Origin of the sequence: Arthrobacter sp. JUb119 (assembly GCF_024807995.1) — a bacterium.
Classification (GTDB): Bacteria; Actinomycetota; Actinomycetes; order Actinomycetales; family Micrococcaceae; genus Glutamicibacter.
In genome coordinates this window covers 1032151-1147493 of record NZ_JANUFE010000001.1, presented here as the reverse complement: position 1 = coordinate 1147493, position 115343 = coordinate 1032151, and the positions used below count along the sequence as shown (strand labels likewise).

Annotated in this window: 90 protein-coding genes, 2 tRNA genes and 1 pseudogene; 69 read left to right on the top strand and 24 right to left on the bottom strand. The window is 57.1% G+C overall.

Translation table 11 applies throughout. From position 1 onward, the window contains the following. The first annotated feature begins 1208 nt into the window (after positions 1–1208). The 15 genes and pseudogenes from M2368_RS05410 to metG all read left to right on the top strand — a co-directional run bounded on the left by M2368_RS05410 (position 1209) and on the right by metG (position 21623). Positions 1209–1424, top strand: a complete 216-nt coding sequence (locus M2368_RS05410; RefSeq protein ID WP_498724127.1) for a hypothetical protein — start codon at positions 1209–1211, stop codon at positions 1422–1424. Positions 1425–1481: 57 nt separating this feature from the next. Then, positions 1482–1640, top strand: a pseudogene (locus tag M2368_RS05405) (hypothetical protein); the annotation flags it as partial. A 40-nt stretch (positions 1641–1680) separates the two neighbouring features. Further along, entirely contained in the window at positions 1681–1983 is a 303-nt protein-coding gene (locus M2368_RS05400; protein ID WP_498724191.1) for a putative phage holin, read from the top strand. Positions 1984–2183: 200 nt separating this feature from the next. Then, positions 2184–2465: a peptidoglycan recognition protein family protein gene (locus tag M2368_RS05395; RefSeq protein WP_498724126.1), complete on the top strand. Its 282-nt coding sequence runs from the start codon at positions 2184–2186 to the stop codon at positions 2463–2465. A 959-nt stretch (positions 2466–3424) separates the two neighbouring features. Then, positions 3425–3832 carry a hypothetical protein gene (locus tag M2368_RS05390; protein WP_498724125.1) on the top strand — a complete coding sequence of 136 codons (408 nt, stop codon included), beginning with the start codon at positions 3425–3427 and terminating at the stop codon, positions 3830–3832. A gap of 66 nt (positions 3833–3898) precedes the next feature. Then, a complete protein-coding gene (locus tag M2368_RS05385) occupies positions 3899–5713 on the top strand; it encodes a hypothetical protein (protein WP_498724124.1) in 1815 nt (604 codons plus the stop codon). Continuing rightward, positions 5713–6282, top strand: a complete 570-nt coding sequence (locus M2368_RS05380; protein WP_498724123.1) for a hypothetical protein — start codon at positions 5713–5715, stop codon at positions 6280–6282. The genes M2368_RS05385 and M2368_RS05380 overlap by 1 nt, the downstream gene beginning before the upstream one ends. A 2-nt stretch (positions 6283–6284) precedes the next feature. Beyond that, on the top strand, positions 6285–11291 hold the full coding sequence (locus M2368_RS05375) for a glycosyltransferase (RefSeq protein ID WP_498724122.1): 5007 nt from the start codon (positions 6285–6287) through the stop codon (positions 11289–11291). A gap of 124 nt (positions 11292–11415) precedes the next feature. Continuing rightward, on the top strand, positions 11416–13329 hold the full coding sequence (locus M2368_RS05370; protein WP_498724121.1) for a glycosyltransferase family protein: 1914 nt from the start codon (positions 11416–11418) through the stop codon (positions 13327–13329). After that, on the top strand, positions 13293–14549 hold the full coding sequence (locus M2368_RS05365) for a glycosyltransferase family 4 protein (protein WP_498724120.1): 1257 nt from the start codon (positions 13293–13295) through the stop codon (positions 14547–14549). Before M2368_RS05370 ends, M2368_RS05365 begins: the two co-directional genes overlap by 37 nt. Before the next feature lie 13 nt (positions 14550–14562). Then, positions 14563–16308: a glycosyltransferase family 4 protein gene (locus M2368_RS05360; RefSeq protein ID WP_498724119.1), complete on the top strand. Its 1746-nt coding sequence runs from the start codon at positions 14563–14565 to the stop codon at positions 16306–16308. Positions 16309–16440: 132 nt separating this feature from the next. Next, on the top strand, positions 16441–17673 hold the full coding sequence (gene wecC, locus M2368_RS05355) for a UDP-N-acetyl-D-mannosamine dehydrogenase (RefSeq protein ID WP_434690122.1): 1233 nt from the start codon (positions 16441–16443) through the stop codon (positions 17671–17673). 27 nt (positions 17674–17700) lie between these two features. Next, entirely contained in the window at positions 17701–18885 is a 1185-nt protein-coding gene (gene wecB / locus M2368_RS05350) for a non-hydrolyzing UDP-N-acetylglucosamine 2-epimerase (RefSeq protein ID WP_434690125.1), read from the top strand. Positions 18886–19007: 122 nt separating this feature from the next. After that, the gene (locus M2368_RS05345) at positions 19008–20015 is read left to right on the top strand and encodes an NYN domain-containing protein (protein WP_498724118.1); all 1008 of its coding nucleotides are present in this window, start codon (positions 19008–19010) and stop codon (positions 20013–20015) included. Between the two features lie 57 nt (positions 20016–20072). Beyond that, positions 20073–21623: a methionine--tRNA ligase gene (metG, locus tag M2368_RS05340; protein WP_498724117.1), complete on the top strand. Its 1551-nt coding sequence runs from the start codon at positions 20073–20075 to the stop codon at positions 21621–21623. 77 nt (positions 21624–21700) lie between these two features. Here the strand turns inward: metG and M2368_RS05335 are convergent, their stop codons facing one another. Both M2368_RS05335 and M2368_RS05330 read right to left on the bottom strand, forming a co-directional pair. After that, on the bottom strand, positions 21701–22393 hold the full coding sequence (locus M2368_RS05335) for a response regulator (RefSeq protein ID WP_426734661.1): 693 nt from the start codon (positions 22391–22393) through the stop codon (positions 21701–21703). A 7-nt stretch (positions 22394–22400) separates the two neighbouring features. Continuing rightward, positions 22401–23633, bottom strand: coding sequence for a sensor histidine kinase (locus M2368_RS05330; protein WP_441719697.1), 1233 nt, complete (start codon positions 23631–23633; stop codon positions 22401–22403). A gap of 183 nt (positions 23634–23816) precedes the next feature. On the opposite strand from M2368_RS05330, the gene M2368_RS05325 reads away from it, so the two are divergent. From M2368_RS05325 to thiL, 10 genes are all read left to right on the top strand, one after another. After that, entirely contained in the window at positions 23817–24875 is a 1059-nt protein-coding gene (locus tag M2368_RS05325; protein ID WP_105659143.1) for a 3-isopropylmalate dehydrogenase, read from the top strand. Between the two features lie 115 nt (positions 24876–24990). Further along, positions 24991–26085, top strand: coding sequence for a branched-chain amino acid aminotransferase (locus M2368_RS05320; RefSeq protein WP_498724116.1), 1095 nt, complete (start codon positions 24991–24993; stop codon positions 26083–26085). A 148-nt stretch (positions 26086–26233) separates the two neighbouring features. Then, on the top strand, positions 26234–28426 hold the full coding sequence (locus M2368_RS05315; RefSeq protein WP_498724115.1) for a hypothetical protein: 2193 nt from the start codon (positions 26234–26236) through the stop codon (positions 28424–28426). A gap of 96 nt (positions 28427–28522) precedes the next feature. Beyond that, positions 28523–29287 (top strand): fumarylacetoacetate hydrolase family protein, encoded by a 765-nt coding sequence (locus M2368_RS05310; RefSeq protein WP_105661153.1) that lies wholly within the window; start codon positions 28523–28525, stop codon positions 29285–29287. Between the two features lie 101 nt (positions 29288–29388). Further along, on the top strand, positions 29389–30894 hold the full coding sequence (gltX, locus tag M2368_RS05305) for a glutamate--tRNA ligase (protein ID WP_498724114.1): 1506 nt from the start codon (positions 29389–29391) through the stop codon (positions 30892–30894). A 685-nt stretch (positions 30895–31579) separates the two neighbouring features. Beyond that, positions 31580–31651: transfer RNA gene (locus M2368_RS05300), tRNA-Gln, on the top strand. A 48-nt stretch (positions 31652–31699) separates the two neighbouring features. Beyond that, a tRNA-Glu gene (locus M2368_RS05295) sits at positions 31700–31775 on the top strand. Positions 31776–31874: 99 nt separating this feature from the next. Continuing rightward, on the top strand, positions 31875–33641 hold the full coding sequence (locus M2368_RS05290; protein WP_498724113.1) for a dynamin family protein: 1767 nt from the start codon (positions 31875–31877) through the stop codon (positions 33639–33641). Beyond that, on the top strand, positions 33641–35284 hold the full coding sequence (locus tag M2368_RS05285; RefSeq protein WP_498724112.1) for a GTPase: 1644 nt from the start codon (positions 33641–33643) through the stop codon (positions 35282–35284). Before M2368_RS05290 ends, M2368_RS05285 begins: the two co-directional genes overlap by 1 nt. A gap of 75 nt (positions 35285–35359) precedes the next feature. Beyond that, a complete protein-coding gene (gene thiL / locus M2368_RS05280) occupies positions 35360–36307 on the top strand; it encodes a thiamine-phosphate kinase (protein WP_498724111.1) in 948 nt (315 codons plus the stop codon). Positions 36308–36334: 27 nt separating this feature from the next. Here thiL and M2368_RS05275 read toward each other — a convergent pair whose 3' ends face one another. Beyond that, positions 36335–37060: an IclR family transcriptional regulator gene (locus tag M2368_RS05275; RefSeq protein ID WP_105659150.1), complete on the bottom strand. Its 726-nt coding sequence runs from the start codon at positions 37058–37060 to the stop codon at positions 36335–36337. Between the two features lie 122 nt (positions 37061–37182). Here M2368_RS05275 and leuC point away from each other — a divergent pair, with 122 nt between their 5' ends. The 6 genes from leuC to M2368_RS05245 all read left to right on the top strand — a co-directional run bounded on the left by leuC (position 37183) and on the right by M2368_RS05245 (position 43778). Beyond that, positions 37183–38622, top strand: a complete 1440-nt coding sequence (gene leuC / locus M2368_RS05270; RefSeq protein ID WP_041649644.1) for a 3-isopropylmalate dehydratase large subunit — start codon at positions 37183–37185, stop codon at positions 38620–38622. Positions 38623–38636: 14 nt separating this feature from the next. Then, on the top strand, positions 38637–39242 hold the full coding sequence (gene leuD / locus M2368_RS05265; protein ID WP_498724110.1) for a 3-isopropylmalate dehydratase small subunit: 606 nt from the start codon (positions 38637–38639) through the stop codon (positions 39240–39242). A 257-nt stretch (positions 39243–39499) separates the two neighbouring features. Beyond that, complete coding sequence (gene murA / locus M2368_RS05260; protein WP_332503888.1) at positions 39500–40819, top strand: UDP-N-acetylglucosamine 1-carboxyvinyltransferase; 1320 nt, start codon at positions 39500–39502, stop codon at positions 40817–40819. Between the two features lie 95 nt (positions 40820–40914). Further along, complete coding sequence (locus M2368_RS05255; protein ID WP_105661158.1) at positions 40915–41598, top strand: lysophospholipid acyltransferase family protein; 684 nt, start codon at positions 40915–40917, stop codon at positions 41596–41598. A gap of 33 nt (positions 41599–41631) precedes the next feature. After that, positions 41632–42666, top strand: coding sequence for an NAD(P)H-dependent glycerol-3-phosphate dehydrogenase (locus M2368_RS05250; protein WP_286134529.1), 1035 nt, complete (start codon positions 41632–41634; stop codon positions 42664–42666). After that, positions 42666–43778, top strand: a complete 1113-nt coding sequence (locus M2368_RS05245) for a D-alanine--D-alanine ligase family protein (RefSeq protein ID WP_402741357.1) — start codon at positions 42666–42668, stop codon at positions 43776–43778. Before M2368_RS05250 ends, M2368_RS05245 begins: the two co-directional genes overlap by 1 nt. Before the next feature lie 77 nt (positions 43779–43855). On the opposite strand, the gene M2368_RS05240 is transcribed toward M2368_RS05245, so the two are convergent. Beyond that, entirely contained in the window at positions 43856–44305 is a 450-nt protein-coding gene (locus M2368_RS05240; RefSeq protein WP_400289345.1) for a DUF3515 domain-containing protein, read from the bottom strand. Positions 44306–44446: 141 nt separating this feature from the next. Between M2368_RS05240 and M2368_RS05235 the strand changes: the two genes are divergently transcribed. From M2368_RS05235 to rsmD, 4 genes are read left to right on the top strand one after another with little or no spacing between them, the layout of a single operon-like run. Next, positions 44447–45493, top strand: coding sequence for an LCP family protein (locus M2368_RS05235; protein ID WP_105661161.1), 1047 nt, complete (start codon positions 44447–44449; stop codon positions 45491–45493). A gap of 23 nt (positions 45494–45516) precedes the next feature. Further along, complete coding sequence (locus M2368_RS05230) at positions 45517–46485, top strand: DAK2 domain-containing protein (RefSeq protein WP_498724109.1); 969 nt, start codon at positions 45517–45519, stop codon at positions 46483–46485. Further along, a complete protein-coding gene (locus tag M2368_RS05225; RefSeq protein ID WP_498724108.1) occupies positions 46478–48664 on the top strand; it encodes an ATP-dependent DNA helicase RecG in 2187 nt (728 codons plus the stop codon). The genes M2368_RS05230 and M2368_RS05225 overlap by 8 nt, the downstream gene beginning before the upstream one ends. Before the next feature lie 19 nt (positions 48665–48683). Beyond that, positions 48684–49268 carry a 16S rRNA (guanine(966)-N(2))-methyltransferase RsmD gene (rsmD, locus tag M2368_RS05220; RefSeq protein ID WP_498724107.1) on the top strand — a complete coding sequence of 195 codons (585 nt, stop codon included), beginning with the start codon at positions 48684–48686 and terminating at the stop codon, positions 49266–49268. Here rsmD and M2368_RS05215 read toward each other — a convergent pair. Beyond that, on the bottom strand, positions 49245–50027 hold the full coding sequence (locus M2368_RS05215; RefSeq protein ID WP_498724106.1) for a spermidine synthase: 783 nt from the start codon (positions 50025–50027) through the stop codon (positions 49245–49247). The genes rsmD and M2368_RS05215 overlap by 24 nt on opposite strands. Then, positions 50024–51235: an aminotransferase class I/II-fold pyridoxal phosphate-dependent enzyme gene (locus tag M2368_RS05210; RefSeq protein ID WP_498724105.1), complete on the bottom strand. Its 1212-nt coding sequence runs from the start codon at positions 51233–51235 to the stop codon at positions 50024–50026. Before M2368_RS05210 ends, M2368_RS05215 begins: the two co-directional genes overlap by 4 nt. A gap of 110 nt (positions 51236–51345) precedes the next feature. Between M2368_RS05210 and coaD the strand changes: the two genes are divergently transcribed. The 11 genes from coaD to M2368_RS05155 all read left to right on the top strand — a co-directional run bounded on the left by coaD (position 51346) and on the right by M2368_RS05155 (position 64292). Beyond that, a complete protein-coding gene (coaD, locus tag M2368_RS05205) occupies positions 51346–51816 on the top strand; it encodes a pantetheine-phosphate adenylyltransferase (RefSeq protein ID WP_105661166.1) in 471 nt (156 codons plus the stop codon). A gap of 55 nt (positions 51817–51871) precedes the next feature. Then, positions 51872–52774: a UTP--glucose-1-phosphate uridylyltransferase GalU gene (gene galU / locus M2368_RS05200; protein ID WP_105661167.1), complete on the top strand. Its 903-nt coding sequence runs from the start codon at positions 51872–51874 to the stop codon at positions 52772–52774. 210 nt (positions 52775–52984) lie between these two features. After that, positions 52985–53959, top strand: a complete 975-nt coding sequence (locus M2368_RS05195; RefSeq protein WP_498724104.1) for an LCP family protein — start codon at positions 52985–52987, stop codon at positions 53957–53959. 136 nt (positions 53960–54095) lie between these two features. Further along, positions 54096–54944 (top strand): ABC transporter permease, encoded by an 849-nt coding sequence (locus tag M2368_RS05190; protein ID WP_105659227.1) that lies wholly within the window; start codon positions 54096–54098, stop codon positions 54942–54944. After that, a complete protein-coding gene (locus M2368_RS05185) occupies positions 54934–55821 on the top strand; it encodes an ABC transporter ATP-binding protein (protein WP_498724103.1) in 888 nt (295 codons plus the stop codon). Before M2368_RS05190 ends, M2368_RS05185 begins: the two co-directional genes overlap by 11 nt. Positions 55822–55833: 12 nt before the next feature. Continuing rightward, entirely contained in the window at positions 55834–56871 is a 1038-nt protein-coding gene (locus M2368_RS05180; RefSeq protein ID WP_498724102.1) for a glycosyltransferase family 2 protein, read from the top strand. A 2-nt stretch (positions 56872–56873) separates the two neighbouring features. Further along, entirely contained in the window at positions 56874–57692 is an 819-nt protein-coding gene (locus M2368_RS05175) for a CDP-alcohol phosphatidyltransferase family protein (RefSeq protein WP_498724101.1), read from the top strand. A 40-nt stretch (positions 57693–57732) separates the two neighbouring features. Beyond that, complete coding sequence (locus tag M2368_RS05170; protein ID WP_498724100.1) at positions 57733–58623, top strand: glycosyltransferase family 2 protein; 891 nt, start codon at positions 57733–57735, stop codon at positions 58621–58623. Positions 58624–58689: 66 nt separating this feature from the next. Then, entirely contained in the window at positions 58690–59151 is a 462-nt protein-coding gene (locus tag M2368_RS05165; protein WP_105659212.1) for an FAD synthase family protein, read from the top strand. A 48-nt stretch (positions 59152–59199) separates the two neighbouring features. Continuing rightward, the gene (locus M2368_RS05160; RefSeq protein WP_498724099.1) at positions 59200–60477 is read left to right on the top strand and encodes a CDP-glycerol glycerophosphotransferase family protein; all 1278 of its coding nucleotides are present in this window, start codon (positions 59200–59202) and stop codon (positions 60475–60477) included. A 302-nt stretch (positions 60478–60779) separates the two neighbouring features. Beyond that, positions 60780–64292 (top strand): CDP-glycerol glycerophosphotransferase family protein, encoded by a 3513-nt coding sequence (locus tag M2368_RS05155; protein ID WP_498724098.1) that lies wholly within the window; start codon positions 60780–60782, stop codon positions 64290–64292. 76 nt (positions 64293–64368) lie between these two features. Here the strand turns inward: M2368_RS05155 and M2368_RS05150 are convergent, their stop codons facing one another. Next, a complete protein-coding gene (locus M2368_RS05150; RefSeq protein WP_498724097.1) occupies positions 64369–65583 on the bottom strand; it encodes a CDP-glycerol glycerophosphotransferase family protein in 1215 nt (404 codons plus the stop codon). 421 nt (positions 65584–66004) lie between these two features. On the opposite strand from M2368_RS05150, the gene M2368_RS05145 reads away from it, so the two are divergent. Genes M2368_RS05145 through mutM form a run of 4 tightly spaced genes read left to right on the top strand, consistent with a single transcriptional unit; the run spans position 66005 to position 68374 of the window. Beyond that, on the top strand, positions 66005–66526 hold the full coding sequence (locus M2368_RS05145) for a YceD family protein (protein ID WP_181148963.1): 522 nt from the start codon (positions 66005–66007) through the stop codon (positions 66524–66526). A 2-nt stretch (positions 66527–66528) separates the two neighbouring features. Continuing rightward, a complete protein-coding gene (rpmF, locus tag M2368_RS05140) occupies positions 66529–66732 on the top strand; it encodes a 50S ribosomal protein L32 (RefSeq protein WP_013348816.1) in 204 nt (67 codons plus the stop codon). Between the two features lie 24 nt (positions 66733–66756). Next, on the top strand, positions 66757–67434 hold the full coding sequence (rnc, locus tag M2368_RS05135) for a ribonuclease III (RefSeq protein ID WP_443449294.1): 678 nt from the start codon (positions 66757–66759) through the stop codon (positions 67432–67434). Between the two features lie 10 nt (positions 67435–67444). Continuing rightward, complete coding sequence (gene mutM, locus M2368_RS05130; protein ID WP_498724096.1) at positions 67445–68374, top strand: bifunctional DNA-formamidopyrimidine glycosylase/DNA-(apurinic or apyrimidinic site) lyase; 930 nt, start codon at positions 67445–67447, stop codon at positions 68372–68374. Positions 68375–68400: 26 nt separating this feature from the next. Here mutM and M2368_RS05125 read toward each other — a convergent pair whose 3' ends face one another. Beyond that, entirely contained in the window at positions 68401–69261 is an 861-nt protein-coding gene (locus M2368_RS05125) for a serine hydrolase domain-containing protein (protein ID WP_498724095.1), read from the bottom strand. A 104-nt stretch (positions 69262–69365) separates the two neighbouring features. Here M2368_RS05125 and smc point away from each other — a divergent pair, with 104 nt between their 5' ends. Next, complete coding sequence (smc, locus tag M2368_RS05120) at positions 69366–72938, top strand: chromosome segregation protein SMC (protein WP_498724094.1); 3573 nt, start codon at positions 69366–69368, stop codon at positions 72936–72938. 74 nt (positions 72939–73012) lie between these two features. Continuing rightward, positions 73013–74458, top strand: coding sequence for a glycosyltransferase family 2 protein (locus M2368_RS05115; RefSeq protein ID WP_498724093.1), 1446 nt, complete (start codon positions 73013–73015; stop codon positions 74456–74458). 136 nt (positions 74459–74594) lie between these two features. On the opposite strand, the gene M2368_RS05110 is transcribed toward M2368_RS05115, so the two are convergent. Together M2368_RS05110 and M2368_RS05105 are read right to left on the bottom strand one after the other, a co-directional pair. After that, positions 74595–76664 (bottom strand): cell wall-binding repeat-containing protein, encoded by a 2070-nt coding sequence (locus M2368_RS05110; RefSeq protein WP_498724092.1) that lies wholly within the window; start codon positions 76662–76664, stop codon positions 74595–74597. Positions 76665–76949: 285 nt separating this feature from the next. Then, positions 76950–78185, bottom strand: coding sequence for an MFS transporter (locus M2368_RS05105; RefSeq protein ID WP_426734597.1), 1236 nt, complete (start codon positions 78183–78185; stop codon positions 76950–76952). Positions 78186–78361: 176 nt separating this feature from the next. On the opposite strand from M2368_RS05105, the gene ftsY reads away from it, so the two are divergent. Together ftsY and M2368_RS05095 are read left to right on the top strand one after the other, a co-directional pair. Further along, complete coding sequence (gene ftsY, locus M2368_RS05100; protein ID WP_498724091.1) at positions 78362–79543, top strand: signal recognition particle-docking protein FtsY; 1182 nt, start codon at positions 78362–78364, stop codon at positions 79541–79543. A gap of 440 nt (positions 79544–79983) precedes the next feature. After that, positions 79984–82116 carry an acyltransferase family protein gene (locus M2368_RS05095; RefSeq protein WP_498724090.1) on the top strand — a complete coding sequence of 711 codons (2133 nt, stop codon included), beginning with the start codon at positions 79984–79986 and terminating at the stop codon, positions 82114–82116. Between the two features lie 64 nt (positions 82117–82180). Here the strand turns inward: M2368_RS05095 and M2368_RS05090 are convergent, their stop codons facing one another. Further along, on the bottom strand, positions 82181–82855 hold the full coding sequence (locus M2368_RS05090) for a DNA-3-methyladenine glycosylase (RefSeq protein ID WP_498724089.1): 675 nt from the start codon (positions 82853–82855) through the stop codon (positions 82181–82183). A gap of 109 nt (positions 82856–82964) precedes the next feature. On the opposite strand from M2368_RS05090, the gene M2368_RS05085 reads away from it, so the two are divergent. From M2368_RS05085 to M2368_RS05065, 5 genes are all read left to right on the top strand, one after another. Next, positions 82965–83624, top strand: coding sequence for a hypothetical protein (locus M2368_RS05085; RefSeq protein ID WP_498724088.1), 660 nt, complete (start codon positions 82965–82967; stop codon positions 83622–83624). 260 nt (positions 83625–83884) lie between these two features. Then, on the top strand, positions 83885–85105 hold the full coding sequence (locus M2368_RS05080) for an ammonium transporter (RefSeq protein WP_105657853.1): 1221 nt from the start codon (positions 83885–83887) through the stop codon (positions 85103–85105). 234 nt (positions 85106–85339) lie between these two features. Beyond that, positions 85340–87442, top strand: coding sequence for a catalase (locus M2368_RS05075; RefSeq protein ID WP_498724087.1), 2103 nt, complete (start codon positions 85340–85342; stop codon positions 87440–87442). A 132-nt stretch (positions 87443–87574) separates the two neighbouring features. Continuing rightward, positions 87575–88705 carry a YihY/virulence factor BrkB family protein gene (locus M2368_RS05070; protein WP_498724086.1) on the top strand — a complete coding sequence of 377 codons (1131 nt, stop codon included), beginning with the start codon at positions 87575–87577 and terminating at the stop codon, positions 88703–88705. A gap of 102 nt (positions 88706–88807) precedes the next feature. Further along, the gene (locus tag M2368_RS05065; protein WP_498724085.1) at positions 88808–89284 is read left to right on the top strand and encodes a pyridoxamine 5'-phosphate oxidase family protein; all 477 of its coding nucleotides are present in this window, start codon (positions 88808–88810) and stop codon (positions 89282–89284) included. 128 nt (positions 89285–89412) lie between these two features. On the opposite strand, the gene M2368_RS05060 is transcribed toward M2368_RS05065, so the two are convergent. Continuing rightward, positions 89413–89604 (bottom strand): CsbD family protein, encoded by a 192-nt coding sequence (locus tag M2368_RS05060; protein WP_105657701.1) that lies wholly within the window; start codon positions 89602–89604, stop codon positions 89413–89415. A gap of 260 nt (positions 89605–89864) precedes the next feature. Between M2368_RS05060 and M2368_RS05055 the strand changes: the two genes are divergently transcribed. From M2368_RS05055 to M2368_RS05045, 3 genes are read left to right on the top strand one after another with little or no spacing between them, the layout of a single operon-like run. Then, the gene (locus M2368_RS05055) at positions 89865–90926 is read left to right on the top strand and encodes an acyl-CoA dehydrogenase family protein (RefSeq protein ID WP_105661185.1); all 1062 of its coding nucleotides are present in this window, start codon (positions 89865–89867) and stop codon (positions 90924–90926) included. Next, a complete protein-coding gene (locus M2368_RS05050) occupies positions 90920–92290 on the top strand; it encodes a PIG-L family deacetylase (RefSeq protein ID WP_105661186.1) in 1371 nt (456 codons plus the stop codon). Before M2368_RS05055 ends, M2368_RS05050 begins: the two co-directional genes overlap by 7 nt. Continuing rightward, the gene (locus tag M2368_RS05045; RefSeq protein WP_498724084.1) at positions 92283–93017 is read left to right on the top strand and encodes a glycosyltransferase family 2 protein; all 735 of its coding nucleotides are present in this window, start codon (positions 92283–92285) and stop codon (positions 93015–93017) included. Before M2368_RS05050 ends, M2368_RS05045 begins: the two co-directional genes overlap by 8 nt. A gap of 106 nt (positions 93018–93123) precedes the next feature. Here M2368_RS05045 and M2368_RS05040 read toward each other — a convergent pair whose 3' ends face one another. The 7 genes from M2368_RS05040 to M2368_RS05010 form a co-directional block, all read right to left on the bottom strand. After that, positions 93124–93450 (bottom strand): hypothetical protein, encoded by a 327-nt coding sequence (locus M2368_RS05040; protein ID WP_434690221.1) that lies wholly within the window; start codon positions 93448–93450, stop codon positions 93124–93126. Positions 93451–93808: 358 nt separating this feature from the next. Continuing rightward, entirely contained in the window at positions 93809–95236 is a 1428-nt protein-coding gene (locus tag M2368_RS05035; RefSeq protein WP_498724083.1) for a phytoene desaturase family protein, read from the bottom strand. Further along, on the bottom strand, positions 95233–95763 hold the full coding sequence (locus M2368_RS05030) for a hypothetical protein (RefSeq protein ID WP_448938571.1): 531 nt from the start codon (positions 95761–95763) through the stop codon (positions 95233–95235). Before M2368_RS05030 ends, M2368_RS05035 begins: the two co-directional genes overlap by 4 nt. Positions 95764–95883: 120 nt before the next feature. Next, complete coding sequence (locus M2368_RS05025; protein WP_448938572.1) at positions 95884–96498, bottom strand: flavodoxin family protein; 615 nt, start codon at positions 96496–96498, stop codon at positions 95884–95886. Between the two features lie 43 nt (positions 96499–96541). Beyond that, the gene (locus M2368_RS05020; RefSeq protein ID WP_448938921.1) at positions 96542–97177 is read right to left on the bottom strand and encodes a cyclodeaminase/cyclohydrolase family protein; all 636 of its coding nucleotides are present in this window, start codon (positions 97175–97177) and stop codon (positions 96542–96544) included. Then, positions 97167–97370: a DUF6480 family protein gene (locus M2368_RS05015; protein ID WP_105657709.1), complete on the bottom strand. Its 204-nt coding sequence runs from the start codon at positions 97368–97370 to the stop codon at positions 97167–97169. The genes M2368_RS05020 and M2368_RS05015 overlap by 11 nt, the downstream gene beginning before the upstream one ends. Before the next feature lie 141 nt (positions 97371–97511). Next, positions 97512–98237: an alpha/beta hydrolase gene (locus M2368_RS05010; protein WP_332498891.1), complete on the bottom strand. Its 726-nt coding sequence runs from the start codon at positions 98235–98237 to the stop codon at positions 97512–97514. An 887-nt stretch (positions 98238–99124) separates the two neighbouring features. On the opposite strand from M2368_RS05010, the gene M2368_RS05005 reads away from it, so the two are divergent. The 4 genes from M2368_RS05005 to M2368_RS04990 all read left to right on the top strand — a co-directional run bounded on the left by M2368_RS05005 (position 99125) and on the right by M2368_RS04990 (position 104965). Further along, a complete protein-coding gene (locus tag M2368_RS05005; RefSeq protein WP_498724082.1) occupies positions 99125–100702 on the top strand; it encodes a M23 family metallopeptidase in 1578 nt (525 codons plus the stop codon). Between the two features lie 194 nt (positions 100703–100896). Then, the gene (gene ffh, locus M2368_RS05000) at positions 100897–102462 is read left to right on the top strand and encodes a signal recognition particle protein (protein ID WP_105661194.1); all 1566 of its coding nucleotides are present in this window, start codon (positions 100897–100899) and stop codon (positions 102460–102462) included. Further along, a complete protein-coding gene (locus tag M2368_RS04995; RefSeq protein WP_498724081.1) occupies positions 102449–103672 on the top strand; it encodes a hypothetical protein in 1224 nt (407 codons plus the stop codon). Before ffh ends, M2368_RS04995 begins: the two co-directional genes overlap by 14 nt. Before the next feature lie 99 nt (positions 103673–103771). After that, positions 103772–104965, top strand: a complete 1194-nt coding sequence (locus M2368_RS04990) for a hypothetical protein (RefSeq protein WP_498724080.1) — start codon at positions 103772–103774, stop codon at positions 104963–104965. Positions 104966–105042: 77 nt separating this feature from the next. Here M2368_RS04990 and M2368_RS04985 read toward each other — a convergent pair whose 3' ends face one another. Continuing rightward, positions 105043–106755: an AMP-binding protein gene (locus M2368_RS04985; RefSeq protein ID WP_332499313.1), complete on the bottom strand. Its 1713-nt coding sequence runs from the start codon at positions 106753–106755 to the stop codon at positions 105043–105045. Between the two features lie 295 nt (positions 106756–107050). Between M2368_RS04985 and M2368_RS04980 the strand changes: the two genes are divergently transcribed. Then, positions 107051–107854: an IclR family transcriptional regulator gene (locus M2368_RS04980; protein ID WP_105657715.1), complete on the top strand. Its 804-nt coding sequence runs from the start codon at positions 107051–107053 to the stop codon at positions 107852–107854. A 49-nt stretch (positions 107855–107903) separates the two neighbouring features. On the opposite strand, the gene M2368_RS04975 is transcribed toward M2368_RS04980, so the two are convergent. From M2368_RS04975 to M2368_RS04960, 4 genes are all read right to left on the bottom strand, one after another. Continuing rightward, positions 107904–108866 (bottom strand): hydroxymethylglutaryl-CoA lyase-like TIM-barrel protein, encoded by a 963-nt coding sequence (locus tag M2368_RS04975; protein ID WP_498724079.1) that lies wholly within the window; start codon positions 108864–108866, stop codon positions 107904–107906. Beyond that, positions 108863–110104: a CaiB/BaiF CoA transferase family protein gene (locus tag M2368_RS04970; RefSeq protein ID WP_133833454.1), complete on the bottom strand. Its 1242-nt coding sequence runs from the start codon at positions 110102–110104 to the stop codon at positions 108863–108865. The genes M2368_RS04975 and M2368_RS04970 overlap by 4 nt, the downstream gene beginning before the upstream one ends. Before the next feature lie 25 nt (positions 110105–110129). Further along, positions 110130–111551, bottom strand: coding sequence for a GntP family permease (locus M2368_RS04965; protein WP_402696244.1), 1422 nt, complete (start codon positions 111549–111551; stop codon positions 110130–110132). Positions 111552–111810: 259 nt separating this feature from the next. Next, complete coding sequence (locus M2368_RS04960) at positions 111811–113517, bottom strand: AMP-binding protein (protein ID WP_498724078.1); 1707 nt, start codon at positions 113515–113517, stop codon at positions 111811–111813. A 763-nt stretch (positions 113518–114280) separates the two neighbouring features. Here M2368_RS04960 and M2368_RS04955 point away from each other — a divergent pair. Both M2368_RS04955 and M2368_RS04950 read left to right on the top strand, forming a co-directional pair. Continuing rightward, positions 114281–114529, top strand: coding sequence for a type II toxin-antitoxin system Phd/YefM family antitoxin (locus M2368_RS04955; protein ID WP_105657720.1), 249 nt, complete (start codon positions 114281–114283; stop codon positions 114527–114529). A gap of 87 nt (positions 114530–114616) precedes the next feature. Then, entirely contained in the window at positions 114617–114727 is a 111-nt protein-coding gene (locus tag M2368_RS04950; RefSeq protein WP_353615991.1) for a type II toxin-antitoxin system YoeB family toxin, read from the top strand. Positions 114728–115343 lie beyond the last annotated feature (616 nt).

Here is a 115343-nt window from a genome sequence, read left to right as displayed (position 1 = left end):
TTTGCCATCAAGACCACGTTCGGTGCGATGTTTGCGCCCTTGCCGACCTTGCAACCAGCAGGAATGTGAGCTGCCGTCCGTGGTCGGTTGATCCAGTCCACGTCTTCGCGAAGGGTCCGGTTCTCGGCTTCAAGATCCTTGAACTTTTCGGAAAGATCAAGCAACCTGCCTTCTAGCCCTCCGACTGTCACTAGGTCGCTGGCAATGGCGGTGAGCGTGGTTGAACCGTATCCCATCCGGCCATGGGCATCGGTGATGTCGTAGATGCTGGTCAGTAGCGTCGCCCCAGAAGCTTCGGCTCCTTCTGCCCAAGTAGAAGCCGATGACAGGTTCTTGATCGTCTCCGCAATCTCACGCGAGCCAGGTGCAACATGCCCGTCACCCCATTCGCCAAGCTTCCAATAAACTCGGCCGGTATTCACCTGGTTAGTCAGGTACGGGATCGCGTGTGAAGAGTAGTACCGGTCATCAGAACAATTCTGGAAGTACACGACAGTGTTCTTCGCTTCGCCCAGTCGCGTCGGAATAATTTCAGCAATTTCACGAGGCGACATTCCCGGGAAAAGATGCCGGTTACTGAATTGGATATGAGTTGGCGGCGTGAACACGTTGGTTCGCGGGTTCATCACGAGACTCACTGAGTCTGGGAACAGGGAACCGTAATGCAACGATGGGAAGCCTCCCGCTGACGCACCAACGAAGATAATGCGCCTACCACTCGCTACCTTCCTGATGATCGACGGAACATCGCGATGATACTGGTACGCAGCATCGCCAAGAGTCCAGTTCGTGGACAGGTTCCCGTCAACCGCAATGGAAGGATCAGAGAACGCTAGCAACGAAATGCCCGCGCCAGCTGCTACGCCACGTCCGGAGAAGTACGGGTAGGAATTTTGTGGTTGAACCGCCGCAGTGAAGAAAACAAGAAGTGCATCGCTTGCACGTTCTTCGTATAGGAGGTCCATCATCCGGCCCTGCTCTTGGAATGAGTGAATTCCAGATACTATTTCGGCTTCCAAAAAACTTTGGAGCCCTTGGTAAATATACGGCTTCACATCTTTGTAAACGCCAACTTTGCGGATTCGTTTCATTTTTCACTCCAAAAGTAGTTCACTAAATTAGTAAACCAGCCGTAATCAGAAACTGGAAATGGGGGGCGATGTCCTATTCATGTCTTTCCAACCAAAAGCGAACCGGAGGAGGCGTAAATGGACGCTATACCTTGGGCAGCGATAGATGCGCAAGCACCCTCCGGGATGCTTATGCTCGCGGTGCGCCTTATCTTGACCGGCCGAATCGTGCGGAAGTCTACCTATGCAGTCATGGCGACGGCACGGGACGACTGGCAAGCAACCGCTGAGAAGAAGCAAGAAAACATCCATACACTGGCCGAGGCGATCCGCGATCAGGCTCGTAGTGTCTGAGACGGTCACTAAGCTCATGTCAACCGTGAAAGAAGCCAGTAAGGCTGGTAAGCAGTCATGAGGTTCTGGAATCGGCATGAACAGACCGAGCGCGACGCTGAAGAAGCGTTGGCCGCGAAGGCCCAAGCCGACATTGAGCTGGCTGCCGCGAAGACCCATCAGCGCGAGATCGCGAAACAGTCCGCGAAGCTGTTCGAAATCAACAAGGAAAATCATTTCAGTGAGAGCTCTCACCGCTCTGTCCGGGAAGACCAGCATGACGATACGACCAATTACTGGCATCCTGATCGGTTTGACCATACTACAGACGCTAGTGATCATGATCGGCTGGCACGGAGTCAGACATGGCGCGTGGGCGAGATCCCATGCCGGGCGGGTGCTCATGAGCTTACTGGGCGTCATGTGGGCGATCCTCCCGTTGGCCACGACATCAAATTTTTGGCCGATGTTCCCTGGCAGGCCATGGATCTACCTGACGCCCTTCGAGATACTTCAAGTCGCGTTGGCGGTTCTCGGCGTCACGATCATTCGAGAACAACGCAAACACAACAAGGAATAGCAAACCGCTAGTCCTTTTCTTATGCCCGAAAGGTGGCAAGCATGGCCATTTACCCGGGCGCATAACAGCGCCTCATCCCAAAGTGGAACAAGATGAAGTTTGCTCGTTGGCGACGCATGAACCGGCATGTGGCGGTGTCTGAGGCCTCTAGCCTGTACGGTATGTTTTCGCACTCTAACAGAGCTTGCAGTCACTTCTATGTGGCCAAAGACGAAACTTCAGAGCAGTACATCGACACCAAGTACCGTTCCGCGTCGGACATGAACGGCAACGACAATACCATTAGCGTGGAGACTCAGAGCGGAGTGAGGAACCCGGGCGGCGAACCGCGGACTGACGAACAAGATGAAGCGTTGGTGAAGCGGGCGCAAGACACCCATGAAATCAAGAACCAGATCGCCAAGAACACCCAGAGCAGCGACAACTCGGCTGGCCCGTCGTGGCAGCTTCTCGGTGTCGAGGGTAACTTCGCAGGACGTTAGGGCATCCTGACACGTCCTATAAGCCTGGTAGTATCAAATGCAGTTCGGCGCGTGGCAAGATCGGCCCCGGAGACGCGAGGATCTTACAGATCTCCGGCATCTGGGAAGCCGCCAACGGCGATGTGGATGTGAAGTCTGATGGCAAGCCGTCTAAGCCTGCACCGAAGCCGGTCAAGGATAAGTCAGGTTCGTGGGTTGAGAAGCTGCTCAAAGCCCCTGACAAGCACACTGTGGAATCCGACGCTGCATGGTGCGAACTCGTTTCGGCGATTCGCTACAAGGACGCACGACTTGGCCTAGCGCCTCAGTAGTGGCTTGCAGGGTTAGATGACTCCCGCACTGGGCGAGGCTACTACGTCACAAAGCGATTCAAGCTCGATGGAAACTCCAGCAACGAATCGATCAAGACTTTGCAACGGAAGCTGTACGACACCAGGGACGACGATGCTAAACGCTGAACTGTCCCGGAGATTATGCCGCGAATTTACTAGCGGCAACATCGGGTAACTTGCCGGTCATTTCATCGTAGTAGAGTTCCTCAAACTTCACCGGCCTCGGGTAGCCGCGGGCCGAGTGGCACCGGGCATCACCGATGTTCAGCTTCGGGGCGAGGTCCTGGCATGCGCCGTAGACGGACTTGTAGCGGTCCAGGCGGTCCAGGGCTAGGTGACGGAGAGGCCCTTGACTTTAGGGGTGTACTGGCTGGGTATGTGTTCCATTCTCTCAAAAAGGAACGGCATGAAACCAGGAACGATTCAGATCGTACCTCTTGTAGGAATTCCAAACCACTCGAATCAATGCTTTTTCACACTGATGAGATTCCTAAAACTGCGTTCGGAGCAACCGGGGGAGCGCGTTACGGGAGAATTGGCAGTGACCTGCATGGTCGATACGGCGCCGCGCCCATACGATGGATATACTGGTTGAGTCAGTGCCATCTTATTTTTGGGAGTAGCCCCGTGCCACGCAGTTCTTATTTGAAACTAATCGCCAAGGTCTCGCCGGTACCGGCTGCCCTTTTACTGCTAGCTGGGGCCTTGGTTTCTTTTTTGAGCACTGAAGTTTCGCTGCTGCTACTTGGACTTGGATCTTTGATGGCTTGGGTAGCCGTTATTCTTCGACAGAAGCAATCAATTCACGACACTCGCACAGTGATCAGGCAAGAACTCCGGAGCGTAAATCTGGGCTCAGCCCCTACCTCAGATAAAGCCACGAAGGACGCATCTAAGAAATTGGTAGCTGCTGCAGAAAAAATGTCACGAGAACAAAGCCCAGTAGCTCGCGAACTCCATCTCAAGACGGTTGAAGAGATTCGTTTCTTGCAGGCGCAAATTTCTGAATTCATGAAGAACAATCACCGCGGATAGTCCCTTCTCTCAATAACAGACAGCAGATATTTAAGGGGCTGAGCAGACATTCAGGGAGTGCACCGCATGAACGTTGTAACCATAGAACTTCTGAAATCGCAGGTAACTGTGGCAGAGGAGCGAGAAGTAGGAAAGTCCGACAGTGCACCCTCTACGGCGTTACCGCCGTCGGCAGTCGTAACGTCGATTCTGTCAACGAGTGGTCTGTCGAGAGGCGAAGAGCTGGGGATAGAGCTGCGGATGAAAGCGGATGAATACCGGCTCATGCGAAACTCATCTTGGAATCCACACCACCGTTTTATAGCCCTTGAACTCTACTTGCGTTCGGAATCCAGCGTGCTCATTGAAAAGGCATCAATCGAAGCCAGAGTCGACACGCTGACAATCTTGACGGACTCGAATCAATCCACTATCGATGTCGCCAAGAAATACATTGTGGACATACGCTCACTCATGCGCGCCCGGGAATTCGTGACCTCTGGGACTATCGAGCTGTATCGTCCAATCGCAGATGCGCTGTACAAAGAAATCTTAGACTACCGTTCGAAGCTTTCAAAAGATGAACGAATTCGGTTTAACGACCAACTGGCAACCGCAAATAATCTTGACGTTGAGTGGTCTCGTCTGCACTCGAAACCGAACGCACTTGCCGTTTTGTATAATTTTTCACCGTATACGGATACTGGAGCGGTTGTCGCTTCCAAAAGAATCCGAGCCAGTGGCGACTCATTTGATGTAATAGCCTGCAGCTTCGCTCACCGCAAGAAGATCGACGGCACAATTGAACGAATCGCTGCACCTTATGTCTACAGCAAGTATTTCCTCCCTATGGTTCCGTCATGGGCAACTTGGAGCGCCTTCAAGGCCTATGCCCTCCGGGCATCAAGGCTGGCACAGGATAAAATCGATTCTGGTAGTCGATATGACTATTTTTATACTCGTGCAATGTGGGCACCCTCGCACTATGCGGGAGCATTAATAAAGAAACAAAATCCCGGTCTTAAATGGGTGGCTGAATTCTCTGATCCGCTTTCACTCGATGTCGAGGGATTGCCTCGCGGAGGGGCTCCGTTAGCGGACGAATTTGTCAGTGACCTGCTGGAATCTGTTGAAGGTGATTTCGGCGTCATCCCTGAATCAGAACGTACAATTTTTTCTCTTGCCGAAATAATTGCGTATGCGCTTGCTGACGAAATTGTGTTCACGAATGACCACCAAAAGAGCACTATGTTGAGTCATATTTATAGCGACCGATTAAAACTACGCGTCGAGGCGAAGTCGACCGTGAGAAATCACCCAACTCTTCCACCCGAGTTTTATGGAGCCGAACAGGTCGACTACAAAGTCGACTCTAACCTGATCAATCTGGCATATTTTGGCGAGTTTTACGCCACTCGAGGATTGACGGAAGTTACTACAGCAATTCGGATGCTTCCGGAGAAGTACCGTTCTTTGGTCCACCTACACGTATTCACGAACTATATTCCGGTTAGCGGTTCCGGGGCGCGTCCCCGAGGCATGTCGGCGCAAGCCTACAACGATCTAGTAGACCGAGCCATTAGTGGGGTTGGTGCTCATGGCATCGAGCACCAAGTGACGCTCAACGGATCACTTCCATATCTGAAGTTTTTGGGTATTACGAAAAAGTTTGATTACTTGCTGGTTAATGACGCACGGTCGGGAGAACACCATTCGGTTAATCCGTACCTCCCATCCAAATGGAGTGATTATGCTGGCTCCGAGTCTAAATCCTGGGCTTTCGTGGAAGACGGCAGCAGTCTCTCACGCAAACCAGCGACGGTCCACACGCCGCTCGGAGACATTCCTGCAATCACTGATGGGCTAATACGCATAATCGAAGAGAAGCTAGGCAATAAATAATGACCGCATCCACGCCAAGTACAGAGGGTCTAGAAGAGGTACTGACAAAGATCGGTCGAGCTTCAACACCGCAGGTACCGCAGAACGTCCTAAATTTATCCCTCCCCAGAATCTTAGGCACCAGCCTGTCGCACGGAGCAGAAAAAAATTTCTACGGGTTGGTTAGCTACCGTCTTGCTGATTATTTGAACTCGAAGAGAATCGATTTTACTTCCGCCACTCCTGGTTTGAGCCACCAGATCCTGTCGAACACGTTTTCCGGTACAGTCCTCATCGATCGAGCTGCTTTCACAGAAGGTCCATGGTTTGGAACCCTGGCTGAAAGTTCGATAAATTTGCGCGAAGAAGTCTACGAACTATGTCGCACAGCTAGACAGAATGGCGTTCCTGTGTGGTTTCTTGATTGCCCGGTCACTGAGCAGCCATTTTCTGTGATCCGAATCCAAAGTGCATGCGATGTGGTTTTCCCATACAGCAACATAGAAGATTTTGAAGAGCAAGCCAAGCTTTCGGCGGATTTCGCTTGCATCATGAGCTTCGTAAACGCACGGTTCGAGCTGGAGGACTAATAGTGAACAATGAACTTAACAATTTAGGCCCATTGACAGGCAAGACCATCTTGTGCGCGATTGATGAGGAATCAGCCAATCTAGAAATTTATCGACAACTTGTTGCTCAGCAGATTTCCGCCTTACGTACTTTTGGGGCGGAAATAGTAGTAATCCACCCTGCCGGACGCATTGAAGCCTTCCCAACTGAGTATCTGAATCTTGATGTCGACGTCCTTACCGACGCTCCTATCGACGCGGATTCGGATAAGAACCGTGCGCGTATTCTGGCTCAGCGGGCAGTTCGCTACGGTGCACAAGGCCGATATGACATTGTGCTCGCATTTGGATGGACCCTTTGCCGCGGAATCGCAGGTGGCCGTGCTATTGCTAGTAAATTCTGGGCTTTTGTCGATGACTGTGCTGAGGCTATCGACCGGGCTACGTGGACTAATAAGACTGCCATTGATGGGCTTTACCTCGGATCGCGCAAAGTGTTCGTGTTCAGCGAAGCAAAAAGGTCAATTCTGGAGAGCAGCTCGACGGCAGCGAATGGCAGGACCTACTTGCCAGTGCTAGTTGACCGATTTGAGAATATCCCACAGATCGATAGCTCCTACATTGACGCTAGTCATGCCACAATCGTATTTCCTGGGTTAGTTCACCCCAAAACGTACATCGGTCAATTAGCCCAAGTCTCCGAATTTTCAAAAGATGCCGATTCTCCACTCAACTTTGTATTCCATGGGACTTCCGAAACTTGGAATGAACTGCAAAGTTCTCCCACCACCGCCGTTGCCGCAGCGATCCCTGGATTGATCTGTACCGATAAGATTCAGGGCTATGCATCTGAAATTACATTAGGGCTTGTTCCTTCTCAGACTACTGAAAAATGGATAGTTGAGTTCCTTGTGTTCGATTATCTGTCGAAGGGGATCGTCCCAATCTCTGTAGATAGCTTTTTGAACCATAGCCATTTGGGCACTCTCCAAGAAATTGCACCTGAAAGAGAGCTAAATGGTCTGGGAATAAATATTGACGATATTAGTAGTTATAACGCAGCTCTAGAATCTCGACTAGCAGACACAATCGGAGCTCAAAAAGAACCCTCACATGCGGGCGACACGACGAATATCGTTCTTGCTGGAGCCGATTTCAAATTCGCTGGAGACCTCGTCGAACTGCTCAACGAGTCGACGGATTTTTCGCTTCGAATTGATCTTTGGAAGAACAACTCTCAGCCAAACGCGACACAGAGCAAACCATTTATAGAGTGGGCAGATGTCGTTATCTGTGAGTTCGCGAGCTTTAACGCCATCTGGTACTCGCAAAATAAGCGCGCAGGACAGAAACTTATCGTTCGGCTCCATGGCTACGAACTACTTCAACCTTGGATCGACCAACTTGAAATGGCGAATGTTGATCAAGTTGTCTTCGTTTCCGAGTTCTATCGCCAGAAAGCCATTGAGACTAAGGGGTGGCCTGCTTGGAAGACCTCAGTTGTCTCGAACACCGTAGATTTCGGAGATCTGGCACGTCCGAAGCTCGATGGTTCTCAGTTCCACCTTGGCATGGCTGGTTATGTGCCAATTTTGAAACGCCCTGATCGTGCTCTGGATTTGTTAGAAGAGCTATTGGAGCATGACGATCGGTTCGTGCTCCACATGCGTGGACATGAACCGTGGAACTACTCGTGGGAGTGGAAAAAGCAAGCTCACCAAGCCGCGTATCGGGATTTCTACGCCCGCATTGCAGCCAATGAAAATCTTCGGGCACACATTGCCTTTGAAGGTTTTGGGCCAGACATGGCGGGTTGGTTCAGGAAGATTGGCTGGATGCTTTCTCCGAGCTACAGGGAGACATTCCACCTCGCGCCAGTTGAAGGCATGGCAAGTGGGGCGCTTCCAATAGTTTGGGATCGTGATGGTGCCACTGAGATTTACCCAAGTGATCTTGTTGTTTCAGGGGCTAAAGAAGCCGCCGCGCTAATACTTAGTACTATTTCGGATGAGCGAGCCTACGCTGCCCGTGCCTTGCAGGCTCAAGAATTTGCGACTCGCTATTCGCGATCAGTTGTTAAATCTGAATGGATCAGTCTCATCCACAAATGCCAGCAGTCTGTGGGAGAATTTGCCCAATCCGGATCTACGGCGAACCAGAGTCTCGAAGCCTTAATTGAGCAACACGAGTCAAGTATTTCTGCCGTGAGTTTGCTGAATGTGGTTTCTGAGTCGTGGAAGGTACATGACTACGCCACTTCGATTTCGTTGCTAGACGCGAATATGAAACTTACAGCGAATGACACCGGAGAACTGAAGCAATGGGAACACTGGATTCGTGGCATCTTCCAAACCGCCATGAGCTTGGAATCTCTGTTGCTGAAACGCGTTGCAGGCTGTGTCTATCAAACTTCACCTAGTAGAGCTGTCGTTGTTTCTGACCTTCAGACTTCGAAGAAGGATATTGCGCAACTCATTGAAGGTTTCGCAATTTCTCGTGTTGGGATTGAAATCCCGATTCCTGGACGAGAAACTGTTTCACAAGCTGAAGGCGGACGCGACAGCGGCAGCGTCGGTTTCGACTACGAGATAACCTTTGACGGCTCGCTCAGGAGCAATTTCTACCTTGCTCAGACGGCTTCGGAAATCGCATCGATTTTCCGGAATACCGCGGCTAGCGTTGCCATATCTACGGGTGGAATACTCGAGTCTTTGGCGACCCTACTTGCCGCACGACGAGTTGGAATTCCATTTGTTTGGCAGCCTTCATCAAGTGAGCTGGCTACAGAGTTCCTGTCTACCTTTGCTGAGATTCGCAACGACGATCCAGTTCACGAGATTTACCAAGCGGTCTTGGCAAATACTGACGCTCTTCTGGACAGCGGAAGTAGCGATTGTGTGGCAGTCGCACTTAGTACTGACTTGCCGCTTGACTCGAAACTTACCGCGAATCTCGTTGACAGTCTCACTCGGGAATCTTCTGACGCTCTAGGCGAAAAGACGACGCCGTTATCGGTTGCGTACATTGGCGATGGTGCGTCATTGGTATCTGTGTCATTGCTTGCGGAAGTGACCGTTTGTACCGCCGAGAATGTGTTCGAAGTGCTAGATTTGGCTCCAGACATGTTCGTAATTGACTATGCACACGTAGCGGATCCGAAGTCGCGATTTGCAGCTTCGGCCGAGCTGTGTGCGCCCGCGCAGCTAGCGCTGGTGCAGAAAGCCATTATTCATGCCCGGTTGATGGGTGCGAGATCAATTTTCATTTCGCGAACAGATCCTGAGACCCTACCTCATGGCAAGGAACTAGCACGTAAATGCGATGTTCTAGTTTCAAGCGATAGGAAATCTTTGATTTCCTATATGAGGCTGAACCCCAACTCAAATCAGGTTGCGGTTAATGCCTCAGGCAGTGCTGTAGACGGAGTGCTTCCAAAAATGTCGCTATCGGACGTCGGAGCACTTCACGTCTGTAACGAGCCGAATGACTTCGCGGAAGCCCTCGCAGCAGGTTTGGCTCATTCGCAACCTGTCCTGGCCGGTTGGAGGACGGATAATCGATGGTCCGACACGAACTTCATCGGTGACAACGATTCCATCTTGCGTTTCGAGCAGAGTAACGATCGGCGAGACGGAAATGAAGCACTCTGGAACAATTGCTTCGAACTCAGCCAAGGTAGGACGGCGCTAGATTTTGCTGTTTACATTTTCAGAGCTGCAGGGTTTGCAGTTTCTCACCCGCGGGGAATCATAGCCGCTCAACTATCGGATAGTTTGATTGGCCAAGCATCTCCGAACCGCCGTGCCAGCACGGAGTTAGTTGCCCTTGAGATCGACAGCCAGGTCTTAGTGGACGACCTATTAGTCCGAGACTTGCTCTCTGTATACCGTGTTTCGGATGCCGCGAGGATTAAGGTTATTCAGGCTGAGCCGACATTCCAGGAGATCGAGCTTGAGACAGAGTCGGGTGCGAGGGTTACATGCGCACGATCAACAGCACAAGTAAGAGCAAAGGATCTCGGCGCTGTTGCGCTTTCAGATTTTAGCAGTTCAGGTGTTTCGATTATCGTGGCGACCTACATGGGCGCCGCGCGACTTCCGCGTCTCTTGGAATCAATTCTTGAGCAGAAGCTTCCGTCATCTCTGATTGAGTTAATTTTCGTTCCCAATGGACCTGATGACGGAACGGCTACCGTACTTGAAGATTGGGCTGCAGAAAATGATGACATCCGCGTAGAGATCGTCACTCTAGAGACCCCCGGAGTTGCCTTAGCTCGTAATTGCGGAATCGAAAAAGCTACGAAGGAGTTCGTAACTTTTGTCGATGATGATGACTACTTGGAACCCAATTTCCTTCTGTCCCTTTATTCGAGAGCAGAACGTCATACCGTTGTCCTAGGTAAATTGTCTGATGTTGACGAGGAAACATGGGCGATCAACCGCGACACACCTACTACCCGGCGAGTTACTGAACTTGGGGGAAGGGTTCTTCCACTCGCACAAAGGGCCGGCGCGCTAGGTATGAATGGTGCAAAGTTGCTGCCAACGTGGCTGGTTAATGAATGTCGATACGACTCTTCCTTGCGAAGTGGCGAGGATGTGGCATTCATGGCTCAGTTACTGAAAAAACCTGGAATGTTTGTGACGTCTGCATCAGATGTACCTGAATCGAGCTATATGAGGGTAATGCGTTTCAACTCGATTTCCCGTCGTGAAGAAACCTTTGAATTTATGGTGACGGAGCGACTGGAAGTTATGCGACAATTGCTCAAGACACGGGCGCAAAGCGAGTACAAAGGCGGTCAGGGAGCTATTGACTATCTAGCCACGGGTCAACTTGGATTCCTTAAGCGCTTCATACAGGGGTCAAAATCACTTGCCGAACATGAGCAAGTTCTAGAGACAATCGATGCGATGGGCCTAAGCGGGGAAAAGATTTTGCACCCCTTGCTTGCAGCCATACATTCAATTCTGGCTAGCCCTGAGTCAGTGCAAGACGGTAAACGTATTTCTGTGCGTCAAAATACCTAAGGTTCAAAGCGGACCCTCGTAGTTGTTGTTGCGGGTCAATTCGAAAGAACTGAGCCGCAACAACAAATACCTGCTTTCCGAATGCTTGCATTCGACTCGATATTGAAAGACTTTGTACTAGGCTATGAAATTTAATTCGAATGATTTCCGTCGTGCAGTTTGGCATTTTAAGACTGGCGGTATCTCGCAGATGCTGGAATGGTATCGCCGTCAAGCTTATGAGTCGAGGACAGGGGGACATAGCAACGGCAACAAGAGTGATATTGAAAAGAAGCTAGGGCTTCACCTTCCGGTAGTCACATACGAACCCACGAAGCCATCCGGAGCAACATTAAAAGTTGCAGTTATATTGGACGACTTTAGCGCGCGAGCCTGGGGTCCAGAATGGGATTGCACGTTCATCACTCCGTCCACGTGGCGGGAGAGCCTTGACTCCGTAGATTTTGATTTGCTCTTCGTCGAGTCCGCATGGGCAGGTAATGGTAAAGCCTGGCAGTATCATCTCACTGGTACGAGCGCTCCTAGGCCAGCTTTTGTTGACATGGTCAATGAATTCAAGGAAAAATCCATTCCTGCGGTTTTCTGGAATAAAGAAGATCCACCACACTTCGAGGACTTCTTGGATTGTGCGAGACTCTTTGATTTCGTGTTTACCTCGGATGTACGAAAGATTGAGGATTACCGGCGAGAGCTTGGACACGATCGCGTGGCATCCTTGAGCTTCGGTGCACAGCCAGCTTTTCATAACCCTGTTCGCCCTTTAGTTCAGGAACGGCGCGACGTAGCCTTTGCTGGGATGTATTTTGCCCATAAGTTCCCGGAACGTCGTGAACAAATGGACATTGTGCTCGGCGGGGCCATAGACGTATCCCACAAACTTCCTCACGGAGTGGACATCTTTTCACGTCAACATGGGGGAGACGAGAAGTATCAGTTCCCTGTTCCATATGACCGTCATGTGGTTGGCTCGTTGGACTACGACCGAATGTTGTCGGCATATAAGTACTACAACGTTTTCCTTAACGTAAATTCAGTAGTCGATTCGCCGAGCATGTGTGCGCGTCGGATTTTTGAAATTACTGCTTCCGGTAGCGCCATTGTTTCCGCTCCTAGCGCCGCCATAAGTAACTTCTTCGACTCCTCCGAGGTCTTGGAGGTCTCGACTCGTGAAGAAGCCTCCAACGCAATTCGCAGTATCGTCCAGAGCCCCGAATTGCGTGATCGGATGGTGCACATGGGACAGCGACGTATCTGGACTGAACATACCTACGCGCATCGTGCTCGACAAGTTGAAGCATTCGTCGGGCTGCCACACGGGAAACCTGCCGTTGAGTCTATGGCGACTCGTCCAAAAGTTAGCGCTGTAGTCTCAACCATAAGGCCACATCAGTTAGGTCATATTCTTAGAACTCTAGGTGCACAAAAAGACGTCGATGTTGAACTCATCCTAGTGGCTCACGGATTCAATATAGACCGTAAAGAATTTGAAATCCTTGCCGCTGATGTAGGGATTACTAGTTTCAAGATTCTCGAGTTGAGTCGTGAATTGACTCTAGGCGATTGCCTCAACGGGGCTGTCGTTGAGGCTGCCGGCGACTTCATCACGAAGATGGATGATGATGATTTGTATGGGGAATACTATCTCTTTGATCAGGTATCAGCCCTCCGCTACAGTGGGGCTTCCTTGGTTGGTAAGCAGGCACACTTCATGTATCTGGCTGACTCTGATGCGACATTACTCCGCTTCGCTGAACGTGAGCACCGATTCACGAACATGGTCATGGGTCCAACGATGTTGGGACATGCCGAATTGTTCAAGTCCACGCCATTCCAGTCACGTAGTAGGGGCGAAGACACTCAATTCCTCCGCGATGTCATTAAAGGTGGCGGAACCATTTACTCCAGTGACCGCTACAATTTCATGCAGATGCGTGGCGCTGACGGGGAAGCGCATACTTGGGATGTGAGTGATGCGGAGTTAACCGCTACTGGTAGTATTCAATGGTTTGGACGCAACGAAAAGCACATCTTCTTTTAGGAGTAATGAGTGCGAGAAATCAGAATGAAACCAGGAAGGCAGTGACGATGAAAATCATGCTGCTAACACACTCATTTTCACCCGAGATCTCCCCGCCCCAGCGTCGTTGGTCCATCATTGCTGACGAGCTCGCAAATTTAGGACACGAAGTAACAGTTGTTACTCCAAAGCCGCATGGAAGATCAGTTGGTCAAGCCCCCGATCCAAAATTTAATGCTGGAATAACGATCCGTCGATACCCCTCACTTCGACGACCACGAACTATGGCCGGGAAGATAGCGAAACATGGGATTGACGCACTCGTTAGTTTTCCGTCGGCGCTTTCGGGTCCCAGACCTGACGTAGTTATCGCTACCGTTCCAGCATTGCCAACTCTGGTTATTGGTTATCTTGTAAGCCGTGTGCGCCGTAGCCCGTTTGTTGTGGACCTCCGAGATGCCTGGCCTGATCTTCTAAGAGAATCCAAGGTTCTCCGTTGGGCCTGGGTCGAACCTGTAGTTTCAAGAATGCTTGCAGTGCTCGTCAACCGTAGTGATCTTCTAGTTACAGTCACGAAAGGCCTAGCAACTAGGATGCGCCTTAACGGTGCAAGAAACGTCGCCACTGTCTCGAATGGTGTAGAACTTGACCGACCTGAAATGACCCTTCCTGTGGTGTCCCGTGGGGACAAATTGCGAGTTCTATATCTAGGTAACTTAGGCCGGAGCCAGGGGCTGGACACCCTGATTAGAACCATGCAGACTGTGGAAAGCCAAGTTGAACTACGTATCGTCGGACACGGCACTGAAAAAAGTAACCTGATGGAACTTGCAGATCAGCTTGGAGTCCGAGTTGATTTTCGAGACTCCGTATACGGCCAAAAAGTTTTAGAAAGCTATGCTTGGGCTGATACCTGTGTAGTTTCCTTGCGTCCAGATTGGCCAAGTTTTGATCACACTGTGCCCTCCAAGCTCTATGAGTTGCTCTATCTAGACCGTCACGTCACAGGTATGGTCAGGGGGGAAGCGGCAGATATTCTCATTGCCTCGCAATCAGGAGAAGTTGTCGTGCAATCCGTAAACGCCTTGGTTGCTCATCTGGTCGAACTGTTGGATCATCCGGAAAAGCTACGAACTGGAACCAAAGGTTCACAGTGGGTCCGCAAGAACGCGTCTCTTCGAGATTCTGGCAAGGTCTATGCATCTTTGCTTACGAATATTGTCAACACTCGACGCAAATAGTAGGAATTGAATCTTGAATACCCAGTTAGCACGTAATCTGGTCAGCACCGCTCGGCTCATTGTGTCGAATGTAAGTGATGACCCGAGCTACTTTGCACTTCAGTCCGCGAGGAAGTTCAGGAACAACGTGGTAGTGAAGAGTATTGATAGGATATTAGGCCAGAGAACCGCTCCACTTGTTGCTCGTTCGTTTTCCGCGATGCTTCGTGACGATAAAGCAGATCTGCATATGAGTTGTCAGAGGTGGCTTTCAGATTCTGATAATGGACGCGGGGCCGTGTTCTTGGCTAACTTGTGTACTGCCTCGGGTGACTGGGCAATGGCGGAGGAGCTTCTCAAAAGGGCAACACCATCTGCTGCCAGTGTGCGCGCGCGAGCTCGGTTGGCTTGGGCCCTCGGGAATATGCGAGACGCGATACGGATTCTCAGTGAAACAAGTCCAGGTCGACAGGCCAAGCACTATGCGTCCGAAGCATTGGTCTTCAGGGGACAGGAACCAAAGCTCGCACCGTTGAACATTCCTGGGTTCCTGGAGAATTTAACCCAAAAGGTCGTTTTTCTGGCAACTAATTCTCTTCCACATACGGGCAGTGGTTATGCTCAACGAACCCAATCTGTTTTGTCCGCTCTGGGGGATCAGGGCTGGGTTGCCAAGGCTGCGACGAGAGTGAACTATCCACTGAACATTGGGCAAATTAATGCCAGTATGTCTGACACAGTTGGTTCCGTCGAATATGAACGGCTTATTCCAAGTCCTGCAAAGCATGATTTGGCTGGCCGGATTCAGCAACAGTCAGAGGAACTGCTCAAAAAGGTACTCCGGGAACGGCCCTCAGTGCTTCATACAACAACAGACTTTTCCAACGCATTAGCGGTTAAAGCTGTTTCTGACGCAACTGGAATTCCTTGGATTTACGAGGTTCGCGGACAGTTAGCCGACACGTGGCTGTCGACGAGACCAGCGTCTGCTTCAACTTCAGAGAGATATCGGCTATTCATGGAGCGCGAAGCTTCCGCAGCTCGGGCGGCGAATCATGTATTTACCCTTGGACAAGCTATGAAAGATAATCTTGTGGATGCTGGCGTTGACGCCAGTAAGATTTCGATCGTCCCAAACGCAGTGGGAGAAACGTTCCTTGAGGCTCCGGCCGGCCGTCGTCACTCCCGGTTGGAATTGGGGCTCAACCCCGATGCTTTTTATGTGGGAACGGTTAGTAGTCTTGTTCCGTACGAAGGTCTGTCTGTGATAGTTGAAGCTGTCGCTGCACTGTCTCGTGAATTCCCCAATTTGCGTTTGCTCGTCGTCGGCGACGGTACTGATCGCGAAAATCTTCTAAGACTCGCTGAAAAGCTGGGAATCGCAGATCGCTGCGAGTTCCCGGGTCGGGTACCGAGAGGCCGCGCGCATCTGTATCACGCTGCATTAAATGTATTTGTCGTCCCCCGTATTGATTCCGCGGTCACTCGTTCCGTCACCCCACTCAAGCCCGTAGAAGCTATGGCTTCTGGAGTCCCTGTACTTGCGTCCGACCTTCCGGCGCTTCGGGAGCTAATTGTTGATGGTGAGAACGGTCACCTAGTCGAACCAGGGAATGTTGGAAGCTGGGTCTCGGCTATTCGTAATCTAATCGAACAGCCGGAGTTGTGTAGCCACTTGGGCAAGTCAGGGCGGGAATTTGTTCTAGAGAATCGCACCTGGCAGCAGAACGCCCAAAAGATTGTGGAAGTTTACGAGCAAGTAATAAGTAAAGCTTCGTGATTATGAAGCTGTTGTCGTTCTCAGGCATGCGATATGCTTTACGAGGCTTATCTTGCACTTAGTGTGCTAGTGGATCAGCCTGCAGGCCCTTTCGTAGGGAACATCGCTCGTACCAGAAGGAAAGTCACTTTAGTGAACAACATTAAAGAAGTCGCCGTAATCGGTTTGGGTTACATCGGATTGCCAACTGCCGCAATTCTTGCCTCGAAGGGCATCACCGTAAAAGGCGTCGATGTAACTCCTCGAACTGTAGAGGCAGTCAACAAGGGCGAGGTGCCGTTCGTAGAGCCGGCGTTGGGCGAATTCGTTTCCGCCGCGGTGGCTGCAGGTACCTTGTCTGCAAGCTTCGATACTCCAGAAGCTGAAGCGTACATTGTTGCTGTGCCAACGCCGTTCAACGATGACTACACCGCTGACCTGTCATACATTGAAGCTGCAGCAGAGGGCATCGCTCCAAAGCTCAAGGGCGGCGAACTGGTCATCCTCGAGTCGACCTCGCCTCCAGGTGCAACCCAGCACCTCTTCGACTACCTGCTGAAGAAGCGTCCCGACCTGAACAAGGACAGCCTGCTTGTAGCACACTGCCCAGAGCGCGTACTTCCTGGCTACGTCATGGAAGAATTGGTCACCAATGACCGTATCGTCGGCGGTATCACCCCAGAAGCTGCAGAGAAGGCCAAGGCACTTTACGAGACTTTCTGCCAGGCAGCTATTCTCACCACCGATGCTAAGACTGCTGAAATGGCAAAGCTGGTCGAGAACTCGTACCGCGACGTGAACATCGCCTTCGCTAACGAACTGTCGGTCATCTCCGACAAGCTGGGCATCGACGTTTGGGAACTGATTTCCCTGGCCAACCGCCACCCACGCGTAAATATTCTTCAGCCCGGTCCAGGCGTTGGCGGTCACTGCATCGCAGTTGATCCATGGTTCATTGTCTCGGCTGCTCCTGAAGAGTCAAAGCTGATCCGGATGGCTCGTAACACCAACGATGCGAAGCCGAACTGGGTTATCGACAAGGTTGTAGAAGCTACCAAACTCCCATCCTTCAACGGCAAGGTAGCGGTCATGGGTTTGGCTTTCAAGGCGAACATTGACGACATGCGTGAATCGCCATCGATTGCGATCGCTCGCAAGTTGGCTGAAGCCAACCCAACCGTCGAGTTCCTTGCAGTGGAGCCGCACGTAGAAGAATTGCCTAAGAATCTTGCGGGCATCGCCAACCTGAAGCTGGTTGCAACCGATGAAGCCCTAGAATCGGCAAGTGTAATTACTTTGCTGGTCGACCACGACCAGTTCAAGTCCGTACCAGCAACCGCGCTGGCCGGCAAGGAAGTTATCGACACTCGCGGTCTCTGGCGCTAGTTCTCCAAGCTGACAAGGTATATATCTATGAAGAAGATCATGCCGATCTATGGCACTCGTCCTGAGGCCATCAAGGTTGCGCCGATCGTCAAGGCTTTGAAAGAAGCTGACGAGTTCGAATGCGTTGTTGTCGTAACAGGACAGCACCGAGAAATGCTGGATCAGGTTAACGAGCTCTTTGGCATCACGCCGGACTACGACCTGGATGTCATTCAGCCGCGCCAGACCCTGAATGGTCTGCTTACTAAGACCATTGCTGGCCTTGACGAGATTTTCGAAAAGGAAAAGCCTGACGCTGTAGTGGTCCAGGGCGACACCACCACTTCGACGGCTGGCGCAATCGCGGCTTTCTACCGTGGTATCCCAGTGGTTCACGCTGAGGCTGGACTTCGGAGCTATGACATCTTCTCTCCATTCCCGGAGGAAGCCAACCGCAAGCTGACCAGCCAGATCGCCAGCCTGCATTTGGCTCCAACGTCGTTGAGCAAGCGTAACCTTGAGCGTGAAACGTTCAAGGGAAGTGACATCGTTATCACCGGTAACTCTGTCATTGACGCACTGCTGACTGTTGTCGAAAAGAAGGTTCCTTTCTCGGATCCCAAATTGGAAGAACTGGTTTCTTCTGACAAGCGCATCGTTCTGGTGACGACGCACCGTCGTGAGAACCAAGGCGAACCAATGCGCGGCATCGGCCGTGCATTGGCAAAGCTCTCCAAGGCGGAACCAGATGTTGAATTCATCTTGCCGTTGCACCGCAACCCTGCGGTTCGCGAAGCGTTGCTTCCGGAAATCGATGGACTGCCTAACGTGACTTTGACCGAGCCGCTGGCTTACGGCGAATTCACTCGCATCATTGATGCTTCGACCGTCGTCTTGACTGATTCCGGTGGCGTCCAGGAAGAGGCTCCAAGCCTCGGCAAGCCTGTTCTGGTCATGCGCCTGAACACCGAGCGTCCTGAAGCCGTTACCGCGGGTACCGTACGCCTGATCGGCACCGATGAGAAGCGCATCTTCGAATCGGTCACTGAGCTGTTGCATGATGAAGCGGCTTACAACGAGATGGCTAACGCTGTAAACCCTTACGGTGATGGCAGGGCTTCCGTACGTACCGTCGCTGCAATTGCAGAATTGCTTGGCGTAGGTTCGCGTATCGAGGAATTCGATTCCAGTCTGTCAGATCCAGAAGACATGATGCGGGCAACCAGCATCTAGTTCCGTTCAAAAGACCAGTTCAACACCAGTTGAACTGGTCTTTTCTGGTTTACACCGGAAAGAGTCATGCGATGCAGGCCCTCTCAATATGGTTTGCCTAGTTTTATCAGTACGATCGAATCATGATGAATCAAACTGCAATATTTATTGATGCCGGATTTCTGCTCTCACTAGGCGGTCATCGTGCCGCCGGAACAACCTTAAGATCAGCCTTCACAACACATTACGAGGCGCTGGTACGCGGGATCGTGCAAACCGTAAAGAAGAACACGGGTCTTAATAACCTCCGCGTTTATTGGTATGACGCCTCGAAAGACGGGCTATTTACTGAGCAGCATAAGCGGATTGGCTTGATACCCGGCGTTAAAGTGCGCCTAGGTCGTATCTCCTATAACGGCGAGCAAAAAGGTGTGGACCTGAGACTGGCGCTGGACCTTGTAGGGGTTGCCCGTAATGGCTCGGCATCAATTGCTTACTTGGTCTCCGGCGATGACGACCTCGCCGAGGCCGTCGAAGAAGCGCAAGACTTGGGCATGAAAGTAGTGTTACTAGGCGTAGCGAAATCCGATAGCCGTCTTGGAGTAGCCTCGGTGGCTGAACACCTGGCTTTGACCGCTGACTACATTGAAATCGTTCCGAATCAACTACTGGATAGCGCATTCACCAAGGTTCTTGAATGGGACAAGAATCATTCTGAAAAGACGTCTCTAATTGCTAGTGCGTCTTTGGAGGCAGAAGCAAAGCCAGCAGCGAAGCCATCGGTTCCTACTCCTGCCGTCATGGCTCAGAAGCCAGTTATCAGGCCAGCCGTTGAACCGGAAGCTGAACCTGTGGTGATCTACTCCAGTGGTGGTGAAGCTTCTGGCTATCAGGGTTCCGCGGCTTATGAGCAACAAGAGTTGAAGGTTGCAGAAGAGATCGGCGCAAAGGTTGCTGAATCCTGGCTTGCCTTCACGACACAGTCTGACGTAGTAGAACTAATTGCTGACAAGCCGCAGCTGCCACCCGAAATTGACAGGACTTTGCTCAAGGATTGCGCTCAAGTGCTTGGGGAATGGAAAACTGATCAGCAGATCATCCGCCGCACACTTCGTGGCGCCTTCTGGGAGTATTTGGGCAAGATCATGTGACGAGTCAGTACAATCTGGAAATCCGCTTTCTGACGCTAGCTAAGGTAAATTTATATCGTGACTTCTCAGCAGAAACCTTTTTACATCACCACGGCTATTTCTTACCCGAACGGTACCCCGCACATTGGGCATGCCTACGAGGTAGTGGCTACCGACGTTATGGCTCGATTCAAGCGCCTAGATGGTTTTGACGTCTTCTTCCTGACCGGCACCGATGAGCATGGCCAGAAGATGATGCAGACCGCAGAGAATCTTGGGGTCACGCCGGCTCAGCTGGCCCAGCGTAACTCGGATGCATTCCAGGCCATGAATGATGAGCTGGGCACTAGCTACGACCGCTTCATCCGTACCACTGATGCAGACCATCATGCGGCTGCGCAGGAACTCTGGCGCCGCATGGAAGCCAATGATGACATTTACTTGGATAAGTACGCAGGATGGTACTCAGTACGCGATGAGGCCTTCTACACAGAAGACCAGACGGAAGTGCGCGAGGACGGCATTCGCTATGCCGTTGAAACCGACACCGAAGTTACTTGGACTGAAGAAGAATCCTACTTCTTCCGCTTGTCCAAGTACCAGGACAAGTTGCTGGAGTACTACCAGAACAACCCTGAATTCGGCGCGCCACGTTCCCGCTTCAATGAAGTAGTACGGTTTGTCGAGGGCGGTCTGATGGACCTTTCGATCTCTCGAACAACCTTTGATTGGGGCATCCCGGTACCGGGCAACGAGAAGCATGTCATGTACGTGTGGGTAGATGCCCTGACCAATTACCTGACGGGCGTTGGATTCCCGGACGTTGAGTCTGCTTCTTTCCAGAAATACTGGCCGGCAGATGTCCACGTGATCGGCAAAGACATCTCTCGATTCCACGCGATCTACTGGCCAGCATTCCTGATGTCTGCAAAACTGCCATTACCTAAGCGAGTCATGATCCATGGATTCCTGCATAATAATGGCGTGAAGATGTCCAAATCCCTGGGCAACACTGTTTCCCCAGATGATTTTGTGAACCGTTATGGCTTGGACCAGGTACGCTACTTCTTCTTGCGTGAAGTTCCGTTCGGTGCCGACGGCAGCTACAACCACGAGACCATCGTTGCCCGTATTAACGGTGACCTGGCCAATAACTTCGGCAACCTTGCACAGCGTTCACTTTCGATGGTCGCAAAGAACTGTGGGGGAGTAGTCCCGACCCCGGGCGAATTGCTGGAAGCTGATCAGCAGATTCTGGAAGCAGCCGGCAAGCTGCTGGAAATCAACCGCGATGCTTTCTCGCGTCAGGAATTCAGCAAGGCACTTGAAGCCGTTTGGCACGTTCTGGGCGACACCAACGCCTACTTCGCTGAGCAGGAGCCATGGAAGCTGAAGAAGTCCGATCCCGAGCGTATGGCTACAGTCTTGTACGTGACCATTGAGATTGTCCGCAAGGTTGCGTTGCTGCTTCAGCCAGTATTGCCGCAGGCCATGACTTCTATGCTCAATGCGTTGGCAGTTGGCGAAGGTTCGGCGCGAACTTTCGAGTCCTTTGATAGCGCTTTGGTCCCAGGCACTGAGCTCCCAGCTCCTTCTCCTGTGTTCCCACGCTACGAGGAAGAGAAGTAAAAATTTTCCTGAGAGGAAGTTGAGGTGTTCTGCTTGATTCGGAATCAGAGCAGAACACCTCAATTTTTTTCATTCAGTCAGGGTGTGACGACTCCGGTCTGGTAGGCGATGACTACAGCCTGGACCCGGTCACGAGCTTCCAGTTTGGCCAGAATATGGCCCACATGGGTTTTGACTGTGGCTTCTGACAGGAATAGTTTTTCTGCGATTTCCGGGTTGGAAAAGCCTTCTGCAATCAAGCCAAACACTTCCCGCTCGCGAGGTGTCAGCGATTCAACAGCGGCAATTAGGTGGTCTTTGTGCTGTGACGAGCTCTTCTTGAGCATTGGCGCCATGTGGTCCAGCAACCGTCGAGTGGTCGATGGTGCTATGACGGCATCACCGCGATTGACGGTGCGTACTGACTCCAAGAGTTCTTCTGGGGGTGCATCTTTCAAAAGAAAGCCGCTGGCGCCGGCTTGAATGGCGCTTAGCGCATATTCATCCATGTCGAAAGTCGTCAGCACGATAATCTTGGGACCATCTGCTGCTTTCTTATCTGGATCCAGTAGGCGTTCAGTAGCTTCGATGCCGTCCATTTCCGGCATTCGCACGTCCATCAAGATGACATCCGCCTGAGCCATCAGTGGTGCAGCTAGTGCTTCACGGCCATTGCCAGCTTCAACAATGACTTCCATATCCTCTTGGGAATTAATGAGCATTCTGAAGCCACTGCGAACCAAGAGCTGATCATCGACCAGGCCGACCTTGATGGCATCTGTTTTAGGCATTTGAATATTAGTCCTCGGTGTAAGGGATGGAAACATTAACGACGAAACCGCCCCCGGTCCGGGGGAGTGCAGTGCAGGTACCTTCATATAAGGCTACGCGTTCTTTCATTCCCTGCAGACCTTGTCCTACGCCTTCCAAGACGATGGAACCGGCGCCTCGCCCATCGTCGCTGACGCTCAAATTCAAGCCTCGGGAAGTCCACTCAATATGGACTTGGGTCTGCGTGTCAGGACCAGCGTGCTTAATGACATTCGTGAGCGATTCTTGAACGCATCGATAGATTGTGAGCTCCGCGCCTGCCGGTAGTTCTTTCCGCGGGGTACCAGAAGTTTCGAGATGGACATTCAGTCCGGACACGGCAACGCTTTCTACGAGTTCAGGTACGTTTGCCAATGACGGAAGAGGGCGATTCTCCAATTCCTCGTCTTTGCGTAGAACTCCCAGGAGCCTGCGCATTTCTTTCAGCGATGCGCGGCCCGTATCTGAAACTGTTTTCAGGGTCTCGATGGCAATCTCCGGGTCTTTCGCCGCCGCGTATCGTGCCCCGTTAGCCTGGGTGATGATGACAGAGAGCGAATGGGCCACGATGTCATGCATCTCGCGAGCGATGTGGTTTCTCTCGTCGGAAGCTGCCAGGGCGCGCTCGGTGAGGCGTTCTTTCTCGAGGCGTTCGGCATGATCCCTCAGGGACTTCATGGCCAGACGCCTCGTTCGCGCTAAGTCACCGAAGGTCCAGGAAAGGGTGACAACCAATGCAAGACCCACGAAAGAAATCATCATGTCGAAGGTGAAGACGGGGGATGGATCAGGCGAGTACCTTGAGGCGCCGAACATGCTGAACGTCGCCAACAACGCGCCAATCAGACCCAGCCCCAGCGTGCTGAATGACTGCCAGCGTTTCCCGTAGACAGCCATGGTGTAAACCATGATTGGAACGGATACTTGCGAGAACATCATTAGCCCGTCAAAGCCCAGTTGCAATACATGCCCGGTGGCGACAACGAGGGTCGCTGCCCATGGGCAGCGACGCCGCACCATCAGCGGAGCTGACTGGAGAAGAGAGAGACTCAGCACGGCGAGAACGGCGGCAACTGACATCGAAGAAGCGAGGCTGAGAGCGGCCGGTATGCAGAACAGCGTGTACAGCAGGCCGGTGATGAAATCTACCCGTCCGGGATTCTCGCGGATCCAACCGTCAATTCGACGGTGGGGATTGGCAAAGATCAAGAGTTCCTGCAATTCAACGTTTTAGTAGCTGTTGATCCGTATAGCGAAGCAAAGGACCTGTTTATCCAAGGTTATCGGCAATGAAGACGGCGATGCCTCATGCCCAGGGAGGAAATATGTTCGCGGAAACTCATCAGATCTCATTATTTGAGATGAACTCTCAAATGGCGGACGCTAGTCGATAGAATCTGTGCCATGGGAAATGTAATTGATATTGCGGTCATTCCGGGTGACGGTATTGGCCCAGAAGTTGTTGCCGAAGCGGTTAAGGTTCTGAAGTTCGTCACTAATGGTGGCAAGAACGAGATCAAGCTGACCGACTACAAGCTTGGTGCAGAGCATTGGCTGGCGACTGGCGAAACACTTCCAGATGCGACGCTGGAAGCTCTTAAGAAGCACGATGCCATTCTCTTCGGCGCGGTTGGCGCTGCCCCTGGAGATACGCGCATTCCGTCAGGAATTATCGAGCGCGAAATGCTTCTGAAGCTCCGCTTCTCGCTGGATCATTTCGTGAATCTGCGTCCGGCTAAGCTCTATCCTGGAATTGAGAGCCCCCTGGCTAACCCCGGTGAAATTGACTTCGTGGTGGTTCGCGAAGGCACCGAAGGCCCTTATGTAGGCAACGGCGGTTCTGTGCGCACGGGCACCGCGCATGAAATCGCTACCGAAGTATCGGTGAATACCGCCTACGGTGTGGAACGTGTTGTCCGCGACGCCTTCCGCCGTGCATCAGAACGTGAACGCAAGCGTGTCACGCTGGTGCACAAGCACAACGTGCTGGTGCACGCGGGGCATTTGTGGAAGCGCACTGTCGAAATGGTGGCGCAGGAATTCCCAGAGGTTACCCACGATTACCTGCACGTGGATGCGGCTACCATCTTCCTGACCACGGATCCATCGCGTTTCGATGTGATTGTCACTGACAACCTCTTTGGCGACATCCTCACCGACCAGGCCGGCGCCATTACCGGTGGTATTGGCTTGGCCGCCAGTGGCAACATCAATATGGACCGTACCTACCCATCGATGTTCGAGCCGGTTCATGGTTCCGCTCCGGATATTGCCGGCCAGCAGAAGGCAGACCCAACCGCGGCGATTCTGTCCGTGGCACTGATGCTTGATCACCTCGGGTTGGCTGAAGAAGCTCGCACAGTTGAGCAAGCTGTTGAAAAAGAGATCACTTCACGTCAAGAATTGACCGATAATCGCACCACAAGTGAAATTGGCGATGCAATTGTGGCGTTACTGGCATAAGCTGAAAGTGACGTTTCTGGTTAGCTGATAGCCAGTAGCAAATTCCACGAACTGATGTTCCGCTGAGGCGTGGAGCATCCGTTCTTTGTTTATTGAACTAGGAAGTCCAGGGTAGATGGAATTCACCGAAAATCTCTCAACGAATCGCAAGAGCGAACAGGACCGAGCCGGTGTCTTGGCTAATCCTGGGTTCGGAGACTTCTTCACTGACCACACCGCAGTCATCGACTGGTCAGCAGACGATAGCGGCCGTAACGGTGAATGGCATGATGCCCGAATTGAGCCATACGGCCCTATCGCCATGGACCCGGCCGCCTCGGTCCTGCATTATGGCCAGGAAATCTTCGAAGGCCTCAAGGCCTACCGCCATGCCGATGGTTCGGTATGGACTTTCCGCCCGCAGGCCAACGCTGCCCGCATGAACAAGTCCGCTCAGCGCCTAGCACTCCCGCAGCTGGATGAGGACGTTTTCGTCGACTCGCTGCGCAAGCTGGTAGCAACGGATATCGATTGGGTTCCTACCGGTGACGGCGAAGCCCTGTACCTGCGTCCATTCATGATTGCTACCGAAGCATTCCTTGGTGTGCGTGCAGCGCGTGAGGTTTCCTACCGCGTCATCGCATCTCCAGCAGGCAATTACTTCGGCGGCGAACTCAAGCCAGTGGCTATTTGGGTATCAAAGAACTACGCACGAGCAGGCCGAGGCGGTACAGGTTCGGCTAAGTGCGGTGGCAACTACGCGGCCTCGCTCGTAGCCCAGCTGGAAGCTGAAGAAAACGGCTGCAAGCAGGTTCTGTTCCTTGACTCCTTCAATGACAATGCCGTTGAAGAGCTCGGGGGCATGAATGTCTTCTTCGTGACGAAGGACAACAAGCTGGTGACCCCAGCGTTGACCGGAACCATCCTTGAAGGCGTGACCCGTTCGTCGGTCATCCAGCTCGCGAAGGATCGCGGCATGGAGGTCGAAGAACGCAAGATCACCCTGGATGAGTGGCGTGAAGGCATCGCCTCAGGCGATATTGCCGAGGTCTTTGCTTGCGGTACAGCAGCGGTGATCACCCCTATCGGCCTGCTGAAGAACGGCGAAGAGCTCATCGGCGATGAGAACGCTGCAGCCGGCGAAGTGACCATGTCCATTCGCGAAGAACTGCTGGGAATCCAGCGGGGCACCGTGGAAGACCGTCATGGTTGGCTGGAGCGTCTGGCGTAAGAAGTCTTTCTGCGCTGAGGCATCCTCGTGACGTGGTGTTTCGGGGATGCCTTGCTGTCTTTAGCAATCAAATTTAATTATCTGTAGGGATTTAATTAGATACCGGATTGTTGAATGTAATCACCATATACAGTGAGATGGAGAATGATTGTCAGCTGAAAACAGAAAATCTTCTAAAAAGCTGTCTCGACGATCAATACTAGGATTGTCGTTAGCAGGAGTTGGGGCAGTCGGGCTATCGATTTTAAGTCCGAAGCCCACCGATCTTGCTGATCGCCACCAAGCTGATCTACATGGATCTCCTTCACATCCGCCCTATCCAGATGAGAATTTTTTAGCTGACCCGAACTATCTGACTGCGCTTTCGGCTGGAGCATCAATCAAAGGGCATGGGAAAACATTCAAGCGCGCGTACTCGATTCTTAATGTGAATGATGTTATTGAGTTAAGGAACTTCCGGGGATCAGCGATACCTTGGATCGCAGCATCAATTGTTGGTAAGAATAATGAACTACAAATAGTCGATATGATTGCTCGAGAAACGGTCTATGTTCTCAATTTGCCTGAGGGAGCTGGCAACGGTATTGATTCCATGGTCTGGAACGAACGAAAACAACGTCTGTACTTAAGCGTAGATTCGGGTGTGCTTGTGTGGGATCCGAAAAGTCCGCACACCATCTCACCAATGGCAAAGGTGGCGGGCGGTGCAGCCCTTTACTCGCTCACGGTAGACGAAATTGGTCAGATCTGGGGTGGTTGCTATCCGCTCGGAAGTGTTTTTCGTATTGATCCCGATACGCTGGAAACCAAAATATTCCCTAGGCTGGCGGATGATTCTGACTACGTTAGAAGCTTGGCGATCGATAAAACTGGTCGTGTCTGGGCCGGAACGGGATCCCAAAATCCGCGGGTCTTTACTTTTGAACCTTCCGCTCCTGCTCAGGTTAGGGAAATCCCGCTTCCGAAGCAGATAGAACACGGATTCGTGGGTCGTCTGGACATCGTTGACCAGCAAATTGCGGCTAGTGTCAGCTATATCGAGTCGCCATTATTTTTAGACACCGTCTCGAACCAGTGGAGTTCCCCTGTTCAACGGATCTGGAGTGGCCGAATTGCGACTCCGTCCGTAAAGGGTTATTACTATTCAGTTTCTGATGGATATGTTTACGCCACTTCAATAAAAAGTCACAGAGACAAGATCCTGGGCAGGGTCTATGGCAAAGAAATCCTGCAAATCATTTCTACGGTGGGGCGAGTACTTGTCGTAAGTGGAACACTTTATGGTCTTCTGATTGAGTCAATTGAACTTTCAACCAATAAAGATTCCCACAGTTTCAGTGTGGCGCTCTCCAAGAGTGCATTAGGTATCCATTCGTTGATGGGACATAGCGACGGAAAAGTATACTTAGGTGGTTTCATGGGTGCCGGACTGATCTCTGTGAACCCGGAAGGTGGGGAAACTTGGAATTCTCGCCAAGACGAGTCATCGATCAATCAAATTGAAGGCATGATCGAATTTGACGCGGAAACTAGTTATATCGGTTCATATGGATACGCAGATATTATTAGTGTCAAATCTTCGAGTAGTTCGCAAGACCATAACTTTTCCAGAATTGCTCGACTCAGCCAAAAGTATTCTCAGTCTCGCCCCTTTGGATGGGCTGCCAACGATGAAAACGTGTTCTTTGGCACCGTTCCGGAGTATGGAGTCGCGGGTGGCGTGCTGGGAATGATCGATCCTCAAGCCGATGAACTCGAGTGGGTCATGCATGGCAACGGTGACGGCTTCATTCGCCATCATTCGATAATCGGCCTAATTGCTGACAGTGATTATTTGTACGGCACTACTTCTATTAGCAACGGTCTTGGTGCGACTGAAGGTGCTGGTGCCGGCAAAGTCTTCAAGATGCATATCGCCACGAAGAAAGTACTATGGGAGGTATCTCCGATCGTTTCAGCGGGTGCGTTATACGCCCCAGCTCTTGTGAACGGAATGGTTGCAGTAGCGGACCTTCAAGGAATAGTGTTCCTAGACGCCACAAATGGATCGGTAAGGAAGCGCCACGTCGTGAATGACGTCAGGAATGCATCCTTCAAAGCAGGATGGCGTAGTGCAGATTTAATAGCGACTCTCGATGGCAGTAAAATGATACATACGGCTGCTGGCTATATTTCTATTTTGGATTTCAGCGAGGGGAAGACGCATCGGGTCGTCAGTCAAATTCCCGGTGCCAAGTACGGGCCGCGCCTAACTCGCGCGGCAAATGGGAATATATATGGCACTTTTAATGACACTGATTTAGTTGAGCTATCGATTTCGCCAGACGGCGTCCTCGACTAAGTTCCCAATCTAATGACTAATCGGATTGTCAACTCAGGCTAAAGTCGAATGGTTGATATATCACAGTCCGCAAAGGCATAGTTTAGGCTTGTATTCATGCGCATTGCACGATTTGTAGTAGATAGCGACCCGCTGTACGGCGTCGTCGACGGTAACGATATTCATGTTTTGGCTGGAGATCCATTTTTCCAGGGGATTAAGACCACTGGTGCTACGCACTCCTTGGATGATGTTCGGTTGGTAGCCCCGATCATCCCTCGCTCAAAGGTCGTGGGCTTTGGCCGCACGTACCGCGAGCACGCCAAGGAACTTGGAAATGAAGTTCCTGCTGAGCCACTGATGTTCTTGAAGCCGAATACTTCCGTAGTCGGCCATGGAGACCCCGTCACCCTGCCGGCGTTTTCAAACGAAGTTTCCTTCGAAGGTGAACTTGCCGTGGTGATCGGCCGTATTTGCAAGGACGTTCCAGCCGACAAGGCGCAGGACGTGATCTTCGGCTACACCGTAGCAAATGACCTGACCGCCCGCGATGCTCAGCGCACCGATCCGCAGTGGGCTCGTGCCAAGGGCTTTGACGGTTCCTGCCCGCTGGGCCCGTGGATTGAGACCGAAATTGCCGACCCGGATGATCTGGGAATTATCAGTCGCGTCAATGGCGAGGTTCGCCAAGATGGAACTACCAACGACATGATCTGGCCAGTCAACGAATTGGTTGCTCGTGCTTCCGAAGCTTTCACCTTGCTGCCAGGCGATGTCATCATGACCGGCACCCCGGCAGGCGTCGGCCTAGTAAATGCAGGCGACGTTGTAGAAGTGGAAGTCGAAGGTATCGGTTCATTGCGAACCGTCTTCCGTCGCTAGGAACCATCACTGATGTTGTGAGGCTTTCGATCGCTAATGTGATCGGGAGCCTCGCGCTTTAACTGCAAGTTTCTTTGCAGAAGGCATAGAATGAAAACATCATGACTGATCTTTCGTTGATTCCCGTTGTTACCGAAGATACCCCGGTACGCGTTCGTTTTTGCCCATCCCCAACTGGTACCCCTCACGTAGGTTTGATCCGTACTGCCCTGTTCAACTGGGCCTACGCGCGTCACACCGGCGGCAAAATGGTCTTCCGCATCGAAGACACCGATGCCAAGCGTGACTCCGAGGAAAGCTACAACCAGCTTTTGGATGCTCTGGCTTGGTTGGGTATCGATTGGGACGAGGGCGTCAACGCGGGCGGTCCGCATGAGCCATACCGCCAGTCGCAGCGTGGTGACATCTACGAGGACGTCATTGCCAAGCTTCGTACTGCAGGCCATCTGTACGAGTCCTACTCGACACCAGAAGAAGTTGAAGCACGCCACAAGGCAGCCGGTCGTGACCCGAAGCTGGGCTACGACAACTTCGACCGCGAACTGACCGATGAGCAGAAATCCGCGTTCAAGGCCGAGGGTCGTGAACCGGTATTGCGTGTTCGCATGCCGGATCACGACATTACCTTCAATGACCTGGTACGTGGCGAGATCACCTTCAAGGCTGGATCCGTTCCCGACTATGTGGTGGTGCGCGCCAACGGCAAGCCGCTATACACCTTGGTCAACCCAATCGATGATGCGCTGATGGGCATTACCCACGTACTTCGTGGTGAAGATCTGTTGTCCTCGACTCCACGCCAGGTCGTCTTGTATGCGTTGCTGCACGATATCGGCGTTGCCCAGTACATGCCGCGCTTTGGCCACCTGCCATACGTTATGGGACAGGGCAACAAGAAGCTCTCCAAGCGTGATCCAGAATCCAGCGTATTCCTGCACCGCGACAATGGTTTCATCCCGGAAGGCCTGCTGAACTACCTCGCGCTGCTTGGCTGGTCGCTAAGTGCTGATGAAGATATCTTCTCGCGTGAACAGCTGGTAGAAGCTTTTGATGTAGCAGATGTGCTGTCCAATCCTGCCCGCTTCGATGTGAAGAAGGCAGAAGCAATCAACGGAACCCACGTGCGCATGCTCGAAGCACAGGATTTCCGTGATCGTTTGGTTCCTTACCTGAAGGCCGCTGGCCTGGTGGGCGAAGAGTTGACTGAACGTGAAAACGACATCCTAGACCAGGCTGCGCCGCTGGTGCAGGAACGTATTGCCCTGTTGGGTGAAGCGACCGACATGCTTGAATTCCTCTTCAAGTCTGATGACGAAATTGTCATTGATGAGAAAGCGCTCAAGGGAATGCCAGCAAACCTGGTTGAGGTTGTCGATGCTACTGTCCAGGGCCTCGAAACCCTTACCGAATGGAATGCCGAAACCATTCAGGCAGCACTGCGCACGAAGCTAGTGGACGAACTGGAACTGAAGCCTCGTCAGGCATTCGGACCAGCCCGCGTTGCTATCTCCGGAAAGCGCGTATCTCCACCGCTCTTCGAGTCCATGGAAATTCTTGGACGCGAGTCGAGCCTCAAGCGTTTGCGCGCATTTGGTGAGTCCCGCTAGCTATTCGCCGAAAGCCCGCTGAAAAGCACTTTGAGCGCCTCGGATGGTTCCAGTCCTGTGACTGGTCCTGTCCGAGGCGTTCGCTTTGATTTTGATGACGCTCTCGTAGATTTGCAAACGTCCGCAATCCGCGTTTATCGTCCATGTCCGAGCCGGAGCTGGCGCATCTGTATCCTGAGCGACTGGCCGGGATTGAGGCAGCTTTTGCGGATGATGGTGATTAAGCTCGGGAGAGGTACATGGCAGGCGGGCTCGCGTTGATGGAACAGCGAGCAGTGCGGATGCCGCGTGCGTACAGTTCGGCAGGATTAACCACGTCCAGCGGCTAAGCCTAAACCCCATTTTTGCCCCGTTCCTTGGCCGGTACGCTGAACTGGAGCGTCTGCCGGCGCAGGCGCTTTGAATAGGGGATGACCCTGTTGGCGGCTATCAATGTGCCGTTGACGCGGGACTCCAGTATTTTCTCGCGGACAGTGCCTCACTTCACAAGAATTTCTCTGGTTGGCTAGTGGAGGCTTTTGGATCTCTGACAGCTGTTCTTTGCTGATTTTCCGCGGATTCTGCGTGGGGTACCGGCAGCGAGGCTCGATTTGTGTACTGAACATTAGGCCGGTATAGTTTTATCTCGTGCTACGGCAGTGGCCGGAATGATGCTCAGCTGAAATCCGGAAAGGCCAAGTCACAGTGGGATATGGTGTAATTGGCAACACAACGGTTTCTGGTTCCGTCATTCTAGGTTCGAGTCCTGGTATCCCAGCGCTTCACCAAAGAGATTTGGTGAGCTGAAGATTAATCTTCAGCATACGGCCCCATCGTATAGCGGCCTAGTACTCCGCCCTCTCACGGCGGCAACACGGGTTCGAATCCCGTTGGGGTCACCACAGTAAAACCGCGGAGAATTCCGCGGTTTTTGCGTTTCCCGGACAAAATCTGTATCAGGCTTGCGGGTTTCCCTGTTGGCATGAGGCAAGATAGTTCTCATGGAGTCGAATTCAGATCTGGCTAAGAGCTCAGGGCAGGAAACTGCCTCGCAAACCGAAATTGGCAGTGATTCCGCGGCGCGTTTGAGCGAGCTCCAGAAGCTGCTCGAAGAGCTTTCCTTTGTAAATGGCCAGCCACGAGAAGCCTCTGCGTTCGAAGAACTGCGCAACAAGGCATTGCATCAAATCTCGGACTACCTGATTCCACGAGTTTCGAATCTCGGCGCACCGCTACTGGTGGTCGTCGGTGGCTCCACGGGCTCGGGCAAATCGACTCTTGTCAATTCCCTTCTGGGGGAACCGGTCAGTCTTTCCGGCGCTGTGCGTCCGACCACGCGAACTCCGGTCTTGGCTTTCAACCCTGTTGACCAATCCTTCTTTGAATCTGAACGGATTCTTCCCGAACTTAAACGCGTAGCCGGCCGTGGCTTCAATGCCGATGCCGGAGCAGCCAGTAACCACGCGCTGTTGATGACGCCTCGTGAGCAGGTACCACGAGGTTTGGCCATCCTCGATGCCCCGGATATCGACTCGGTTTCCGACGAGAACAGGGAATTGGCGGGCCAGCTTCTGAACGCAGCAGATCTGTGGATTTTTGTCACCACAGCCAATAGATACGCTGACGCTCTTCCCTGGGATATGCTCACAGAAGCTGGCGCACGGAAAATTACTGTCTGCGTCGTCTTGAACAGGGTGCCACCTGGAGCCGAAGACGATATTGTTCCGGATTTGAAACGCCTGTTAAGCGAGAAGGACCTGGATCCGTCGTTGCTGCATGTCCTGAACGAGACGCACCTGGATGACCAGAAATTGATTCCAAGTGAGCACGTGGAACCCTTGCTCGCGTGGCTGAACTCACTGGCAGCAGATTCCGCTAAACGGCAGCAGATTGCGGCCCAAACACTTGATGGCGCGTTGCGGCGCACCACCGCAGATGTCAGTGAGTTAATCGCTGAACTGCGAGAGCAGGAAAAACAGCTCGGTGAATTGCGAGCCCTTACCAATGAGCGCTTTGAGCAATCGCTGGCCAGAATTAACGATTCGCTCAATGACGGCTCATTGCTGCGTGGCGAAATCCTGGCCCGGTGGCAGGACTTCGTAGGAGCGGGCGAGCTGCTGCGCGGAATCGAAGGCGCCATTGGACGGATGAGGGATCGAGTTGGCGCATTTCTGACTGGTAAACCGCCAGCGACCCATCGTGTTGAACAAGCCATCGAATCAGGCCTGCACATGGTCTTCATTGCCGAGGCAACCAAGGCCTGCCATGACGTTGACAGATCGTGGAAGAACACGCCATTTGGCCAAGCGCTACGCTCTAATCTGCAATCGCCGCGCCCGCCACAGGATCTCAATGAGCAAGCTTCGGAAAGCATCCGGCTCTGGCAAAAAGATGTCTTGGACATGATTCGCCAGGAGGGCGCCGGGAAGCGCAAGACGGCCCGCATGGCGGCATTTGGAGTCAACGGGGTGGCAGTCATCCTGATGGTCGTGGTCTTTGCGTCAACAGCGGGCCTCACCGGTCTGGAAATCGGTATTGCCGGCGGCTCCGCATTGGTAGGGCAGAAGCTGCTGGAAGCAATTTTTGGCGAGGATGCGGTACGTCGCATGGCCACCAAAGCCCGCAAGATGCTTGACGCCCGGGCACGGGATCTACTGGATAGGACCTCGTCGATCTACCTGGACGAGCTAGCTGCAAAATCGCAGCCGGAGCTTGCCGATCGATTGGGCAAGATTACCTCAGCCTTGAGCAGCAAAGGGGCTCACTAATGTCCGAGCGCAAGATTCTCAGAGCAGTCAGCGGTCTCAACTCGCAAATCAACAGCATCGTGGAAGCGATGCAGCTTGCAGAACCATATCTGGAACCAGAAACCATCGATCTAGCCGCGGACGTTATCACGCGTGCTGAATCCCGGCGCCAGCTTTCATCCGAACATGTGGTTGTAGGACTTTTCGGTGCCACGGGCAGCGGAAAATCAACGATGTTCAACGCTTTGGTAGGAGAGCAACTGGCCGCCACGGGTGTCATTCGCCCGACTACTACTGATACTGTCGCTGCAATCTGGGAGCCAGAGGGATCAAGCGAGTTACTGGACTGGCTGGAAGTGACTACTCGCCACGTCATGGGCGATCAGGGCAGCCGGGCGCAACCTGGAAAGAAAAAGAAGTTCGACTCCGGTCTCTTGCTGTTGGACCTACCCGACATGGATTCCACGGCAGTGGATCACCACAAGATTGCTGCTCGTTTGGTGGGCCAGGTGGATTATCTGGTATGGGTGCTCGATCCGCAGAAATACGCCGACGCGTCAATCCACCATGGATATCTCAATTCCCTGCGCAGCCAGCAGGGGAACCTGCTGATCGTCCTGAACCAGATTGACAAGATTGCAGAACAAGAACGCAAGCAAGTCGTCGATTCCTTGCGCGGCATCTTGGCAACCTCCGGCTTGGAGAACCTTCCCATCGTTTGCGCCTCTGCTGCCACGGGCGAAGGGATCGCAGATGTGCATGCCAAGATTGCGGCCGCGGCGAAAAACAAGGCACTTTCCACGCGTCGGCTCCGCGCAGATGTTGATCAAGTCATCCACCGATTGAGTGAGGAACTCCAGGTGGAAAAGGTGCGCCTGCCTAGCCAGCTGCACCAAGCAGAGCTGGAGCGTGTGATCGCAAAAGCGCACGGCGCCCAGTACATTGCTGACGCAGTGGAGACCTCCTACCTGCTTAGGGGTGCTTCGCGAACAGGGTGGCCGTTGACCACGTGGCTGGTCAAGCTGCGCAACGATCCGCTGAAGCGGATGAATCTTGGGCGCCGGCATGAAGACCCGGAATTATCCTTGACTTCGCGTCCAGAGCTTTCTGTAGCGGAGACTGCGGCTATCGAACATGGCATCGACCAGTATGTTTCCGAGGCATCCAATGATCTTCCGGAAAGCTGGAAAGAACCACTGCGTGAAAAGGTGCACGCGAATACGGAGGTCCTAGATGACGGCATCGATGCGGCTATAGCCGGCACACCGCTGGGTGTTGAACGGCCATCGTGGTGGTGGCCGGTAGCCAAAGTCATCCAATGGGTGGCACTTGTTGCGGCCCTGGGCGGAGCCTTGTGGCTCGCGGGGTATCCGGTGGCTGGATACTTCCAATTCGACCTGCCACAGGCTCCCCGGGTCGAAGGAATCGCCGTCCCGACGCTGCTGGTTTTCATAGGAATACTGCTGGGTATTGTCCTTGGCTTGGCTTGCTCGTTTGTCAACCGAATAGTCGCTAAAGTTAAGCGTAGGAAAGCGTTGAAGAACATTGAACGCTCGGTATCCCACTTGGTCAGGCAGGCCGTGATTGATCCTGTTGACCAGCATTTGGACACCTTCAATAGTTATTCAGCATTGATCACCTCAGCAGCCAAGAAAGCCGATTAGAACTCTGTGACTACAAACCAACCAAACGTCGACGCAACGGTAGGTGACCTTGGGGAACAAGGCATCCTGGACGCGATGTTGCCGCTGCTTGATTCAGAACAAGCAAGTCTCGGGCCTGGCGATGACGCAGGCGCGCTGCGCGTGCGCGGAACGGAAGTTCTCGTCTCCGTGGATACCCTGGTTGAGAATCAAGATTTTCGGTTGATCTGGCCCAGCGGGCTAGAGCACAGAGCCTATGACATCGGGTGGAAATCCATTGCACAAAATGTTTCGGATATTAATGCGATGGGCGGTCACGCAACTGGCGCCGTGATTTCTTTGTCCCTGCCGAAAGGCACTTCCGTGGAATGGGTCAGGGACTTCAGCCGCGGCATAGCCGAGGCTATTCAGGGACTTGGCGCACAGGAACTTACAATTCTCGGGGGAGACCTCGGGAAGTCCCAAGAAATTTCCGTTACCACTACAGTTCTGGGCGAATGCGAGCATGGCAAGGTCCTGAGGAGCGGAGTCCAAGTTGGCGACCGCATTGCCGTGGCGGGACGTGTCGGTGCTGCTGGGGCAGGGCTTTCCGTCCTGGAACATGATCGCAACGAACAAGGCTGGAGCCGGGCGGTGCGCCGGCTGGTCCAGGCGCAGTGCCGTCCCGTGCCACCGTTGGAATCCGGCCCGCGTGCCGCGGAAGCGGGTGCTACAGCCATGATGGACATATCTGATGGGCTGATCCGTGACGCTGGTCGCTTGGCCAAAGCCAGCCATGTGAATCTCGAGTTAGAGTCTTCCGCATTGCAGGATTATGCTGTTCGCTTGGAAGCCGCCTCAGAACTGACCGGCACCGATCCAATGTCGTGGGTATTGTACGGCGGCGAAGATTTTGGACTCCTTGCTGCCTTCCCAGAGGGAATTGAAATCCCAGAGGAATTCACCGTAATTGGTGCTGCCAAGCCGGCCAATGGTCGCCGCGCAGTAGTGAAACTCGATGGCAAGGTCGCAAAGCCTGAGACAGGCTTTGACCACTTCGGCTAGCTGCTCCGAACGTGCTCCATGAGCTGGCTACGCGCGGTCATTCTGGATGCGCAGCAGTTCGGAAAGCTCGTGGGCGGCGCTAGTCACGGCTTCGTGGTGAATTTTCCCTGGCTGGCGCGTGAGCCGTTCAATCGGGCCGGATAAGGACAGCGCCGCGATGACTCGTCCGGATTGCCCTCGAACTGGTGCTGATACGGAAGCAACACCTGGCTCGCGTTCTCCCAGCGACTGGGCCCAACCACGTCGACGGACCCCAGCCAGAATTGTCGGCGTGAAGCGCGCGTGATGCAATCCGTCGACCATGCGTTCATTGTCTTCCCAGGCGAGCAGAATCTGGGCTGCCGAGCCGGCTTTCATGGACAGCTGGGTTCCAACAGGGATGGTGTCACGAAGGCCGATTGGACGCTCAGCACTGGCGATGCACACACGATAATCGCCCTGCTTGCGGAAAATCTGCGTGCTTTCACCGGTGAGGTCGCGAAGCTTGATGAGCACGGGGCCCGCTGCGCTGACCAATCGGTCTTCGCCAGCGGCGCTGGCGAGTTCCACCAGACGGTTCCCCAACTCAAAGCGGCCGTGCATGTCGCGTCCCACCAATCCATGGTGAACCAGCGATTGGGCAATACGGTGCACCGTAGGACGCGAGATTTCGGTGAGTTCCACCAACTGTGACAGGGAAGTGGGTCCATTCTCCAATGCGTTGAGAATGGCTGCTGCCTTGTCCAGTACGCCTACGCCGCTGCCTGTTGTCATAGTTCCAGTATCATGTCTCAGTATTTGAGATTCAAGTCCGCATACTGGAAAAGTCGATCTATGAAGTGTCAAAGTTGGAGTATCAAATGTTCGTAGCTTGAGGAGTGTGTCGCATGTCCGCCATGCAGTCGCCCCAGACATTGGCAGAAAAAGTCTGGAATGCACATGTTGTGCGCCGAGGAGAAGGCGAAGGCGAAGCTCGCCAGCCGGATTTGATCTACATTGATCTCCACCTGCTGCACGAGGTGACCTCGCCGCAGGCCTTCGAGGGCCTGCGCCTGGCTGGCCGTCCGCTGCGTCGTCCGGACCTGACGATTGCGACCGAAGACCACAACACTCCCACGCTGGATATTGACAAGCCCATTGCCGACCTGACCAGCCGCACCCAGATCCACACCCTGCGGGATAACTGCAAGGAATTCGGTGTTCGCCTGCACTCCTTGGGCGACAAGGAGCAGGGCATCGTTCACGTGGTAGGTCCGCAGCTGGGTCTGACCCAGCCAGGCATGACTGTTGTCTGCGGTGATTCGCATACTTCGACCCATGGCGCCTTCGGAGCCCTTGCTTTGGGTATCGGCACCTCGGAAGTCGAGCATGTCATGGCCACCCAGTCGCTGAGCTTGAAGCCATTCAAGACCATGGCGATTAACGTCGAAGGCACCTTGAAGCCTGGTGTTACCTCCAAGGACATCATCTTGGCGGTCATTGCCAAGATCGGTACCGGTGGCGGCCAGGGATACGTGCTGGAGTACCGTGGTTCAGCGATTCGTTCGCTGTCCATGGATGCCCGCATGACCATCTGCAACATGTCCATCGAGGCTGGCGCCCGCGCCGGCATGATCGCTCCGGACGAGACCACCTTCGAATACGTCAAGGGGCGCCCGCACGCACCGGCAGGCGAAGACTGGGACGCCGCCGTCGAGGACTGGAAGCAGCTGCACACCGATGAAGGCGCGCGCTTCGACGCTGAAGTCTTCTTGAATGCAGATGAACTTGAACCATTTGTCACCTGGGGTACCAACCCGGGCCAGGGTGTCTCGCTGTCTGAGAATGTGCCTTCTCCGGAAGACTTCGAAGACGAGAATGATCGCAAGGCCTGCGAGCGTGCTTTGAACTACATGGGTCTGACCGGCGGCACTCCGCTGAAGGACATCCGCGTGGATACCGTCTTCCTGGGGTCCTGCACCAACTCCCGCATGGAGGACCTGCGTGCAGCAGCTCAGGTCATCAAGGGCAAGGAAAAGGATCCTGATGTCCGCATGATCGTGGTACCCGGCTCGGCGCGTGTTCGGCTGGAAGCCGAAGCAGAAGGCCTGGACCAGATTTTCAAGGATTTCGGTGCTGAATGGCGCTTTGCAGGTTGCTCCATGTGCCTGGGCATGAACCCGGACCAGTTGGCCGAGGGGGAGCGCTGCGCGTCCACCTCCAACCGCAACTTCGAAGGACGACAGGGCAAGGGCGGACGTACCCACCTGGTGTCGCCACTGGTGGCCGCGGCTACCGCAATCCGTGGAACCCTCTCGTCGCCTAGCGACCTCGTCAACGCACCGGCTTCGGTCTAGGAAGGATCACCGTCATGGAAAAGATTGTCAGCCACACTGGTATTGGTGTTCCACTGCGCCAGAGCAATGTGGACACGGACCAGATTATTCCTGCCGTTTACCTCAAGCGCATCACCCGCACCGGATTCGAGGATGCGTTGTTCGCGGGTTGGCGACGGGATGAGAACTTCATCCTGAACCAGGAACCTTTCAATACCGGCTCCGTGCTGGTGGCAGGACCCGACTTCGGCACCGGTTCTTCGCGCGAGCACGCTGTCTGGGCGTTGAAGGACTACGGATTCAAGGCCGTGATCTCCGCTCGTTTTGCCGATATTTTCCGTGGCAACTCGGGCAAGCAGGGACTGGTTGCTGCTGAAGTTGCCCAGAGCGACATTGAATTGATCTGGAAGGAACTGGAGAACAATCCAGGCACCACGGTCACCGTTGATCTGGAATCGCGTACGGTCCAGTGCGGTTCCATCTCGGCACCGTTCCAGATTGACGACTACACCCGCTGGCGCTTGATGGAAGGCCTGGACGATATCGGTCTGACCTTGCAGCATGAGGAAGATATCACCGCATACGAAGCCAAGCGTCCAGCGCATAAGCCGCAGACTCTGCCAGCACGAACCACAGGCTAAGCACCGAGTTCAAAATAAATGGAATGGTCCGCTCCTCCCTGACGTTGTTAGGGGTGAGCGGATTATTGCATTCCTAATGGAATGAATTTCGGCAGAGCATAATAGGTCTGTCTGAAAGCATGCTCACAATGTGTGCGCCACGAGATGATCTGGGCATACTGGCAGGTACAGAGGCGGTATGCTTACTTAGTCCTGCCAGTTCGAAAGCCTAGAAGCTTCGGCGGGCGATAACGACTACGCGATGAGGTAATTCATACATGGGTAAGATCCTGACGATCCATGGTGGTGTCCCGCTCAAGGGCACCGTACGAGTCGGCGGAGCAAAGAACCTAGTGCCAAAAGCCATGGTCGCGGCTCTGCTTGGCGATACCCCTTCGGTATTGCGCAACGTACCGGAGATCAAAGATGTAGCTGTCGTGCGCAGCCTCCTTGAAATCCACGGTGTCAAGGTTGACCAGGACCCTGAAACCGGCGATCTCACCATGGACCCTACCCAGGTCAAGACCGCCTCGAATCAGGCGATCGATGCCCATGCCGGTGACTCGCGTATCCCTATTCTTTTCTGCGGACCATTGATCCACGCCTTGGGCGAAGCGTTCATCCCGGATCTGGGTGGCTGCCGCATCGGCGACCGCCCGATTGACTTCCACCTGGAAGTGCTGCGCGACTTTGGAGCGATCGTTGACAAGGCAGCCGATGGCATCCGCATCTCGGCCCCTAATGGGCTAACCGGCGCCAAGGTTGAACTCCAATACCCAAGTGTCGGCACCACCGAACAGGTCCTGCTCTCGGCCGTTCGAGCCAAGGGTGTCACCGAAGTCAGCAACGCGGCCATTGAGCCAGAAATCCTAGACCTGATCTCGCTGCTGCAGAAGATGGGCGCCATCATCTCGGTGCACCGCGACCGCGTGATCCGCATCCAGGGTGTTGAGAAGCTTACGGGCTTCGATCACTCCGCTTTGCCTGACCGCAACGAAGCCGCGTCATGGGCCTCTGCCGCGCTGGTCACCAAGGGCGACATTTTCGTCCAGGACGCGACCCAGCGTGATTTGACTGCTTTCCTGCACGTCTACCGCCAAATCGGTGGTGAATTCGACGTCAAGTCCGACGGCATTCGCTTCTATCACCCAGGTGGAGACCTTAATCCACTGATCCTGGAAACCGACGTCCACCCGGGCTTCATGACTGACTGGCAGCAGCCGCTGGTCGTGGCCCTGACCCAGGCCAAGGGCGTATCGGTCATTCACGAGACTGTGTATGAGAACCGCTTCGGATTCACCGATGCGCTGGTTCGCATGGGTTCCACCGTCCAGGTTCACACCGACTGCCTCGGGTCCACCCCTTGCCGCTTCGGACAGCGCAACTTCAAGCATTCTGCTGTTGTCGTAGGCCCAGCGAAGCTGACCGGTGCCGACATCGATGTTCCTGATCTTCGTGGCGGTTTCTCCCATTTGATCGCTGCTCTGGCTGCCGAAGGCACCAGCAAGGTCACCGGCATTGAGATCATCAACCGAGGCTACGAGCACTTCATGGAGAAGCTGCAGGCCCTGGGCGCAAATGTCGAGCTGAGCAACTAAAGGGGATCCGATTCGTGGTAAAGATTCTGGCCCCTGGCGAATCTGCTAAGACTAAACGGGTTTTCTCGCTATTGGCGGGCATTGTCCGTTCTGCCATGAACGGTTTAATGGGCAAAACGTGGAAGGGCTTCGAAACCCTCCCTCCGGGCGGGTACATCCTTTGCCCCAATCACCTGACCGAGATTGATCCGTTGGTTGTCGGCCATGCTATTTACAGCAATGGCCGGCTGCCACGCTGGCTGGCCAAGGAATCCTTGTTCAAGATCCCAGTGCTCGGATGGATGCTTCGCGAGACCGGACAGGTTCCGGTGTCACGCAGCGCATCCAATGCTGGCGAATCGCTGGCCGCGGCCCGAAAAGTCCTGGACGCCGGCGGGGTCATAGTCATCTACCCGGAAGGGACGCTGACCCGCGACCCTGCTCTGTGGCCAATGGTAGGACGAACCGGTGCCGCCCGTTTGGCCCTGCAGACTGGCGCACCAGTGGTACCGATGGCTCACTGGGGCGACCAGGAACTGCTGCCGCGCTATTCCAAGAAAATGTATCCGTTCCCGCGAAAGCACGTCACGGTGTCAGTTGGCCAGCCAGTGGATCTTGATGACTTGCGTGATGGCCCGCGGACTCGGGCAGTGCTGCAAGAAGCCACCGATCGCATCATGGACGCGATCACCGCACTGACCGCTGAACTGCGCCAAGAAGAAGCACCAGCTGCACGTTGGGATCCCAGCAAGCATGGACAGTCGAAGACTGGCCGCAATTTCGATACCCCGGATAACTAATTACCTTGATCAACACCTTCCAGAGGACTGACATTGACTAAGCCGCTACCACGCAAAATCGCCGTCATGGGCGCTGGCAGCTGGGGGACAACCTTCGCCAAGGTGCTTGCTGATTCCGTTGCAGACAAGGGCATCAACGTTCAGATTTGGGCCCGTCGCGAAGACGCCGCCACTGAAATCAATGAACGCCACACCAATTCACGCTACCTGCGCGAAACCAAGCTTCCGGCCAACATCTCGGCATCATCGGATCCGAAGACCGTTCTCAACGACGCTGACCTTGTCGTCTTGGCGATTCCGGCTCAGTCGTTGCGCCAGGAATTGGCGAAGTTCAAAGAATTCTTTGAACCCGGAGCGGTCTTGCTTTCACTGATGAAGGGTCTTGAACGCGGGACCGATCTGCGCATGAGCCAGGTAATCGCCGAAGTCACCGGGCTGCCTGCAAAGCAGATCGCTGTGCTGTCCGGACCAAACTTGGCAATGGAAATCGCACGTGAGCAGCCAACCGCTTCGGTCGTGGCCTGCACCGATTCTGATATTGCGCAGTGGATTGCTGAACTGTGTTCCGCTGCATACTTCCGTCCTTACACTAATGACGATGTCTTGGGTGTTGAGCTTGGCGGAATCGTCAAGAACATCATCGCCCTTGCCGTTGGCATGTGCGATGGCATGGGAATGGGCGATAACACCAAGTCCACCGTCATAACGCGTGGCTTGGCTGAAACCACTCGCTTGGTCCTCGCCCTGGGCGGCCGTTTGGACACCTTGGCAGGTCTTTCTGGCCTAGGCGACCTTGTGGCTACCTGTTCTTCCTCGCTCTCCCGCAACAACACTGCAGGACGCCTGCTTGGCCAGGGGCTCTTCTTGGAAGAGGTCAATGACCGCATGTCGCAGACTGCGGAAGGCATCAAATCAGCACGTGCCGTATTCGACCTGTCCCAGGCCCATCACGTGGAAATGCCAATCACCGAAGCGGTGGTCATGGTCCTGGAGGGCACCTTGAGCGTTGAAAATATGGCTGCACGCCTGTTGTCGCGTGAATTGAAATCTGAAGGAGAACGTCACTAATGACTGAACGCAAGCTCCGCGTCCTCTTGCTCTTCGGTGGCCGTTCCTCAGAGCATTCCGTTTCCTGCGTTACTGCGGCCGGCGTCATGCACGCCATCGACCGCGAGCGTTTCGAAATTGTTCCGGTGGGTATCACCCGCGACGGCGGTTGGACCCTGCTGGACGAGGATCCAGAAGGTTGGGCACTGAATACTGGCAAGCTGCCAGAAATTTCCTCGGTGGATCATCCGGTGCATCTTTCCACCGACGCGCAGAAGACATCATTGCTGTCCTACTCGGACTCCACGGTGGCAGATCTGGGCGAGATCGACGTGGTCTTCCCGTTGCTTCATGGTCCGTTCGGCGAGGATGGATCAATCCAGGGCATGCTGGAAATGGCTGGCGTTTCCTACGTTGGCTCCGGTATCGCAGCCAGTGCGATGGGCATGGACAAGCATTTCATGAAGGTAGTCTTCGAAGGGGCAGGCTTCAAAGTAGGCCCGTACGAAGTCATCACCAACAAGCAGTGGCTGCGCAACAGCGAAGCTGCCATGAAGCGTTGCGAAGACCTGCAGTACCCGTTGTTCGTCAAGCCGGCCCGCGCGGGATCCTCGGTAGGCATCACCAAGGTAGACGAGCCTTCGGGGCTTCGTGCCGCTATTGAGATTGCCCGTGCTGAAGATCCCAAGGTGATCATCGAGCAGGGGATCGTTGGCCGTGAAATCGAATGCGGTGTTCTTGAAGGCCGCGGCTGCGAACCTTCGCGTGCCTCATTGCCAGGCGAAATCGCGGTGGCAGATAATGAGCACACCTTCTATGATTTCGAAGCGAAATATGTTGATGGCGCCGCCGCCGAGCTCAGCTGCCCAGCAGATTTGAGCGAAGAAGCCACTCGCCAGATCCGCGAACTTGCAGTCAAGGCCTTCGATGCTATTGATGCAGAAGGCCTATCTCGAGTTGATTTCTTCCATACTCCCGAAGGGGAGTGGATCATCAATGAAATCAACACCATGCCCGGCTTCACGCCGTCAAGCATGTACCCGCAAATGTGGGCCAAAACGGGAATTGAGTACCGTGAACTTATTGATGAGCTGATTGGGCTGGCTACCGACCGGAATATCGGTTTGCGCTAATCCGGGAATAGCCGTTAAAGCGTGAGGGTGTGTTGAAGAATCAACACACCCTCAGGCTTTGCTTGTAGGCGATCCGCTTACAAGTTCACTGACTTGTCAACGCTGACGCACTTTTTGGAAGCCGGGATCTTCTGGGCTGCATCCGACAGTGTGGCCAGCACGGTACTTGACGGGATGACGTTAGGATCCAAGACGACTTCGGTCGCTGGCGTCCGGCCATAAGTAGTCAAGGTCCAGATACCTGATTCTTCATCCTCATTCGCTACCCAGTCGACGTCATTCACGGATACGCAGGGGTCAGTAGTGGGTCCTGGAACTTCGACACCGCAACGCAAGACAACTTTTGACGGGTCGCCCCAGGCCGAGGTTGCCTGCGAGGTCGTTGAACGACGCTCGGCATCATCGATGGCTTCGGGCAGGACAACCATCATTTCCGCACAAAGCGGGTTGGCTGCGTCCGGGGCAGCATCCACGGAAGCGACTGATGCGCAGCCTGCAAGTACTGGTAGTAATAAAGTACCGCTCATCACCAATGCCGAAGTTTGAGCAAGTTTTCGGTTAAGTTTTGGTGACAGTCGGGCTTTCAAGCTGATTTTAGACACGTTATAAGACTACATCGGCACTCTGAAAGATAGGATGTACAGAGTTGAAACTGTGAAAGGTAGCAAATGTCCTTTGAAGAGCACCCAGCGCGACCGCGCAAAAAGAAAAAGCGCACCGGGCGAGCCATCGTCTTAAGCGTGCTTGCCCTTGTCATGGTCGCGGCGCTTGTTGCCGCCGGTTACCTTTGGAACCTTGGCAGAACTTTCGATTCTGAAAGCCAGACCATTACGGATGCCTTCCCTGCGGAAGAAACTCGTCCTGAAGTCAATGACGAGTCCAAGGACGCCGTCAACATTCTGCTGCTCGGAAGCGATACTCGCGCAACTCGTGAGGCGGATGAGGACAGTGAAGACTTTGGTACCCTGCCTAACGGTGGCCGCTCAGACACCATGATGCTGGTTCATATTCCTGCAGACCGCGAGAATGTGTTTGTCACCTCCGTCATGCGCGACACCTGGCTTGATATTCCGGGCGTAGGCACTGCCAAGATCAACCGCGCTTTTGCCAGCGGTGGAGTGCCCAAAGCAGTCGAAACCCTTGAGGGGCTCTTTGGTGTTCGCATTAACCACGTCGCGTCCGTCGATTTCGAAGGATTCAAGGGTCTAACCGATGCAGTGGGCGGAGTTACCGTCAATAATCCGCGCGGCTTCAAGCAGTCGATTGTTAATGGCATGTACTTCCCAGAGGGTGTTCAAACTCTGGACGGTGAACAGGCACTGGCGTTTGTCCGTGAACGCAAGTCCTTCCCAGGCAGCGACTACGAGCGCGTCAAGAACCAGCAGCTTTTCGTCAAGGCTTTGCTTGGTCAGTTGATGTCCAAGGAAACCCTGACCAACCCGGGTAAGGTTTCTGAAGTTGTTTCTCAAATTGCACCGTTCATTGCAGTTGATGAAACTCTGGATTCTGGCAAGGTTGCCTCTTACGCTTCCTCCATGCTGAACCTGCGTTCGAACGATATGGAATTCTTCACCCTCCCTAACAAGGGTCCGGGACGTTCTGCCGACGGACAGTCAATTGTCATTCCGGATATGGAAGTGATTGAGAAGTTTGGCAAGGCACTGCAAGAAGACAAGATGGCAGAGTTTGTAGAAACTACTGACCTGTCACGATAACTCCACTGAAGGACCAACTTTCCATGACTCCCCAAAAACTCGATACCTCGGTGCGTGCCATCAGAGAATGGCTCGCACGGAGTGTCAAGAGTCTCGGGAACCATTCTGACCGGCTCAATGCCATCAACGTTTTCCCGGTAGCAGACGGAGATACGGGCAGTAACCTGTATCTGACTGCACGGGCAGGTCACGATGCAGTGAGTAAACTGGAAAGCGACGACATCGGTGGCTTCTTAGAAGTTGCCGCGCGCGCGTCAATGGAATCGGCGCGCGGCAACTCTGGAACCCTGTTGGCTGTATTTCTCAGCGGCCTGAGTGAACCGTGGGTCGGTTACGAGCGGCTTACCGCGCCGCTGCTAGCCCTTGGGCTTGAACGTGCCAAGGTGCGCTCCTGGTCAGCACTGAGTGAACCGGTCGAAGGCACCATGCTCTCCGTGATCAACGCCATCGCGTTGGCCGCAGGCTCAACCCTTGCTCACTTGAAGTGTGATTTAGAGAGCCGTGCAGCATTGGACACGGTATTGACCCAGATGAGCCAAGCGGCTCGATTGGCAGTGAAGGGAACTGAAACAGAGCTCCCGTCCCTCGTTGAAGCCGGTGTAGTAGATGCGGGCGCGGTGGGCATGCTGATCATCCTCGATGAACTTTGCGCTGCTATTCGAAGCGACGCGACTGATTTTGAGTCCTACGAGAAATTCCATGGCTATCAGGTCCAGGATCCGCATGTTCATCTGAACAATGACACTGAGACCGGCGTCGAAGTCATGTGCACTGTCTCTCTGGACGCATTAGGCGCCGCTACTCTGCGCGGTCAGCTAGATGCCATGGGCAATTCCGTGATCATGTCCCCGGTAAACCAGCTTGAAGAACACACCTACCGTTGGCGCGTACATGTGCATGTCCCGGAGTCTGAAAAAGCCTTGGACCTGATCAAGAAATACGGTGACCCAGTGAATATCAGCGTCACCGACCTGTGCACCCACGATGGCTGAAACAACGCTGACAACGTTTGAGAATGCAGAACTCTCAACATTCCTCGGAAATAAGAACGCCACCGCGCTGGAAAAGGCCTTCGGCTACAGCACAGTGGGGGAGTTCCTCTGGCATTTTCCGCGGCGCTATGTCGAAGTAGGCGAACTTACGCCAATTTCAGAGCTTCCCTTTGACGAGCACGTCACCGTTGTAGCCCAGGTGGTCAACGTTAGCCAGCGACAGATGCACTCGCGTCGCGGTTTCATTTTTGAAGTGACCGTTAGCGATGAGCTCAGTCCAGGCGGCCAAGAACTGAAGATGACCTTCTTCAATGGTTACCAAGCCCGAACGGACCTGGATATTGGAACTATTGCAATGTTCAGCGGCAAGGTTGGCTGGTACCAGGACCACCTGCAGCTGAGCCAGCCCGAATACGCGATCCTGGATGAGGCATCACAAGCGGATCCGCGCCCTATCCCTATCTATCCGGCTTCGGCGAAGATGCCGAATAAGCGCATCAGGGATTTGATGGCGTTGTTGATGGAACAATTCACAGATCAGAACCTTCCTGAATTTCTTCCAGCAGAACTCCTACGCACCCATCATTACCCAGTACGCCATCAAGCGTTCTTGGATCGACATTTCCCCAAAGAAATCAAGCACGCTTACGTTGCTCGACAGCGCTTTGCCTTTGAAGAAGCCTTCTTGCTGCAGCTGGCATTAGGGGAACGCGGTCGCCAGCTGGGAGCGCAGAAAGCTATCGCGCGTCCACAGGTGCCAGGACGACTGGCCGATAAATTTGATGCCATCCTGCCGTTTACCCTGACCGAAGACCAGCTCCTCGTCGGAGAACAAATCTCTGACGATCTGGCACAGCCACATCCGATGCATCGATTGCTGCAGGGAGAGGTAGGTTCCGGCAAGACCATTGTCGCGCTACGCGCCATCTTGCAGGTGATCGATGCCGGAGGCCAAGCAGCACTCCTAGCGCCGACAGAAGTCCTGGCCGCCCAGCACTATGCGTCTATCAAGAAGATGCTTGGCAACCTCGCAGAACCCGGATTGTTCGGCGAAGGCGAAGGAACTCGAGTCGCGCTCCTGACAGGTTCGGCAAAAACTGCACAGCGTCGTGAAGCCCTATTAGGTATTGCCAGCGGCGAAACAGGACTGGTGATCGGTACGCATGCCCTGCTAGGCGATCAGGTGCAATTTGCTGAACTTGGCCTAGTCGTCGTGGATGAGCAACATCGTTTTGGCGTTGAACAGCGCGACGCCTTGCGGGCTAAGGCGGCCGGCCCTGTTCCGCATACCCTGGTCATGACTGCTACGCCGATCCCGAGAACCGTCGCTATGACCGTGTTCGGCGATTTGGACACGTCGACAATCAAGCGCCTGCCCGCTGGGCGCGCACCGATCCAAACGCATATTGTGCCCATGCAGCTGACCGGTTTCCGCGACAGGTTGTTCTCAAGGATCATTGAGGAAGTGGAGAAAGGCCACCAAGTCTATGTGGTGTGTCCAAGAATTTCGGACACGACAGCGGAACAAGGCGTACTCCTAGCGACCTATCAAGATTCTGCTGGACAAACCATGAGCGTCGAAGCCATGCAGGAGTTGCTGGGTGGGATGCCTGAATTTGTTGGGATACGTACCGAAGCGTTGCACTCGCAACTGGATGCAGCAGACAAGCAAGAAACCATGGATTCCTTTGCACGTGGCGAAATTGACGTGCTGATTTCTACGACTGTCATTGAAGTCGGCGTTGACGTTCATAATGCGACGTTGATGGTGATCATGGATGCTGAGCGCTTTGGCATCTCGCAGCTCCACCAGCTTCGTGGCCGCGTAGGCCGTGGCGGATTTCCCGGGACGTGCCTCATGACCACATGGTTGGACGCGGACCATCCGTCGATTGGACGTTTGAAGACGATCGAGTCAACAATTGATGGCTTTGAGCTAGCCGAGGCAGACTTGGCGGAACGCAAGGAAGGAAATATCCTCGGCGTTCAGCAATCGGGTAGCCGATCGTCGTTGCGGGAACTGAGCATCATCAAGGATCGCTCGCTGATTGATCGGGCGAGAACCGATGCGGGTCTCCTCCTTGCCGATGGCAGCTGGGGACGTCAACACCCCGGACTCCTGGTGGCTGCCGGGAATTGGCTTGATGAATCCACCAAAGAATATTTGAATAAGAACTGATTGAAGGAAGATCTAGGCAATGAGCCGAATAATCGCTGGAGCCGCCGGCGGGCGTCCATTGAAGTCCGTCCCTGGTGAAGCAACACGCCCTACAACGGACCGGGTCAAAGAGGCTCTCTTCTCCCGTTTGGAAAGCTGGGATATTCTCTCTGGCGCACGAGTGTTGGATCTCTTTGCTGGATCAGGGTCGCTAGGAGTCGAGACAGCCAGCCGCGGTGCCCGGCAGGTTGTTCTTGTAGAAAAGGCGCCCAAAGCGGTCTCTGTTTGCCAGCAAAATGCGGCACTGGTGAATAAGGTTTTGAAGACCGATACCGTGACGGTTCAGCGCGGGAGTGTTGATAGCGTCCTCGATGGTTATTACAACGCAGTTTCGGGAGTGCCCAGCAAGACTTTTGACGTGGTCTTGCTGGATCCTCCTTACCCGCTGACTGAAGAAGAACTAGCTGTCACGCTCGAGAAGATATCCAGAATCCTAGCTGAAGATGCCACCGTGATCGTCGAGCGTTCCGGTCGTTCACCCGAACCAACATGGCCGAGCGCCATGGAGAAGTTCGCCGACAAGAAATACGGCGAAACGCACCTATGGTTTGCAGAACCCATCTAGATCCATCGAATGGCGAACCTCTGACGGGTATGGTCCCGCTGCCTGGCATTCGAGTATTTGATCGTCCCGGAATCGTTGGCCGGACGCTGTCAATATCAAGTTCCCGGGGAAGCGCTTGGTAAACATTTCCGGACTTGAACTCAGCATCACGAATTCAAAGCTGGAACCTGCTGCCTCAACTTGAGAACAGGTGAAATCCAAGGGAGGGTCATCGCCAATGTTCACGAACAGCAATCCGTCGTTGGCTAACGAATTCTTGAGTTCTGCATAGTAGCCGTCGGTGGTGAGGTGTTCTGGTGCGTCCGGCCCAGAGAAGATATCCAGTACGATGACGTCAAACTTTTCATCGACCAGTTGTTCAGCGAGGACGCTCCTTGCATCGGCAACAATTGGAGACAGGTCGCAGCCTTGAGGCAAAGGCAGATGCGTGAGAACGAAATCAAGAAGTTCCCGCTCAATGTCTACGGCTACGTGAGTACTCGAGGGATAAACCACACTCGCCCAGCGAGCCAGGGTCAAGGCGCCTGCGCCGAGATGCAGCATCTTCATTGGACGCTCTTCTGGGTGCAGGACCTTCAGATGATTGGCAATGCGCGCGAGATATTCGTAGAAGACTTCTTCCGGATGCGAAAGATTGACATGCGACTGGGGTGCGTCGCCGATGGCGAGTATTTTTGACCCGGGGACCAAGTCATCGTCGTAAATCGTGGCGTGTTCCTGGACGAAACCAAGCCACCGTTTAGCCGGCTTTCGTGTCAATTGGAGAACACCTCTGGCAGGCGCTGCAATCGCTGAACCGCATCGGAAATCACGTCAGGCTTTTTGCAGAAGGCGAAGCGCAGTAGGCCCTGGTAATCATTTCGGTTTTCGGGATGGACAAAGGCCGACATCGGTATCGCTGCAACTCCGAGGCGCTCGGGCATCATTCGTGCTACTTCAGCAGCATCATTCAATTCAAAGCCACGTACATCAGCAACCAAGAAGTAGGTCCCCTTTGGGCGAATCACTGGGATGCCAGCTGTTTCCAGACCTGATGCGAGATTTTCTCCCGACTGTCCGAGATCGGCAGCGAAGCGCTCGAAAAAGGCGTCTGGAAGTTGCAGGGCTTGCGCTACTGCCGGTTGGAAAGCTGGGCCCGAGGAGTAGGTCAGGAACTGTTTCACTGTTCGGACAGCAGTAATCAGCTGGCGAGGACCGGTTGCCCAGCCTACTTTCCAGCCGGTAAAGGAGAAAGACTTGCCCGCTGAAGAAATGGTGATGGTCCGTTCTGATCCACCGGGCAGGCTCGCGATAGGAACATGTCGCACACCGAAAGTCAGATGTTCATAGACTTCATCGGAGATGATGATGCAGTTGTGCTGATGTGCCAGGGCAATGATTTCTTGGAGCACCGATACATCTAATACGGTGCCAGTAGGATTATGGGGATTGTTCACAAGGATTACCCGCGTCTGGTCAGTGACCGCACGTCGAAGGTCATCCAAATCTGGTTCGAAATTCGGAGCCTTGAGCTGAACGACCTTATGCACAGCGTTGGTCAACCCAATCATGGCTGCATAGGAATCGTAATAAGGCTCAAAGGTCACAATTTCATCGCCAGGTTCCAGGAAAGCCAGCAGGGAAGCAGCGATGGCTTCAGTTGCGCCAGTGGAAACGACGACCTCAGTCTGTGGGTCAAGCTTCAGCGAATAGAACCGCTCCTGATGCGCAGCGATAGCTTCGCGGAGGTTCAGCGTCCCTGAACCTGGTGCATATTGGTTAGCGCCATCTTGTATTGCGTCCATGGCAATTTGCTTGATTTCTGGTGGACCCTCGGAATCAGGGAACCCCTGGCCTAGATTGATGGCCTTGTGATGATTCGCTAATGCGGTGATTTCTTCAAAGACCGTCACTCCAGGCTGGCCTGTGGAATCTAGGAGGTTGGCACCATATGCGGTTCGCTGCCATGGAGTGAATTCAATGCTCATGAGTCCATTATCGTCCTGTACATAGGAACAAGGGCATTAAGTCATGGAATCTTTACGAGACATTCACATCAGATCGCTAATTTGACATGAGTTCTTGATAGATTCAGTTCATGCGAAGAGCGGTATGCCCGGGTTCTTTTGACCCAATTCATAATGGACACGTCGAAATCATTGCGCGCGCGGCGAGCCTTTTTGATGAGGTGATCGTGGCAGTGTCCACGAATTACTCCAAGAAGTATCGCTTCAGCGAAGACGAACGAGTCGCCATGGTAGAAGAAACTGTCGGTGGACTGCGTGGGGTTTCCGCTGTGCCGATGGGCCAGGGCCTGCTAGCTGATTTCTGCAAGGAGCAGGGAGCGGAAGCAATCGTCAAGGGATTGCGTAGCACTGTTGACTACGCCTATGAGATTCCCATGGCCACGATGAATCGGCATCTCACAGGTGTGGAAACGGTCTTCCTTCAGGCTGATACGCGATACACGCATCTTTCCTCATCTCTGCTCAAGGAAGTACAGGCTCTTGGAGGGGACGTAGATGAATACTTCCCGCGCGCTGTAATCAAGAGGCTTACTCATCCGTAGGTAGTTGCGCAATACTGTCGCCATTAACTAATCCGAAGATAGGGGATTCAACACTATGTCTGCACCTCGCGCCATTACTAAAGCGGTCATTCCGGCAGCCGGTTTAGGGACACGATTCCTTCCAGCAACAAAAGCAATGCCCAAGGAAATGCTCCCAGTTGTAGACAAGCCAGCGATTCAATATGTGGTCGCCGAAGCTGCTCGTGCTGGGCTTAATGATGTCCTGATGATTACCGGACGAAACAAGCGCGCTCTTGAAGACCATTTTGATCGTGTTCCGTCACTGGAAGCGTCTCTTGAAGCGAAGGGTGATACGAAGAAGCTCGCGCTGGTGCAAGATGCCACAGCGTTGGGGGATATCCATTACGTACGGCAACGCGATCCTCGCGGGCTGGGTCATGCAGTCTTATGTGCCAAGCAACATGTAGGGGATGAACCATTTGCGGTTCTTCTCGGTGACGACTTGATCCATGAAGATGATGACTTGCTTTCTTCCATGATTGACATTCAAAAGTCGACTGGCGGTTCAGTTATTGCGCTGATGGAAGTTGATCCAAAACAAATCAGTGCTTATGGATGTGCAGATGTGTCCCGGGTAGCGGATGCCGACTACGTCAAAGTTAATGGGTTGGTTGAGAAACCGAGCGTCGAAGAAGCACCGAGTAATCTAGCTGTCATTGGACGTTATCTACTGCATCCCCGTGTATTCGAGATACTGAAGCACACGGCTCCCGGTCGGGGCAATGAAATTCAGTTAACGGATGCTCTCCAAGAGTTGGCGACTGCCGACGGCGAGGGAGCTGGTGTCCACGCTGTAGTTTTCCGAGGCCGGCGTTACGACACAGGTGACAAACTAAGTTATCTGCAAGCGAACATTACCCTTGCTGTGGAGAACGAAGAACTCGGGGCCAACTTGAAGACTTGGTTGAAGAATTTCGTTAGAACTCTAGAAGACTAGTTCTTGACCTAGGCTACTCAGGATAATCACATTTATCTTGGGTAGTCTTTTTCATTGCGCGAAGTCACCCAGGCTGCCGTTGACCTTTGGGGATCGTTGCCCGGTGGAGTAGGAATGAGAATAGTGCAAGACCAAGATTCAGTCTTTTTGTCGCGGAGTGCGCGGACTCGATCTGAACGTCGGAAAAAGAAGAGAACACAAGGCATTGTCGTGTCTGTAGTTGTAGTGCTCCTGGTGGCAGTGCTCAGTGCTGGCTATGTCCTATTCGATTTGCAGCGACAGTTCAACACGAAATCCAATACCGTGGCTTTAGGATTTTCAGATGCCGAGGAACAAGCTCGTCCCATCAAGGATCCTGAAGATAAGTCCATGAATGTCTTACTACTGGGCGTCGATCATGCCGATGACGGTACCGCCGATGCTCAAGCTCTTGATGGGGCAGTTTCACAACGTAGCGATTCAATGATGCTTGTTCATATCCCGGAAGACCGCTCACAGGTCTATGTTATGTCGATGGTTCGAGATATGTATGTGGAGATTCCGGGGCATGGAATGAACAAGCTCAATGCCGCGATATCGCTTGGCGGGGTTCCTCTGTTGATGCAAACGATAGAAGGACTCTTCAGCACCAAGCTTGATCATGTAGCCATGGTTGATTTCGAAGGGTTCCGTGAATTATCGACTGCTCTCGGTGGGGTGACTGTCAATAATGAGATCCCATTCACGGCAAACGACACGGACTATTTCTACCCAGCCGGCGACATCACATTGGAGGGCGATCGCGCACTTCGATTTGTGCGTGAGCGAAAGTCGTTTACCAATGGTGATTACCAACGTGTCGCGAATCAACGCAAGTTCATCGCTGCAGCAGCAAATCAGGTGCTCTCATCAGGAACATTAACTAACCCTGTCAAGCTGTACGACATCGTCGACAAGGTATCTCCTTATCTGACCTTTGACGACGACTTTGATGCCGCAACATTGGTCGGACTTGGACTGCAACTCAAAAATGTGGACACGGAGAATATGGAGATGTTCACCATGCCAACCGCTGGAACATCGACTAGCGCGGATGGGCAATCGATAGAATTGGCAAGCGAACTCGCTATTGCTCAAATTAGCGAAGCTTTGCAAGGCGATGCAATGGCCGACTACCTTCGCGAAAACCCGCCTGAAACACCGTAAATAGTAGATGTGGGATGTACTACATCAGGCTGAAGAGCGAAAGCCAGAAGAACAGCTCTCCATCTACTAGACTTTGTACATCTATGCTTAGCCGATAATGCATCAAGTAGCATTCGAACAAGAGGACATAATTCGCATGACAGTTGCAGATGAGGCCGAAAAATACGGCTTGCACCGTGTTGGTGCAAGGCCGACATTGGCCAACTATCTGAAGCAGACATGGCAACGCCGCGAGTTCATTTATGAGCTGGCTAAAGCACGCGTCCAATCCCAGAACCAGAAAAATCGTTTGGGCATGATCTGGATTGTCTTGAAGCCGACTTTCAACGCACTTATGTATGGCTTCATTTTTGGCGTGTTGCAGGGGCCAAATAAGGCACCGGATTTCCCAGTTTTCGTCATCATTGGTGTCTTCTTGTTTGAATTCTTCACTACATCCATGAATGGTGGCGCGAAATCGATTACGGGGAACAAGTCCCTGGTGCAGTCACTTGCCTTCCCACGGTTATCCCTCCCGGTAGCGCAAGTAACTCAGAATTTCCTAACGCTGATGCCCATGCTGGCCGTAATGTTCATTTACGCGATGATCCTGGGAACGACACCAAAATGGACATGGCTTGGCATCATACCGCTGCTAGCTTTGTTCACAGTATTCAACATGGGCATTGCACTAATCTGTGCTCGCGTCACTGTGCACGTTCGAGACTTCACGCAGATTTTGCCTCTTGTAGGTCGTGTTCTGTTCTATACGTCAGGCGTCCTATTTAGTGCCGATCGTTTGCTGAGCCATTGGCCTTGGATGATAGCAATTTTCGACATTCACCCCCTCTATCAAACTCTTCAAATTGCTCGTGGACTGGTGATGAACCAGGCCGAATATGATTCTTGGGCATGGTGGGTGGTCGGCGGTTGGTCACTCGCTACACTTGCATTTGGCTTACTTTACTTCTGGAAGGCTGAGGAGCGTTACGGTCGTGCGAATTAGTTTTGACGATCTGATTAATCCAGATCTCCACCCTGAATATGAACCCGCACCTATTTTCTCTGATGACACGTCATTTATTGATGTGGTTCAACCTGAGGATATTGAGAATTCAAGGCTCAATATCAATGAGTCACGGAAACCAGTAGTGATCGTAGACAACCTTCATGTTAAATATGAAGTGTTTTCGAGTGGTAAGGCAGTTGGCAACGCAGGCGCAAGAAGACTTCTGCAGCCACAGTTGAAAGGTGTACGAACCGTACATGCGCTAAAAGGTATTACTTTTGTTGCGTATGAGAACGAATCCATAGGTGTAATCGGTTCGAACGGCTCCGGCAAATCGACTTTGCTAAAAGCAATTACTGGTCTAACCCCACCTTCCAGCGGCGCGGTCTATGCACGGTCGCGCCCGAGTCTGCTTGGAGTGGGGGCAGCCCTGATCCCGGATCTATCCGGCGATAAGAATATCACCCTGGGCGGGCTTGCCCTGGGCTATAGCCGTGAGCAAGTAGAAGAAATGCGAGACGAAATAACTCGTTTCGCAGAGCTGCAGGAATTTATTGATCTCCCGATGAATACTTATTCATCGGGTATGAGCGCAAGATTAAAATTTGCTATCGCTGCGTCCAAAAAGCACGATATTTTGATTGTCGACGAGGCATTGGCGGTCGGAGATGCAAAGTTCCGCAAACGAAGCGAAGCGAAGATTCGCGAAATTCGAGACAGTGCAGGCACTATTTTCAACGTTTCGCACTCTATGAGTTCGATCAAGGAAACTTGCGATCGTGTTATTTGGATCGAAAAGGGTGTTCAAATGATGGATGGTGATCCGGATATCGTGATCAAGGAATATCAAAAGCATCTGAAAGCGAAGAAGTAGGGCCCGACACGAATGACTGAATTTCCTGGCGTCTCTTATATTATGCCTGTGCTCAACGAAGCAAGCTATTTGGAAGAGGCAGTGTCCTCGATCCTCGCGCAAGAGTATGCCGGAGAGAAAGAACTGGTTCTGGCACTTGGTCCTAGCGCGGATTCTACCAATGACGTTGCCAAACAATTGTCTGTGGGGGACCCACGAATTATTCTTGTCGATAATCCATTGGGCAGGACCCCGATCGGATTGAATCTGGCGATACGTGCATCAAGGTTGCCGATCGTAATCCGCGTTGATGCGCATAGTGAAATTCCTAAGAATTACACGCGGCGTGGTGTTGAGACTCTTTACCGTGCCGACGCCCATGACGTGGGTGGGCTGATGGACGCCAAGGGGCGTACACCCGTCCAGCGCGGAATCGCGGCAGCTTATCATTCGAAGTTCGGTTTTGGCGGCCCGGCGTATCATTCGGGTGCCCCGGAAGGCCCTGCTGAATCTGCGTACCTCGGTATCTTCCGTCGCGAGGTATTTGAAGAAGTCGGTTACTACAACGAAGAACTATGGCGAGCCCAGGATTGGGAACTCTGCTTGCGTATTCGCCAAGCTGGCCATACCGTTTGGTTCGATCCAGAACTAAAGGTCGGCTACTATCCGCGTGATAGCTTCAAATCCCTGATTAACCAGTCCATGGCTTCGGGCACTTGGCGTGCAGAAATTGCCCGGCGCTTCCCCGAAGGTAAGTCGTTACGCCATGACGTTCCACCAATATTGCTTTTGGGGGTCGCGACAGGACTGGCGGCAATTGTAGTTGAGCCACTAGTCCGCGAAGCAGCCCCAACTCGTGTGAGCGTAGTTTTGAACTTGGCCAAGGCCGTCCCTGCGGTCTATGCAGTGATCGCGTTGGCTGCGGGGCTGACTAGCAACGCGAAAGGATTGAAAGACAAGTTGCTGGCAGCATGTGCTTTCCCCGCAATCCATTTGCCTTGGGCTGTTGGATACATCAAGGGTCGTTTTTACGGGGCAGCCGGCACTGTCGACAAAGGGCGCGTTAGGTAATCATGGTTGAACGTCCAAAGAATCCAACGCTCGAACAGCTGCGTGCGGTCTGCCAACCTCCGGAAGTCCGTGCGCGTAAGAATGCCGAGCACTGGACAGCTGAGCTGTACCTGCGCCATATCTCCATTTACCTCACCGCAATACTGGTGCGCACGCGTATCAGTGCCAATGGCGTTACCGGCTTGATGATTCTTGCGGGTTGGTGCATGTCCCTAGCGCTGTTGATCCCTGGCATCTGGGGACCGTTGCTGGCAGTAATCTTGTCGCAGCTCCAGCTGTATTTTGACTGTTCTGACGGAGAAGTCGCACGTTGGAGGGGAACTCAATCTCCCCGCGGTATTTTCATTGACATGGTTGGGCACCACACAACAGAGGCGCTGATCCCAATTGCTTTGGGCTACCGGGTCTTCATAGAACTGTCTGCGGATGATTCCTCAGTTGAGCAGGCCTGGACTACACTGTTCATGGCCGCTTGCCTGTCGGTTCTTCTGGTCCTGAACCGTTCGCAGTCACTCATGGTTCATGCGGCCAGAGGCATGGCGGGTCTCGGGAAATTGCCGGATACTGCCGCCGCCAGATCTGTTCCAACAACTTCACTCGTTGGAAAGCTGCGTTCCTTGGCTCGCTTCTTGCCATTCCATAAGCTACTGCACGCAGTGGAACTATCGCTGATCATTCTTGGATGCTCAATTATCTCCGTAACCGTTGGTATTCCAGGAGTCGCTGAAAAGTGGATGATCTGGATCCTGTTGCCTGCATGCGTCTTGGTGAACTTTGGGCATTTCCTTTCCAATATGGCCTCGTCCCGACTCAAAGCATAGTTTGACCTAATTCCGTATATCCCACCGTCTTAGAGGACAAATGCCTGCAGAGATCAAGCCGACCATCGGCGTAGTTGTGTTGACCATGGGTAACCGCCCGGTTGAGCTCCGACGCGCCCTGGAATCTTTGCTGGCCCAACGTTCAGTGCAGATTGACGCTGTAGTCGTAGGCAACGGATGGGATCCAACGGATATCCCTGAAGGGATCAAGACTCATTTTCTTCCAGAGAACTTAGGCATTCCAGCCGGCCGCAATGCTGGAGTGAACCAGATAAATGGCGAATACTTGTGCTTCCTCGATGACGATTCATGGTTCATCGATGAAGACTTCTTGATTACGGCTGTCGAACGGTTCAAGCATTACCCTCGCATGGGGCTATTGCAGCCGCGCATCACTGATCCGGAAAATGAAGACCAGAATCCACGACGTTGGATCCCGCGCTTGAAAAAACGAACGGCAGCTGAACCAAGCAAAGTTTTCCACGTGGGGGAAACTTGCCTAGTTACTACCCGTAGAATTTTTGATTCCACGGGTGGCTGGGCAGGGGGATTCTGGTACGCGCATGAAGGCATCGAACTTGCCTGGCGTGTATGGGACACCGGCACTTACGTCTGGTATGCCGGCGACATGCAGATTGGCCATCCGATCGTGGACCCACGACGCCACGACGAGTTTTATCGTTTGAACGCCCGTAACCGCGTATGGCTGGCTCGCCGTAACTTGCCCGTGCCGCTGCGTTGGATCTATCCAACAACCTGGATGCTCATTGAGTGCTTGCGGCTGCGACACAACAAAAGCGCTGTGTCCCAGTACATAGCCGGATGGCGGGCAGGTTGGGCCGGCAGCCCCTGGTACCGTGAACCACGGCCTAAACTTAGATGGAAAACAATAGTTCGCATGACCCTCGCGGGTCGTCTGCCTATTATCTAACGACGAACACAAGTGAGCGCCACTAGCTAAGCAAGCGAAGCTATTACCTTACTTCGAAAGGGACCCATGACTAAAACTGTTTTGACGTACGGAACTTTTGACCTGTTCCATATCGGCCACCTGAATATCCTGAAGCGTCTCAAGGAGAAGGGCGACCGCCTGGTTGTTGGCGTATCCACTGATGAGTTCAACGCCATCAAGGGCAAGAAGCCTGTAGTTCCTTTCGAGCAGCGTCTTGAGATCGTCCAGGCCATCAAATACGTAGACCTCGCCATTCCCGAAGAAAACTGGGAACAGAAACGTACTGACATCAAGAAGTACGATGCAAAGGTCTTCGGCATCGGCGAAGACTGGAAGGGCAAGTTTGACGACCTCGGTGATGAAGTCGAAGTTGTCTACCTTCCACGTACCTCAGGTATCTCGACAACCGAAATGAAACGTGTCTTGAGCGAGTTCGATGAGCGACATGTCACGTCGTTAAAGAACACATTGGACACTTTGAGCCAGATCGTGAAGGAACTGAGCTAGTAAACTCGTTTAGTTGTAAGTTGTTGTTTTCGAGATTTGAAAGTACTCATGGCTAGCGAGCACATCACAGACTCCATCAAGTCCAGCGTAAAGGGCGCCCTGCAAAAAGTGGGGCGACGTCCGGAAGCAAAACGGATATCCCGTCTGATGGGGCTAACCGGTCGTCCGTCGGCCAATGTGAATGTTGGTGTATCCAACATTCCGGTACCAGGATCTGTAGCGGTTTACTTCGGCGATGGCGCTGACAAGATCTATCAGGTGACTCAGTGGCTTCCGGTGCTTGAAGAACTGCATGAGAAAGAAGAAGTACTGCTGGTCTTCCGTACTTTGAGTGCTTTCAAAGCGGCGGAGAAATTTACCGACCTGCCAAGGATCTATGTACGCCGATTGACCGATCTCATGGATCTGTATGATGACAATGACCTGAAGCTGGTCATATACACCAACAATTCGCGCACGAATTTCCAGTCCCTGGATCACCCAAGGCTTGTTCACGTGCATGTAAACCATGGTGAGAGCGACAAACTCTCGATGGTTTCGAATAAGGCCAAGGCCTACGACAAGGTTTTTGTCGCAGGCCCTGCAGCCATCAAGCGCCACGAGGCAATGTTGATTGACTTCGAGTTCAACAAATTGGAAGTCACCGGTCGTCCACAGCTGGATATCAACTTCGAACTCGAATTGGAACCAAGCGAGAAGTTCGATGTCATGTATGCGCCGACGTGGGAAGGGGAAAACGAAGACAACAACTACACCTCGTTGGACAAATACGGTGTTGCCATTGTCGAGTCATTATTGGAGAACCCTTCTTGGCGCGTCGTCTATAAGCCGCACCCACGAATTCAGGAAAGCAATACTCCTGGCGTTGCTCAGGCACACGCACGCATTCTGGAAATGATCGAAGCTGCCAATGAAGCCGGCGCAGAGCACGTGATATCCGAACAGGGCAATATCTTGGCCATGTTCGAGTCGACCGATGCGCTGATTACCGATGTTTCCAGCGTAGGCCTGGACTACCTGTACCTCCACCCGGGCAATCCGTTAGTCATTTCCGACCGACGTAGTAACCGCGAGATTCTTCACCGCGATGCACCAGTTGCGCAGGCCTGCCACGTGGTAGACCAAGATAGCGTGAAGAACGTTGGAGACCTGCTCGCCGATGCACTGACTCGTGACGGACACAAGGATCAGCGCATTGAAATGCGCCAGTTCTACTTTGGCGACCTGAACCGAGGGGATTCAACTAAGCGATTCCAGGACGTCATTCAGAAGCTGATTGTTGAACGTCAAGGAAAGCTGGAGAACTTCCGGGGTTGGCACAGCTAGAGGTCCGCTGACTCCTTGGTCCCAATTCTTACCATACGAATTGGGACCAATTGCTTTAAGCGCCAGATAATGACAACGCTCCAGTCGAAGCAGACTCTATGGCCATTTGCAGGTGTCCGTGGCGGTTTCAAACTGATTTGAGCGCCCATGGGCGGTAATCTTAGACTGTGGATCACATGAAATGACGGCCACTGCCGTGTGGTGCTAGTGGCCTATTCATGTTGTACACGCGCGATTTCCAGGCTGTTCCGCTGAACGACTTAAGCGGGGGATAGCAGCTAAAACATTGAAGGACACTATTCGTGGCAGTTGAAATTCGAGCTATGCAAGACTTGGCGCAGTCAGCGATGCAGACTTTGCGTACCCAGCGGTTGAAGCGCAAAAAGTATCGCTACTACAGCGGCTACCAAGAGCTGAACCTTGCAATTCGTGATGAAGTTCTGCATCTGGACGCTACCGTTGCCCATCCCGTGCAATCCGTTTCGGTATTACACGGTAGCCATATCGTTCTTTCTGTTGCGCCACTTACGTCTGATCTAGTCAAAAACGGTCACGATGAATCCCATCGAATCCACGCTGAGATCTCTCTGGATCCCCTTCTTGATCGGTGGCATGACTATCGCGAACTTGCTTCCAGTGACGAAGAGCCGGAATCCAGCGTTCCTGATTCGGATGACGCAGATGACAACCAAGTGACTCTAGAAAATGACCTGTACGCCGGTACGGTTCGTCTTGCACTGACCTTCAGCTCCGAATTCGATCAATTGCCTCCGGGTATCGCATGGTTGCAGCTAACTGAAGACGGTGAACTGCTCAGGCGCAAAGAGGTCCGGGAACGGATCGACGCCGGGGAACTAATCCTCAACGGCCCTGTTATCGCCCACCGTATTCTGGGGCGGTTCTCGTCGACTACTTTTAGCCATGACACGGTCTATAATTCAGGCGAACGCAGCGTAGGACTTTATATCAATAAGAAGGCCGAAGTGGCTTTGGCCCTGAACCGTCCTCTACGCTTCAAATATCGAATTCGTACTGACATCACCCGGATCCACGACGGCATGCTGTCGTTGGGCGGAGTTCTGGAAACGCAGAGCGACCGGTTGTCCTCAGTTACTTTGCAACTGGTTGGACGTAAATCGGAATTTGCAGTGGAAGTTCCAGCAGAGCTGGTTCTCGACGAAAAGCATGCAGCAAAGCGCTTTGGACGTGCTATCTACAGCTGGTCAGCAACCCTGGATTTCAAATCTGCTGACTGGGAGGCGATCGATCGTGGAGATAACTACGATCTCTATTTGCTGGCGACTTCGAATTCCAGCGGTGAGCTTGCACGCATCCGGGTGACTCGTACCCCGTTTGCCGTGCGCAGCACGACGCGGGCGGATGCGGTGACAATCGGTGAACAGACTCTAGCGATTTCTCCGTATTTCACCTTCAAAGCAAAATCAACATCGGTGATTCTGGAAGTGTTCGACAAAGAAGCCTTTGCCGTACTTGCTAACGCTAAACAGCGTAGTTTCCCAATCAGCCAGCCATCGGATTCGAAGCCGATTTGGATCGTCGGCGAACTGTCCTACAAGGCTCAGGACAACGGACTGCATCTGTTCAAATACCTGCGCAAAGAACGCCCAGATATTGATGCATACTATGTCATCGATGAGAAAGCTCCCGATTTGCGGAATTTCGATTCCATGGATCACGTCGTTTTCCATGGCAGCAAAGAACATTTTGAATTGGCTATTCGTGCACAACGAGTCATCGGCACGCACCATGCCGATTACTTGTACCCAACAAGGCACCATAGCTTCTCGTCGCGTTGCCGCGCTACTCGGGTGTTCTTGCAGCATGGCGTCATGGGAACCAAATGGATGGTTCCCAACTACGGCAAGAATTCACCTGGCTTTGCGACGGACCTGTTCATGGTTTCCTCTGAGCGCGAGACGCAGTACATCGTTAAGGACTTCCTTTATTCGCCTGACGAAGTCAAGGTCACCGGGCTATCCCGGTTCGATTCCTTGCTAGCGACGGATTTGAGTGTTAAAGAGAACATGCTCCTGATCATCCCAACGTGGCGTGATTGGTTGCAGAATGAGGAAGTTTTCCTTGAATCGGACTACCTCGAGCAATGGAAAAACCTGCTTAATTCGGCGGAACTTGCAGAATTAGTCCAGAGGCATGGCCTGGAAGTTGTTTTCTGCCTCCATCCCAACATGATGCAATTCAGGGATCATTTCGCTGGCGCGCCCGCTCGACTAATTGTCCAAGGTGAAATTGACGTCCAGGAACTAATCAAGACCGCGGCAATCATGGTCACGGATTACTCTTCAGTGAACTTTGACTTCAGCTTCCTGCACAAGCCTGTTCACTACTACCAGTTCGATCGCTCTCGCTTCTTGGGACCGAGCGGTTCGCATTTGAACTTGGACGACGAATTGCCAGGCCGCATTGCCTTTGACGCAGAAACATTGCTGGATGATCTTTCGCGTACCCTGCAACGAGGGAAAGCCATGGAAGACAAGTACCGTCAACGTGCTGACGTGTTCATGACCCACCGGGACCAAAACAATTCGCAACGCATAACGGAAGAAATCGAGCGAGCCGAGTTGCGTGGCAAACCCAACGTTGGCTGGCGTGCCGAATTGCCGGTTAAGTTGAAGAACAAGTTCCGTAGGAACAAGCGGTACTTTGACGTCATGCGCAAGCTATACAAGTTGTACAAGCTTGCTCCCATGGAAGAAGACCTCATCGTCTTCGAATCGGGTCTCGGGAATCAGTACGGCGACTCTCCTCGGTATATTTACGAGGAATTGCTGCGACAAGGTGACACACGTCGCAAGGTATGGGTTTACTCGGGAAAGCACCGCTTCTCCGATCCTTTGACGACTACCGTTAAGCGATTGTCCCCAGAATATTTCTGGCATCTCGCACGGGCAAAATACTGGGTGAATAACCAGAGCTTCCCGCACTATGTGAAGCGTCGCGCGAAGGGAGTGTTCCTGCAGACCTGGCACGGAACACCACTCAAGCAGATGGCACTCGATGTTCGCGAAGTTCAAGGCCGCGATGAGGGGTATCTTGAGCGTGTTACACGAGCAACGCGCCAATGGACGCACCTCATTTCGCCTTCTCGCTACACGAGCGAGATCATGCGATCCGCCTATGCATTCTCAGGCGAAGCCGTGGAGCTTGGCTATCCCCGAAACGACATCTTGACCGGTACCGACGTTGCTGAGCAAGAAAAGCGTGTTCGTGATGAGCTTGCGATACCCCCAGGAATCAAGACCGTACTTTACGCGCCGACATTCCGTGACGATGCGGCTTCAAGCCGCGGTAAATTCAGATTCGACCTGCCAATGGATCTGGAGGAGTTCGACCGTCGTTTTGGCGAAGACACCATCTTGATGTTGCGCATGCATGTGCTGGTATCAAATGCCGTGTCGATTCCGGAGAGCCTGCGGCACCGCATTATCGATGTCTCGAGTCATCCAGATATTCAGGAACTGTACCTTGCTTCTGATGTATTGATTACTGATTATTCGTCGGTATTCTTCGACTACTCGCTGTTGCGACGACCAATTATCTTCTATGCATATGATCTGGAGAACTACCGGGATAATCTGCGTGGTTTCTATTTGGACTACGAGAGTGCGTTGCCTGGCCCAATTGTTGAAGAAGAGAACGACCTTTGGGATGCACTTTCGTCAGCTTTGGCGGGGGCTGATCTGCCAGGGGTGAATCGAGACGAATTCATTGAAAAGTTTGCCCCAAATGATGACGGGCATGCCGCGCGGCGCGTTGTTGAGCGCTTCTTCAAATAAGGAAGACACTGCAGCTTATTGAAATTGTGGTGCCGGGCCTCTTGCAGGCCCGGCACCACTATGCTGCTGAAGCTGGCTAGTGATCAGTGACGCTGTCTTCTTGCACTAGCGCCAGCGTTTCTGCAATGAAACGTTGCATGCTGGCACCGGGGGAAACGTCGCCAAAGTAGTAATTGACCAGTCCTCGTAGCTGCGGGTTGTTGCCGGCCAAGGCTTCTCGCGCCAGCCGGCTGATTTCCGTTGCCGCCGCAGCTGTAAGGGCAGGCACCTGTTGCAGCGCTGGAGATTCATCAACGGTAGCCTCGGTGGACACCGGTTGCGTCACGAACATTGGTTTCCCTGTAGCCAAAAAGTCATAAGCAACTGCGGAAATGTCGGTCACGCAAAGGTCGGCAGCTGACCACTGCCAGCCCCAGTGGGCCGAGTCATCGAAAATGAATTGGGCTTTCGAAGTTTCGCTGTGCGCCCTCAGCTGTTTTCGGATTCTTTCTACGCCTTGCCCATAGGGTTTCGCACCCAGTCCAGAACGTGGATGGGGGCGAAAAATAACGTTGAATCCGCCGTCCTTGACCAGGGCGTCAATTAATTGTTCACCGTGGGATAGTACGGAGCCATAATTCATGGAAGGCCGGTCGCCTTCCCAGGTTGGGGCATAGAGAAGCGTTGGTAGTTCCTTATTCAGGTCCACCGGCGACGCATAATCCACATCTATTTGCGGACGCCCAATTAACCGGCATCGCAACGAAGCGTCGAAATTGCGCAAGTGATTTACCAGGCGATCTCTAGCTGCTTCACCGGCTGAAAACACATAATCGTAGGCCTTGAGCTGGTTGGACCACATGTAGGCTTTTTCGCTTTCGCCATGGCAGATGAAGACATGATTAGGCGCATTGAACCGCATGATTTGAAAGTTCCGGATATTTTGATTCACGTAGAACACCACACGTAGATCCTGGGATTGCATGAATCGCTCAACATCTTCCACGGCGGGGGCGAAGTGAATCGGTAGCGGGCATTCCTTGCGCAGTGACAGCGCAGTATCAGGACTTCGCACGATGATTACCACCGGCACGAACTCTGCCAAGGCTAAAAGCGGTTCGTACCATTGCCTGATCTGGTAGGCGTTGGCCATCTCATCGGGAAAGTGCAGCGCTACCTTGTACCGGTCGGCTCCCACGGGCAGGTGGCGTAGTTCTGTGGCGTGGTTCTGAATGAACTTCAGGTGCCGCCGTGTCTCAAAGCGCGCTTGCACTTTCTTGACGACGCTATTGACGGTTCGTAACACTTTCACGGAGAATCCCTCACCACTTAATTCGAAGCATGACCAAGCATAATTCGCTGGGCAAGCTTTCTTCGGGACGTTTGCTATAAGCCGTTTTGCGTCGCGCTCGCCCCTGGCGTTATTCCGATTCTTCTTCGAAGTCCGCGGCGCGGATTGCAAGGACGGGAATGTTGGATTAGCAACGCGTGCAAGTAGGGATTGGCAGGTCGTCTACGATATGCTGTGGTGAGTGCAACACCGGCATCGAGCTCTGAAAACTGGTTTCAGTTTGGGAACTTGGCCTACGGCAAGCTAAGATGAAATGTCGGACTATGTTTCTATAGGAGTCATCATTAGCGAAAAGCGTTCTGATCGATCGTCACACGGCGAACTCGATCGCAACTCGCCTCTGGTTTTTTCAACCAGGGAGCTCGGCCGTTCGCCTGGCTCAATGAAAACTCTCAATGAGCAGGTTTCGGCACCCGCAGATGTGGGAAATGCACTCATCGGTATTCGTGGAGGATCTGAGCTTGACTTAGATCTTCGCTTTGAAGCCGTGCATGAAGGAATTCTGGTATCGGGTACCGCTACAGCGCAAATCGCTGGGGAATGTGGACGATGCTTGGAGCCCATCGAGTACGACTTCGAGGCTGATATTCAAGAGCTCTTCTATTATGAAGAGAGCGAAGAATTCGAAGACGATGATGATGTGGATCAGTATTGGGTGGTCGGTGACTTGATTGACATCGATCCGGTAGTACGGAGCGCAGTGGTTACCGCCCTGCCGTTCCAGCCGGTTTGCCGGGAAGATTGCTTGGGGCTCTGCAGTGAATGCGGAATCAGCCTCAACGATGACCCTCAGCATGATCATGAGATCCTGGATCCACGTTGGGCAGCGCTAGCGCAGCTGTCCGACATTGTCGCAGAGGATGCGACAAATGATAAAACGTCAGACAAGAGAGAAGAGAAGTAGTCGTGGCTGTTCCAAAGCGGAAGATGTCCCGTGCGAATACTCGTGCCCGCCGTTCTCAGTGGAAGGCTACCGCACCGAACCTGGTGAAGACCGTTGAAAACGGTCGCGTAACCTACAGCCTGCCTCACCAGGCTAAGGTTGTCACCGACTCGGCTGGTACCGAATTGTTCCTTGAGTACAAGGGTCGCAAGGTCGCAGACGTCTAAGACATGTCTTCAAAAGAAGAACTTATGAAGCGTCTCGGAATCAATATTGATTCCGAGACGTTTCGTCTTGCATTTACCCACCGTTCATATTCCTATGAGAACGGTGGCATTCCAACGAATGAACGCCTTGAATTCCTAGGCGATTCAATTCTTGGCTTCTGCGTTGCAGAATACCTATACGCAACTTTCCCGAATCTGCCAGAAGGCGATCTCGCGAAGCGGCGAGCGGCTATCGTCAGTACCCGCGCCTTGGCGATCATTGCCCGTGATCTGGAAGTGGGGGAGCACCTGCTCCTAGGACGTGGGGAAGCCCAGTCCAACGGAGCCAATAAATCCTCCATTCTGGCAGACACCATGGAAGCAATTCTTGGGGCCACCTACTTGGTTCAAGGCATGGAAGCTGCGCGCTCGTTTGTGCTTCGCTTCGTCACTCCCCTGCTGGAAGATCATCGGCTCCTGGGCGCGACGACTGACTGGAAAACTGTAATCCAGGAAGAAGTAGCCTCCCAAAAGCTAGGCGAGATGCACTACCAGGTCACTGGTTCAGGTCCTGACCACGCACGCACCTACCTTGCCGAACTCCGCATCGGAAACGAGGGATACGGCCAGGGACATGGGCCATCCAAGAAGGAAGCTGAGCAGGAAGCGGCGCACAAGACTTGGCTGTTGCTGCATCCAGGTGAGCAGCTACCTAAGGGATAGCGTTTAGTTCATGCCAGAACTGCCAGAAGTTGAAGTAGTCCGCGAAGGGCTGGATAAGTGGGTTCGCACTCGAACGGTACTAACCGCTCAAGTGCTGGACCCGCGTTCCGTCCGCCGTCATGCCGACGGCGTTGAAGATTTTGAACAGACATTGAGCGGTTGCTCTATCGCTTCCGTGGTTCGCCGGGGCAAGTTCCTCTGGATGGACCTCGAAGGCCTTTCAACTCCAGCAGCATTGGTTGCCCACCTCGGCATGAGCGGCCAACTACTTGTCGAAGAACCTGATGCTCCCGATGAGAAACATCTAAAAGTCAGGCTCTCACTCAGCGAAAGATCCGATTTCCCCAGCGAACTGCGTTTCGTAGACCAGCGTATCTTTGGGGGAATGTTCCTCTCCCCACTGGTTGCAACAACCGATGGGTTGCCTGCCGGATCCGGGTCGCTAAAAGCATCGATCCCACAGGCGGCTGCTCACATTGCCAGAGACGTGATGGATCCTCACCGCAAGCCCGAAGACCTCTACGTCGCGCTTCGCAAAAAGACGACAGAACTCAAGAGAGCCATTCTGGACCAGGGGATCATTTCCGGAGTCGGCAACATCTATGCGGATGAAGCACTCTGGCAAGCAGGCCTTTCAGGTTTGCGCAATACTGGCACTATCAGGCGTCCAGAAGTGCAACGCCTCAACGATGCTTTGGTTGATGTGATGACACGCGCCCTCGCCGCTGGTGGTACGAGCTTCGATTCTCTATACGTGAATGTTAACGGCGCTAGCGGTTACTTCGCCAGGTCCTTGAACGCCTACGGACGCGAAGGCAAAGCCTGTTTGCGTTGCAGAGAAAACGGCCGTGAGTCTCTGATTCGTCGTGATCCCTTCATGGGCCGTTCTTCCTACAGCTGTCCTGTGTGCCAGCCGCGACCACGCCGAACAAGACGTTAGCTGGCACATCAGCAGCTTTCCTCAAGCTATGCAATCTGCGAATTGAGCACTTGTTCATTGAACGGCGCCCAAGCGTCTACTGCCCACTGGCCAAAGCCTTTATCGGTGAGCGTCACACAGGCCAGACGATGCTCCGGGTCCACCCAGAGGAATGTACCGGACTGGCCAAAGTGTCCATAGGTGGACGCGGGATGGTTTGCACCGGTCCAATGAGGACTCTTAGTCGATCGGATCTCAAACCCGAGTCCCCAGTCATTCGGGTTCTGCCGGCCATAGCCGGGCAGAATTCCAGCGAGGTTCTCGAAATGCACACGCGTTGCCTTGCTCAATGTTTCTTGCGCCACGATAGTTGGGTTCAAAAGTTCGGCAGCGAATTTTGCCAGGTCGGCAGCGGTGGATCGGCCATCCTTTGCGCAGCTGCCGGCAATTTCTGTATCAGCCATCCCCAGGGGAGCGAAGACCGCCTCCTGGGCATACTGGGCCATGCTGATTCCGGTCTGTTGTTCCAGATGCTCTGCGAGCTTTTCAAAGCCGTAGTTGGAGTATCCGCGTTTAGTCCCTACGGCAAAGCGGATGGTTTCGGAATCAAAGTCATACCCGGCTGTGTGCGCCAATAGGTGGTGCACCGTTGAACCCTCTGGCCCTGCAGGGTCTTCGAGGGTGATGGCTTCTTCTTCCAGAGCAACCAAGAACGTGTAGGCACTGAGCAACTTGGTCACCGAAGCCAAGGGGTAAACACGTGCAGTATCACCGTGCTGGTCAACGATTGCACCATTGCCGTTCACCACCACGGATACCGCGTTGTCACTTGGCCACTGGTCAATCTGCGTCAGAATGCTCATAGAATGATCTATCCCTCGATTTTCTTCCTCGGATTTTGCGAGCACAACCAGATATTCCCCAGTGCGCTTCGCTAGAATTGCGACAAGGATTGGGTTTGATTGCCCAACCCAACTTTAGCGATTTGGCCCAAACATAGGAACTTCACGCCGTGCATCTCAAGACTCTCACCGTTCGCGGATTCAAGTCTTTCGCATCGGCGACCACTTTTGAGTTTGAACCGGGTGTCACGGCTGTTGTAGGACCTAACGGTTCCGGCAAGTCCAATGTGGTTGACGCGCTGTCCTGGGTCATGGGTGAACAGGGTGCCAAGACGCTTCGCGGCGGCAAGATGGAAGACGTGATCTTTGCTGGCACTTCTGGCCGACCACCACTGGGCCGTGCCCATGTTTCCCTGACAATCGATAACTCTGATGGCCAGCTGCCTATCGACTATGCAGAAGTCACTATCTCCCGCACGCTGTTCCGTACTGGTGGCTCCGAATACGCCATTAATGGAAGTTCGTGCCGTCTTCTGGACATTCAAGAGCTGCTTTCGGATTCCGGTCTGGGTCGAGAAATGCATGTGATTGTCGGTCAGGGACAGCTGGACCGCATCTTGCACGCTACCGCTGAAGATCGGCGTGGTTTCATCGAGGAAGCGGCCGGCGTGCTCAAGCACCGACGGCGCAAGGAGAAAACCCTGCGCAAGCTGCAAGCGATGCAAGGAAATCTGGATCGTCTTGAGGATTTGAGCGCCGAGGTTCGCCGCCAATTGGCTCCGTTGGGACGGCAAGCGAAAATCGCTCGCCGTGCGCAGACGGTGCAGCTTGATGTCAGGGATGCAAAGTCCCGCCTGCTGGCAGATGATTTGGTCACACTGAACAACAAGCTTGCCCAGGATATTGATGACGAATCCAAGATCCAAGCTCAGCAAGAAGACGCTGCGGCACGCCTGGAACGCATCAAGAAGCACATCGCTGAACTGACTGCCCAGATGGAAACCAATACCCCGCGACTGGTTCAGATCCAGGAAACGTGGGTTTCGTTGAGCACGCAGGCAGAGCGTTATCGATCGCTGGCCGCGTTGGCTCGTGAACGCGGGAAATTGCTGGAAAGCAATGAAACCCATTTCGATTCCAGCCGAGATCCTGAGCGTTTGGAAGCTCAAGCTGAGCGAATGAGCGAAGAACTTGAGGAACTTGAAGAAGCTCTTGAAGACCGCCACGAGATTCTTGCCGAAGCTGTAGAGGCTAAAGAGCAGGCCGAGGAAGCATCACGCGCCGAACAGCAGCGAATGGCTGCCATGCTCCGTGCCGCAGCGGACCGTCGAGAAGGCATGTCACGGCTCGCCTCGCAGGTGGCTTCCGCACGCAGCCGTGTCGACGTGACCCGGGCCGAAATATCCCGACTCCAGGAAAGCGTCCAGTCCTTCGACTCGGACCTTGAACTGGATTTGCGCTCTCACGCAGAAGTTGCCAGTGATCTTGAAAAACAATTGGCTGGCGAAGCCCAACTGAATATCGATTTCGAGAGTTCAGATCGGGAACACGCAGCATTGTCAGAAGAGCACAATGCCGATAGCCAGCGTGAACGCGAGCTATCGGTGCGTGTTTCCGGATTGCGTGCTCGCCTTGAAGCCCTGAAGCTGAACTCCAAACCAGATGATCAGTCGTCACAGCTTCTTGGATCAACATCCGGACTGCTCCTCGGTCGTTTGGGGGAGCTGATTACGGTTAATCCGGGATATGAACAGGCCATCGCCGCGATTTTGCGTGACAGTGCCGAAGCTTTGGTAGCCAAGAACCTCGGTGATGCGTTGGATCTCATCGAGGACCTCCAACAGCAGCAGGCCAGCCAGGTATTCCTGCACGCCGAAGTTCTGCCAAGTGGTGCAAAGGCTACTGCAATGCCTAATGCCGTCAGCGCTCGTGAAGTTGTAGCTGCCGATGGCCCGCTGGACAGCTTGCTTGATCAGCTTCTTGTTGGCCATTACATCATTGAGGAAATGAGCCAAGCACCTGCGGCCTTGGTGCAGAACCCATCTGCGCTGCTCACCACCTTGGATGGCATCACTGTTTCGGCAGTCCGCAGTTCCGTGGGGGACTCAGCAGGCGCTTCCCTGATCGCGCAGCAGGCCTTAGTGGAGCAGACGGAAACTGAACTCTCCCAGTGCCAGGAAGAACTTTCCACAGTCGAGCAAAGATTGGCTCAGCGGGGACCAGAGCTTTCCATCGCTCAGCAACAGCGAGATGAAGCCCTGTCGGCGCTGGCTGAATCTGACGCCACCATTGATGAATTGTCCTCGTATCTGGCACGTCTTGGACAGAAACTTCGCAGCGCGCGATCGGACAAAGCCAAGCTGGAAGAAAAGCTCGAAGCAACGCTGGAGAAGCTCGAAATCGAGCAGGAATCTCTGGAAGAGATTACCGAGCGCATGGAGCTAGCTTCAACGGATCAAGATGAAGAAACCGTTGATGACGCGGCACGAGCAGCTCTTGCAGATGCTGCAGCCGCGGCACGACAGCAGGAATTAGAAGCCCGTCTTGCCTTGCGCAGTAGTGAAGAGCGCGTTTCTGCGTTGCGTTCGCGCGTTGAGGGTCTGCGCCGCACTGCGGCAGCTGAGCGCAATCACCGTGAAGTTGCAGCTTGTCGAGCGGAGCAGCGCAAGGCGCAAGCGGCCAATGCGATCCGTATTGAGCAAGCCGCTGAGCGCGTCCTGCGTTTCATTGAAGTATCGGTATCGATGGCAGGCCAAGAACGCGAAGAGCTGGCCGGCAAGAAATCCGAACTGGAATCCATGCTGGGCAGCCAACGCATGGAAGCGGAGCAGCTCTCCGCCGAGCTGGCCCGTCTTGCTGATGCTGTGCATCGTGATGAGATGGCCCGTGCGGAACTGCGGATGCGCATCGAAAATCTTGAGACCAAGGCCCTGGAAGAACTGGGATACACCCCTGATCACCTCATCGCCAACTACGGTCCAGACCAGTTGATTCCGGAGGCCCTCGACGAAGATGACAAGTGGGGCGCGCTGCGGCAAAACGTTGATGAAGAAGGCAATCCTGTCGGCACCCGGGCATATGATCGCGTCGAGCAGGAAAAGCGGCTGAAGAAGGCCGAACGCGACCTGGCGGCCTTGGGCAAAGTCAATCCGTTGGCACTTGAAGAGTTCGCTGCCTTGGAGGAACGCCATAAGTTCCTCTCCGGCCAGCTCGAGGATTTGAAGAAGTCCCGAGGGGATTTGCAGCAGATCATTGCCGACGTTGATTCCCACGTCGAGCGGGTGTTCACCGAGGCCTACAACGACACCGCCGTTCAGTTCAGGCGGATCTTCGATCGCCTCTTCCCAGGCGGCGAGGGCCAGCTGGTGCTCACCGATCCCGAAAATATGCTCACCACAGGCATCGAGGTGGAAGCGCGTCCGGCCGGCAAGAAGATCAAGCGGCTCTCGCTGCTCTCCGGTGGCGAGCGTTCGCTGACTGCTGTCGCGTTGCTGGTCGCCATCTTCAAGGCTCGCCCGTCGCCGTTCTACGTGATGGACGAGGTGGAGGCGGCCTTGGACGATATGAATTTGGGACGTCTGATCACGATCTTCGAAGAGCTGCGCGAGTCATCGCAGCTGATTGTGATTACCCACCAGAAGAAGACCATGGAAGTAGCTGATGCCCTGTACGGCGTCACTATGCGCGGAGACGGGGTTTCTACAGTGATTAGCCAGAAAATGGAACGAGCTGTGACGACGTAGCTATTGCGGTAAAGTAGGGATTTGCAGGGGCGAACTTGCATGCTCCGTAATTCACTGTCTCTACTGAGGATGACATGGCATTTTTCCGTAAACGTATCAATGATAACCCTGCTGTTACGAAGAGTCCTGTGCATCGGGAATCAAGGCAGGAGGATGTCCTCCCGAGCGGGTCGGTGCTCCAGGGACCTTCTCCATTGGTGAGTGTGGTTATTCCCGTTTACAACGCCATGCCATTCCTTACGGAACTGCTTAATTCTCTGGAAGCCCAGGACCTGAAGCCAGAAGAATTCGAAGTCATTGCCGTGGATGATGGCTCGACGGATTTTGGCGGAGAGATTTTGGATGTCTATGCGAAGCGAAATTCGAACTTCATCGCCCTGCATCAAGAGAACAGTGGTTGGCCGGGCAAGCCGCGCAATGTAGGCATTGAGAATGCGCGTGGAGAATATGTTTTCTTCATCGACAGTGATGACCGGCTCGGGCCTCAAGCGCTAAGGCGCATGACTTCATTTGCGCTGGAGCACGACGTGGATGTCCTCGTGCCGAAAATGGTCGGTTTGGACGGCCGGAGAGTTCAAGCGAAGCTGTTTGAAAAAACAATTCTCGATGTCGACTACGACTTTATTCTGCGGACCCTTTCGCCGCAAAAGATGATCAGGCGACGGCTTCTCAATTCGCATGGCATCCGCTTTGTCGAAGAAAAAGTCAGGCTTGAAGATGGCATCGCCATGGTCGAAGCATATTCCGCTGCTCGGCGAATCAGCATCCTGGGCGACTACAACTACTACGAGATCCGGCTAAGGTCGGACGGCCAGAATATTAGTACGCAGCAAATCGATCCTGCCGGTTATGTAGGTTCCTTGACCAAGATCGCGCAGACTATTGCGACGTACACGGGACCGGACCTGGAAGTGGCCAGGAAGCGCATTGCCGGATTGTTCGTTCGCAAGGGTTTGCGTTTCTATGACGGACAACGTTTCCTGCGTTATACCGCCGAACAGCGCGCAGCATGGGTGTCGAGCCACAAGAGCTTCTTGGAAACCTTCCATCTGGAAAATTCTGCAGCGCTCTTCAAGCCGCAAGAGGCAAAGCTGGTCGACGCCATCCTCGCCGGCGACTTGGAATACCTGGAGCAGCTTGCCCAGAATAAAATGGAAGCTGAGAAAGCGCCTGCAGTTGTTTCGGTCGAGAATACTGCTGAACGCATCTGTCTGGTCGTCGATTTTCCAGCCTCGGGACCGTCGCCAATCGGCATTCATATAAGGGATCGGGACACCGAAACCGTGGCAAGAGGCGAGCTTGCAGTTGACGAAAGCGGATCGCGGCTCACTGCATCTTTCCCGCGTGATACCGTGCTTGAATCGATTTCTCGCTTGGGCAACATTTTCATCGAGTATCAGGGCGTTCCTGCAAAGCGGATCAAGATGGGGAAAAGCGTTGCGAGCCAGGAATTCTCGGGTTTGCTGGTCTACGCAACGGCCAATGGATATATGAGCATAGATGCTCGCCAAGCTAAGTAGCACCGCGCTATATAGAGTCGGGCTGTCAGCCTTCCCTGGGACAGGCTCCCTCCTGCAGAACACAGAGAGGCTCGTAGTTGCCCCAAACAGCAACCACGAGCCTCTGTGCAGCTAGGCGAACCCTAACTCGCAACGCCTACGAACACGTATTGAGGGTTCCGTCATTTCGGTAGGCAACAGTCTCGTCGAGAACCAGCGGACCGCCAATCAGCACATTAGTCCAACCTTCCATGCCGCTCAGCGCTGAGCCTATGGACTTAGGCAGGCAGGACTTTTTAGCCAGCAGCATTGGCGCGCCGTTGTAGCCTGCAGCAACGGCACCGCTCAGTCCGTCGGGGAAGCTCTTGCCGTTGGCAATGAACTGGCGCTGCGCACCATTTGGCCAGAAGGCCTTCGCGATGACAGCACTGGTGTCATAACGTGTTTCTCCGCCGTAGCGAGCGATCCTGGCATTCGGAAGCGCTTTGCGGATCTCGTTTTCCGCATTTCTGGAGATCGCCAGTGGCCCGCCAGCCAAGTACACGGTGGAGGGATTCAGGCGCTTCAGCTGCTTCAAGATGGTGCTTGGCACGTATTTCTTGCTGCTCAGCAGCAATGGAGCCTTGCGGTCTGCCGCGACAGCTGCCATGGACAGGGCATCAGGGAACGAGCGTCCAGATGCCACAAACACGTTCTTGGCAGAAGACCAATTCGTAGCAATCTCTGCGCTGGTTCCATAGCGCGTGTTTCCTGCTTCTCGGGATACCGGTGCATACTTCTTCAGCTGCGTGAACGTCTTGCTGCTGACTGCGGTTGGGCCACCTGCAATGATGATGCGGGACGGATTGAGCCGCTTGATTTCCGCAGCCACTTCGCTCGGCAGATAGGCCTGCTTGGTCAGCAACAGCGGTGCATTGTGGCGGTTGGCCAGCGAGGTAACTGATAATGCGTCAGCGAAGTGCTCACCGGAAGCCACGACAACAGTTTTGGCCCCGTAGGGGAAGGTGCGCTTGGAGATCGCAACAGGCGTTCCATAGCGGTTGGCGCCAGACATGCGCGATGGGCCCAAGCGGGTCGGCCAGACATCCATATTGCCAAAGTAGCTGGTAGTCAGCTTGTACTGCGTGCTGCGGCGGTTCTTCGCAAAGTCGCGCAGCGATGTCAGATCGCCGTTCCACACGTTGGCATCCACATTCTTCGTTGACCCCAACATATTGGAGTTGGAAGAATACTGCCAGACATTGAACGTGGTCCAGCCTTCAGGAAGTTCGCGGGGATTCTTCGCAACGTCAGCGGTGGGGAAGATCGAGACATGCAGTGGCCAGGACTTGAACGCTTCAGAATCACCCGTGCACTCATCCCACCACGACTGGGCCGTGTAGATCATCGGCAGGCGACCGGTCTTGGCCTTGACGGTATTGCCGAAGTCCTTGATCCAGGTAACCAATTGGGAAGGCGTCATGCCGTAGCACATATCGCCCTTGCCCTGCGGATAAGCGGTCTTGTTGTACGGGTTCCACTCGATATCCAGCAGTGGCGGCATGGTGTACCCGTCATTGGTCCAACCGCCTCCGTTGGCCATGAATTCCCTGGCCTGAACAGCACCGGAAGAATGGGCAGGCATGGCGAAATGGTACGCACCGCGAATCAGGCCGGCATTGCGCGACTTGGTGTAGTTCTGGCTGAACTTAGGGTCCTTGTACAAGGAAGAAGGCCACGACTGGGTGGCCTTGATGTAGGCGAAACGTGCCCCGTTTGCCTTGGCAGTGGACCAGTTCACGTCGCCTTGATGGCGGGAAACATCGATCCCAAGGGTGCCCGGTGGACGCCAGGTCCGCAACTCATCAAGGGAAGCCGGCGCGCCCACCTGGAACGGAACTGAAGTCGCAGAATCATTTGAAGACAGCTTCGCGAGATCCGCTAGCTCATCCATGGTAGGGATCGTCGCGTCACCGGTTTCGGCAATTCGCTTGGCACCCTGGCCCAGCTGGGCATCGAGGTGCTCGAGCTCCATTTCGGCCAGCGCCTTGTCGGCTAGCTGTACGCGTTCTTTCTTGGAAAGATCATCGTCTTTGGACAGTGCCTTGGAAATTTCTTCAGCTGCTGGAGTGGCAATAGCAGCCGGCGCACTTGGTGCTGGCGCCTCGGACTCAACTTCGCTGGTGCTGGTCCCGGTGGCCTCGGCCTCGGGAGACGGCGTAGACGATGGTTCCGGCGCATCAGCCACGGTAGCAGTGGGCGAGGGAGACTGAACAGTTTGAGCGGAGGGCTCTTCTGTTGGCGAGGCGAACCCCGGACCAGCAGAAAGCGGGATGGAAAGTGCGGCTATAACCGCAATTGATAGAGCTTTGGATCGTCGCGTCCGGATAGCCGGCATGGATTCCCCTGAATAATCGAGTGCAAGTGAAATGGCGAAAGCCATTGCTAGTATATCTACCCGATGTTTCCCGGCAAGATTCCGGGAATTAATATCGGCGCGAAAGCCAGGGGAAATCTAAAACTGCGGAATTGCTTAATCGGCCAATTCCACGGGTTTTATGGTCTTTGGAACCAACAGCCAGGCAATCACTCCGACCAGGCCCACGACAGCCGAAATGTTGAAGGCCAATTGGAAGCTGATCATGTCGGCCATGGCCCCGGCCAGCAGCGGGCCGATGATGGAGCCTAGATCGGTGCACATCTGGAATCCGGCCAGTGCCTTGCCGCCGTTGCGGCCGGAACCAATCACGTCAGCCACGGACGCTTGCTGTGCTGGGCCCAGCAGCCCGCCGCCAATGCCTGCCAGGACCGAGAAGACGATGAAGCCAACCAGGGACGTCGAGTACCCCATCGCGCCAATGGACACGAGCAGGACACTCATGCCAAGGACCACGGGGATCTTGCGTCCAATGCTGTCTGTCAGGCGACCGGAGAACACCAGCGCGCAACCATTGCCGATGGCAAACACCGTCATGGAGATTCCGGCGGCCGTGGCACCCATGGTTTGGCCGAACACGGCCAAGGCGAAAAGCGGGATCATGCTATTGCGCACGCCGAACGCCAGCCAGCCGTAGCTGAACCCGGAGAACAATGCCGCCCGGTAGGCGGGGGAGACGAGCGCCTCGCGGGTGGTCACCACTTCAATATCGGAATGCCTTGATCGCGGGTTTGCCGCATCTGCATCCAGATCGCGGCGACGGCCCAAGGCCATGTAGACCACGCCTGCGGCAATGACCAGGGCGGTGCCGTAAATCAAGAACGGAATACGCATGCCCAGCGGGGCAAGCAAGGTTCCAAGAACCGGGCCGAAGACGTTGCCCAAGAGGAACGAGCCGGCGTACAAGCCCGAGATGCGTCCGCGGGATTTCTCCGGAGCCAGGCGCGCAATTAATGCCATGGCTGAAATGGTGAACATGGTCGACCCGAACCCGCCCAGTCCACGAGCAATCAATAGCTGCGTATAGTCCTGGACCACAGCGCAAAGCAAAGTCGATACCGCAACCAGCAAAACACCGGTGACGTAGATCTTGGGCTCGCCGAGCTTGCCTACCAGGACGCCTGCTACCGGTGCGAAAATCAATCGGGTAAAGGCGAAAATGCTGACAATAATAGTGGCGGCCGCGTTGCCGACATCAAAGCTCACTGCATACTGGGGCAAGATGGGGGCGATGAGCCCGAAACCCAATGCGATGATGAATGCCGCAACCAGCAATACGCTGATCTCTTGGGGGATGGGCGCCTTGGCAGCACGGGTGGTTTTCAATGCCATATCAATTGAACAGATGGTTCTGCCGCTCAGCGAGCAGTAACCCTCAGCCTTTCTGGAACGACGAACGGGGCTAAGCAACCCACCTGCCAGTCTAGCCTTGAATGCAAAATGTGCTGATGCTGGTGCTGCCTGCCATATGATCCCTAAATCGTTGGAGATATGAGACGATTTAGAGCGTGTCTGATTCGCTTATATTAACCATCATCATTGTCGCGGTTGTTGCCGTGGTGGCCATTGGCGTCATTGCCTTCGTCACCAAGGGCCGCAAGCCCAAGACTCCGTATACGTCAGAGCGCGATGCAGACGACTTGCCAGCTGGCCAGAGTGCTGAGGGCGATACTGATGCCGCAGCGGACACTGCCGGTGCAAGCGATGCGCCTGCCGCGGTCCAAGAGCCTGCCGCACCTGCTGCGCCACAGCTCGATGTTCCAGAACCAGTGCAGGGCCGTCTGGCCCGGCTGCGTGCGCGACTGACCAAATCCAACAGCATGTTCTCCAAGGGCCTGCTGGCCCTGCTCAGCCAAGACTCGATTGACGAGGATGTCTGGGAAGAGATTGAAGAAAATCTGCTGATGGCAGACCTGGGTACCGAGCCTGCGCTTGAGCTTGTTGACGCACTGCGTGAACGAGTGAAGATTGAAGGCAGCAAGGACCCGGCTCGCGTCAAGGCAATGCTCCGCGAGGAACTGCTCAAGCTGGTGGATCCTAGCTTGGACCGCAGCTACCTGCCTGAACCGCATCCGGACCGCCCAAGCATCATCATGGTGGTCGGGGTCAACGGTGTTGGCAAGACCACCACCATCGGCAAGCTGGCGCGAGTTCTCGTTGCTGAAGACAAGGACGTCCTGCTGGGCGCCGCCGATACCTTCCGTGCGGCCGCCGCCGAGCAGCTGGCTACCTGGGGCGACCGCGTGGGCGTGCCTACCGTGCGTTCCGAGATCGATGGCGCCGACCCGGCCTCCGTTGCCTTTGAAGCCGTTTCCGCGGGCATCGAGCAGGAAGTCGACATTGTCATGATCGACACCGCCGGCCGCCTGCAGAACAAGGTCGGCCTGATGGACGAGTTGGGCAAGATCAAGCGCGTGGTCGAAAAGAAGGCCACCATTGACGAAGTCCTGCTGGTCCTCGATGCGACTACCGGGCAGAACGGCCTGCAGCAGGCCAAGGTCTTCTCCGAGGTTGTCAACGTTTCGGGCATCGTGCTGACCAAGCTCGATGGCACTGCCAAGGGCGGCATCGTCGTGGCTATCCAGCGTCAGCTCGGTGTTCCGGTGAAGCTCGTGGGATTGGGCGAGGGTCCGGATGATCTCGCGCCATTCAACCCGGAAGACTTCGTGGACGCGCTGCTCGAAGGCTAATCGATAATTCCATATTTTCTTGATCTCCCCGTCGTTTCCTGCGGCGGGGAGATCTTGTTTAAGCGGGCGCTGCGCATCTGCAATTCCTGCACAGAGCGGTTTTGTTCCTGTTGGGCCATGGGGCGCACACAGGGGTTGGAATCAAGGAAATCTTGCAGTGAGGTCAGTCACACCACTCGATCCCGGGTCCGAAACTCTCCTTGGGGCCTCCACGGAAAAGATCTAGTCAGTGAGTGAATGGAACTTTTCCGGCGCCTTCTGGCCGCAGGTCACCCAAGGAAGCAGTGACCAGCGCTACAGAAAACGTCCAGATTACTTGGGTAAAGATGTTTTCTGGGGAAGTGTGTCCCTTCAATCTGTACGCACTGCATGAGGGATACTCCGGTTGATTCTGGATGCCCCCGTGCGGCCAGACCAGCCGGTAAAGGATCCATTCAGAAGTGTCGTCGAACCAAGACCTGCCCATACCAGTCAAGCAGGACCCTCAGCCCAGAGCTTTCCGCATGGACATCCAGGGCCTGCGCGCCATCGCCGTAGGTGTTGTTGTGCTGTACCACTTCTGGGGGCACTATCTGCCCGGCGGCTTCGTCGGAGTCGACGTGTTCTTCGTGATCTCAGGATTCCTGATCACTTCGCATCTGCTCGCCAAGCCGCCGAAAAACATTGGCGATGTCGTCAATTTCTGGATGAGGCGAGTCAAGCGGCTGATCCCCGCCTCCTTCTTGGTGATCCTGGCCAGCGTCTTGGGCATCTGGCTCTTCGCACCGTCCACGGTGTGGCAGGACTGGGGACTGCAAGCGGTGGCCGCGACGTTCTACTTCCAGAACTGGTACCTGGCACTGACCAAGGTCGATTACCTTGCCGAAGGCGAAGCTCCAAGCCCCTTCCAGCATTTCTGGTCCCTGTCTGCAGAAGAGCAGTTCTATTTCGTATGGCCAATTCTGATCGGCCTGCTGATCTTTGCTGCCATCAAGTCCGGAATCAAGCCGGCAACCGCCGCGTTGGCCGGGATCAGCGCCGTCTTCTTGATTTCCTTCGGATACTCGCTATACGCAACCGCGACTGAACCGGGCAGCGCATACTTCTCGACCTTTACCCGAGTCTGGGAATTCTCGGCAGGCGCCCTGGTGGCGGCCTTGGGAACGCGTGCGCATGCGGCCAAGAAGGATGCGATGAGCTTGATCGGGTCGTGGGGCGGAGTCCTTGCCATCGCATTCAGCGCGGTGGCCTTTACCGGGCAGATGCCATTCCCCGGATACATTGCAGCGATTCCCGTATTCGGCACCGCACTGATCCTGCTCTGCCATTCCACGCACAAGTACTCGCCGAACATGTTCTTGAGCAGCAAGCCGTTCCAGTTCTTCGGTGACAATTCCTATGCCATCTATCTCTGGCATTGGCCGCTATTGATCCTGATGCCGTTCATGGTGGATGACTTCAAATGGCCCCAGAAGATCATTGCCCTGGCCTTGACGCTGGTCTTGGCTGTTTTGACGCAGAAGCTTGTCGAGGTTCGATTCCGTAAGTTCATTGACGCCTCGGTACTGCTCACGGCGCCACGCTTCCTTGCCACGGGCAGCCTCGTCTTGGCTTTGGTTGCGGGAGGTTTCTACCTCAACACCGAACGCATTATCAATGACGCCCAAGACGTCGACAAGGCCTTGGCCCAGGTCGAAAAGGAGCTGGGCGAAGACTGCTTCGGTGCCGCGTCGCTCAGTGAATCATGCGGTGAAGCAGTGAATATCGAGACGGCCTACCAGCCGGTGGCTCCCGCCCCGGTAGTTGCGAAGACCGACAAGCCGGTTGTCTACAAGGACGATTGCTTCGCCAGCCAGGACGCCGACTACAAGGACCGCCCGGTATGCAACTACGGTGATGGCAAGATCAAGGTAGCACTGGTTGGAAACTCGCATGCAGGCCAGTGGATTCCTGCCTTGGAACCTATGGCGAAGAAGAATGGCTGGAGTATTGATACCTATCTGGCCAGCCGATGCGCCGTCATGGGCGAACCCCAGGTCTTTGACTCCAAGGCACGGGAAAAGGGCTGCGCTGATTATGGCAGCTGGGTGACCAAGCAGATCGAAAAGGAAGACTATGATCTGGTAATCAGCTCCAACCGCCAGTCCCTTCCGGTTTCCGGATACGAAATGGAAAACACCGCTGAGCCTGCCCAGAAGGCCTACGAAAAGATTCTCCAGGACTGGGCCGGCACCGGCGCCGCTGTAGCGGTCATCCGGGATACGTCCTTCCCGGGGGAGACCGTGGAGAATGTGCCTGACTGCGTGGCCTCCAGCGATGGCGAATTCAGCGAATGCAGTGGCGAGGCGAAGCAATGGATTCCGATGGATCCGCAAGCCGACGCGGTGAAGGCCCTGGATAAGCCGAATATTATCGACGTCGACATGAATGACCAGCTGTGCGAGGACGGACGCTGCTTTGCGGTAGTCGGTGGCATCGTGGCCTATTGGGACCACTCGCACCTGACCGAAACCTTTGCCGAGTCCCTATCCCAGACCCTGGAATCCCGGCTGAAGAAGGAACTGGATTCGAAGGAACTGTTCCCGGCAGCATAGGGCTTTGCGGCACCTTGCTCGATAGGCTCTGGCTTCAACGCATTAATTGCGTTGCAGCCAGAGCCTATTTCTGATTCCTGATGCCCATGACTGCCCCAGGAGCATCGCGGCCCGGGCGAAAAGCGGAAACGCTCGGCTCATCGGGCAGCCAGAATCGCCAGGGGAACTGCGGTCCGCCGGCTATCCCCGCGACGCCAACGCGGGGTCCGGTGCGCAAAGCCTCCGGGAGACCAGGGGCAGCATGGAGGGTGAAGGGGGCAGCGAACAGATCCAGCCCGTCATGTTCCAGTCTCGTGAGTCCCAATGCGGTGGCCAAGTTCCCCGGTCCACGGGCCAGCTGGATTTCCGGGATGGGATTGCGGGCGTAGCGGACGGGCCGCTTCTCCAGTCTTCGTGCGTGGGCCAGGTCGGCGCCGGAAATAATTTCGCCAGAACGTATCAGCACCCCGGACGCAGCTCCTGGCGGTGAGCAAACGAAATTCAGGGCGTAGTGCATTCCGTAGGTGAAGTACACGTACGCGTGCCCGGGTTCCAGGAACATGGACGCGTTGCGTTCGGTTTTCCTGTCCTTCGAGTGGCTGCCCGGGTCATAGGGCCCTGCGGTTCCCAGGCCCATGTACGCTTCGGTTTCGGTGATGCGCACGCTGACCGGTCCGTCAATGGAATCCACGGTGAGCACTGCCCCGAGCAACCGGGGCGCAACGTCCAAGGCATCGGGCAAGAAGAAAGATCGGTCCATGCTTCCAGTGTGCCTGCTCCAGCTAAATTGTCCCCGGCCCCTGTAAGGATCATCGGTACTTGAAACTTGGGGGTTCAAGCAACTCGCACTCGTGAAATGGGGAATGAGCATGAAAAGGACCGTAGTAACTGCAACCGCACTGGCCGGAATACTATCGCTGGCTGCCTGCGGGGTATCGGCAGAAGAATTCGAGGCTGCGCAAGCCTCGAACGCAGCCATAGCTGCTGAAAAGGAAGCACTGCAAGCCCAGCTGGCAGAAACCGAAACGCAATTGGCCCTGGCCGAGGAAGAAGCAGCAGAGCTTCGCGCAGCCGAGGAAGAACGCGCAACGGCCGCAGAAGCGCAGAAGGCACGCAAGGCACAGGAAAAGGAAGACAGGGAAGCTGAGGCCGCGGCGGAAAAAGCCAAGGCCAACAAGGCCAAGAAGGTCACCAAACGGGCTCTGGCGCAAATCGTGAAGCAACCGGACTCGCACATCGATGAGAATGTGATTCTCTACGGTCTGGTCACCCAGTTCGACTCCGCGACCGGTCCCTGCACCTTCCGTGCCGAGCTGAGCCACGCACAGGTGGGCAAATACGACTACGAGTACAATTCGATGTTCACTGCCGGTGACGGCCTGGCGGACTGCGAGGCGCTGGATGACATCGTGGCCGAGGACATTGTCCAAATCACCGCCACGGTGACCGGATCCCTGAGCTACGACACGACCATCGGCGGGTCCACTACGGTGCCGAAGTTCCAGGTCGTGAAGATCAAGCGGCTGTAGCCGCTGCCGGCGTCCGCCTCGCCAGCCCGGCATCAGCAGAAAGCACTTTCTGCTGATGCCGGGCTGTTCTTTTGACCGTCGGCCAGCAGCACCGTGAACTGTTCGAAACGGCGGCGAAACATTGCCGAGAAGCAAACGTTACCCCCGGCAGGAACTTGATACACGGCGGAAACGAAGCAGCGAGCGTTCGGAAACATCGGGCGCGTTAGATAGTCATAACACCACCGATACACCGAATACCTTGAGGGGAAGTGATCCAGATGGAGTTGGATGTAGCCAGCTTATGGATCCTGATAGCTGCCGCACTCGTATTGCTGATGACACCGGCACTGGGACTTTTCTACGGCGGCATGACTCGCGCCACCGGCGTGGTGAACATGATGCTGATGAGTTTCTCCGCCGCGGCGATCACCGCCGTCGTCTGGGTGCTCTGGGGCTACTCGTTCTCCGCCGGGGAACCAGCCATCGCCGGAATCGTCGGCAATCCAATCAGCGACTTCGCCATGCACAATACCGAGCAGTCCGAGCTGCTCGCCGCCGGATTCGCCGGTACCTTCGCCATGATCTCGGTAGCCATCATCTCCGGAGCAATCGCCGACCGTGCCCGCTTTGCGCCATGGCTGTTCTTCGTCCCGCTGTGGGTCACCCTGGTGTACGCACCGGTGGCCTTCTGGGTCTGGGGTGGAGGCTTGCTCTCCGCAGACGGATTCCTGGGTAGCATCTTCGGCGAAGCCATTGACTTCGCCGGCGGCGCAGTGGTCCACACCAACGCAGGTATCGCAGCCCTGGTCCTGGCCCTGAAGCTGGGCCAGCGCCACAACTTCCACGATCGTCCGCAGCCGCACAACACCCCGCTGGTCATGCTCGGTGCCGGCCTGCTGTGGTTCGGCTGGTTCGGTTTCAACGCCGGTGCGGCGACCACCGTCGAGCAGGCTGGACTCATCTGGGTCAACACCCTGGCAGCTCCGGGTGCGGCCGTCCTTGGCTGGATCCTGGTTGAGAAGCTTCGCGGTTCCCGCCCCAGCTCGCTGGGTGTCGCCTCCGGCCTGGTGGCCGGCCTGGTCGCCATCACCCCTTCTTGCGCAGATGTGGCCCCTTGGGCCGCGATGCTGCTGGGCGTCCTGGCTGGCGCCGGTGCAGCCTGGGCAGTGAACCTGAAATGGAAGCTGGGCTACGACGACTCGCTGGATGTTGTCGGCGTGCACCTGGTCGCCGGCTTGATCGGAACCCTGTTCCTGGGCTTCTTCGCCCTGCCAACCGAGGAAAGCGCTGGCGGACTGTTCTACGGCGGAGGCGTCGCACAGCTGATCGCCCAGGCAGCCACCCTGATTGTGGTCATGGTCTTCTCCGCGGTGATGACCTGGGTCATCGCCACGGTCATTGGAAAGTTCAGCCCATGGCGTGTCGCGGCAGATATCGAAATTGCCGGGATCGACGAGGCGGAGCACAACGAAAATGGATACCAGCTGGTTTCCAAGTAAGGAGCGGAATCTGGAAAATAACGCAACACAAGCACGAGGGGCAGGGCGTTTCTGAAACGTCCTACCAGGACCGCCGGTGGGCCATGCAGCCACCGGCGGTCCTGGCGTGTTCACGCCCGGTGCCGGGCACATGTGTAAATCATGGGAATCGCCTAGTGCGCTGGCATCAGCGGTGCACCGGCCCCTAGCGTGGCATTCACCAGCCGATTATTCCCAAGCAGTTAGGAGAGTGCCATGGCCAGCGAACCACAACAGCAAGCAAGCCCGGGAGGGGAACCGGTGTTGTCCGGCCCCGGCCAGGACAGCGAATTCCTGACCACCAACCAGGGAGCTCCCGTCAGCGATACCGACCACTCGCTGAAAGCCGGAGAGCGCGGGCCCACCTTGCTGCAGGATCACCACCTGCGCGAGAAGATCATGCATTTCGACCATGAGCGGATTCCGGAGCGCGTGGTCCATGCCCGCGGGGCTGGCGCCCACGGTTCCTTCATCAGCTACGGCAACGCCTCCGAGCTGTGCCGGGCCGATTTCCTCAAGCCGGGCAAGCAGACCCGGGTCTTCGTGCGGTTTTCCACCGTGGTCGGTTCCCGCGGCTCGATGGACACGGCCCGCGACACCCGCGGCTTTGCCACGAAGTTCTATACCGAAGAGGGCATTTTCGACCTGGTGGGCAACAATATCCCGGTGTTCTTCATCCAGGATGGCATCAAGTTCCCGGATCTCGTCCATGCCGCGAAGCCGCACCCGGATACCGAGATCCCGCAGGCGCAATCGGCCCACGATACCTTCTGGGATTTCGTCTCCCTGCATACCCCTGCCCAAGCCCACGTGATGTGGCAGATGAGCGACCGCGCAATACCCCGCTCGCTGCGCATGATGGAAGGCTTCGGCGTGCACACCTTCCGCATGGTCAACGAGGCGGGCAAAGCGTCCCTGGTGAAGTTCCATTGGAAGCCCAAGCTCGGCGTGCACTCGCTGGCCTGGGAAGAGTCCCAGCTGGCCGCCGGCGCGGATCCGGACTTCCACCGCCGCGATCTGGCCGAAGCCATTGATGCCGGAGCCTACCCCGAATGGGAACTGGGCGTGCAGATTTTCCCCGACGACGGTTCGGGGGTCTTCGAGGGCATCGACCTGCTGGATCCGACGAAATTCGTCCCAGAAGAACTGGCTCCGGTCCAGCCGCTGGGCAAGATGGTGCTGGACCGCAACCCGGAAAACTACTTCGCGCAGACCGAGCAGGTCGCCTTCCACCCCGGGCATCTGGTGCCGGGCATCGATATCAGCGACGACCCGCTGCTGCAGGCGCGGCTCTTCTCCTACCTGGACACCCAGCTGACCCGCTTGGGTGGACCGAACTTCGCGCAGATCCCGATCAACTCGCCGGACTCTCCGGTCAACGACATGTTCCGCGACGGCTTCCACCAGCACCGGGTGCCCAAGGGCATCGCGCCGTACAAGCCGAACTCGCTGGATGGCGGCTGCCCGTACATGTCGCAGGTTCTCTCTGGCCAGCAGCCTCCGCTGGACTTCCCGCAGCCTGTGGCCTCCGGGAAGAAGGTGCGTTCCGAGCCGGCCAGCTTCTCGGACCACTACAGCCAGGCCCGCCTGTTCTACATCAGTCTCTCGGCCGTGGAGCGCGCCCATGTGCAGCAGGCCTACTCCTTTGAGCTGGGCAAGTGCACCGATACCGCGATCCGCCAGCGGCAGGTGGAATGCCTGGCGAAGATCGATACCCAGCTGGCCGCCGGGGTGGCCCAGGCACTGGGCCTGCCGGCACCGGCCGCAGTGCAGCTGGATGATCCGGTGGCCAGCCCCGCGCTGTCGCAGATCGGGAAATCCTGGCCGGTGGACGGGCGCAAGGTCGGGGTGGTGTTCAACAGCGGCAACCACCAGCACGTGCCGGCAATAGCCCAGGCGCTGGCCGAACGGGGCATGTCCCCGCTGCTCGTTTCGGCCTCCGGCGGCGAGGTGGCCCCGGACCTGCCCATCGACCGCACCTACCTGACGGCGCGCTCCATCGAATTCGATGCGCTGGTGCTCATCGGCCCGCTGCCGCCGGCCCCGGACGCCGCGGTTGCGCTGGATGCCAAGGCCGGAGCCATGGGGGCAGGCGCGGTTCCCATCGACCCGCGCGTGGCGTTGCTGGTTGCAGAGGCCTACCGGCACAACAAGGCCATCATCACCCTGGACGGGCTCTCCGATGGCCTGCTGCAAGCGGTGGGCCTGGAGGATGACGCGCCGGGCATCGCGCTGGTCGAGCTTTCGGCGGTTGCCGAAAGCGCGGAGCAGCTGCTGTCCACCCACCGCGCGTGGGAGCGTTTCCCGGTCGCCGAGTAGCAGCGCGACCCAGCTGGCCAAGCAGGTGGCGCGGCAGGTGCATGACTCGATGCGCCTGCCGCGCCGGCCTGGCCCAGCAGCAGGGCCGGCGGCAATCAACTGGCACAGATAGCTGATGAAAAGAGGTGCAAAATGCCTTCAGGAACCGAAAGCCATGCCGGGAACGGGAACGCGGCCGAAACCGCTGCCAAAGCCCGGCACGCTCCTGGACCCGATGCCGAATCCAAACCCGATTCCCCGCCGGATATGCACTCCAGGTCATGGAAATACGCGGCCAAGCGCTCCATCAGGGAATTCTCCCGGAAGAAATGCACGGATATGGCCGCCTCGCTGACCTATTTCGCGATGCTCTCCATTTTCCCTGCCCTGCTGGCCGTGGTCTCCCTGCTCGGAGTTGCCGGCCAGGCGGAGAACATGACCCGCAACATCCTCTCGCTGATCGAGGAACTGGCCAGCAAGGAAGTGGTCGAAACCCTGCGCCAGCCCATCGAGCAGCTGGCATCGGCCCCGTCGGCAGGCCTGGCCCTGATTGCCGGTCTGGTCGGTGCGCTATGGAGCGCCTCGGGGTATGTCGGGGCGTTCGGACGGGCAATGAACCAGATCTACGAGGTGGCCGAAGGCCGCCCGTTCTACAAGCTGCGCCCGCTGATGCTGCTGCTGACACTGGTGCTTCTTGTGGCCGTATCCGTGCTGGGGATGCTGCTGATCGTCTCCGGTCCGCTGGCCCAGGCGCTGGGCAACGCCATGGGGCTGGGCGAGGGCGCGGTGGCGATCTGGAACATCGCCAAATGGCCGGTGATCGTGCTGTGCGCGATTGTGCTGGTGGCAGTGCTCTACTATGGGGCTCCCAATGTGAAGCAACCGAAGTTCCGCTGGATCAGCCTCGGCTCGGCCATCGCGCTGCTCGTGCTGGCGGTGGCGACCGTCGGCTTCTTCTTCTACGTTTCGAACTTCGGCAACTACAACAAAACCTACGGCGCCATCGGCGGGGTCATCGTGCTGCTGCTGTGGCTGTGGATCGCCAACCTGTCGCTGCTGTTCGGCGCGGTCTTCGACGCGGAAGCCGAGCGCGGGCGCCAGCTGCAGGCGGGGATTGCCGCCGAGCGCTCGGTCCAGCTTCCGCCGCGGGATACCAAGGCCAGCATGAAGCAGGAGGAAAAAGAAGAGCAGGACATCAGCGACGGGCGGCAGCTGCGCTTCGCCAGCGAGCTGGACGCCGAAGAGCAAGCGGATCCGGAATCCAGGCGGAACCCGGAAAGCTGAGCAGGAGCCGAAGCTGGCAATCGCCTGGGCGCCCCTTGGCGCGGGCCAGCACCTCGGTAGCGTGTGAAACGACCAGATCATTCCAAGACAAAGGAGCTCATCATGGCCAACGACGAGGCAAGCAAAGTCATCAGCATCATCCAGGACCTGCGGATCGCCATGGTCACAACCCACAGCGCTGGACGGCTGGCCAGCCGGCCCCTGGCGCTGATCGAAGCCACCGACGAAGGAGAGCTCTGGTTCTTCTCTACCGCCGACGCCGGGATTGTCCAGGAAATCCGGGCCCAGGGACTGGTCAATGCCGCGTTCAGCGGATCCAAGGCGTGGGTGTCGGTCAGCGGCCACGCCGAGGTGGTGCTCGATGTCGCCAAGAAGAAGGAACTGTGGAACGCCGCGGTGGAGACCTTCGCCAGCGAAGGCCCGGAATCTGCGCAGACAGTGCTGCTGCGCGTCGATGCCGACTCCGCTGAATACTGGGAGAACCCCGGTGGGGCAGCGAGCCTGGTGGCCGGCTGGGTGAAGCAGAAGCTCACCGGAAAACCTGCCGAGCCCGGGGACTCGAATAGCGTCGAACTCTAGGGCGCCGAAAACCGGCAACGGCCGCTGCCCCGAATTCCCGGAGCAGCGGCCGTATCGCTGTGCACATTGCCTGGCACAGAGCTATGCCCCATGGATTCGTATCCATGGGGCATAGCTGGTGGTGCGGTTTAGGACAGGTCGTCCTTGACATCCTTGGCGGCGTCCTTGACGTGTTCTCCTGCTTGCTTTGCCTTGGCGGCGGCCTGGTCCTTCACGCCTTCGGCTTGCAGGCGCTCATTATCAGTGGCATCGCCGTAGGCCTCCTTGGCCTTGCCAGATGCTTCCTGGGCCTTGTTCTGGATCTTGTCTCCAATTCCCATGATTCTTACCTCCTGTGTGGATCTGGTTACTGACAATTTGAACTATAGGGCAGATTGCAAATCGGGGTCCCGAAGCTGAAAGTTTGCTTGCGGCCAACTTTGCAGATCATCAAAGCGCCGCCGTCGCGGCGGCCAATCCCATAAGCTGCCTCGCCGCGTTGCGCTGTCCTTTGCGGTTATCAGGAGTCATTCAGCTGGGCCGGGCACGAATGGGCCGTGACCTAGACTGGCCAAAAGTTCCGCGCAGAGAAGGAGAGTCGATGGACCAGTGGCCGGTGTCGTTTAGTGCAGCCGAACCAGGATCCCGCCCCCGCAACAGCGAGTCATGGTGGGGCGCCGAAGTCGCGGTGCGTGCGGCCGCCGTGCGCTGCGAGGGCAACCCGGAAGCGATGCTGCGTACGCTGGAAAGCTCGGGGGAGGAACCTCCGGTGCCAGCGGCCGGACAGACCCAGCGCCTGTGGGAACTGCTGGCCTCCGTGGCCGCCACCGACCTGGTCGCGGCCAGGACGCTGGAACCGCATTTGGATGCCGCGGGAATCCTGAGCCAGGCGGGCATGTCGTGGCCGGGCGGCACTGCATGGGGCGTTTTCGCTGCGCAGCCGCCCAACGCCACCCTGGAAGCCGTTCGCCAGTCCGGCGGGGGATGGGAGCTGAATGGCATCAAGCCCTGGTGCTCGTTGGCCGCGCAGCTGACGCATGCCCTGGTCACCGCCCCCACGCCCGATGGTGGCCGGCTGTTCATGGTTTCCTTGCGGCATCCGGGCGTTGAACCGGTACCGGATGCCTGGGTCAGCCGCGGCATGGCGCAGCTGCCCAGCGGCAGCGTGAACTTCACCGGCGTGCCGGCCCAACCGGTGCAAGACGCCGGCTGGTACCTGTCCCGTCCCGGGTTCGCTGTCGGGGGCGTTGGCGTCGCCGCCTGCTGGTTCGGGGCAGCGGTGGGAATCTACCGCCATCTGCTGCGCAGCGCCCAAGCGCGCACCCCGGATCAGCTGGCCCTGGCTTGGCTCGGCGAAGCAGACCGCTTGCTGGCCGGCTGCGCCGCGCTGCTGGAACAGGCCGCCGGGCTGGCCGATGCCGGAACGCTGGATGCCATTTCGGCCCATCGGATCCGCGGCCAGGTGGCCGGGGCCTGCGAGCGGGTGTTGCAGCTCAGCGGCCAAGCCACCGGCCCGGGCCCGCTGACCGCCGATGAGGAGCATGCGCGGCGCGCAGCAGATCTGGGCATCTATCTGCGCCAGCACCACGCGGCCCGCGACGACGCGGCGCTGGGCCAGTTGATTGCGGACCGCGCCGGAACGGAAAGTGGCAGCGCATGGTGAACTTCTCGCATCAGGACCAGGGAACATCTGCAAGCTGCTGGCAGCAGGCTGGGCTTGAGCGGATCGCCGCACTGGATCCGGAGAAGCTCTTCCACGCAATCGCATCGGTGGTTGTCCTGGCCGCCCACCCGGATGACGAGACGCTGGGAGCCGGAGGGCTGATCCGCATGGCCCTTGGCCGGGGGATCGATGTCCACGTGATCGTCTGCAGCTTCGGGGAAGCCTCGCATCCGGATTCCACCACACACTCCCCAGCCCAGTTGGCCGCGCTGCGCCAGGCCGAGCTGGCCGAGGCCATGGACACGCTGCGCGCACAAGGACCGCGCAGCGGAACGCTGCATCTGCACTGCTTGGGCCTGGGCGACGGGAAACTCGAAGCGCAGCAGGAGCCGATCCGCGCAGCCCTTGAGCAGCACGCCGGCGAGCGCTGCCTGATCGCCAGCACCTACCGCGGCGACGGGCACCCGGACCACGAAATCCTGGGCCTGCTCGCCGCGGACTGGGCCCTGGCGCACAATGCCTGCCATCTGGAATTCCCCATCTGGTTCTGGCACTGGGCGCAACCGGGCCGGCAGCCCAGCTTCAGGCATTGGCGCCGGCTGGCCCTGGATGCATCCAGCGCGGATGCCAAGGCCCGCGCCCTGGAGGCCCACCGTTCCCAAACCCGGCCGCTGTCCGCCCTGCCAGGAGACGAGGTCCTCCTTAGCGAAGGCTTCCTTCAGCATTTTTCCCGCGGCGCCGAGATCTTCCGCGCCACCTGGCCTGGCCACAAGGACGCCGCGTCGGCTCCGGTGGTGTTCGAGGAGCTCTACGGGCAGCGCGAAGATCCGTGGGAGTACCGCAGCAGCCGCTATGAGCAGCGCAAGCAGCAGATCCTGCTCGCCTCCCTGCCCCGGGAGCAGTATGCGGCGGTTCTGGAGCTGGGATGCTCCATCGGGGTGCAGAGCGCCGAGCTGGCCCGCCGCAGCACCAGCCTGCTGGCGGTGGATGCCAGCGCTACCGCGTTAGCCCAGGCCCGGCGTGCCGTGGCCGGAATGGAGCATGTCAGCTTGCTGCAGGCCACGGTGCCTCGGCAATTTCCGCAGTTGGAGCCGGGAAGCGTGCAGCTGGTAGTGCTCAGCGAGATCGGCTATTTCCTGGCCGCCGACGAATTGGAGCAGGTGCTCGCCGCCAGTGCCGCCGCACTGGAAGCCGGCGGAGAGCTGGTGCTCTGCCATTGGCTGCATCCCATTGAAGGCTGGCCGCTGGACGGGGAGGATGTGCACCGGATGGCGGGAGACCTGGGGTGGGAGCGCATCGTGGAGCATCGCGAGGCCGATTTCCTGCTTGAAATACTGAGCAAGCCCGCTGGTGCCCATGGGTAGGCAGCTGGCGGCCATGGCGGTCATCATCCCGGCCCATGACGAGGAAGAACGCCTGGGCCGTTGCCTGGATTCGGTGCGTGCGGCCATGGACCGGTTGGCGTGTGCCCGCCCGCAGGTGCAGGTCCGGGCCATCGTGGTTGCCGATAGCTGCACCGACGGCACGGTACAGGTTGCCCAGCGGCAGATTAGCGCAGATCAGCGGATCAGCTTGCTGCAGGCCAGCTTCGGCAATGTCGGAGCCAGCCGGGCTGCCGGGGCGCGCCACGCCCTGGCCAGCGTCGGCGCGGACGCGGACCCGAGCGCCATCTGGCTGGCCAGCACCGACGCGGATACCTGCGTCGCCGAGCATTGGCTGGAGGGCTTTGCCACCCTGCACGCCGGCGGGGCCGATGCGGTGGCCGGAACCGTGGAACCGGACCGCGGCGAACTCGATGAGCATATCTTCGCCTTATGGGAGCAGGCCTACCAGCCGATCGAGGGGCATGGCCATATCCACGGCGCGAACTTCGGGGTGTGCGCTGCTGCCTATCTGGATGTTGGAGGCTTCGAGCCCTTGGCGGCCCGGGAGGATGTGGCCTTGGTCGAGGCGCTGCGCCGCGCCGGCTACCGGGTCCAGGCCACGGCCCGGCTGCAGGCGATCACCTCGGGGCGCTTGCGCGGGCGGTTGCGCGAGGGCTTCGCGGACTATCTTGCCGCGCTGGATCACCAGATGCTCCACGCCCGGTAGCGCCCAAGTAAGGGGTCCCGGTCCCTGGCATAGGAACAGCCCCCGGGGAATCTGCGCGGATGCGCGGTTTCCCTGGGGGCTGTGCCCGTTGCGGCGGTGCTTGCGGTTACACGCTGCTGCCGGACTCCTGTGTGGCGTACCTGTGTCCCAGCTTGCTGGCGTCGAAAGGTGGAACCGCGTGGGCGAGCGCAGTGTATTGCCAGTACTTCACACGGAATGCAGCCATTCCGCTGTGCTCGGCCTGGCCGAACAGATCCTTGATCTTGCTGCGCGGCGCGCTGGCCTGAACCACTTCCAAGACTGGAGACGGCTCGGAAATGTGCAAGAACTTCAGTTCCTCGCTCTGCGGTTCAACCATCGCGACCAGCACCGGCCGCTTGTGCACCGAGACCAGGCCCATCACATCATCGAGCGCTTCCAAAGGCTGTGTCATGACCACTGGCATTCCTTGGGTCCAGCCATAGCTGCTCAGATGCCTTCTTCCCTCGCGTGATCCCAGCAGCTCTGCTACGCGCAACGCGGTCTGGGACCTGACTAGCCTTCCTGGCATGTGAACTACCCTCCACTTCTAGACGATACTTCTCACTTCAACAATGCCGTTATCTGTCCCTCCGGACTGGGCAGCGTGGCCCTTGAAATGCGCTGTGGACCCTGCGGCCAGCGGTGGGGACTTGATAAAAAATTATCATTGGCCCACCAAGTTGTTGCGAACAGGCCGCGATTCTGAGGAAATTCCCAGACTTTATTCTCTACTAGTCAGTATCCCTATTCAGCTACCGTGGTTGCGAGGCTCAGTGCCTCCCAAGATCACGCAGCGCCCGGTGCGCCGCATGCCAGCCGGCCATGCCATGCACCCCGCCGCCCGGAGGGGTGGAGGAGGAGCACAGGTACAGTCCCGGCACGCCCAGCGAATAGGGATTCAGCGAGGGCGAGGGGCGGAAGAACTGCTGGGTGCCGGCCAGTGATCCGCCGCCGATATCCCCGCCGACCAGATTCGGATCCCAGGCTTGCAGCTGCGCCGGGCCGGTGTCCACCCGCTGCACGATCCGGTCCTTGAAGTCCGGCGCGAACCGCTGGATCTGCGCATCGATCAGCGCCCCGGCATCCCCGCTGTAGCCTTGGGGCACGTGGGCGTAAGACCAGATGACCTGGCGGCCGGCCGGGGCGCGCGAGGCATCGGCGCTCGAAGGCTGGACCACCATCACGAACGGGCGTTCGGGCATTAACCCGGCGGCGACCTGGCGCTCGGCCCGGGCCAGCTCGGCGGCATCGCCGATGACATGCACGGTGCCGGCCTGCGCGGTGCGCGCATCCTTCCAGGGAATCGGCCCATCGAGCAGGTAGTCCACCTTGTAGGCCGCGGTGCCATAGCGCCAGCGCTCGAACCGCCGGCGCAGTCGTGCCGGGAGCTGGTCTCCGGCGAGCTGCACTACCTGGCGGGGCGTGGCATCCAGGAAGGTGAGGTCCGCATCGGGAAGCTGCGCGAGGCTGGTGATCTGGTGCCCGGTATGGATCTGCACCCCCAGCCCGTCGAGCACCCGCAGCAGCGCGTCGATGATGCTGCCGGTACCGCCGTGCGCCACCGGCCAGCCCCAGGATTGGCCCAAGGCCCCGAAGAGCGCGCCGAATCCCGAGGTGAACGGGTGGGAGAGCGGCAGCATGGAATGCGCGCTGGATCCGGCAAAGAGCGCCGCGGCCTGCCGGGTCCGGAACGCGGCGGAAGCCAGCAGCTTCGCCGGCGCCAGCGCGCGCAGCCCGAAGCGTGCCATGAGCACCGGATGCGGCGGGATGCCCAGCAGCGGGCTGGTGGCATTGTCCAGGATCTCCTGCGGATGGCGCACCAGCGGGCCATGCAGCAGCTGCCAGATCTTCCGGTCTGCGGGGAACTGCGCCATGGTGGCTTCCAGGTCCTGGTGCAGGAAGACCGACTCGGCGTCGTCCAGCGGGTGGGCCAGCGGATAGCCGTGGAAATCCCACTGCAAACCATGTCCGGCCAGATCGAAATGCGCGAAGGCGCGGCTGCCATAGGCGAAGGGGTGGGCGGCAGCTCCCAGGTCCACAATGGTGCCTTCGCCCAGCGTGCTGCCGGAGGCCGCGGCACCGCCGGGACGGGCATTGCGCTCGAAGACCTGGACATCGAATCCCTGCTCGGCCAAAACCGCCGCGGCGACCAGCCCATTGGGGCCGGCGCCAACAATGTTCGCTTTCTTTGGTGTCATGGGCGGTGTTCCCCCTGTTCATCGTTCACCTGCGGGGCGAAGCGCTCGGGCCAGGTTTCGTCGCTGAGCGCCTTGAGCTGGCTGATCTGCGACTCTGCGCGGTGCGACAGGTCCTGCAGCAGCGCCTGGTCCAGGCGCGGATCATGGGGCAGCATCAGCAGCAGCGTCTGCCACATGCGCAGCTTGGCATTGAGCAGCCCGGTGAGCACATCGAGCTGCACCTGCGCGGCAGCCAGCTTGCGCATGCGCAGCGGATTGAACGGGTTGACGTGCCCGGCCAGCTTGGCCGCCGGAGCGAGCAGGCGGGCCATCGGCCGCTTGGTGCAGCCCAGCCGGGCCATGATCCGTTTCAGGTCATCCTGATCCGCTTGGACCTGCTGGTGCAGCGATTCGAAACGCTGGGCATAGGCGGTGTCCGCCCAGGTGCCGTGGGCGGCCTTGAAGTGGTTCAGTCCCGATTCGGAACCCAGCAGGTGTTCGCTCAGGTACCGGTGCAAGGTCGTCTGGTCGATGGTGTTGTGCGGCATGGGCCCGTCCTTAGTTCTCGCCTGGGGTCGCAGTCTTCTGCTGGCTGAAACGCTAGGGCACCGGCCGCCGCTGGCCAATGGCCGGACGCTGATCCGCAGGCAGCACCCAGCATCCGGCGGCTAGGGGGCCGGGAAAGGCCGGGCCTTGAGCAGCCGCGCCAGATGCGCCGCGTTGCGCGTGGCGATCTGCGTGGCGTTGGCCGTGACCTGCGGGGTCTGGTCCAGATCCTGGTAGTCGGTGGTGTGCATGGCCTGCCCCACCCAATAGGTCGAGCCCTGGGCCGGCAGGGTGAACCCGACATCGGCCAGGCCCTGGCCCAGCTCCGCAATCACGTGGTGCGCGCCGTCCTCATTGCCCACCACGGCCACCACGCCCACCTTGCCAAAGAGGATCGGGCGGCCCTGCTCGTCGGTCTGGGACAACTCGGCATCCAGCCGCTCCAGCACCCGCTGGGCAAGGCTCGAGGGGTGGCCTACCCAAATCGGGGTGGCCAGCACCAGGATGTCCGCGGCCAGCAGCTTCTGCCGGATCCCCGGCCACTGGTCGCCGCCTCCCATGTCCTTGAGCACTCCGGGCTTCACGTCGAAATCGGCAATGCGCAGGATCTCGGAGGGGACCTGGTGCTCCTTGAATTCCGCCGCCACCTGCCGGGCCAGCAGATCGCTGCTGGAGGCTTTGGGCGAAGGGGAGAGGGTGCAGACCAGGATCAGTGCATTAATCGGTGTCTGGACCATGTCTATCATTCCTTGTCATAAAGGGTGCTTCCGGGCAGCCGGATCAGCGCTTGATGCGTGCATCAACGCGTGCGGCCAGCTGCCCGGCGGTCTGCATCGCCCGCTCCAGCGATGCTGCGGTATCCCATAATCCGGAGTGCTGCGCGTGCGCCGGGCCGAAGGTCAGCTGGGACAGGTCGTAGCGCAGATTGCTGCTGGCGGCCTGCAGCACTGCGCGGACCATGCCCAGCGCGGCGGCGACATCGGCCACCAATTGCGGTTTCGCATGCTGGTCAAGCCAGCGCAGGTCATTCACTGCGGTCATGGCCAGCGCGCCGAGTGCGGCCGAGGATTTCGCGGCCTGCAAGCAGGCCGCGGCGAGCTGGCGGTCGCGCAGCTCCGAGGGCGGTTGCGCGGAGGCTTCCCCGAAATCCGCGGAGGCCTTGGCATCCCGGTCGGCCAGGCCCAGCGCGTCGATCCGCAACTGCTTGGCCCGGGCCTGCAGGCCGGCGAATTCTGTGTGAACGGGTCCGGAAGCCGAGCCGTAGCCCGCGGACATGGACATCAGCGCGGCGGCAGCACCGAGCATCAGTGCCGCCGCCGCTCCGCCGCCCGGATTCCCGTCCGACTCGGCCAGCTCTTCAAGCCAGCGTCCAATGCGCGCCTCGCTGATCGGACGCTGCGGGCCGCTATTCGCCATGCCCCTGGTCTTGGCTCATCGAGCCTTCACCGGGCGGGGTTTCGCCCGGCGGCACCGAACCGCCCGGCTCCAGTCCGGTAATCAGTTGCTGCTCCGGGTCGGGGTTGGATGTGGCTGCGGCTTCGCGATTGGCCTCTTGGGCTTCATCCAACTGTGCGTCGGGCTGCGACGCGGAGGATTCCTGCGGGTCCATCGGCTGCTCCTGTCTGCATCTGGGCTGCGGGCTGGGGATCCAGCCCTTGTCCGCTCACGCTAGGCCAGGGCCCCGGCGGGCTCAACAGCACCGGGCGATTCACACGGAACGCACGGATTGCGGTGCGCTGCCTGCCGGAATTCAGCTGGCCGGCGGCAATCCAGGTACCAAGTGCTTGAGCACTGCGGCGTGCAGGCGCGCATCGGCCAGCAAGCGGAAATGCCCCAGCGTGGGCAGCTTTATGTTGGTGGCTCCGGCCAGGTCGCAGCCGCCGGGGATGTGCGGGTCGAAGCTGCTGTAGATGGAGATGATCCGGGAATTCACGCTCAGGTTGGCCGAGAGCTTGAGCAGACCCTGGTCGTTGGGGGACAGCGAACGCAGGGAGCGGACCGGCGCATAGCGTGCATAGCGCGAACCGGAGAAGGGGGTGCCAATGGCGATCATCCGATTGATCCGGTAGCCCTGCGGCGAGGCGGACATCAGGTACTTGCCGATCAGCCCGCCCTTGCTGTGCGCCACCAGCACCGCATCGTCGAGCTGCGCCCGGTCCAGATAGCTGGAGACCACCTGGGACATCTCCGGCACCGTGCCGCGGTTGAAGCCGAGCTGCGGGATCACGTGCACCGGGTGGCCGGCCTGGTGCAGGGCGTTGGCCAGCGGGAGCAGGAATTTCCAGGATTCCCAGATTCCCGGGATCAGCACCACCGGTTCGGCTGCCGGATGGCAGCCGGAGCGCAGCCGGCCGGCCTCCGCACTTGGCAGCAGCGAACGCAGCTGCCAGGCACCGGCATAGAGATAATCCTGCAGCCAGGCGCGGGACAGGACCGCCCACCGCGATAGCCTGCTGGACAGGGTGCTGGTCTCCACCGGTGCTCCTTTGCTGCGTGTTGCGCTGTGGGACCGGTTGCGCCGCGACGGGGTCCCAAGAGCATTATCACCACATGAGTAGGGCTGAGTCCGGCAGCGACATTGCCCGGTCTGGGGAATTCCGGGAGTGGGGCCGCCGGCCATCCCGCTGCCGCGGCGAGCCGAGGCCCTCTTCATGGCCCATGCCAGCCCACGTGCCATGTGGGGCCTGTAAATGGTTCAGCCCAGCAACCAGCGAAGATGCGCCCCGGGAGCTGCAGATTGCATCCAGTTAGCGCACGCCTGCCTGCTGGCTACGCCGGATTGACGCTGGATTCCCGAGCCGATTTTAGGGTGCTGCAGGCCTCGCGCAGGTGCCGAAACCGCATCGAGCTGGTACTGGATTTCCACGCGCGTGGCGTGGCCGCGATGGCGCAGAGGGGAAAGAGGCGGCGCATGGAATCCTCACGCTGCTGAAGAAGGCTTCAACTAGCCATGGATTAATCATCGTGCCGGGGCTATTCTGAGGTTCTGTTGAGTAGTTGCAGTTTTTGGGGGACTGGCAAGTTATGAAACGACAACATCATGGTTTAAGCAGCTCTGTGCCGCGCGGCGTTTTGGGGAATGGCCGGCGGCTTCCGTATGGGGCGCTGGCCATTGCAGCGGCCTTCGCTTTAAGCAGTGCATTTGCTTGGCCCGGGGCGGCCGGTGCAGTGCCAGCCAGAGCCCAATCGAGCACACTGGCCTTTCCCGCCGCGCCAGCGCCGGCGCTCGGGAGCGAGCCTGTCACCGCACCGGATCTGGGCGGAACATCCGCTATCCAAGTCCTCGGACTGAGTTCACTTGGCGGAAGGACCGGAGGGTCCGCGCCCGACCCGCTGGCCCACGTGGCCGCCAATCGGGCGGCGATGACAGCAAAGACAAGTCCTGGAGCGCTGGCACAGCCCGCGCCGCTAGCTGCCGACCAGGGCATCCGTCCGGCAATGCTGAGCCCTGGTCTGCTATTGGAGCATCCAGTGGCCACCCGCCGGATTTCCAGCCCGTACGGTTGGAGGTTCAACCCGACCGGGTTCGGCCGCCAAATCCATATCGGCCAGGACTATCCAATTTCCTGCGGTTCGCCCGTGCGCGCTAGCGAGTCGGGCCGGGTGGTCGTCGCGGGCTGGGCCGGGCATTCGGGCCAGCGCGTCACCATTGACCACGGGCATGAGGTGCAGACCGGATACAGCCACAACTCGCTCTTGCTCGTCAGAGTGGGCGAGCTTGTCGTCCAAGGCCAGATCATCGCCCTGGCCGGGACCACCGGCAACTCCACGGGGTGCCATGTGCACTTCGAGGTCATCGTCAATGGCCAATGGCATAATCCGCGCAACTACCTGCCTTCAGGCGGAGGGCAGCGCCAGGCATTGTTCGCTTCGACGCAATTTGCAGTCGATGCCGGCAGCGCGATCCGCCATCAACCGGCAACAGGAAGAAGCGGGCAGTACGCCGGGGCGGCCAGGCATCACGGATCGACCCGAACGGAGCATCCAGCGCCGCCGAAGACCACGAGGCACTCCCACGCGGATCCGCTCCAGCCGCCAGCGGCGAGCAAGAAGAAACAAGCCGCGCCAGCCAAGCCGAAGGCCCAGCCGAAAAAGGAATCCGGCAAGCTCCGCCCGACCCCGCGTCCCGCGCACCCGGCACCAGAGCCGAGCAAGACGCCTAAGCCGAGCGAGACACCCGAGCCACCACAAAAGTTGAATACCGGAAGCCCGAAGGCCACGCCATCTGCATCAGCGTCACCGGCACCCGTTTCGGCCAAGCCGAGCGCGCCGAGCGCAGCGCCGACGCCCAGCACTGGGCCAGTTGCTGAGCCGAGCCCGTCGGCGGCGCCGACCGCGTCGCCAAGTCCTTCGGCACCACCTTCCAGCGTGGCGCCATCAGCGCCGGATAGCGTTCCGGAGGCAACGGAATCGACTAACGCCACGCCAACCTCTGAACCGACCCAAGTGCCTGGACCCAGCGAGGAAACAGGCGTTGAACCCCGGCAGGACCAGGATCCAGGCGGTAAGGATGTTCCAGCCAGCGAGGATCCGACGGACCCCGCGGCCCGCGTCGAGCGCCAAATAGGTGCAGCCCAACCCAAGACCGTGGACTTGCAAGCAGAAGAGCCGGAGAAGAAACCGCCAGTGGCCAAGGCCCTGCCGCCGGCCAAGTCCACAACTGCGAAAAAGCAGGCCAAGCCGCCAGTGAAGCCCAAGGCCGCGGCCCCGGCCAGGCCTAAAGTTGCAGCGCCCGTGAAGCAGGTCGCCAAGGCGCCGGTCGCAACCCTGCCCAAGCCCAAGCCTGCTATCGCAGCACCGGCCGTGCAAAAAGCTGCCCCGGCACCGGCCAAGCCGAAGCCTCAGGCGACAGCGGCGGTGAAGCCCCAAGCGGGCGCCCCGGCCAAGCTCCCGCAGGCGCCGGCTGCAGCCGCACCACCTGCCAGCGAGGCCAAGCCGTAGTCCGTGGCTGCCCGGTTCCGCGGCGCTGCTCCCGTCCCTTTGGGCGGGAGCAGTGGAGCGCTGGGGAAGAGACAACGCGTGAAACGCTGCACAGCTGGTTAGTCCAGCGCCCGATTATTGATATTCTTGGGAGTTGAGTCCTGTGCGATTTTCCAATGCGCACCACAAGACCTATCGAAAGAAGTGCCCGGCACGTGTTTAATTCACTTTCCGATCGCCTGACAGCAACCTTCAAGAACCTGCGCGGCAAGGGCCGCCTGACTGAAGCGGATATCGACGGTACCGCACGCGAGATCCGCCGCGCCCTGCTTGACGCCGACGTTGCCGTACCGGTGGTCCGCGGCTTCGTGGCCCAGGTGAAGGAACGCGCTCTGGGTGCCGAGGTCTCCGAGTCGCTGAACCCGGGCCAGCAGGTCGTCAAGATCGTCAACGAGGAACTCGTTGGCATCCTGGGCGGGGAGACCCGCCGCCTGAACCTGGCCAAGAACCCGCCGACGGTGATCATGCTCGCCGGCCTGCAGGGTGCCGGCAAGACCACCCTGGCCGGCAAGCTGGCCAAGCACCTGAAGTCCGAGGGCCACACCCCGTTGCTGGTGGCCTGCGACCTCCAGCGCCCCAACGCCGTCAAGCAGTTGCAGATCAACGGCGAGCGTGCCGGGGTGCCGGTCTACGCACCGCACCCGGGCGTCTCCTCGGAATTCGACACCGCCACCGGCGACCCGGTAGCGGTAGCCCGCGACGGCGTGGCCGAGGCCAAGGCCAAGCTGCACGACATCGTGATTGTCGATACCGCCGGCCGCTTGGGCGTGGACACCGAGATGATGGCCCAGGCCGCGAACATCCGCGCCGCCATCAACCCGGATGAAGTCCTCTTCGTCATCGACGCGATGATCGGCCAGGACGCGGTCAACACCGCCCAGGCCTTCCACGAGGGCGTCGACTTCACCGGTGTCGTGCTCTCCAAGCTCGATGGCGATGCCCGCGGCGGCGCCGCCCTGTCGGTCGCCTCGGTCACCGGCAAGCCGGTCATGTTCGCCTCCACCGGCGAGAACCTGGACGACTTCGAGATCTTCCACCCGGACCGCATGGCTTCGCGCATCCTGGACATGGGCGATGTGATGACGCTCATCGAGCAGGCCGAGAAGAACTGGGACAAGACCGAAGCCGAGCGCATGGCGAAGAAATTCGCCGACCAGGAAGACTTCACCCTGGACGACTTCCTGGCCCAGATGGCCCAGATCAAGAAGATGGGCTCGATGAAGAAGCTGCTGGGCATGATGCCCGGCGCGCAGATCTCCCGCCAGCAGCTCGAGCAGTTCGACGAACGCCAGATCGACCGCGTTGAGGCCATCGTCCGTTCGATGACCCAGCACGAGCGCGTGGCTCCGAAGATCATCAACGGCTCGCGCCGCGCGCGTATCGCCAAGGGTTCGGGCGTTTCGGTCTCCGAGGTGAACCAGATGCTGGAGCGTTTCGCCGAAGCGCAGAAGATGATGAAGAAGATGGCTGCCGGCGGCGGCATCCCGGGCATGCCGGGGGCCGGCAAGGGCGCTGCCCGCAAGGCGAAGGCCAAGGGCAAGGGCAAGAAGCAGCAGAAGTTCGGCAACCCGGCCAAGGCCGCGCAGGCCGAGCTGGAGGCCAAGAACAAGAAGGCCGCCGCCCCGAGCGGTGCCGCCTTCGGGCAGGGCGCCAACCAGGACTTCGATCCTTCGAGCCTGAACCTGCCGGCGGGCTTCGAAAAGTACCTTGGCAACAAGTAGCAACCAGTCCTTGCAGGGCGGCGACCAGGAGCACACGCTGGTCGCCGCCCTGACTCTTTTCTTCGAAGAACCCCAGGCGCAGCAGGCCGAAGCCAAGGTCCGCGAGCTGCTGGCCGCCCGCGAAGTGATCTCGCTGGTCTCCGTGCCGGTGCCCTGGAACGGGCTGGCGTTGATCGAAGCCAGCCTGGCGGTGAACCACGAGGGGCTCTTGCTGCTTGCTGGCGCCGCGGGCGCCATCAGGCTGGGCCAGCAGGTCGAGGACTTCGCGCTGGCGCTGAAGCTGGGCACCGGTGCGCTGTACGTCGACCAGGACGACGCCGAGGTGCAAACCGGGGAGCCCATCGAGGATCCGCGGCTCGATGCCATGCCGCCGGGGCGGACCGTGGCCATCGGCGCGCTGAACGAGCCGGACATGGGGGTGTGGGCCGCCGCGAGCAAAACCAGCTGGCAGCTCTTGCCGCCGGAATCCGCCGGCGCTGCCGTCGCCGTGCACGAAGGCTTCCTGGTGGGCGGCGTGCTGGCTGCCAGCCAGCATCCGGCGATCATGCTCAGCCGCACCGGCGCGCGCTTCACCGCGAGCTTCTGGTTCGACAAGCAGCCGGCCAAGCTCGGCGGGCACCCGGCCTGGGTGCACATCTGGCCGGTCGCGGCCAGCCCCGCCTTTTGGCCGCAGGCCTCCACATCCGCCCGGCGCGAACTGGACTGGCTGATCGCCAACCAGGACAGCGTGGATGGCCAGGAGCTCGACGAGCTGGCCGGGCTTCTGGTCGGCGCCGAGAACATCGAGCGGCTCAAGCAGGCGCTGGTGGGCACCGGCAGCCTGCAGTCGGCCCAGCGGGTGCTGGAGACCTTCGGGCATCCACCGGTCCTGGCCCGCTATCTGGACGACGCCGATCTTCCCGAGGGCGCGCGGCGGATCGAACCGGTGTCAATGGCCAGGGCAGTGGGCCGTGCACTGATCACCGAATCCCGCACCTCCGGTGCCAGGCCGCGATGGTACAACACGTTGTCGTGGAAACCCGCCGCGCAGCTGGCGCTGGGGCTCATCGAGGCCCTGGTATTCTCGCTGGTGCTTGCGGCCACCCATTGGCAGCAGCCCTGGGCGCCACCCTGGGTAATCGTGCTGCTGCTGGTGCTCGGCTTTGTTGATGCCACCGGGAATACCGTCCTCGGCGCGGTCCGCTGGTTCCGCGCCCGGCGCCGGCGCTAGCGCCAGGCAACCACCCGGGCGCTGCCGGCCAGGACGGCACGGGTTACCGCCTATGATTGACTTATCGCCATATCCAAATAACCAAAGGGGTTACTTTTCGTGGATTCAACCGGGTTCAACTACCTCAACCTAGAGTTCATTTTCATGGGCGACAAGCCTGAATCTGCACAACTGGTACGCACCGCGCTGGCCGATCGCCGCCTGCTGGGTTTCATCGGCGGAGCTGTTGAGCGCGAGAACTCCACTGAAGTAGCCGCCGAGGTGGCCACGGTGAGCGAAGCCCGCGATGCGGTGCTCTACCGCATCGATGCCAAGGGCAAGCTGCGCGAAGGCTCGCGCGTGACCAAACTGGTCCACGAACTGAAGAACTCCACCGGGGCCGACTACGTACTGGTTGACGGGGACGAGATTGACGGCCCCAACCCGGATGACGAGCAGCTCGGCGAGTACGGCGGCACCAACGAGCTGCTGCACGGGCCAAAGCTCAAGGGGTCCGAGCTGGTGCTGGCAGCGGGCTTTGCCGAGAACGAGATCACGGTTTGGGAGAACGCATCCGGCCTGATGGCTATGCCCAAGGAACCGGTCTATGCCCCGAGCATCTCGCGCTCGAACCGCCCGTACCTGTGCTTGGACCGTACCGGCAATGTCATTACCGCAACCATCGAGGCCAAGGGCTCGCGCCGGACCATGTTCGGTTCGTCGGTGTCCATGGTGGTGGACCTGGAACGCGCGGCAATCCTGGAACCGGAAGCCGGCTCGCCTGCAGCGGTTCGCCTGGATGAGCTCAACAGCTTGCTCTTTGGCTGGGAAGAAGAAGAAATCCAGGTCATCGAGCAGCTGATTCCAGATCCTGCCGACCGCTCCGAAGCGCAGCAGCTGCTGTGCAGCAGCGGGGATTTGAAGGACATGAAGCGCCTGGTTTCGCTCTTCGGCTTCGACCCGCGCAGCATCGATTACCTCACCGGCCGTCCGTTGCCCGAAGACCGAAGGGTCATTGCCACCGGCGGCCCGTTCAAGACGTTGAAGTCCGCATTGGCTGAGCAGGAACGCGAGGCCAAGGGCCTGGAACGGCTGCTGTACCGGCACAACTGGAATCCGAAAGCGCTGATGGGTTCGGGTGCCGCCGTACTGGCCTCCGGCGCGGCAGCGCACCTGGTCCTGGCCAAGAGCGGCAAGTTCGCCTGGTTCCCCAAGCCGGCGCGCCAGCTGCTGATGCTGGCCTGGTACGCCGATGGCGCCTTCTATCTGGGCAAGGGCATCGTCGATGCGCTGAAGGCCAAGAACAAGCGCTAGGCGCTCACCGCAGGCAAAGGACAGCCCGGCGGGAAGCTGGATCCGCTTCCCGCCGGGCTGTCTTCTGCTTTTCGTTCCTAGCCGCGTTCCTTCAGCTCAGGGAAGTCGGTATCGCGGTATTCGCCGCTCGGGGTCGTGCCGGCCGCATGCTGCTCTTCCTCGGCCAGGCGCAGCTCCACGCGGCGGATCTTGCCTGAAATGGTTTTGGGCAGCGCGGAGAATTCGAGCCGCCGGATCCGCTTGTACGGAGCCAGGTGCTCGCGGCAGAAGCCGAGGATGTCCTTGGCGACCTCCGCGCCGGGCTCGACGTGCGATGCCAGCACCACAAAGGCCTTGGGCACCGAGAGCTTCAGCGGGTCCGGCGAAGGCACCACCGCCACCTCGGCCACCGCGGGATGCTCAAGGACCACTGACTCCAGCTCGAAGGGGCTGAGCTTGTAGTCGCTGGATTTGAAGATGTCGTCGGCACGCCCCACATAGGTCAAGACGCCCTCATCATCGCGTTCGGCGATATCTCCCGTGTGGTACACGCCGCCACGCAGCGCCTCGGCGGTTTTCTCCGGATCGGCGAAATAGCCCTTCATCAACCCGGCAGGCCGGGGATCCAGTCGCAGGCAGATTTCCCCGATTTCGGCCAGCTGCCCGGTGGTCGGATTGCGCAGCTCCACCGCATAGCCCGGCATCGGGCGGCCCATCGCGCCGACCTTCACCTCGGTACCCGGCGAATTGGCAATCTGCACGGTGGTCTCGGTCTGCCCGTAGCCATCACGGATCACCTGCCCCCACGCGGTGCGCACCTGGTCGATGACCTCGGCATTCAATGGCTCGCCGGCAGAGACCAGCTTGCGCGGGGGAGTCTGCAAGCTGCCTAAGTCCGCCTGGATCAGGTAGCGCCAGACGGTGGGCGGTGCGCAGAAGCTGGTGACCTTCTCCGTATCCATCTGGTTCATCAGCGCCAGCGGATCAAAGCGCTCGTAGTTGTAGACGAAGACCGTCGCTTCGGCGATCCACGGGCCGAAGAAATTCGACCAGGCGTGCTTGCCCCACCCGGGGGACGCCACATTCAGATGGACATCGCCTGGTTCCAGGCCGATCCAGAACATCGTTGCCAGGTGGCCGATGGTGTACGAGGTATGGGTGTGCTGGACCAGCTTCGCCAACGAGGTGGTGCCCGAGGTGAAGTAGAGCAGCATGTTCTCATCGGCCAGGGTCGGGGAGTCCAGGCGGAATTCGGCCGGAGCGTCGTGGGACTTGGCATAGTGCAAGGTCCCTTCGGCGGCCTGCCCGCGGACTTGCACGATCCGGTAGGCCCCGGGGACTGCTTCGAATTTGGCGACCTGGTCATGGCTGGTGATCACCCAGTTCGCGTTGCCGCGCTCGATGCGGTCGGCGAGGTCCGCGCTGACCAGCTGCGTGGTGGTCGGGATGATGACCGCACCGAGCTTCATGCCGGCCAGCATCACTTCCCAGAGGGCCACCTCGTTGCCCAGCATGACGATGATGGTATCGCCGCGCTGCAGGCCTTCGTCGGAAAGCCAGCGGGCCACCTGGGTGGAGCGGCGCGAAAGCTCGGCCCAGCTGTAGCGTGCCGAGCTGCCATCGGGTTCGGTGAGGATCAGTGCCGGTTCGTTGGCTCGCGCCGGGTCCTTGGCTACCTCGTCGAACCAGTCATAGGCGAAGTTGAAATCGGTGAATTCCGGCCACGTGAACTCCGCCCGAGCCCGGTCGTAGTCATCGCGTGCCGCCAGCAGCAGATCGCGTGCTGCCCGGAACTTCTCGGTATTGCCCAGGGGGGTCCTTTGCGTGATGGGCGCCTGCGCCCGACAGAATTCTTCGGTCTTCAGGATTCAATATACTTCAGTGCACAGTTCTGGCGAATTGTTGCGTCACCATGCGTGGTGCAGGTGCTGAAGTTCACGAATTTTGTCCACTAGCTTCCTGTGCGGGCATGCATAGTGACCGAATGCCCGATCCGGCTGAACCCGCTGGCGGGGACGCTGCCGGTGGCGGGCTGGCCAAGGCGTCTGCGAGCAGTGCCGGGCAGACAACTGGACTCGCAGATGCCGATGGTCTAGCGTCTGGAATATGCCAAAGGAAGAGACCCCCGCCAAGAAGCACAACCCCTTGTTGGTCTTGGGAAAAATCAGTTCCATCCTCGATTCCTTTTCACTGCGCCAGCCGGTGATGAACTTGGCCGATATCCGTGAAGCAACGGATTTGCCTGCCTCCACGGTGCAGCGGCTTGTCGCGAATTTGGTGGGACAGGGTTTCTTGGACCGCGAGGATGACGGCTTCCGCATCGGGATGAAGATGGCCTACTGGGCCGCGCCGGCGACCCGGGGGCGGGAAGTGCTGGACGTCATCAGCCCATCGTTGCGCGAACTGCGCGACTTCACCGGGGAAACAGCCTGCCTTTTCCGTGCCGAGCAGCAATTCCGCGTGTGCGTGGGCATTGCCGAAACACGCCACGCGCTGCGCAGGGAAATGCACCTGGGCGAGCTCGCCCCATTGCATGCCGGATCTGCCGGCCGCGTGCTGCTGGCCTGGAAGCCCGAGCTCATGCAGCGGTTGCAGGAATCACAGCTGCAGCCGTTGACCGATGCCACGATTACCGGCATGGCCAACCTGGAAAAAGCGGTTCAGCAGACCCGCGCCGATGGCTTCGCGATCACCACGGGGGAGCGTGAAAGCGGGGCCTCGGGACTGTCCGCACCGGTGTTCGATTCCGCGGCGGGCCTGGTGGCGGCGGTGACCATCAGCGGACCCACCCTGCGCATGCCGCGGGAGATCTGCCAGAGCTGGATCGAGCCGTTGCTGGACACTGCTGAACGGATGACCCGGCTGATCGGCGGACGCTTCCCGGGCGAAACCCACCGGCCTTCCGCCTAGCACCGCCCGCCCGGTCCGAGGGCCGCGGCGGCACCAGGCAATAGCGGCACTAGAGGCTGGTGCCGCAATCCGGGGTGGCATCAGAGGAGATCACCCAGGCAAAGGCTTCTGCCTTGGAACGCGCCCCCTGGGCCGACTTGGAACGGTTCGGCTCGCCCAGCTCCTGCAGCAAGGATTCGGAGAGCCCGACGAGCCCGGCAAAGCGCTGCGGCGTGAGCCATGGCGGCTGGGTGGCGAACAGGATGTCCTCGCTGGAAGTGTTCCCGCTGGCCCCGGGGGCGAAGGGACAGCCTCCCAAGCCGCCGAGCGCTCCATCAACCAGGGTGGCTCCTGCCGAAATGGCTGCCAGCGTATTGGCAACACCCAGCCCCCAGGTATCGTGGCCGTGGAACACGATGCGCCGTTGCGGGGTTTCGCCGCGGACCCTGGAGATGAGCGAGGCGACCTGTGCCGGAACTGCTTGGCCCAGGGTGTCGCAGATGACGATGTCGCAGGTGCCCTCTGCCCGTGGATCATTGGCGATGCCCAGCACGCGCTCGGCGGGGACCTGCCCCTCGAAAGGGCAGGTGAACGAGGTGGCCAGGCACAGCTGGATGCGCCCGCCGGCTTCCTGGGCATAGCGCACGGCTTCTGGCAGGGCGGCGAGGCTCGCCTCCGTGCTGCGCCCGATATTCGCCTGGTTGTGCGCATCGGAAACAGAGAGGCAATACTGGAAGTTCCGGATGCCCGCCTTGGCCGCCTTGGCAACATGCCCCGGGGTCGCCACCCAGATCCAGCAGCGTTCCAGCTCGTCGGGGCGCAGCCCCCGGGCAACATCGAGGGTGTTGGCCATGGGCGGCACCAGGTCGGCACGCGCCATGGAGCCGAGCTCGATTTCCTGGACTCCGAGCCGGATCAACTCGCGCACGGTCCTGATTTTCTCCGGGGTGCTCAGCAGCTTCCCGGTCAGCTGCAGCCCGTCACGCAGCGTGACGTCGCGCAACGCGGCTGCGGGGGTGAATGAGTAGCTCACGCGATATTCCTTTCGCCAGCCGAGGCTTGCGCAATTTGCGCATCGGTCATTCCCAGCAATCCGCCCAGTACCTGTTCGGTATGCTCCCCGAGGTCGGGGCCGAGGTTCCGAATGGGCAGCGAGGTCCCTCCCATGACGGGGACGATGCCGGGGAAGCCGACACCGTGCAGGGTTTCCTCGCCGGTGGAGACATCCAGATGCTGGATCATGTTCCGGGAGATGTATTGCGGCTCGTTGGCAATGTCCTTGGCGGTGTAGATCGGGCCGGCAGGAACTCCTGCCGCATCGAGGATGGCCAGGGCCGTGCTCGAATCCACGCTTGCGGCCCACTGGCCAATGGCGGCATCCAGCATTTCCCTGGCCTCCCAACGCTGGGCATTGCCCTGCAGCCGCGGATCGGCCCCGAGCTCCGGCCTGCCGATGGCTTCCATGTAGCGGCGGTAGATCCCGTCACCGTTTCCGGCCACGACAATGCTGGCCCCATCGGCGCAGACATAGGCATTGGATGGCGCAATGCCTTCCATGCGTCCACCGGTGCGGGTCCGGGTTTCGCCGTAGGCGCCGTGGTCCGGGAGCAAAGATTCCATCATGGAGAACATCGCCTCGTGCAGCGCCACATCGATCACGCGATGGTCCAACCCGAGGGAGGCCTTTTCCCCGCGCGCCATCTCCCGCTGGTAGAGCGCCATCACCGCGCCGAACGCGGCATACAGTCCGGCAATGGAATCGCCAATCGATACGCCGACACGAACCGGCGCGCGATCTGGATCGCCCACCAGATTGCGGAAGCCGCTGAAGGCTTCGGCCACGGCGGCAAAGCCCGGGCGCTCGGAGAGCGGCCCGGTCTGGCCGAAGGCCGAGATGCGGGTGATCACCAGGTCCGGATTCACGGCGCTGAGTTCCTCTGGACCCAGGCCCCACTTCTCCAAGGTGCCCGGACGGAAGTTTTCCAGCAGCACATCGCAGTGCTTGGCCAGTTCCAGCACGGCCTCCCGGCCGGCGTCGCTGCGCAGGTCCAGGACGATGGACTTCTTGTTGCGGTTGATCGTCCGGTACAGCATCGAGACGCTGCCCTTCTTGAGCCGCCAATTTCGCAGCTCGTCCCCGGTTCCCGGGCGTTCCACCTTGATGACCTCGGCGCCGAAGTCCGCCAGGAGCCGGCCTGCAGTGGGGGCGGCAATGTAGTTGCCCAATTCGAGAACGCGGACACCCTTCAATGGGGCGATGTGCTCTGACATGTTCTGCCGTTCCTTTGCTGTCGCGCTAAATGAAGATGTTGAGGATCATGACCATTCCAAGGGCCACGATGGATGCGACCGAGACGCCTACGCTGACGGTCTTCAGCGCACCGCGCACGGTCTGCCCGAACAACGACTGCAGGAGCCAGAAGGTGTTCGAGGTGACGTGGACCATGAACAGCGCTCCGGAACCTGCCGCCAACGCGATGAGCACCGGGTCGATGCCCAGGCTCGGGGCGATCGGTGCCAAGAGGCTTGCCGCAGTAATTCCGGAAAGGGTCACCGAGCCAACGGCAATGTGAAGCAGGGCCGCGATGCCCCAGACCACTACCAGTGGTGCAACTGTGCTGGCCGAGAAGAACTGGCCCATGATGTCGCCCAATCCAGCCGTGGAAACCGTGGCTGCCAAGGAGCCCCCGACACCGGTCAGCAGCAGGATCTGCCCGCTTTCCCTGAACCCGCTGGCCACGCCGCGGTCAATCGCCTTCTGGCCGATGGTGTAGCGTGCCACGGCGATCGTTCCGACCAGGCCGATGAGCAGGGCAACTACCGGATTGCCGACCAGCTGGATCCAGCTGGCCTCATAGCCGAGGATTTCGGCCAGCGCGCCGCTGGCGATGAGCAGCAAGGATGCGAGCAGCGGCAGGAAGAGCAGGAACAGGGGCGCCTCGCGGCGCTGCGCGGTCTGCACCGCGGTGGCCGCGGTGGCTGTTCCGGCGTTGCCGGAGCGTGCCGCATCCTGGCCGGTTCCTTCGCCGCGCTCCAGCTTGCGGGTACCCGGTGTCGGCTCGTCTTGCGCCAGCAGTTGCTCATCGCTCTCGGCTTTCCAGAAGCCCCGGTCGAAGAAGAAGGACATGATGGCTACGGAAATCAAGACCGTGGGCACGACGACCAGCAGGCCGAAGATCAGCATCTTGCCCAGGGGAACTTCAAGCATGCCGGCCAAGGCGACCGCGCCGACGCCAGGGACCATGAGGACGATGCCGACCTCGCCGGCGATGGCCATGGCCGTGGCAATGCGCGCGGTTCCGTGCTTGCCGATTTTCGGCGCCATGCGCCGGGCCAAGGGGGCCGCGATGACCAGCAGCACATCGAGGAAAATGGTCTGCAACGCGGTGCTGACAGCCAACGCCATGGTGTATGGCAGTCGTTTGGGGCCGAAGGTGTTCAGCAGGTGCTCGACCAGGCGGCGGATGGCCCCGGTCTCATTGAGGATGGAACCCATCAGCACGCCGAAAGCCACCAGGAGTCCGACTTCCACCATGATGTCGCCGAAACCCTGGGTGATGGTCTCGATGGTCTTGGTGACTCCCAAGCCGGTGGATAGGCCCAGGTAGAGCGAGCCAATGACCAAGGCGATGACTGGGTTGACCTTGAATCTCACGATAAGCACCACGGCGGCAAGCACGGCCACCGCGGTATTTATCAGAATCGCGATATCGGACATGTTGGATCCGTTCTAGAGGAATCGGGGAGCAGTGTGACATAAGCCACGGCATAAGAACTCATAGTATGAGTGTCAGCTCACGATGTAAACTATTGGCTTCTTAAGCGGGAAACCTCTGGAAATAAACCCGATGCGAACCCTGGCGGCTTGACGCGAGGAAGGGGAGTAGCGATGGGCTGGCGAAAGTTTCGAGGGAAGAGAAAAATCCAGGGCGCCTGCCGAAGCCATGTCCGGAACGCGCCCTGGATGCTCGAGGTCTCTACCCCTTGAGATTCGGGAAGTCGGTGTCCCTGTATTCGGTGCCCGCCGGGGCGCCGGCGCGGTGCCGGTCCTCTTCAGTCTGGCGCAGCTCCACCCGTCGGATCTTGCCCGAGATCGTCTTGGGCAGGTCCGCGAATTCCAGCCGGCGGATGCGCTTGAAGGCCGAAAGGTGCTCGCGGCAGTAGGCCAGGATCGATTCGGCCAATTCCGGTCCGGGCTCATGCCCGTCGGAAGTGACGATGTAGGCCTTGGGCACCGTGAGCCGCAGCTCATCCGGTGCTGGAACCACGGCCGCTTCGGCCACGCCCGGATGCTCAATCAGAACCGATTCGAGTTCGAAAGGGCTGATCTTGTAGTCGCTGGATTTGAAGACGTCATCGGCGCGCCCCACATAGGTCAGGACGCCGCGTTCGTCCCGCTCGGCGATATCCCCGGTGTGGTAGACCCCGTCCCGGAAGACCTCATTGGTCTTTTCCTCGTTCTCGAAATAGCCTTTCATCAGCCCCAGCGGGCGCTGGGCGGTGACCAGGCAGATCTCGCCCACATCGCCTTCTTCCCCGGTGGCCGGATCGCGCAGCACGATCTCGTAGCCGGGCATCGGGCGCCCCATGGCGCCGATGGTGATGGGCTCTGCCGGGGGATTGGCGATCTGCACCGTGGTTTCGGTCTGCCCGAACCCGTCGCGGATCACCTGCCCCCAGGCCTTGTGGACCTGGTCGATGACCTCTGCGTTCAGCGGCTCGCCGGCCGAGACCAGTTTCTGCGGCGGATGCTCCAGCGCACCGAGGTCGGCCTGGATGAGCAGGCGCCAGACGGTCGGCGGCGCGCAGAAGCTGGTGACCTGCTGGGCGTCCATCTGGTTCATCAGGGCCACTGGATCGAAGCGGTCGTAGTTGTAGATGAAGACCGTGGCTTCGGCGATCCACGGGGTGAAGAAGTTGGACCACGCGTGCTTTGCCCAGCCCGGCGAGGCGACGTTCAGGTGGACATCGCCTGGTTCGAGGCCGATCCAGAACATCGTGCTCAAGTGCCCGACCGGATACGAGGTATGCGTATGCTCGACCAGCTTGGCCTTCGAGGTGGTGCCGGAAGTGAAATAGCGCAGCAGCGTTTCATCGGCGCGGGTCGGGTGCTCCAGGGCGAAGGCCGCTTCTGCCGAGGATGACTGGGAGTAGTCGAGGATGCCAGCCGGTGGCTGCCCGCCGATCTGGATCAGCGTGTAATCGCCCGGCACCGATTCGAACTTGGGGATTTCGCCCTCGTTGGTGACGACCCATTGGATATGGCCGCGGGCAATGCGGTCGGCCAGATCGGTGGGCGTCAGCTGCGTGGTGCACGGGACCATGACCGCCCCCAGCTTGATGCCTGCCAGCATCGATTCCCAAAGCTCGACCTGGTTGCCCAGCATGATGGCGATTGAATCCCCGCGCTTGATGCCCTGGTCGCTGAGCCAGCGCGCAAGTTGGGTGGACCGGGTTGATAGTTCTGCCCAGGTCCGCTGGGTGCAGCTGCCGTCGGATTCGGCGATGACCAGTGCTGGGCGCTCGGAGCGTTGCGGATCCCGGGCGACGTGGTCGAACCAGTCGAAGCCGAAATTGAAATGGGTGAATTCCGGCCAGGTGAACTCGGCGCGAGCCTGGTGGTAATCCTCCCTTAGCTCCAGGAGTCGGTCACGGGCTGCTCTGAATTCTTCGGTAACGCTCACAACTAACCTTCCGTAGCTCTGGGTAAACCACCAAAACCCAAGGTGAGGTGGATCACCAGTCAATATACTTGGAAGTCCTAGCGAGTGGAAGATCGCCACCGATATAAAACCGGGCCACCCCATGATTGCTGTGCGAAGTCGGACTGAATCCCGGTCCCTGGTGACGCGGTGGCCAGAGCCCAGCTAGCAGTTTGTTCCCGATATCCCGTCTGCAGCCGCGGCGTGTGGCCTTGCATTATTTCTGGGGTCCGACTGCCCGGACGCAGGCTTCTTCGTTGTTGGCCTTGAGGTCTTTGGCCAGGGCTGTTAGGAGCTGTTCGTGCTGCATTTCCAGGGCAGCGGTTTAGCGATCCTCGCGGATAGAACCCGTGCCGCCGGGGCAAAGGCATAGCGCAGCGGTTGCCGAGCGGCCCGGGGCCACTGCGGAATCTGCCTGATCGGCGAGCTCGTCTGCCTGTTCCATTGTTGTCGCATCGGCGGTTTCGCTCGCGACGATAGCGGGTGAAGCGGGTAGAAACGTGCTGTTGATTGATCTGGATCCACGAGCAGTCCAGACCTATCCTCTATTAAGTGCCGACGAAGAAATGGGACTGGGTGACCCATGGTTAAAGCCAAGCGGCTTTGTCCGGGCAGCCCATTTTCCGTGAAATCTGAGTATCAACTGCGATGCCCCATGGAAACAGGGATCGGGTTGCACTTGGGGATAGAGTCTCTCGAAGACGGCTAGAAGTTGTACCATATCCAGTACTGACCAAGGAGGGGCATGGCAATCACAGCGAGTGAGGCGCGCCGCGATCTTTTCGGCTTGATCGAACGAGTCAATCTTGACCGTGCCGAAGTGGAGATCTTGTCAAAGCGCGGATCTGCAGTCCTCATGTCAAAAGATGAGTATGACTCTCTGGTGGAAACGAGCTACCTTCTGCGCTCGCCGAGGAATGCGCTCCGCCTGCTTGCTTCGCTGGAAGCGGTACGCGGTAGCCAAGTGTCCGAGCGTGGACCTATTGATCCCTGAGTGAAAGACTGCTGACCTGGACGGCTGCCGGCTGACTATTTCCACTGGCAGACCCAAGATCGCAAAACGCTCAGGCGTATCCATGCGTTGATTGAGGCTGTGCTGCGCTGTGACCCATTTGAGGGTATTGGCAAGCCTGAACTGTTGAGGCGTACCCTGGCTGGCGCGTGGTTGCGCCGCATTGATGAAGCTAATTGACTGGTCTATATTGCCGATGATCGCGCGGTGGCAATCCTGCAGGCCAGATACCGTTAGTGAACGGTTTCAAGCATTCGGTCGCCTGGCAGGCGTGCGTTATCGCGGCGCTTCGAGGGGAACGCGCGGGCGATATCCCTATTGATGGGCAGATCGCTTCCAGGGACGGCCGCAAGGGTCCGGCACGCATGGTCCGTGCAGGGCACGTTGTAATCCCAAGCTGACTCTTTGTCCTGCCGGCAGGGCGTGCTCAAGATATTCGGCAGCCGCTGGCCCGAGGCATTTGACCCCATTGCCCGGGTGAATGGCTTCGGGGATGTCGATGTTCAGCAGCTGGACTCGAGTTTCTGCGCCCGCCACCTTGGCATCCATGGTGTCGCCATCGCCATCGGCAACCCGGGTGGCCGTACCGCGATTCTCCGATCCGCCACTGCTGGTGAGTTCTATGGCACTGGCAAACAGCGACCCTGCCGCCGCAAGGAAATCCGGATGGCCTTCGTAGTTTTTGCAGCGGGGTTCTTGGTGTGCGAGCAGGGGAGGCTAATGCCATCCCCGGAACAGAATTCGCTGTGATCGGCTGAACATCCCAATTTCATTGAAGCATCAAGTAATTTGCGAT

Bases quoted from the DNA above. Each gene is read 5' to 3' on its own strand.
- M2368_RS05410 (WP_498724127.1), top strand. From the start codon at position 1,209: ATGGACGCTATACCTTGGGCAGCGATAGATGCGCAAGCACCCTCCGGG.
- M2368_RS05400 (WP_498724191.1), top strand. From the start codon at position 1,681: ATGACGATACGACCAATTACTGGCATCCTGATCGGTTTGACCATACTA.
- M2368_RS05385 (WP_498724124.1), top strand. From the start codon at position 3,899: ATGAACGTTGTAACCATAGAACTTCTGAAATCGCAGGTAACTGTGGCA.
- M2368_RS05380 (WP_498724123.1), top strand. From the start codon at position 5,713: ATGACCGCATCCACGCCAAGTACAGAGGGTCTAGAAGAGGTACTGACA.
- M2368_RS05370 (WP_498724121.1), top strand. From the start codon at position 11,416: ATGAAATTTAATTCGAATGATTTCCGTCGTGCAGTTTGGCATTTTAAG.
- M2368_RS05365 (WP_498724120.1), top strand. From the start codon at position 13,293: ATGGTTTGGACGCAACGAAAAGCACATCTTCTTTTAGGAGTAATGAGT.
- wecB (WP_434690125.1), top strand. From the start codon at position 17,701: ATGAAGAAGATCATGCCGATCTATGGCACTCGTCCTGAGGCCATCAAG.
- M2368_RS05345 (WP_498724118.1), top strand. From the start codon at position 19,008: ATGATGAATCAAACTGCAATATTTATTGATGCCGGATTTCTGCTCTCA.
- M2368_RS05335 (WP_426734661.1), bottom strand. From the start codon at position 22,393: ATGCCTAAAACAGATGCCATCAAGGTCGGCCTGGTCGATGATCAGCTC.
- M2368_RS05325 (WP_105659143.1), top strand. From the start codon at position 23,817: ATGGGAAATGTAATTGATATTGCGGTCATTCCGGGTGACGGTATTGGC.
- M2368_RS05320 (WP_498724116.1), top strand. From the start codon at position 24,991: ATGGAATTCACCGAAAATCTCTCAACGAATCGCAAGAGCGAACAGGAC.
- M2368_RS05310 (WP_105661153.1), top strand. From the start codon at position 28,523: ATGCGCATTGCACGATTTGTAGTAGATAGCGACCCGCTGTACGGCGTC.
- gltX (WP_498724114.1), top strand. From the start codon at position 29,389: ATGACTGATCTTTCGTTGATTCCCGTTGTTACCGAAGATACCCCGGTA.
- M2368_RS05290 (WP_498724113.1), top strand. From the start codon at position 31,875: ATGGAGTCGAATTCAGATCTGGCTAAGAGCTCAGGGCAGGAAACTGCC.
- M2368_RS05285 (WP_498724112.1), top strand. From the start codon at position 33,641: ATGTCCGAGCGCAAGATTCTCAGAGCAGTCAGCGGTCTCAACTCGCAA.
- thiL (WP_498724111.1), top strand. From the start codon at position 35,360: ATGTTGCCGCTGCTTGATTCAGAACAAGCAAGTCTCGGGCCTGGCGAT.
- M2368_RS05275 (WP_105659150.1), bottom strand. From the start codon at position 37,060: ATGACAACAGGCAGCGGCGTAGGCGTACTGGACAAGGCAGCAGCCATT.
- leuC (WP_041649644.1), top strand. From the start codon at position 37,183: ATGCAGTCGCCCCAGACATTGGCAGAAAAAGTCTGGAATGCACATGTT.
- leuD (WP_498724110.1), top strand. From the start codon at position 38,637: ATGGAAAAGATTGTCAGCCACACTGGTATTGGTGTTCCACTGCGCCAG.
- murA (WP_332503888.1), top strand. From the start codon at position 39,500: ATGGGTAAGATCCTGACGATCCATGGTGGTGTCCCGCTCAAGGGCACC.
- M2368_RS05255 (WP_105661158.1), top strand. From the start codon at position 40,915: ATGAACGGTTTAATGGGCAAAACGTGGAAGGGCTTCGAAACCCTCCCT.
- M2368_RS05245 (WP_402741357.1), top strand. From the start codon at position 42,666: ATGACTGAACGCAAGCTCCGCGTCCTCTTGCTCTTCGGTGGCCGTTCC.
- M2368_RS05240 (WP_400289345.1), bottom strand. From the start codon at position 44,305: ATGAGCGGTACTTTATTACTACCAGTACTTGCAGGCTGCGCATCAGTC.
- M2368_RS05235 (WP_105661161.1), top strand. From the start codon at position 44,447: ATGTCCTTTGAAGAGCACCCAGCGCGACCGCGCAAAAAGAAAAAGCGC.
- M2368_RS05230 (WP_498724109.1), top strand. From the start codon at position 45,517: ATGACTCCCCAAAAACTCGATACCTCGGTGCGTGCCATCAGAGAATGG.
- M2368_RS05225 (WP_498724108.1), top strand. From the start codon at position 46,478: ATGGCTGAAACAACGCTGACAACGTTTGAGAATGCAGAACTCTCAACA.
- rsmD (WP_498724107.1), top strand. From the start codon at position 48,684: ATGAGCCGAATAATCGCTGGAGCCGCCGGCGGGCGTCCATTGAAGTCC.
- M2368_RS05210 (WP_498724105.1), bottom strand. From the start codon at position 51,235: ATGAGCATTGAATTCACTCCATGGCAGCGAACCGCATATGGTGCCAAC.
- coaD (WP_105661166.1), top strand. From the start codon at position 51,346: ATGCGAAGAGCGGTATGCCCGGGTTCTTTTGACCCAATTCATAATGGA.
- galU (WP_105661167.1), top strand. From the start codon at position 51,872: ATGTCTGCACCTCGCGCCATTACTAAAGCGGTCATTCCGGCAGCCGGT.
- M2368_RS05190 (WP_105659227.1), top strand. From the start codon at position 54,096: ATGACAGTTGCAGATGAGGCCGAAAAATACGGCTTGCACCGTGTTGGT.
- M2368_RS05180 (WP_498724102.1), top strand. From the start codon at position 55,834: ATGACTGAATTTCCTGGCGTCTCTTATATTATGCCTGTGCTCAACGAA.
- M2368_RS05175 (WP_498724101.1), top strand. From the start codon at position 56,874: ATGGTTGAACGTCCAAAGAATCCAACGCTCGAACAGCTGCGTGCGGTC.
- M2368_RS05170 (WP_498724100.1), top strand. From the start codon at position 57,733: ATGCCTGCAGAGATCAAGCCGACCATCGGCGTAGTTGTGTTGACCATG.
- M2368_RS05165 (WP_105659212.1), top strand. From the start codon at position 58,690: ATGACTAAAACTGTTTTGACGTACGGAACTTTTGACCTGTTCCATATC.
- M2368_RS05160 (WP_498724099.1), top strand. From the start codon at position 59,200: ATGGCTAGCGAGCACATCACAGACTCCATCAAGTCCAGCGTAAAGGGC.
- M2368_RS05145 (WP_181148963.1), top strand. From the start codon at position 66,005: ATGAAAACTCTCAATGAGCAGGTTTCGGCACCCGCAGATGTGGGAAAT.
- rnc (WP_443449294.1), top strand. From the start codon at position 66,757: ATGAAGCGTCTCGGAATCAATATTGATTCCGAGACGTTTCGTCTTGCA.
- mutM (WP_498724096.1), top strand. From the start codon at position 67,445: ATGCCAGAACTGCCAGAAGTTGAAGTAGTCCGCGAAGGGCTGGATAAG.
- M2368_RS05115 (WP_498724093.1), top strand. From the start codon at position 73,013: ATGGCATTTTTCCGTAAACGTATCAATGATAACCCTGCTGTTACGAAG.
- M2368_RS05105 (WP_426734597.1), bottom strand. From the start codon at position 78,185: ATGGCATTGAAAACCACCCGTGCTGCCAAGGCGCCCATCCCCCAAGAG.
- M2368_RS05090 (WP_498724089.1), bottom strand. From the start codon at position 82,855: ATGGACCGATCTTTCTTCTTGCCCGATGCCTTGGACGTTGCGCCCCGG.
- M2368_RS05085 (WP_498724088.1), top strand. From the start codon at position 82,965: ATGAAAAGGACCGTAGTAACTGCAACCGCACTGGCCGGAATACTATCG.
- M2368_RS05080 (WP_105657853.1), top strand. From the start codon at position 83,885: ATGGAGTTGGATGTAGCCAGCTTATGGATCCTGATAGCTGCCGCACTC.
- M2368_RS05075 (WP_498724087.1), top strand. From the start codon at position 85,340: ATGGCCAGCGAACCACAACAGCAAGCAAGCCCGGGAGGGGAACCGGTG.
- M2368_RS05070 (WP_498724086.1), top strand. From the start codon at position 87,575: ATGCCTTCAGGAACCGAAAGCCATGCCGGGAACGGGAACGCGGCCGAA.
- M2368_RS05065 (WP_498724085.1), top strand. From the start codon at position 88,808: ATGGCCAACGACGAGGCAAGCAAAGTCATCAGCATCATCCAGGACCTG.
- M2368_RS05060 (WP_105657701.1), bottom strand. From the start codon at position 89,604: ATGGGAATTGGAGACAAGATCCAGAACAAGGCCCAGGAAGCATCTGGC.
- M2368_RS05055 (WP_105661185.1), top strand. From the start codon at position 89,865: ATGGACCAGTGGCCGGTGTCGTTTAGTGCAGCCGAACCAGGATCCCGC.
- M2368_RS05050 (WP_105661186.1), top strand. From the start codon at position 90,920: ATGGTGAACTTCTCGCATCAGGACCAGGGAACATCTGCAAGCTGCTGG.
- M2368_RS05045 (WP_498724084.1), top strand. From the start codon at position 92,283: ATGGGTAGGCAGCTGGCGGCCATGGCGGTCATCATCCCGGCCCATGAC.
- M2368_RS05040 (WP_434690221.1), bottom strand. From the start codon at position 93,450: ATGACACAGCCTTTGGAAGCGCTCGATGATGTGATGGGCCTGGTCTCG.
- M2368_RS05035 (WP_498724083.1), bottom strand. From the start codon at position 95,236: ATGACACCAAAGAAAGCGAACATTGTTGGCGCCGGCCCCAATGGGCTG.
- M2368_RS05030 (WP_448938571.1), bottom strand. From the start codon at position 95,763: ATGCCGCACAACACCATCGACCAGACGACCTTGCACCGGTACCTGAGC.
- M2368_RS05025 (WP_448938572.1), bottom strand. From the start codon at position 96,498: ATGGTCCAGACACCGATTAATGCACTGATCCTGGTCTGCACCCTCTCC.
- M2368_RS05020 (WP_448938921.1), bottom strand. From the start codon at position 97,177: ATGGCGAATAGCGGCCCGCAGCGTCCGATCAGCGAGGCGCGCATTGGA.
- M2368_RS05015 (WP_105657709.1), bottom strand. From the start codon at position 97,370: ATGGACCCGCAGGAATCCTCCGCGTCGCAGCCCGACGCACAGTTGGAT.
- M2368_RS05005 (WP_498724082.1), top strand. From the start codon at position 99,125: ATGACAGCAAAGACAAGTCCTGGAGCGCTGGCACAGCCCGCGCCGCTA.
- M2368_RS04980 (WP_105657715.1), top strand. From the start codon at position 107,051: ATGCCAAAGGAAGAGACCCCCGCCAAGAAGCACAACCCCTTGTTGGTC.
- M2368_RS04970 (WP_133833454.1), bottom strand. From the start codon at position 110,104: ATGTCAGAGCACATCGCCCCATTGAAGGGTGTCCGCGTTCTCGAATTG.
- M2368_RS04965 (WP_402696244.1), bottom strand. From the start codon at position 111,551: ATGTCCGATATCGCGATTCTGATAAATACCGCGGTGGCCGTGCTTGCC.
- M2368_RS04955 (WP_105657720.1), top strand. From the start codon at position 114,281: ATGGCAATCACAGCGAGTGAGGCGCGCCGCGATCTTTTCGGCTTGATC.